Genomic DNA, 114,131 nt, shown 5'->3' with positions numbered 1-114,131 from the left:
CGACCTTGGTCTGGTCCGGGGCGAAGATCGAGCTTTGTTCGGTGTGGTTGAAGTCAATCGAAACCTTGGGTTCGGGGTCATATCCCAGAACGCGCGACATCGTGCCTTCGGCGGCGACGCGCACGATCTCGTTTACTTCCTCCACCGACGTGTCGCGCCCGGCTTCAAAAGTCAGATCAATGGCCGATACGTTGGGAGTGGGCACCCGCATGGCGGTCCCGTCCAGTCTGCCAGCCAGTTCCGGCAGCACTTCGCCCAAGGCTTTCGCGGCGCCTGTCGACGTCGGAATGATCGCCATGGCGGCGGCGCGGGCACGGTAAAGGTCGTTGTGACGGCGGTCGAGCGTCGGCTGGTCGCCGGTGTAGGAATGGATTGTGGTCATGATGCCACGCTCAATTCCCAGCGCTTCGTGCAGGACCTTGGCCAGCGGGGCTAACCCGTTGGTGGTGCACGATCCGTTCGATACCATGTTGTGATGGGCCTGAAGCTCTTTGTCATTCACGCCCAGAACGATGGTTTTCTGCACATTCTTGGCGGGGGCCGAGATCAGAACCTTGCGCGCGCCCCGTTCGATGTGGCGCTTTGCCTTTTCACCATCGTTGAAATTGCCGGTGCATTCCAGCACAACGTCGCAGCCGGTCCAGTCCAATTCATCCAGATCATAGGTCGACATCATCTGCATCGGGCCGCGGCCCACATCCATGGTCATGTCGCCCAGCGAAATCTCGTTCGGGAAGCGGCCATGGATGCTGTCATATTTCAACAGGTGTGCAGCGGTTTCCAACGGGCCGGTTGCGTTGACCTTGACCACGTTTATGTCGTTGCGACCCGATGCGGCGATCTGCGCCAAGGTGCAGCGGCCGATGCGGCCAAATCCATTGATACCCACTGTGACGGTCATGCATCTTCCCCTCAGGTTTTGGCCTGATGGCCACGAAACTTTCAGCTGATATAACGACCGATCCGTCATGGCCCAACCCGCAAAACGCGTTTGACACCAGCTTGTTAGCGAAAACATGGTGGGTGAGCAGGTCGTTAGCGCAAACGATATGCGCCCACAGCCAACAGGACTCTTTGGTCTGCAAGTGCTTCACCCTGTGCGCGAATGCCTTTAATGTCCCGATCAACACAAACACAGGGGCATGGTTTATGAGTGGTTTGATTGCGCTGTTAGATGACGTGGCGGGCATTGCGAAGATCGCGGCGGCTTCGGTTGATGATGTGGCGGGTCAGGCGGCGAAAGCCGGGGCGAAAGCTGCCGGCGCGGTGATCGATGACGCTGCCGTCACGCCGAAATATGTGCAGGGGTTCGAGGCCAAGCGTGAGTTGCCGATCATCGGGCGCATCGCTTGGGGGTCGATCAAGAACAAGCTGATCATCCTGCTGCCGATCGGGCTGCTTCTGTCCTCGTTTGCGCCTTGGTTGATCCCGCCGCTGTTGATGTTGGGCGGGTCCTATCTGTGTTTTGAGGGCGCGGAAAAGGTCTGGCAGGTGTTGTTTCCCCATGAGAAAACATGGGATAAAGCCGAATATGACATCGGCGATCCGGCCCATCTTGAAAAAGAGAAAGTGGCGGGCGCGATCAAGACCGATTTCATCCTGTCGGCTGAGATCATGACCATAGCTCTTGCCGCCATACCGGAAAGCAATATCTGGATGGAGGCTGCGACTTTGGCAGTCGTCGCCATTGGTATAACGGTGGTCGTTTATGGGTCGGTCGCTTTGATTGTGAAAATGGATGATCTTGGGCTTTATATGGCCCAACGGGGAAATCTGTCTGCGACCCGCGCCTTCGGGCGCGGAATCGTCAACGCCATGCCGGGTTTCCTGAAATTGCTGATGGTCATAGGGACGGCGGCGATGATCTGGGTCGGCGGTTCGATCATCATTCATGGGCTATACGAACTGGGCGTATATCAACCCTATAGGTTCATTAACGAAATCGCGATTTCAGTGGCACGTGCCGTGCCGAATATGGCCGGGTTTGTTGAATGGGCCGTGACGGCGACGCTTGATGGAATTGTTGGGTTGGCGCTGGGCGTGTTGATTATCCCGCTGGCCACCCGCGTGATCGGGCCGATTTGGCAGTCGGTGTTCAAGGGCAAGGCCTGAATTGGCCGAAGGGTTGCCGGGTTCTTCTGGCACTTCGTGCGTTGTGCTAGGATTGGCGTGGTGACAGAGGAGCGACGGCGATGCCCATTTATCCGATCACAACCTGCCTGATGTATGACCGCGGAGCACAGGACGCCGCGCAATTCTATGCCCAAACCTTTCCCGACAGTGCGGTGACAGCAATACACCGTGCACCCAGCGATTATCCATCCGGCAAGGCAGGCGATGTGCTGACGGTCGAATTTACCGTGATCGGCATGCCCTGCATTGGGGTGAATGGCGGGGACCATTTCAAGCACAGCGAGGCGTTTTCGTTTCAGATAGCGACAAACACGCAAGAGGAGACCGACGCCTATTGGAATGCCATTGTCGGCAATGGCGGTCAAGAAAGTGTCTGTGGCTGGTGCAAGGACATGTGGGGGATTTCGTGGCAGATCACCCCGCGCACCTTGACCGAGGCGATTGCGGCGGGGGGAGATGAAGCCCGACGTGCGTTTGAAGCGATGATGCATATGAAAAAGATTGATGTGGCGGCCATTGACGCGGCCCGGCGGGTTCGTGGCTCGTAAAGGGATGACCAGTCAACACTCGCCGAATGTCCAAGATTTTGGACAAAAAAAGCCCCGCCAGCAAGCCGGCGGGGCACTTCAGTTTCAAGGTTGTGAAGCGTTAGCCCAACAGATCCTTGGCTTTCGCGACGACGTTCTCGGCGGTAATGCCGAACTTCTCGAACAAAACGCCTGCCGGGGCTGACGCGCCAAAGCTCTCCATGCCCACAAAGGCGGCTTTCGCTTCGCGGCCGCGCTCGCCCAAAAGCCAGCGATCCCAGCCCCCGTCACGCACGGCCGCTTCGACGCCTACGCGCACGGGGCCAGGGGGCAGAACCTTGCGGCGATAGGCTTCGTCTTGTTGTGCGAACAGTTCCATACACGGCATCGAGACAACGCGGGTGCCGATGCCCTGGGCTTCCAGTTTGGCGCGCGCCTCCATCGCCAGCGACACCTCGGACCCGGTGGCGATCAGGATCACCTGACGCTTGCCAGCTTCTGCATCCGCCAGAACATAAGCGCCCTGCGCGGACAGGTTCTTCTGTTTGTACTCGGTGCGCACGGTCGGCAGGTTTTGCCGGGTCAGCACCAGCGTCGATGGCGTTTCCTTCGAGGTCAGCGCCAGTTCCCATGCCTCGGCCGTTTCCACCGTATCGGCCGGGCGGAAGGTATAGCTGTTGGGGGTCGCGCGGCAGATCGCCAGATGTTCGACCGGCTGGTGGGTCGGGCCGTCTTCGCCAACGCCGATCGAATCGTGTGTCATCACGAAGACCGTTGGGATTTTCATCAGCGACGCCAGACGCATGGCAGGGCGCGCATAGTCGGTAAAGCAGAAGAATGTGCCGCCATAGGGGCGCATGCCGCCATGCAGCACCATGCCGTTCATCGCAGCCGCCATACCGTGTTCGCGGATGCCCCAGTAAATATAGCGGCCTTTGCGGTTGTCCACGTCAAAGACGCCCAGATCACCGGTCTTGGTGTTGTTTGACCCGGTCAGGTCAGCCGATCCGCCGACGGTTTCCGGCATCACCGGGTTGATGACCTCAAGCGCCATTTCCGACGATTTGCGGGTGGCTACCGTGGGTTTGCCTTCGGCCACCTGACGTTTCAGGGCACGGACAACGCCGCCAAGTTTCTTGGGCACATCCAGCGCATAGGCGCGGTTGAACTCGGCCTGTTTGCGTTCGCTGATCGACGCAAAGCGGGCTTCCCACTCAGCGCGGGCTGCTGCCCCTTTGGCGCCGATGGCTTCCCAAGCGGCTTTCACGTCGTCTTCAACCTGGAAGTCGCCGATGGGTGCGCCGTAGGCTTCTTTCGCAGCCTTGAGTTGGTCCGCGTCGGTCAACGCGCCGTGGCCTTTGGATGTGTCCTGAGCCGCATGGCCCAAAGCGATATGTGTCTTGCAGGCGATCATCGACGGCTTCTTGGTCGTCTTGGCCTTGGTAATCGCGGCGTCGATCTGTTCGGGGTCGTGGCCGTCGATTTCCTGCACATGCCAGCCGGATGCCTTGAAGCGCTGCACCTGGTTGGTGCAATCAGACAGCGAGACCTTGCCGTCGATGGTGATGTCGTTGTTGTCCCAGAAAAGGATCAGCTTGCCCAATTGGTGACGCCCGGCCAAACCTATGGCTTCGTGGCTGATGCCTTCCATAAGGCAACCGTCACCAGCGATCACATAGGTAAAGTGATCGACGATTTTCTTGCCGAAGCGTGCGCGCTGAATTTCTTCGGCCATGGCGAAGCCCACGGCGTTGGCGATGCCTTGACCCAGCGGGCCGGTGGTGGTTTCAACGCCCGAGACGTGCCCATATTCCGGGTGGCCCGCAGTGATCGCACCCCATTGGCGGAAGTTTTTGATCTGATCCAGCGTCACATCTTTGTAACCGGTCAGGTGAAGCAGCGAATAGATCAGCATCGAACCGTGACCCGCCGACAGGATAAACCGGTCGCGGTCTTCCCAACGCGGCGCAGACGCATCGAATTTCAGGTGGTTCTCAAAAAGCACCGTTGCCACATCTGCCATGCCCATCGGCATTCCAGAGTGACCCGAATTCGCGGCGGCAACCGCATCCAGCGTCAGCGAGCGGATCGCGGTGGCTTTTTTCCAGTGATCGGGGTGGCTTTTGCGAAGCGTGGCGATGTCCAACGGTCAACATCCTTTGACAAAGTTGAGGTTGGACCCCTGATAGCAGTCATTTGCCAAGGGTCAAGCCAAGCTGCATGTCGCGGGCCAAGTGTTTGGAAAAGAACGGGGGGGCGCATTTTGGGGTGGGGTCGGGTAAGATCGGCATACCAGCACGCACCGCCGATTCGCACGCATGTCTTGCGTTGTCAGGTCGGCAGGCATGTGACAAGATCGGGCAAACAATACTGGTTCAGGGCAGAACATGAGCGATATTTCCGAATTGGAAACCCGAATTACCACCGCACTTGAACGGATCAGCAGCGGCTTGTCTGCGCTGTCCACTCAGTCAGGCGGTTCGGACGAAGAAGTTGCACAACTTAAAGCACAGTTGGATGAAGAGCGGACAGTGAACAGCCAATTGTCGGAACGGGTGAAAACCCTGCAGCAAAGCCGCGCTGACGAGGTGGACAAGCTGCGTGGCGAACTTGGTCGCCTGACTGCTCAGCTTGAGACGGACGAAGTGGTTCTGTCCAAGATGCGACAGGTGAACGCTGACCTGAGGGCCAATAATGATGCATTGCGCAAGGCGATTGCAGATGGCGATGTGAATGCTGAACTGGTCAACGACGCGATGGCGGCAGAGCTTGAAGGCTTGCGGGTTGCGCAATCTGCGGATCGTGCCGAACTCGATGCGGTCCTGGGCGAACTTGGACAGTTGATCAACGACAGCAACACCGGCACGATGCCACATTCACCAACCGGGAAGGAGGGTGCTGATGCCTGATATCAATATCACCATTGGAAGCCGCAACTTCGATGTGGCTTGTCAGGAAGGTGAAGAGCATTTCCTGATCACCGCCGCCAAGATGCTGGACAACGAAGCCTCGGTTCTGGTCAGCCAGATGAGCAACTTGACCGAAAGCCGTATGTTGTTGATGGCTGGGCTAATGCTCGCCGACAAGACAGCTGGTATGGAAGACAAAGTGAAGCTGGCCGACAAGAAAGTGGCCGATTTGGAGGCGCAGCTTTATGCGGCGCAGAATGCTGCCCCGCAAAAGGTCGAAGTGCCGGTGATTCCAGATGCGGTCACGGATACTCTGGCCGAGATTGCCGCCCGCGCTGAGGCCGTCGCTGCGGAAATAGAAGAACGCGCCGGTTAAGATGACAGCCACTCATTTCGGAGTTTGGCGCACGGTGGCGACCGCGTCGTTCCTGCTGACACCCCTTTCTGTTTCGGCTGAAGCGCTGATTGACACCCTTCGCTATGGATGCGAGCGCGGCGCGATGGTTTGGGCCACCTATATCAATGGGGACGAAGGATCATTCGCCGTGATTCATGTGGAAGGGCAGCAGGTGGCACTTGGCCAGGTCATATCGGGGTCGGGCGCCAAATATGCGCAAGCCCCGGATGGGGCTGGCTATGTCTGGTGGACCAAGGGCGACGAAGCGTTTCTGATGTGGGAGGATGCCCCCAACAACACGGACGAAACGCTTCTGTCGCAATGCAGGACGATGTGAACCGGCTTAGCCGTTCGCTTCGCGGATCTTGTCTGCGGCTTCTTTGTTATAGGCAACGCCGTTTTCGTCAAACAACGTGTCCAGCTCGCCCGACAGGGTCATCTCGGTGATGATGTCGCAACCGCCCACAAACTCGCCTTTGACATAAAGCTGCGGGATGGTGGGCCAATCGGAATAATCCTTGATGCCTTGGCGGATTTCTTCATCGGCCAGAACATTCACATCGGCGAAATCGACGCCCATGAAGTTCAGAACACCAGCCACGCGGGACGAAAACCCGCATTGCGGCATGTCTTTCGTGCCTTTCATGTAAAGCACAACGTCGTTGGCCTTGACGGTTTCGGTGATACGGGTTTTTGCGTCGGTCATGTCATTTCCTTGATGTCAGGGGTCGGGCCGGAGGTGTCCGGGCGTGTTTAGTCAGGCGCTTTCGTCGTCAGTGCCAGTGCATGAAGGTCGCCATGACTACCGGCCATCTTTTCCTTCAGGGCGGCATAGACGGCCCGTTGCTGTTGCACACGGTTCTGGCCGCGAAAGCTCTCATCCACCACCTCGGCGGCATAGTGGTTTCCGTCACCGGCCAGATCGGTGATGGTGATTTTCGCCTCCGGGAAAGCCTCGCGGATGAGGGTTTCGATTTCGGATGCTTCCATGGCCATGGGCAGAACCTCGTTTATGTTTCAACTCAATCTATGTTCGGGGCAGGGGGGCCGCAAGACCTGGTGGCGTGTTGCGGCATCACGAAACCCGGACAAAACAGCGCGGGCGTCCGACAGGATGCCGCCTTGTTCGGCCTGCGCCAACGTATCCGCCGTCCAGGCAGGTCGGGGCAATAGCCGGTCAAGCATGTCGCGCCTGGCGGTTTCCTGTGCGGGCGACAGCGGCAGGCGTTCAGCCGCGCGAAGCAACTCGATCATGTCACAGATGGCGCGCATCCGGCGATAGGCTTCGGCGATTGCCTCCAGCGTTTCGCGATCCTTGCGCCAGCGTTTGCGCGGAAAGATGTGCGTCATCACGTAAGGTCCGGCCCCCTTGCAGTCAAACCGTGCACAGCCCGGAAACCCCTGGTCTTCAAGGGTTTCGTGGATGCGACACAGGTTGTCGTCGCCAAGATGACGGCACGGGGCCAACGCACGTTTGTCAAAAGCGAAATCATCGCCCGCGTCAAAGCCCGGTGCCACACAACACAGCCCTGCGCAGGCGGCGCAATCCGCCACCAGTGCCGACATGTCTTGTGGGTCAGGGGGGGAAGTCATGGATCAGCGATGCGCCTGATCGAACCCGGTGCGGAAGATCTCGGCCAGTTCGTCCAGCGGGGCTTCGGACCCGCCCATCTTTACGGTGTCGCCGGTGAAGCGACCGACCGAGGCGATGGGGATGCCCAGCTTGCCCGCTTCGATCATCAGGGCCTCGGCCTGATCGAAGTTACAAGCCACCAGATAGCGCGCCTGATCTTCTCCGAACAGGGTCGGCGTGTCGGCAGTGTCGAGAGAGACCCCCACACCACCCGCTTCGGCCATTTCGAACGCCGCCATGGCAAGACCACCGTCAGACAGGTCCGAACAAGCCTTGATCAGTTCGCGGTTGGCGCGGATGAAGTCGCCGTGCGCCTTTTCAGCCGCAAGGTCCACATGCGGGGCGTCGCCGTCCTCGCGGTTGAACACCTCAGCCAACAGGGCGGATTGGCCCAGATGCCCGGTGGTCTCGCCAATGACCATCGCGACATGCCCGTCACGGGCCACGCCGTCGATCATGTCGTCAAGGCTGTCCAGCAGCCCAACAGCGCCGATGGTTGGCGTGGGCAGAATGCCCTGACCGTCGGTTTCGTTATACAGCGACACGTTGCCCGACACGATCGGCACATCCAGCGCGGCGACCGCCTCACCGATCCCTTTGATGGCTCCGACGAATTGGCCCATGATCTCGGGCTTCTCGGGGTTGCCGAAGTTCAGGTTGTCGGTGGTGGCAAGGGGTTTCGCGCCCACGGCGGTCAGGTTGCGATAGGCTTCGGCGACGGCCTGTTTGCCGCCTTCAAAAGGATTGGCCTTCACATAGCGCGGCGTCACATCCGATGTGAACGCGATGGCTTTATCAGTTCCGTGAACCCGCACGATGCCAGCGCCTAAACCGGGCGCGCGGACGGTGTCGGCCATCACCATGTGGTCATATTGTTCATAAACCCACTGTTTCGCGGCGTAGTTGGGCGACCCGATCAGGGCCTTCAAAGCGTCGATGGCATCGATCTCGGGAACGTCCGACAGTTCTTCGGCGGCTGGCGTCTCGACCCATGGACGATCATATTCTGGCGCGCGACCCGACAGGGGGGACAGCGGCAAATCGGCTTTCACTTCGCCATTGTGCATGATCAAAAAGCGATCTTCTGCAAGCGTTTCGCCAACAATTGCGAAGTCCAGATCCCACTTTTCGAACACAGCACGGGCTTCGGCCTCTTTTTCGGGCTTAAGGACCATGAGCATCCGTTCTTGGCTTTCGGACAGCATCATCTCATAGGCGGTCATGTTGTCCTCGCGCTGCGGCACGTCTTCAAGGTTCAGTTTGACGCCCAAACCGCCCTTGTCGCCCATTTCGACCGCTGAACACGTCAGGCCAGCGGCCCCCATATCCTGGATTGAAATCACCGCACCGGTTTGCATCAGTTCCAGCGTTGCCTCCATCAGGCGCTTTTCTGTGAAGGGGTCGCCGACCTGCACGGTGGGGCGCTTGTCTTCGATCGTGTCGTCAAATTCGGCCGATGCCATGGTCGCCCCACCAACGCCATCGCGGCCTGTCTTCGCGCCCAAATACACAACGGGCATTCCCACGCCGGAGGCTGCGGAGTAGAAAATTTTGTCGGTATCGGCCAAGCCTGCAGCAAAAGCGTTCACAAGGCAGTTGCCATTATAGGCAGGGTGAAAGCGAACCTCGCCGCCTACATTGGGCACACCGAAACAATTGCCATAGCCGCCGATACCTTCGACCACGCCGTTCACGAGTTGTTTGGTTTTTGGGTGATCAATTTCGCCAAAGGACAGCGAGTTCATCGCCGCAATGGGGCGGGCACCCATGGTGAACACGTCGCGCAGGATGCCGCCAACACCGGTGGCCGCGCCTTGGTAGGGTTCGATGTAGGACGGGTGGTTGTGGCTTTCCATTTTGAAGACCACAGCTTGTCCGTCACCGATATCGACGATACCCGCGTTTTCGCCGGGGCCGCAGATCACCTGAGGGCCATCGGTGGGCAGGGTGCGGAGCCATTTCTTCGAGGATTTGTACGAACAATGCTCGTTCCACATGGCCGAGAAGATGCCAAGCTCGGTGAATGTCGGCTCGCGACCAATGATTTCGAGGAGCAGCTCGTATTCGTCAGGCTTTAGCCCGTGCGCTGCAATCAGGTCCTCGGTGATCTTCGGCTCGGTCATGCCCGTTTCCCCCTTAGGCTTTGGTTGGCGCTTTTTATGCGATGCGTGCGTAATGGGAAAGAGCAAAGGCGTTGGCTGCAAAGGCCGAAACCGGCGCTTGCGAAAAAAAAGGCCGGGCAAAGCCCGGCCAAGTCCAACAGGGAGGTAAAAACCGACTAGAGCAAAGCTCACCATCGGCTTTGGATAAGAATTAGGTTTCTCAGCGGGGCGGATCAAGGGAAATTGCTGCATTGCAGCTATGCAAAATTCGCATGCCTTCGCAGATAAAACGGGACGCAATCGCGAATAAGTAGAGTTGTAGCGCGATATTCCCTGACTTTAGAGCAGGTTATGGGGGGATTTGGGTCGACGTTTGTATACAATGCTGTGCTGCGTCCCTATTTAGGGTGTTGCGAAAAAACACCATAATTCTCGGGTCAGTGTTACGTCATCAGCGAAAAAAGCTAGTCCTGCCGGCCTTTGCGATGCTCGATCAGTTCTTCCACCACGAAATCCCGAAAGGCTTCGATCCGCTTGGAGGCGCGTAATTCTTCGGGGTAGGCAAGGAATACGGGAATCTCTTTGCTTTCGACATCAGGAAGCACCCGTTGGACGCCGGGTATGTCTTGCGTGACATAGTCTGGCAGCATTCCGATGCCAAGATTGTGCAGGACCGCCTGAAGCACACCGAAGTAATTGTTTACGGTCAACAAGGACTTAACATCATAGGTCAGCAGTTCCCGCGCAAGATCCGCGCCCGCCCGGACTTGCGCAGATGAGGTATTCTGACAAATCAACCGGTGTTCGGAAAGGTCTTCCAGCGTTTCGGGAATGCCATTTTTCTCGAGGTATGCTGGCGTTGCATAAAGCCGCATATGCACATCCATCAGACGCTTGCGGATCAAGTCAGCCTGGCTTGGCTCTTTCATGCGAATCGCGACATCGGCCTCGCGCATGGGCAAGTCGAGCACATGCTCTTCCAACATCAGGTCGATTTTCAGGTCAGGATATTTCTCGTACAGTTTCGGCAGGCGCGGGGCCAGCCAAAGCGATCCAAAGGCAGTGGTCGTTGTGACTCGCAATTCGCCGAACACTTCTTCCTTGCTGTCGCGAATGCGTGCGACAGCGGCTTCGATCCGCTGATTGATTGACCGAGTGGCGTCAAACAGCAGCTCGCCTTGTTCAGTGAGAATCAGCCCACGCGCATGCCGATGAAAAAGCGTGGCATTCAGGCTTTCCTCAAGCGCCCGGATTTGTCGGGACACAGCAGACTGCGACAAATGCAGTGTATCACCCGCATGGGTCAGTGACCCGGCATCCGCCACCGCGTGAAATATTCTGAGCTTGTCCCAATCCATACCGAAAGAACCACAATTTGTTAGCGCCAAAAACTTGCACAGTGTTATCATCAGAAACGTGATGAGTTCCAGCACGGATTATGATGCGATTTGAATTGATAGGTCATAGCCTTTGACCTATAATTGACCTTATCCAGTTTCACTGTAACGTATTGGGAGGTGCGTCATGGGCAAGCCAGACATCACTCTGAACGACCGATTTGATCTGACCAAGAAGCATGTTCTGTTGAACGGCACGCAGGCCCTGGTGCGCCTGATGCTAATGCAAAAGGAGCGCGACCGGACCGCCGGGCTGAACACAGCAGGCTATGTGACCGGTTATCGGGGATCGCCACTGGGGGCCGTGGATCTTTGGATGGGCCGTTCAAAGAAGGTGTTGGAGCCCAATGATATCAAATTTCACCCAGGCCTGAACGAGGACCTTGCTGCCACCGCGCTGTGGGGCAGCCAGCAGGCCGAACTGCGCGGCGAGGGCACACATGATGGTGTCTTCGGGCTGTGGTATGGCAAGGGGCCGGGTGTAGACCGAACCGGCGATGTGATGCGACACGCGAACATGGCCGGCACCAGCCCGCATGGCGGCGTGCTGATGGCGATGGGCGATGACCACACCGGAGAAAGCTCGACGGTGCTGCACCAATCGGACTGGGCGATGGTGGATGCGTATATTCCGGTGCTCAGCCCCGCAGGCGTGCAGGAAATTCTGGATTATGGCATTTATGGCTATGGCCTGAGCCGGTTTGCTGGGGTCTGGGCAGGTTTGAAAGTGATGAAGGATACGGTCGAGGCGACCTCGGTCGTAGATGGCGACCCGAACCGGATGAAGCTTGTGACGCCCGAGTTTGATATGCCCGAAGGCGGGTTGAACATTCGTTTGGCTGACCAGCCGGTGCCGCAAGAGGCGCGGATGATCGACTATAAACGGTTTGCGGCTGAGGCCTATGCCCGTGCCAACCGGATCGACCAGCGCAAATGGGGCAAACCGGGCGCTAAAATCGGGTTTGTTGCGGCGGGTAAGAATTGGCTTGATCTGGTGCATGCAATGGGCCTGCTGGGCATTGATGAGGTCGAGGCCGAACGTCTGGGGATCACGACCTATAAGGTGGGTCAGACTTTTCCGCTGGATATGGAAAGTTTCCACGAATGGGCCGAGGGGCTGGACCTGATCGTGGTGGTCGAAGAAAAGCGCAAGCTGATGGAAGTGCAGATCAAGGAAGCGATCTTTGACGACCGTGACGGCCGGCGCGTCTATGGCTGGCACAAGGGCGACACGTGGGAAAACGGACGTCGGTTGGAACTTTTCCCGACCCGCTATGCGCTGGACCCGATCATGATTGCCGAGAAAATCGGCGACATTCTGATAGAAGAAGGACGCGGGACCGAGTCTGTGAAAGCGGGCCTGACCATGTTGGCCGAGGCGAAAGGCGCTGATAACGCGCCTAACATCGCCGCGCGCCTGCCGTTCTTCTGCTCAGGTTGTCCACACAACACATCGACCAAATTGCCGGAAGGGTCGCGCGCTTATGCGGGAATTGGCTGTCACTATATGGTGCAGTGGATGGATCGCGATACAGTTGGATTCACCCAAATGGGGGGAGAAGGTGCGAACTGGATCGGCGAGGCGCCGTTCTCGAAAACCGGGCATGTGTTCCAGAACCTTGGCGACGGGACGTATAACCACTCGGGTAATCTGGCGATCCGGGCCGCGTTGGCCTCCGACGCCAATATCACCTACAAAATTCTCTATAATGATGCCGTCGCGATGACCGGCGGACAGACCAACGAAGGTGGGCTGGATGCCGAGCGTATCGCGCGCGAAGTGCAAGCGATGGGCGTGAAGCACATCTTCCTTGTCTATGATGACAAAGAGGATGTGGACTTGTCTGCCTTCCCGAAAGGCCTGTCATACCACACCCGTGACGAGTTGCTGGACGTCGAAAAAAAATGCCGCGACATCAAGGGTGTGTCTGTCATTCTTTACGTCCAGACCTGTGCGGCTGAGAAACGCCGCCGCCGCAAGCGTGGACAGTTTCCTGACCCTGACAAGCGCGTGTTCATCAACACCGACATCTGCGAGGGCTGCGGCGATTGCGGGGTGCAGTCGAACTGTGTGTCGATCGTGCCAGTGGAAACCGAACTGGGTCGCAAGCGCGCCATCGACCAGTCAAGCTGTAACAAGGACTTCAGCTGTGTGAACGGCTTCTGCCCCAGCTTCGTGACCGTCGAAGGGGCCAAGCTGAAGAAAGCGGCCACGGTCGAGGTCGATCTGCCAGATCTGCCAGCGCCCACGCTGCCCGCAATTGACGGCACGTTCAACACGGTGATCACCGGGGTTGGCGGCACTGGCGTCGTGACCATTGGCGCGATCATGGCGCAAGCCGCCCATATCGACGGCAAGGGCGTGGGCATGATGGAAATGGCTGGTCTTGCGCAGAAAGGTGGCGCCGTCACCGTGCATTTGCGCCTGGCCGAGAAGCCCGAGGACATTTCCGCCATTCGTGTGGCAACAGGCGAATGCGACGCGCTGATCGGTTGCGATCTTGTTGTGTCGGCAGCTCATACAACCCTGGGTTTGACAAAAACCGGGCGCACCGGCGCTGTCGTGGACAGCCACGAGACCATTACGGGGGAGTTCACCCGCAACACCGATTTCGCCATCCCCGGCGACCGCCTGCAACTGTCGCTTGAGGCGCGTCTGCGCGAACGTGTGTCAATGTTCGACGCGACCGAGTTGGCGCGGGTGTTGATGGGGGACAACATCTTCTCCAACATGATGGTTCTGGGCGCAAGCTGGCAGGCGGGCATCGTGCCGCTGACCCATGACGCGCTGATGTATGCAATTGAATTGAATGGTCAGGCCCCTGACCGAAACAAACGAGCCTTCGAACTGGGGCGTTGGGCAGTGCTACACCCGGAAGATGCCGAAAAGACGGTTCTGGGCGAGATCGTTGATAAGCCCAAGACACTGGCCGAGATCATCGCGTTCCGCGCCGATCATCTGACCACCTATCAGGATGCGCGGCTGGCCAAACGCTATCGCGCTTTTGTCGACCAGATGCCGGAGGCGCTGAAAGAACCGGTGGCAAAAAGCTATCATAAGCTCCTGGCCTATAAGGACGAATACGAGGTGGCGCGCATGTTGTGCGATACCCGCGCCAAGGCCGAAGCCGAATTCGATGGCGATCTGAAGCTGACTTATCACCTTGCCCCGCCGATCCTGAGCGGGACTGATGCCAGCGGACGGCCGAAGAAACGCGGCTTCGGTGGTTGGTTTGAAACCATAGCCCCATGGCTTGCCAAGTTGAAAGTCCTGCGCGGCACACCGTTTGACCCGTTTGGCCGGTCCGAAGAGCGTCGCACCGAACGCGCCCTGATCGCCGAGTATGAAGCGGACATGAGATCCGTCGTGGCGGGTCTGACCGATGAAAATCTGGCGATTGCGCAAGAGCTTGCCGCGCTGCCCCTGACCATCCGTGGCTTTGGGCCGGTGAAGCACGCCAATGTAGAGAAAGCCGCTGAGCGTCGTGCCGCGTTGATGGCACAATTCGACGGCAAGGCGCCGTTGGCGCACGCCGCTGAATGACTCCGCCTGCCGCTGCGACGCCGCACCTGGGCGGAGAATCGTCGCAGCGCGCAATCGGTGATGGATTTACGCGAAAAACGGTCCTATGGCTTGCACCAGAACAACACGGACGGGACCATAGGGAATGGCTGTAGGGGTATTCGATTCAGGGCTTGGTGGACTGACGGTGCTGGATGCCGTGGCGAAACGCTTGCCTGATGTGGATTTCGTCTATTACGCCGACAGCGCCCATGCACCGTATGGCGTTCGAGATGCAGATGACATCTATGACCTGACCACCACCGCCGTTCAGGCCCTTTGGGACGAAGGGTGTGATTTGGTCATTCTGGCCTGCAACACCGCCTCCGCCGCCGCGCTTCGGCGGATGCAGGAAAGCTGGATTCCAAAACACAAACGGGTTTTGGGGGTCTTTGTGCCGCTGATCGAAGCCCTGACCGAAAGGGATTGGGGCGACAACTCGCCTCCGCGCGAAGTGGCTGTAAAACATGTGGCATTGTTTGCCACACCAGCGACCGTGTCCAGCCGGGCTTTCCAGCGTGAACTGGCCTTTCGAGCCATCGGGGTCGATGTCGAAGCGCAGGCCTGTGGTGGCGTCGTCGATGCGATCGAAGAGGGCGACATGATCCTGGCCGAAGCGCTGGTGCGCAGCCATGTGGATGCCCTGAAGCGCAAGATGCCCAAGCCCGAGGCGGCCATTCTTGGCTGCACTCACTACCCGCTGATGGAAGAGGCGTTCCAGGCCGCGCTGGGTGACGACGTTCAGGTTTACAGTCAGGCCAATCTGGTTGCAGAAAGCCTTGCTTATTATCTGGACCGGCACCCGGAGATGAAGGGCGCAGGCACTACGTCGAAGTTCCTGACCACAGGCGATCCAAACCGCGTGTCGAACAGCGCGACCCAGTTTCTGCGACGTAAGATCACGTTCGAACCGGCCTGATTGAAGCCGCCCTTCAAAACCACTACATCTTTCGACGAACCCGCAGGAGGTCTTGATGACCCACAAAATCGCCATTCTGGGCGCGTCCGGATATACCGGCGCTGAGCTTGTCCGGCTGATTGCCACCCATCCGACGATGGAAATCGTCGCCTTGTCCGCTGACCGTAAGGCAGGAATGGACATGGCAGATGTCTATCCGCATTTGCTCCACCTCGATCTGCCCAAACTCACCACGATGGATGAAATTGATTTCGCCAACGTCGATCTTGCCTTCGCAGCTCTGCCGCATGGGTTGAGCCAGGCACTGGTGCGTGATTTGCCCAAGACCGTTAAAGTCGTTGATCTGGGCGCAGATTTTCGGCTGCGCGATCCGGCGGAATACGAGAAATGGTATGGCGCACCGCATGTGGCGACCGAGTTGCAGAAAACCGCCGTCTATGGCCTGACCGAGTTCTATCGCGACGAGATTCGCACTGCGCGACTGGTGGCGGGCACAGGTTGCAATGCCGCGACCGTGCAATATGCGCTGAGACCGCTGATTTCGGCGGGGTTGATCGACCTTGACCGGATTATCTGCGACCTGAAGAACGGCATTTCGGGGGCAGGGCGGTCCCTGAAGGAAAACATGTTGTTCGCCGAACGTTCGACCGATGTGCAGGGATATGCGCAAGGTGGCAAGCACCGGCATCTTGGTGAATTCGATCAGGAGTTTTCACTGTTGGCCGGTCGCTCGGTCCGGATCATGTTCACACCTCACCTTGTGCCTGTGAACCGCGGCATCCTGGCCGATTGCTATGTGGACGGGGATGCTGTAAAAATTCACGCGGCTTTGGTTGAGCAATATCAAGACGAGCCGTTCGTGACTGTGCTACCCAAGGGCCAACTGCCGGGTATGGGGCATGTAATGGGGTCGAACCAATGCCATCTGGGCGTTGTCGGCGACCGCGTGCCGGGGCGTGCTTTGGTTGTGTCGGCGCTGGATAATCTGTGTAAGGGTTCATCCGGTCAGGCGATGCAGAACGCGAACCTCATGCTGGGCGAAGACGAAAAGACAGGGCTGATGTTGCCGCCGGTCTTTCCATAAGAGTTTGAAAAGGAGCCGAATATGGCTGGTTTGAAAAATCTGAAGAAAACACGACGCATCCAGATCATCCTGCTGGCATTTGTCGCACTCGTGATTTCGACCGGGTTGATCGGATATGCGCTGAAGGACGGGATCAATTACTATCGTTCGCCGACCGAGGTTGTGGCCGAACCGCCCAGCGAAGACGAAGTGTTTCGCATGGGCGGATTGGTTGCGGACGGAACATTGGTGCGCGGGCAAAGCGAGACAGTGACCTTTTCGGTAACGGACGGCGCGGCGGTTGTGCCGGTTTCCTATACCGGTGTGCTGCCGGATCTGTTTGGCGAGAATCAAGGCATGATCGGCACCGGTAGCTATGTAAACGGAACGTTCCAAGCCACGGAAATCCTTGCCAAACACGACGAAGACTATATGCCGAAAGAGGTTATCGACAGCCTCAAGGCAACGGGCGTTTACGTCGAGCCGACCTCTTGATTTGAGATTTCTTAACGCTTCTTAACCAGCCTGTGCCTCGTATTTCTTATGCGGGGTTAGGCGCGGATGAAAAGCGTAGAAGACATAGCGACCGAAATAGTCGCCCGCGAGGGCGGCTATGTGAACGATCCGGATGATCCGGGCGGGGCGACAAAATACGGTGTGACCATCCACACCATGCGCCGGTTGGGACTTGATCTGGATCGCGACGGGCGGATCACCGCAGACGATGTGAAGCGGCTGACCCGCGATCAAGCCCGCGACATCTTTCTGAGGCATTATTTCCGAAAACCCCGGCTGGCGGAGCTTCCGCAACCGTTGCAGGCCACGGTCTTCGATATGTATGTGAATGCCGGCAGAAATGCGGTGCGCATTCTGCAAGAACTGTTGCGCAAGATGGGCTATGAACTGGCGGTGGATGGGGCGCTTGGCCCGCAAACGCTGGGGATCGCACGTGATGCGATCTTGCAGGCACCCGATCATCTGGTTGACGCCTATGGAATCGAGCGGCGCAACTATTACTACCGTCTTGCTGACCGGCGCCCAACCTCACGAAAATATGCCCGTCGCCGGGATGGTGGAAAGGGTGGGTGGATTACCCGCGCAGAGGCATTCCTGTCGGCCAAGTATCATTTCTCTGACCAAGATCACCGCGAAAGGACCTCCGCATGGGGCTGATTGGAAACGTCTTGACCATTCTATTCGGGCGCAGCGGGAACCTTGTGCGCGAAACCGCAGAAGTGTTTCGTGAAAACACCGAGGCAGCCGCCATTCGTGACAGTGACGCACAACAGGCTGCCATCGACGCTTTCCGTGCCGAGTTCATTGCCGGCCAGGGCGGATGGTTCAATCGCTTCATGGATGGCGTGAACAGGGTGCCTCGACCGGCTCTTGCGCTGTCCACGTTGGCCCTGTTCGCAGCCGCCATGATCAGCCCAGACTGGTTTGCCGCGCGAATGGAAGGTGTCGCGGTCGTGCCTGAACCGCTGTGGTGGCTGATGGGAGTGGTGGTCAGCTTCTATTTCGGCGCGCGATATCAGGTGAAAGGGCAAGAGTTCCAGAGGGCGATTGCTGCGAGCTTGATGCGGGACCTGGAGACAGCGCGCGTTCAATCAGATCGCGGCAAGCCACCGTCGGTGTTCAGGCCAGAACCCCTAGCCCCACAAGAAACCGTGCAAGCGGCGCGCGCCGGTGCGCAGGTGGACATCACCGACAACGCGGCGCTGGCGGACTGGCAGGAGTCATCGCGTGGCCTTTGACGTGCTTATGAATCTGGTCGCCGAACATGGGCCCTGGGTGCTGTTGGTGTTCTATCTGCTGTACCGAGACTTGCAGAAAGATCAGGCGACGCGAGCGGTGTTGGACAAGAACTCATCCATCCTGATCGAGATCACGACGATCATCCGCGAACGTCTGCCCTCCGCCGGGGGGCGGGTCGGATGATGGCGGTGCTTTGGCGGCTCAGATGCTGGCTGTGGGCAATTCTGGTGGGATCAAGATTCCAGCGATCAATTGAACAAAACAAACATGCAGCTGCCGAATTGGACGCTGCTGTGCGAGAGGTCTTGCAGAAATGAAACAAGCATTCGGTTTAATGATGTGTCTCGCCATCGTTTTGCAACTTGGCTATCTGGTGGCGGGATATGATGCGATGTACCAGATCGGATATGGCGCGATCACCCTGATGGGGCTGATGATTTCGCTGACATTTCTGTGGCTTTACGTTCAGCGTGCGACACCATTGGCGCTGGGCATGGCCTATAGCTGGTCAGGGGCAAGCCTTGTTCTGGGTTGGTGGTGGATCTTTGCACTGGCGGGTGAGCCAGCGATCATGTCACACAGCGCCGCGCATTTCGTCCCCCTGGCCCTGTACCTGTCGGGTGCTGTTTTGCATTTCAGTGTCATTCACCGATCCTTCGGGTGTCACGGCACGACATTTCTGTGGCCGGTGTTGGCGGCGGTGGCGGTGTCGACGATCATCTATCTGGCCCTATGACGACCAGGAACCCGTGACCTGACGCCGCAGAGGGCTAGGCCCCATTCGCGACTCCCTGTATGGTCACGATCATGAATATGGGATGGCCGCGAACATGATTGCAGAGCTCGGACATTTTGCGCTGATCCTGGCGCTGGGCGTGGCGGTTGTGCAGATGATCGTTCCACTGATTGGGGCACATTATGACTGGCGTGGCTGGATGGAACTGGCAGTGCCGGCGGCAACGATCCAATTCCTTCTGATCCTTGCCTCGTTTCTGGCATTGACCTATGCGTTTGTGACGTCGGACTTTTCGGTTCGACTGGTCACGCTGAATTCGCATTCAGCCAAGCCAATGCTTTACAAGGTGTCGGGCGTTTGGGGCAATCACGAAGGCTCGGTTCTGCTTTGGGTGTTAATCCTGTCGCTGTTTGGTGCCACGGCCGCGTGGTTCGGTGGAAATCTGCCGCAGCGGCTGAAGGCGCGAGTGCTGGCGGTGCAAAGCTCGATCGCAGTGGCCTTTTTGGGCTTTGTTCTGTTCACATCGAACCCGTTTCTGCGCATCGAGCAGCCGCCCTTTGACGGTCGCGACCTGAACCCGCTTTTGCAAGACCCCGGTTTGGCTCTGCACCCACCTTTTCTTTACTTGGGTTATGTCGGACTTTCGATGGCGTTTTCTTTCGCCGTCGCTGCCTTGATCGAAGGGCGGGTTGACGCGGCATGGGCGCGCTGGGTCCGTCCGTGGACACTGGCCGCCTGGGTATTTCTGACAATCGGAATTGCCGTGGGCAGTTGGTGGGCTTATTACGAACTTGGTTGGGGTGGCTTCTGGTTCTGGGACCCGGTCGAAAATGCGTCATTCATGCCGTGGCTATTTGCCGCCGCCTTGCTACATTCGGCCATCGTTGTCGAAAAACGCGAGAGTCTGAAAAGCTGGACAATCCTGCTGGCGATCCTGGCCTTTGGGTTCTCGCTGATCGGGACATTTATTGTGCGCTCTGGTGTGCTTACTTCGGTGCACGCGTTCGCTTCTGATCCGAAACGCGGTGTCTTCATCCTGATGATTCTGGCCGTCTTCACGGGCGGTGCGCTTACGCTGTTCGCAGCACGTGCCAGCACGATGGAGGCGCGGGGCGTCTTTGGCTTTGTTAGTCGTGAAAGCGCCTTGATTGTGAATAACATCTTGTTGGCCGTGTCCTCTTTCGTTGTGTTTGTTGGAACCATCTGGCCACTGATTGGCGAGATTCTTGATCGCAAGATATCGGTCGGAGCACCGTTCTTTGAGGCGGCGTTTACCCCTTTCATGGTGGTGTTGGCGCTGATCCTGCCAGTTGGAGCGATGCTGCCGTGGAAACGGGCGAAACTTGGACGCGTGACCAAACAACTTGTGCCTGCCTTTGTCCTGGCTTTGGCGGTTGGGGCGTTGGTCTGGGCGATGCAAACTGGCAAAACAGCATTGGGGCCCATTGGTATGTTCCTGGGCACCTGGCTGATTGCCGGATCATTGGTTGATATCGCCAGTCGCACGGGGCGCGGCGCGGTGTCGACCCGGCTGTCGCGACTGACACGTCTGCCGCGTTCGGACTGGGGCAAACTTGCCGCACATGCCGGTTTCGGGATCACCGTGATGGGCATTTCAGGTCTAATGGCCTGGAGCGTCGAGGACATCCGCGTTGCCGAGATTGGCAAGAGCTTCCCTGTCTCAGATTATGAAATCACCTTGGTCGATGTCACGCAGGAGCAGGGGCCGAATTATCTCTCGACCAAGGCCGAGATGCTCGTCACTGAAAACGGGCGCGAGATCACGACGCTTTACCCGGAAAAACGCGTCTATCCCGTTCAGGCCATACCGACGACGGAAGCCGCTATTTCAAACGGCTTCTGGCGGGATATCTATCTGGTGATTGGAGATGCGCAAGAGGGTGGTGCCTGGGCTGTTCGGACGTTCATCAAGCCTTTTACAAACTGGATCTGGATGGGCACGATGATGATGGCACTTGGTGGGGTGCTAAGCCTGACAGACCGTCGTTTTCGCGTTGCCGCAGGCGCGACCAAGTCACGTATACCGGGAGTGCCCGCCGAATGATACGGGCAGCACTTTCTGTGTTTCTTGCGTTTGCGGTGCTGGGTTCACCGGCGCTGGCTGTCAATCCTGACGAAGTGCTGAGCGATCCAGTGCTTGAACAACGTGCCCGCGACATTTCTGCGGAGCTTCGATGCGTGGTGTGCCGAGGCGAGAATATTGACGAAAGCAATGCCGCGATCGCGCGGGATTTGCGCCTTCTTGTGCGTGAACGTCTTGTCGAAGGTGACAGCAACGAAGAAGTGGTGGATTTCATCGTCGAACGCTATGGCGAATACGTTCTGTTGAAGCCGAATACCACAGGCGCAAATATCATCCTGTGGGCCGCTAGTCCCGTCCTGTTCATCGTTGCCCTGATCTCCGGTACCGTCTATTTGCGCCGCCGCTCGCAAGCCCGTGAAGGCGCTGTGGCCCTGTCAGCGGATGAAGAGGCGCGCTTGAAGGAACTTCTGAAGGACGGCTGATCGTTTCTTACCCAATTGTTTGACCCGGTGATTAGTTTGGTGTTTTTACTCGAATAACGGTGCGTTCACCTTTACCTGACCGATTGGTCAAGTAATCTACCCGAAATTTGCGGGAGGACCGAATGAACTACGAAACGATCACGCTGGACATGACTGATGGTTTGGCAGTGCTGACCCTGAACCGCGCCGATGTGATGAATGCGCTGAACACGCAGATGCGGGCCGAAATCACCCATGCGGTGAAAGACGCCGGTCAGACGGCGCGGGCGCTTGTCATCACCGGGGCAGGTCGGGCATTTTGCTCGGGTCAGGATCTGGGCGACCGGGCAAACGCGGCCCATGTCGATCTGGAACGCACCTTACGTGATGAATACGAGCCGCTGTTGGATGCGATTTACAACTGCCCGATCCCGACCATCTCGGCGGTGAATGGGGCGGCCGCCGGGGCGGGGGCGAATATCGCCTTGGCCGCGGATGTGGTCATCGCCACTGAAAGCGCGTTTTTCATGCAGGCTTTTTCCCGCATCGGCCTGATCCCCGATGCCGGTGGCACCTATTGGATGCCGCGCCAGATGGGGTTCGCCAAAGCGATGGGGGCGGCGCTGTTTGCCGAAAAAATGCCTGCCCGTGAAGCCGCTGATCTGGGTTTGATCTGGGAATGCGTGACCGATGATGACTTCGCCGCCACTTGGCGCAAGCGTGGCGGGCATCTGGCGAAAGGACCGACGCTGTCCTATCGCAACATCAAGAAAGCCTTGCGTGCCTCGATGAGCAATACGCTGGACGAGCAACTGGCGCTTGAGGCGAAATTGCAGGGCGAATGCGGCAACTCGCGCGACTTCAAAGAGGGCGTGCTGGCGTTTCTGGAAAAGCGCAGCCCAAACTACGAAGGGCGCTAGGATCGCGACAACGACCTGAGCCCCTTTCGAGGGGGGTAGGGGTCAATCATGCGCCCGGTCAGCGATCTGGTTGGCAAACTCGTGGTTCGTATCGCGATGGATGGCCTCATCCGCGCGGATGACCAGAACCACCTCGCGCAGGCGGGCATCTGCGGGTAGATTCCAATATTCCAGCGCAACCGTTGGCGCAGGCACGTTGTCCACCTGACCCGCGTCAATCTGTTCCAGATATTGCGTGTAGCTGATGACGGCTTCTTCTTCCAGATACCCGACAACGCGATGTGCGATGCGCGGTGCGAAAAGGTAGAGAAAGAAGTAGAAATTATAAAACACGGCCTGTGTCATCATGATGACAAATCGTTCGAATCGCGTCGGTTTTGCGATCTCGATGAAGGTCATCAGGTGCATCCGTTCGTTTTCCGCTTCGTCCAGAAGCTCGCGGATCCAGCCCTGGTCGTCGCGGATATGCCGAATGGCTTTCAGGTGCTGAAGCAGGCCACCCACCATGCCGGGCACGGCGGCGACTGTTTCAAGGACGACCGCGCGGTGCCCATAGCGGCCCGCGAAAAAACCGTCGGCAAAGACACGAAGGAACTTGACGAAACCCAAGGCGAACCGGTCACGGAAATCCTGCGGTTCGTGATGTGTCTGCTGGAAATCGACCGTCGCTGTATCCAGATCCGAGGCCTGTTTCATGATACCCCTTTCTGCGGAGGCCCGAACCAGACATTAAGGCCTGGAAGACCGGTCCTGCGCCTTGCTGACAGCCGGTGACGACACCGGCATTCACCTTCAAGTTCACAGATAGGGTGTGCAGGCCGCGGTTTTAAGGGCCGCGGCCTGCGTCATTTCATACCGCCTTAGCGTTTTGATACGTCGACATAGTCGCGCGTGGTCGCACCAAGATACAACTGGCGCGGACGGCCGATTTTCTGGTTTGGATCGCCCAGCATCTCTTTCCACTGCGAAATCCAGCCAACGGTGCGCGACAGCGCGAAGATCGGCGTGAACATCGAAGTCGGGAAGCCCATCGCCTCAAGAATGATGCCGGAATAGAAATCGACGTTGGGATAAAGCTTCTTCTCAACGAAATATGGATCTTCAAGCGCGATGCGCTCCAGTTCCTTGGCGACCTTGAGCGTCTCGTTATCCTCGATGCCCAGAAGACCCAGCACCTCGTCAGCGCTTTCTTTCATGACTTTCGCGCGCGGGTCGAAGTTCTTGTAAACGCGGTGGCCAAAGCCCATCAGGCGGAATGGGTCGTTTTTGTCCTTGGCGCGGGCAACGTATTCGGGGATGCGGTCCACCGTGCCGATTTCGCGAAGCATTTCAAGGCAGGCCTGGTTGGCGCCACCATGTGCAGGCCCCCAAAGGCAAGCGATGCCAGCGGCGATACAGGCGAACGGGTTGGCACCCGACGACCCCGCCAGACGCACGGTCGAAGTCGACGCGTTCTGTTCGTGATCGGCATGCAGTGTGAAGATGCGGTCCATCGCTTTCGACAGGATCGGGTTCACCTCGTATTCCTCGCACGGGACTGCAAAACACATGCGCAGGAAGTTCGAGGCATAATCCAGATCGTTCTTCGGATAGACGAATGGCTGACCGACCGAGTATTTGAACGCCATGGCGCAGATTGTGGGCAGCTTGGCGATCATGCGGATCGCGGCAACTTCACGCTGCCACGGGTCATTCACATCGGTCGAGTCGTGATAGAAGGCAGACATCGCGCCCACCACGCCGGTGATGATCGCCATCGGGTGCGCGTCACGGCGGAAACCCGAGAAGAACTTGATCATCTGCTCGTGCACCATCGTGTGGTTGGTCACGCGGCTTTCGAAGTCGATTTGTTCGGCTTCGGTCGGCAACTCACCGTATAGCAATAGATAACACACTTCGAGGTAATGCGATTTCTCGGCCAGTTGGTCGATGGGATAACCGCGATACAACAGCTCGCCCTTGTCGCCGTCGATGAAGGTGATGGTCGAATCGCAGCTTGCCGTCGAGGTGAAGCCCGGATCGTAGGTGAACACATCGCCTTTGGCATAGAGTTTTCGAATGTCGATCACGTCGGGCCCTGCCGTGGGCGAATATATCGGCAGATCCAGCTCTTTGTCACCAAAGATGAGCTTTGCAGTTCCGGTTGGTTTGGCCATCTTGTCTATCCCTTCGTGTTCGAATCTTACCGCGCCGACCCCGGACGGATCGGTCGCGTTTGCTTATTCTATGCGCTTGCGTCCTCAAGGCGCGCAACAGATTCTTCGCGTCCTAGAACAAGCATCATATCGAAAACGCTGGGGGTCACGGCGCGACCGGCAAGGGCTACGCGCAACGGTGCAGCCAGTTTGCCAAATTTGGTCCCGTGAGCTTCTGCAAGCCCGTTCAGGATCCCTTCCAGCGTGTTGCGGTCCCAGCTAGCATTTTGCAGCTGCGGCGTCAATTCTTTCAGTATACCACGGGATACTTCATCTAGGGACTCTGCCGCTTTCCCGTCCTGCTCAATGGGGCGAGTGGCAGTTGCAAATCTCGCTTTTTCAAGGAGTTGAGGGAATGTCTTCGCGCTCGTTTTCAGCACGTACATTGCATCTGTCAAAAGTTGACGTTGCTGCGGCTGCAAAGGGATTTGCCCCGTTGCGGCTAAAAAAGCCTCAAGCTCGGCCATCACCTCGGCATCGTTCATCGCAGCAAGATGTTGCCCCGATAGATTGTCCAACTTCTTGAAGTCGAACCGCGCCGGGCTTTTGCCGATTCCCGTCAGGTCGAACCACTCCAATGCCTGCGCATCTGTGAAGTATTCGTCATCCCCGTGGCTCCATCCCAGACGCGCCAGATAGTTGCGCATTGCGCGGGGGGGGTAGCCCATCGCCTGATATTCCTCGACCCCCAGCGCGCCGTGACGTTTGGACAGCTTTTTGCCGTCGGGACCATGGATCAGCGGAATATGCGCCCAGACCGGCACGTCCCACCCCATGGCCTGATAGACAAGTTGCTGGCGTGCGGCATTGTTCAGGTGATCATCCCCCCGAATGGCATGGGTCACACCCATGTCGTGATCGTCGACAACAACGGCCAGCATGTAGGTGGGCGTGCCATCGGATCGAAGGCAAATCATGTCGTCCAGTTGATCATTGCGGATCGTGACATCACCCTGCACCTGATCGCGGATCACGGTCGCACCGTCGCGCGGTGCTTTCAGGCGGATCACATAGGGCGCGTCCGGATGGGACGCGGGATCGGCATCGCGCCACGGCGATTGATACAATGTCGATTTTCCGTCGGCGCGGGCAGCATCGCGGAAGGCCTGAATTTCGTCCTGCGTGGCAAAGCACTTATACGCATGGCCGTTCGCCAGCATCTCGTGCGCCACTTCGGCGTGGCGGTCGGCGCGGTCGAATTGGCTGATCACCTCGCCGTCGTGATCCAGACCCAGCCATGCCAAACCCTTCAGGATCGCCGCGGTCGCTTCGGGGGTGGAGCGCGCGCGGTCTGTATCCTCGATCCTCAGCAGGAATTTCCCACCACGGCCACGGGCATAAAGCCAGTTGAACAGGGCAGTGCGGGCACCCCCGATATGTAGATATCCGGTGGGCGAGGGGGCGAAACGGGTGACGATCTGGTCGGTGGTCATGTGACGTTAACCTTTTGGAAACCATGCTGGCGTTACTCAGGTGTCAACGCGTTTGGTGCGCGATGAACCGTGGGCCTGGGGGCGAGGGGTCGATGACACCGCTCGGCTCAAGCCTGTCCCGACAGGCTTTACGCAAAAGGGAGGCCGTGAACAAGGGTGCTGGTCCATAAGTTCCTGATCCGGATCGAAGAAGAGCGGGGGCGCTTGCTGCACTGGGCACCGCTGTTCATGGGATCGGGCATTGGCCTATATTTCGGGCTGATGACCGAACCGACGGTGCCGGTCTATGTCGGACTGACCGCGTTGATTGTGATCTGCGCCGTGATCGCCCGGATCTGGCCGCGGGGGATCGGACCTCTGGCCACCGCCATCGGGTTGATGGCATTCGGCGTCAGTCTTGCGGGTGCGCGGGCGCATTACGTGGCCGAACCGGTGCTGGGTTTCCGCTACTACGGCCCTGTTGAGGGTCGCATCGTGAACATCGACCGATCGCAGTCTGATGCGGTGCGTCTGACGCTGGATCAGGTGCGGTTGGATGATGTCAGCCCGGCCAGCCGCGCGACCATGGTGCGCGTCTCTCTGCACGGGGATCAGCGTTTTCTCGACCCCGCCATTGGGCAGCGCATCGCATTGACCGCACATCTGTCGGGCCCCAACGGCCCTGTCGAACCCGGTGGCTTCGATTTTCAACGCATGGCGTGGTTTCGCGGCATCGGGGCGGTCGGCTATACTCGCGTTCCTGCACTTTTGCTCAGCCCACCCGAGCCGGGGGTCAACCTTGCGGTCTCGCGTATGCGGCAGGCAATCTCGGCCTGGGTGCGGGGCGTTTTGCCGGGGGAAACCGGTGCTTTTGCCGCCGCGATCACCACCGGCGACCGATCCGCCATGGGGCGACCGACGATCGAGGCGCTGCGGGCGTCGAACCTTGCCCACCTGCTGGCGATCTCGGGACTGCATATGGGACTGCTCACCGGGTTCATCTTTCAGGCGACGCGTATGCTTCTGAGCTTGTGGCAGGGCGTGGCCCTGCGGTTTCCGATCAAGAAACTGGCCGCCTGTGTGGCAATCCTGTCTGGCGGATTCTATCTGGCCCTGTCGGGCGGAAATATCGCGACAGAACGCGCATTCATCATGGTCGCGACCATGTTCGTCGCCATCCTGTTCGACCGCCGCGCCCTTTCGCTGCGCGCCGTGGCAATGGCGGCAATCATCGTCATGACCCTGCATCCCGAGGCCCTGGCAGAACCCGGTTTTCAGATGTCTTTTGCCGCCACAACCGCACTGGTGGCGGTGTTTGGCTGGCTCAGGGACAGAACGCGGGATGACCGTGCGTGGCGGGCCCCCAAATGGGCCCGTCCGGCGCTTGCGGTGGTGATTTCGTCCTTTGTGGCGGGGCTGGCAACTGCGCCTTTTGGGGCGGCACATTTCAACCAGGTCAGCCATTTCGGCCTGTTGGCCAATCTTCTGTCGGTGCCGGTCATGGGCGCGTTGATTATGCCGTTGGCGGTGCTGGCGGCACTGTTGTCGCCCGTCGGGCTGGGATGGTTGCCGCTGAAACTGATGGGGCCAGCGATTGACTGGATCATCGGCGTTGCGCGGTTCGTGTCCTCGCTGGATGGGGCAACCGGGCAAATCCCTGCTCCGCCGGACGCGGTGCTGCCGCTGGTCGCTGTGGGAGGTATCTTTGCCACGCTGTTGAAGTCACGCGCGCGGTGGGTGTCACTTGTGCCGTTCGCCATCGCCACGCTGCTGTGGTCACAGGTTACGCGCCCCCCGGTTCTGATCAGCGCCACGGGCGGGCTGGTTGGGGTGATGACCAAGGACGGGCGCGCCTTGTCAAAGCCACGTGGTGAAAGCTTCGCCGCGCTGTCCTGGTTGGAGAATGACGGCGATCCGGCAGATCAGGAAACAGCCTTCGCCCGCACCGGGTTCACCGGCGCCAAGGGAAAGATGCGCGCCGCGTTGGCAGGCGCAACGCTGATCCACCTGACCGGGCGCGGCGCCGGGGATCGCGTGACCGATGCCTGTGCCTCGGCCGATCTGGTGGTGCTGTCCGGAAAAGTGACCATACCCGCCCCGCCGGGTTGTGTATTGCTGGACCGTGCCGGCCTGGCCAAGACGGGCGCGGTCGCGTTGTGGCCAGATACCGGGCGGTTCATTGTCGAAACTGCCCGCGCAAAATCCGGCGACCGGCTATGGACCCGCTGACACGCAAGCGTGTTGCCCGCCACGCCCAAAGGCCCTAGCTTTCCTGCAAAGGAGCAGGAAATGGTCGAAACAGCCGGACGTATCACCCTTTGGGGTGTCGAAGTTTTTGTCGCAGCCGCCGACGAACGGTCGATCTCGATTGCGGCCCGCAGACTGGGGGCCAGCCCATCTTCGGTCAGCCAGCAACTGACCAATCTCGAGACCGCGCTGGGCACGACACTTCTGGATCGATCCGCCCGCCCGATGAACCTGACCCCTGCCGGGGCGCTGTTTCTGAAACGCGCGCAAGCCATCCTGAACGAGGCCGAACAGGCCCGCGCCGAATTGGCGCTGGGGGCAATGTCACAATTGTCGCGCTTGCGGCTGGGCATGATCGAGGATTTCGACGCCGATGTGACCCCCCGCCTGTTGTCTGAGCTTGCGGGCGACATGCAATCCACTCGTTTTCTTCTGGAAACCGGCGCGTCTCATCGGTTGCATGACCAGCTGGATGCCCGCGCGCTGGACGTGATTATTGCGGCAGACACGGGCGCGTCGGCGGACTGGATGGAGGTTCACGCGCTGATGGAGGAGCCCTTCGTTGCCGCGGTTCCAAGAGGCGTGGCCGACACGGCGGACCCCACCCAAACCCTGCGCGATCTGCCACTGGTGCAATACACAGCACGCCATCACATGGGGCGTGTGATCTCGGACCATCTGGCGCGACAGAATATTCACCTTCACAACCGGTTTGAACTGGACAGCTATCACGCGATCATGGCGATGGTGGCGGCAGGCGCAGGCTGGACGATCATCACACCGTTGGGCTTTTTCCACGCCCAGAGGTTCCGCGCGCAGACCGAATTGATCGAACTGCCTTTCGCCCCGATCACCCGCCGGATCAACCTGACCGCGCGCGAGGGCGTGTTGGGCAACTTGCCGCACGACATGGCGGCCCGTGCCCGGACGATCCTGACGGACATGATCGTGGACCCCGCCGCGCAATCCTATCCGTGGTTGCGCGACAAGCTGGTGGTGCTTTAGGCGGCGTTCGTCTTGGCTGACGGCGCTTTGACATCAGCTGCCGCTGCCACCAACGCATCGGCGATGAAATCCAGATCGGGCCTTTTCAGACGCACCGGCAGCCGGGTGTCACAGGCACGCATCAACATGTCGCGGGTTTGCGGCAGTTCGCCTTGATCGCCGATGAAATGCCAGTTCCAGAACGCACGCGCGTTATCCGTGCTCATCCCGAACACCTGCACCGAGACACCGCGTCGTTTCGCGGCATTCTGAAAGGCGCGGGTGTCATCGTCGCTCATTCCGACGAGGTTGAACTGGATGGAATCAGGCGCGCGGGTTTCCGGGGGCAGGGGGGCGGGCACGTCGATCCACGGGCTTTGGTTCAGCCGGTCAGCCACGTAATCGTGGTTCTTCAACCCATCCCTAACCCTGCGCTGCAATTCGTCCAGTTGGGGCCGAATGACCGCTGCCGACAGGTTCGACAGGCGCGTGTTGTAAAGCGGCAATTGGTTCTGCCAGCGCGCAAAAGCATCTTGCAGGGCCGAAGTGTTGTCACCGCGCGGGCCTTTGTGTTTTTTCCAGTTGTGTTCGTAAGCGCCCGACATGATGACCGCACGGGCGATCAGGTCGGCATCGTCAGTGATCAGGATCCCGCCTTCGCCCGCATTCAGCATCTTGTAGGACTGGAACGAGAAACAACCAATCTTGCCGATGGTCCCGATCTTGCGCCCGTGCCACAGCGTGCCCAGTGAATGGGCCGCATCCTCGATCACCGGCACACCGGCGGTGTCGCACAGCGCCATGATGGCATCCATGTCGGATGTGTGCCCGCGCATGTGGCTGATGATCACGGCCTTTATGTCGCCGGTCAGCTTGGCGGCGAAATCCTCCATGTCGATGCGGTAATTGTCTTTGACGTCGACCAGAACCGGCTGGCAATCGGCATGGACGACCGCGCTTGGCACGGCGGCAAAGGTGAAAGCCGGGATCAGAACCTTGGTGTCGCGCGGTAAGTCCAGTGCCTTGAGTGACAAAAACAGCGCGGCCGAACAACTGGCGACGGCCAGCGCGTATTTCGCGCCCATCATCTCGGCAAATTCGGCTTCCAGCAGGCTGACCGGGGCATCTTCGGGTGCCGTATAGCGAAACAGATCGCCCGATTGCAAAAGCCGGTCGATCTCGGCGCGGGCGGCTTCGGGGATGGGTTCAGCGTCATAGACGTTGGGGGCAAGGGTCAAAGTCGGCTCCTGCTCATGTGGACGAGAATCGGGTCAATTTCGATTTGCCGAAACTCTTCTTCGGATAATCCGTAGATGAATCCCCGCCGAAAAACCAGAAAAATGTGCTTATAAATGGAATCCGAACACAGACCCGCCGATGGCCGTTCAGCCACGCAAAGGGTTGAGGCACCCAGTTTCCCGAAGCCCCCGCCTTATCTTACACGTTCAAAAGCAGATGTTCGCGTTCCCATGGGCTGATGACTTGCAAGAACTCGTTGTATTCAGCCTTCTTCACGATGGAATAGACGCGTGCGAATTCCGGACCGAGAACCTCGTGCAAGCTCGTGGCCTCGTCAAACAGCTCCAGCGCATAGCCCAAATCGCGGGGGATATCCTCTTCCCCCTGATAGGCGTCGCCCCGGAACTGTGGCGTCGGGCGTTTTTCTTCCATCAGGCCAAGATAGCCAGCGGCAAGGCTGGCAGCGATCCCAAGATAGGGGTTGCAGTCCATCCCCGCGATGCGGTTTTCAACGCGCCGCGCCTTGGGTGAGGACAGCGGCACGCGGATACCTGTTGTGCGGTTGTCGCGGCCCCATTCCAGGTTGATCGGTGCCGCGTTGTCTTTCACATAGCGGCGATAGCTGTTCACATAAGGTGCCAGCACCGCCACTGCGCTGGGCAGGTGGTTCTGCATCCCGGCGATGAAGTGGAAAAACGCGTCTGTATCGCCCCCTTGAGGTCCGGCAAAGATATTCTCGCCGGTTTTGCGATCCAGCACCGAATGGTGAATGTGCATGGCGGATCCCGGCTCTTCGGCAATCGGCTTGGCCATGAACGTGGCAAAGCAATCGTGGCGCAGCGCGGCCTCGCGGATCAGACGTTTGAAATAGAACACTTCGTCGGCCAGCTTGATCGGGTCGCCGTGGATCAGGTTGATCTCCAGCTGGCCCGCGCCACCTTCTTGTGTGATGCCGTCAATCTCGAACCCCTGCGCTTCTGCGAAATCATAGATGTCGTCGATTACCGGGCCGAACTCGTCAACAGCGGTCATTGAATAGGCCTGACGCGCCGCCGCCGGGCGACCGGATCGGCCCATCATCGGTTTGATCTTCTCGGCCGGGTCGAGGTTGCGGGCGACCAGATAGAACTCCATCTCGGGCGCGACGACCGGCTCCCACCCTTGCGCGTGATACAGATCAACCACCCGCCTCAGCACGTTGCGGGGGCTGTAGGGGATGGGAGCTTTCTTGCGGTCATAGGCGTCATGGATCACCTGCAACGTCCAGTCGCCCGTCCATGGCGCGGCGGTGGCGGTGGACATGTCGGGCACCAGCGTCATGTCGCGTTCGATGAACCCTTCATCGCCAGCGGCTTCGCCCCAGTCGCCGGTGATTGTCTGATAAAACACGCTGTCGGGCAGGTGGAAATAGTCCTGCCGGGCGAACTTGCCCGCTGGCACGGCCTTGCCGCGCGCAATGCCAGGCAGGTCCGAGACGATACATTCAACCTCGTCGAGGCGTTTGCCATCCAGATAGGCCCGCGCGGCTTCGGGCAGATCGTCCATCCAGGCATTGGTGTCTGTTATTGACGTGTCCATTACCTGTCTCCTTTGTTCAGGATATCTGCCATTTGATCTGCGAATTTGTCGGCGTCAATGACTTGCGCCAGCCCGTCTTCTGCGTGGGACAGGACATCATCCGATATGTTGCCGCGGCCCCGGTATTTGATCAAAGCGTCGATCATCTGGGCCGTGAATTCCGGATGAGGCTGGATCGTCATGATCTTGTCGCCGATCATCAGCCCTGCATATTCGCAAAAGTCGTTCGACGCAAAGACCCGCGCGTCTTCGGGCAGTTTGACCACCTGATCCTGATGCCAGGCGTTCAGCGCGATCTTTTCGCCGTTGATGTCATAGACCTGACGTCCCACGGCCCAGCCGCCATCGAACTTCTCGACCTTGCCGCCAAGGGCCTGCGCGATGATCTGATGGCCAAAGCACACACCCACAAGGGGCAGGTTCGCATCGCGAATGTCGCGGATCAGCTCTTCCAGCGGGGGGATCCAGTCGTGATCCTCATAAGCGCCGTGTTTCGACCCTGTGATCAGCCAGCCATCTGCCGCGCCGGGGCCGTCGGGAAACTGGTTGTCCACCACGCTGTAGATTGTGAAGTCATAGCCATGCCCGTCCAGAAGCCGGGTGAACATCTGGCCATAATCGCCCAGATCGTCACGCACTTCATCAGGGGAGTGGCCGGTTTGTAGGATACCGATCCGCATGAATCACCGAATTTGATCAAATTATGGATTGGACACTAACCGAGCCAATGTGCCGGGGCAAGAGGGGAAATCGGCGGATGGGCGTGCCACCGTCGCGGGTTGGTGGCTATCGCATCATGGTGCGCATGAAACCGGGACGTCGGATGACCGCTTGCGGCAAATGCCGGTTCAACCGCTTTCCAACCTGACCGAAAATCGTGATCACCGTCAGCGTCAGCAGGATGAAGAACCCGGCCAGAATGGGATAGGGCACGAATGGGTTGAACGTTTTGTCGGCAAAATAGCTGGCGTAATACAACGCATCGCCGCGTTGCCCCCACACCGGAAAGCCCGAGAAGAACACCAGCGCAGTCGCGTGGAACAGAAAGATCGCTTCGTTCGTATAGGCGGGCCAGGCCAGCCGCAACATGGATGGCCAGACGATCCGGGTGAACCGGGTGCGCCCGCTGATGCCATACGCATCCGCCGCCTCAAGATCACCCTTGGGAATGGATTGCAGCGCGCCATAAAAGATCTCGGCGGTATAGGCGGTGGTGTTCAGGAACAGAACCAGCGTCGCCCCCAGCCAGGCCGAGGTGAAGGGCGCAAAGAGCGGCACGCTTTGTTTCAGAACCACAAAAACCGCATAGGCAAAGAACATCTGAATGAACAGGGGCGAGCCGCGAAACACATAGATGAAGAAATCAGCCGGTTTGCGTATCCACACATTCTGGCTGTTCTTGGCCAGCGCCATGCCGGTGGCGGCAAAGAACCCCAGCAAGATGGCAATCAGGCCGAAATAAATGTTCCAGATCATTCCCGACCCGATCAACGTCACCTGTTCGCACAGGGTGAAATCTTCGCGCGGCAGCAGACGTTCGCCAATCCCGACCGAACGCAGGGCATAATCCTGAATGGTTTGAAGGCAGCTCATTGTGCGGCCTTTCGCTGGGCTTCACCGGCAGCGGTGGCCTGTCCATGTGACAGGCGTCGCGTGATGCGTTTGAAAATCCGTTCGCTGACGGATGTCAGCATCAGATAGAACACGAGCAGCCCAAAGAAATAGATCGCGTGCCAATTGCCATGGGGATAATCGGAAAAGCGCGCTGTCTTGGTGCCGCCAAGCTCGCGTGCCCAATAGACGATATCTTCAACCCCAAGAAGGAACAGAAGCGGCGTGGCTTTCACAAGGATCATCCACAGGTTCGACAGGCCGGGCAGGGCGAAGATCCACATCTGCGGCACAAGGATACGCCAGAAGGTTTGGCGCGAGGTCATGCCATAGGCTTCGGCAGTCTCTAGCTGGGCGTGGGGCACCGCGCGCATCGCGCCATACAGCACATTGGCCGCAAACGCGCCGAAGACGATAGAGAAGGTCAGAACCGCGAGTGAAAAACCATAGACCTCGTGCACCCATTGCGGGCTGGTGGACAGGGGCAGTTTGGCCTGAGTGCAGACAACGAAGTCGCTGCCCTGGCGGATCGGTTCAGACCAATCGGGACATTTGACCTTGTGGCGCAGATATTCAAAGGCTTGGTCCAGAGCGATGACGAAAAACATGAAAAAGGCGATGTCGGGAACACCACGCACAATCGCCGTGTAGGTTTTGCCCAGCAGACTCAGCGGCAAGAACCGCGAGCGAGCGGCGGACGCGCCGGCAAAACCAAACAAGAGCGCAACCGGTGCCGTGATCAAGAGCAACGCGATGACCGTCAGGAAGGACAAGTAAAAGGCCATGTGCTTGCCTGTGGACAGGTAGCAGCTAAGCCAGGTCAGGCCCTCAAGTGTTGACGGGTCGGTGCAGTAGGAAAACATTGCGATTACCGATTGGGGTTGCCCCGGTGTGCCGGTCTGGTCGAACCGCACGGGCAAAAAATGGCCCGCACGACACACGCGCGGGCCAAAGGTTCAGATTATTACCACTGCGAAGAAACTTCCCACTTGGCAATCATCTCGTTCAGAGAACCGTCATCCTTCATGGACTGGATCGCTGCGTCGAACGTGTCACGCAGTTCGGCATCGCTTTCACGGAAACCCATTCCGACACCGCCGCCAATGGCTTCCATCCGCTCCAGCATCACCAAGCCGTCCGAGCCGACCATCGTGTCAAGATAGCTCTTGTCGGCAAGAACTGCATCCGCTTCACCGCTCTTCACCGCCGCGACGGTTTCTTCGGGGGTCGGGAACTCGACCACGGTCCAGCCCTGTTCAGCAACGAATGCGGCCTGAATGGTGGTCGCCTGCGCCGCGATCACGCCGCCTTCAAGGTCCACATCCGGCGACATGGCAAGATAGGCGGAAGGATCTGGTGGGGTGTAGGGCTGGGTGAAGTCGATGACTTCGTCGCGTTCATCGGTGATCGACATGCCCGCGATGATCGCGTCATAGTTGCCCGACACGAGGTTCGGGATGATCGTGTCCCATTCGTTCTTGACCCATTCACAGGTCAGGTCGGCGCGTTTGCACAGCTCGTCGCCCAGTTCGCGTTCGAAGCCGTCAATCTCGCCGGCATCGTTGACAAAGTTCCACGGTGCATAGGCGCCTTCGGTGCCAAGACGCACGGTCTTGTCGCTTTGGGCCATCGCGAAACCTGCCGAGATCGCGAGAGCCGCGGTCGAAAGGATCAGCTTTTTCATAAGTTAACTCCCTTAAAGTGTTGGTTTTCTTGGTTTTTCAAATCAGCCGGGTTGGGTGGCCGATAGAAACTGTTGTAGCCGTTCGCTTTTCGGCGATCCGAACAGCGTTTCGGGTGGGCCTTCTTCTTCAATCAGACCTTGATGCAAGAAGATGACGTGGTCCGACACATCTGCCGCCAACCGCATATCGTGGGTCACGATCACCATGGTGCGTCCTTCGGTGGCCAAATCCTTGATGACCCTGACCACCTCTTGCTCCAACTCTGGATCAAGGGCCGATGTCGGCTCGTCAAACAAAAGCGCCTTCGGTTCCATGCACAGAGCGCGCGCGATGGCGGCACGTTGTTGCTGCCCGCCGGACAGTTGCGCGGGCCAGACATCGCATTTGTCGCCAATGCCAACTTTCGCCAGATAGGCGCGGGCTTTTTCCTCGACCTCGGCCTTGTTCCGGCCCAGCACCGTCACTGGGGCTTCCATCACATTTTGCAGGATGGTCATGTGGGACCAGAGGTTGAACTGTTGAAACACCATCGACAGGTTGGTGCGGATTCGTGTGACTTGCGCGCGGTCAGCGGGGTGCCGGTGCAAAGCATGGCCGCGCCATTTGATCGGTTCACCTTCAAACAGGATTTCCCCTTGCTGGCTGTCCTCAAGCAGGTTTGCACAGCGCAGAAGTGTGGATTTGCCCGAACCCGACGACCCGATCAGCGACACAACATGCCCACGCTCGGCGACCAGATCGACCCCTTTCAGGACTTCAAGAGCCCCGTAACTTTTGTGAAGGTCACTGATCTGGATCACAGGCGTGGCTGTGGAGGAGTTTTGGGCAGCGTTGTCTAGTGGCACTTGGAAGCCTAGTTGTGAAACAAGTGGTGTGACACCGGAGTAGGGCGCATATTCGCCTGAATTGCAACGGCGAAAAGGCGGGGAAGTAACGTAAATCCGGGCGGATCGGCGGTCAGGCAAGGCATATTGTGCATGGCGATCCACGACGTGCGCGTTACGGTTGAACCCTCAGTCCGACGCAAATGTGCGCACTGGGTCGCGAAGTGGGCACCGCGCCAAGGGGTGGTTCCATAGATTGCACTGCTCAGGTGCCGCCGCCGGTGATTTCCTGCGTGGCCCGAAGACGAGCCTCGTTGCTTTGCAGATCCGTGATGCCAAGAAAGCGTGGGATCATCCGCATCAACGCATCCTCTTCCATCGTGCGCACACCATCGGCCAGCACGACGGACCACGCCGCTTCGATTACGGCAATCCGGTCGTCCAGCGGCACACCATCCTTTACCGCATTGGTAAAACGCACAGTGTCGGGGGCAGCAGCTTCGGTCTGTTCGGCTTCATGTCGCAATGCGGCGGCTGCGTCGGGTGTTAAACCGTAGCGGCGGGACAGGATGCGCGTGATCTCGTCAATTTCGGTCGCGCCATAGGCATTGTCAGATCGCGCCAGTCGCACCAGAAGGGCGGCAATGGCCAGCCGCGCGTCATCCTTGTCCAGCGGACTGGGGTCGGGTTGGCTGAGTTTCGACAATAAGGATCGGATCATGACGCTAACCTAAGACACCCATCTTAAAATGCCAGCCCGGATTGCCCATCGCGGATCACAAGCGTGTCAAGCGACATCATGCGTTCCTCATCGGGATCAGACCAGCCGCTCAATGTCTTTCGCCGCACGAACGAAATCAGCAAACAGCGGCGCCGGATCAAAGGGTTTTGACTTCAGTTCCGGGTGGAACTGCACACCGACGAACCAGGGATGATCTTTCCATTCAACGATTTCCGGCAGCCGACCATCCGGCGACATGCCCGAGAAATGCAATCCGCATTCCTCCAGTTGTTTGCGGTATTTGGTGTCGACTTCATAGCGATGGCGGTGGCGTTCTTCGATGGTCGTCGCGCCATAGATTTCGGCAACCTTCGATCCGTCGGCCAAAGTCGCGGTATAGGCGCCCAGCCGCATCGTGCCGCCCTTGTCGTCCGAGACTTTGCGTTTGACCTTGTAATTACCCTGCACCCATTCCTTCAGGTGATAGACGACGGGGGTAAAGCGGGTTTCTCCGGCTTCGTGGTCGAATTCCTCCGATCCAGCATCCTCGATGCCCGCCACGTTGCGCGCGGCTTCGACCACTGCCATCTGCATCCCCAGACAAATGCCCAGATAAGGGATCTTGCGTTCACGGGCGAACTGTGCGGCCTTGATCTTGCCTTCGGTGCCACGCTCGCCGAACCCGCCGGGGACAAGGATCGCATGGAAACCTTCCAGATAGGGTGCCGGGTCTTCCTGCTCGAACAGTTCCGCATCCACCCATTCCAGTTTCACCCGCACACGGTTGGCCATGCCACCATGCATCAGGGCTTCCTTGATTGATTTATAGGCATCCTCAAGCTGGATATACTTGCCGACCACCGCCACGCGCACTTCGCCTTCGGCGTTGTGGATGCGGTCTTCAACATCCTCCCAGCGGCGCAGATCAGGTTTGGGGGCGGGGGCGATCTGGAACGCGTCCAGCACGGCCTGATCCAACCCGACATTGTGGAACGCCATGGGCGCCTCATAGATCGACTTCAGGTCATATGCAGGTATCACAGCGTCAAGGCGGACGTTACAGAACAGCGCGATCTTGGCACGCTCTTTTTCCGGGATAGGATGCTCGGCGCGACAGACCAGCACATCTGGCGCGATGCCGATCGAGCGCAGTTCCTTCACCGAGTGTTGGGTGGGCTTCGTCTTCAATTCGCCCGAGGCCGCCAGATAGGGCAGCAGGGTGAGGTGCATGAAAATACACTGACCACGCGGGCGTTCCTGGCTGAACTGACGGATCGCTTCAAAGAAGGGCAGGGCTTCGATATCGCCGACCGTGCCGCCGATTTCACACAGCATGAAGTCAACTTCATCATCACCGATTTCAATGAACTCTTTGATTTCATTGGTGACATGCGGAATTACCTGAATCGTTTTGCCCAGATAGTCGCCGCGTCGCTCTTTTTCCAACACATTGGTATAGATGCGGCCCGACGAAACGGAATCGGTGGCGCGCGCCGCCACCCCGGTAAACCGTTCGTAATGCCCAAGGTCCAGGTCGGTTTCCGCCCCGTCATCGGTGACGAACACCTCGCCATGTTCAAACGGGCTCATCGTGCCGGGATCGACGTTCAGGTAGGGGTCGAGTTTGCGCATCCGCACCGAATAGCCGCGCGCCTGCAACAAGGCACCCAAGGCAGCGGCGGTCAGTCCCTTGCCCAATGAAGAAACCACACCGCCGGTGATGAAAATGTAACGTGCCATGCGTCAGGCTGCCCCCGTGAAACCGGCGCCTCTGCGCCTTTGGATTTTGGTTTTCGAACTCTGCGTGCGGCCACGAAAAAAGCCCCGGCGAATCCGTTGTCCACGGGATTAAAGACATAATCGATTCCGGTCCCCCGCGCAACCAGATCGCAAGATGATGGGGCGGAAAATCCGCCCTGCCTCAAGGTCTTGTGGGTATCAGTCCGCGCGGGGCGGGGTCAGGCTGTCATCCGCGCTACTCGGAGGCAGCAGGTCGGACACGTCAGGCGTGACAGGTGCGTCGGGGCTTGCGGCACCGTCAACGGCAGGGGCTTCGATCCCCAGCGTATCCACAACCGATGTGTCAGCCGAGTTCTTCGCCGCAATCACCGTCAGGGTGATCGAGGTGCCGAGAAACGCAATGGCAAAGACCCAGGTCAGTTTGCCCAACGCGGTGGCTGCTCCGCGTGATGACATTACGCCACCACCACCGCCACCGCCACCGCCGATGCCCAAACCGCCACCTTCCGAGCGCTGCAAAAGCACGATCCCGATCAGGCCAAGGGCCAGGATCAGGTGAATGACGAGGATGACGTTTTCCATAAGGGACGCTTCCGTGGCTGGGGGTTCGTTCAATCTGCGGGGCTATGTAGGGGAAAAGCCGAAGGGGTGCAAGAAGCGTGGCGCCTCATTATGTGAATACTTCCCGCGTTTATCCGTTCACATGCGGATTACGGGTTTCACACAAAGGCATGTGCGGCTATGACCCTAGCGGGTTTTCTTTGAGACAGGAAATAGATCATGGCCAATGTAGTCGTCGTAGGTGCCCAGTGGGGCGATGAGGGAAAGGGCAAGATCGTTGACTGGCTCAGCGAACGTGCCGATGTGATCGCGCGCTTTCAAGGCGGCCACAATGCGGGCCATACGCTGGTTGTGGAAGGCAAGGTCTATAAGCTGCACGCCCTGCCGTCCGGTGTCGTGCGCGGCGGGAAATTGTCGGTGATCGGCAATGGTGTCGTGCTGGATCCCTGGCATCTTTTGACCGAGATCGAAACGATTACCGGGCAAGGGGTCGTGATCTCGCCGGATACGTTGATGATTGCCGAAAACACGCCGCTGATATTGCCGTTCCACGGTGAATTGGATCGCGCGCGGGAAGAGGCGGCATCGAAAGGCACCAAGATCGGCACCACCGGGCGCGGCATCGGCCCGTGCTACGAAGACAAGGTGGGGCGTCGTGCCATCCGCGTCGCCGATCTGGCTGATGAGGTCACGCTTGAAACCCGCGTGGACCGTGCCCTTCAGCACCACGACCCGCTGCGCAAGGGATTGGGGATCGACCCGATTGACCGGGACGCCCTGATCGCCCTTCTGAAAGAAGTGGCCCCGAAAATTCTGCGTTTCGCAGCCCCGGTCTGGAAAGTGTTGAATGAAAAGCGCAAAGCGGGCAAACGTATTTTGTTTGAAGGGGCGCAGGGTGCACTTCTGGACATCGACTTCGGCACCTATCCTTTCGTCACCTCGTCGAACGTGATCGCCGGGCAGGCAGCCACGGGCGTGGGCATCGGCCCCGGTTCGATCGACTATGTGCTGGGTATCGTGAAAGCATACACCACCCGTGTGGGCGAAGGTCCGTTCCCAACCGAGTTGGACGATGATGACGGCCAGCGCCTTGGCGAACGTGGCCATGAATTCGGCACCACGACCGGGCGCAAACGCCGCTGCGGCTGGTTCGACGCGGCGCTGGTGCGCCAGACCTGTGCGACCTCGGGTGTGTCGGGCATTTCGCTGACCAAGCTCGACGTTTTGGACGGGTTCGAAACGCTGAAAATCTGCGTCGGATACGAGTTGGACGGCAAGCGGATGGACTATTTGCCGACCGCGGAAAACGAACAGGCCCGCTGCGCGCCAATCTACGAAGAAATGCCGGGCTGGTCCGAAACGACCGAGGGCGCGCGCAGTTGGAACGATCTGCCCGCCAACGCGATCAAATATGTGAAACGCGTGGAAGAGCTGATCGACTGCCCCGTCGCCCTTCTGTCCACCAGCCCGGAACGGGACGACACCATTCTTGTCACCGACCCGTTCGCGGATTGATCGACAATGGCATTGGGATACAAAGCACGTAAGCGCCTGTCTTTGCTGGTTTTACTGGTGGGGTTGCCACTATACATTCTTGTGGCGGTGAAGGTGGTCAGCCTGTTTGACCGCCCGCCGATCCTAATGGAGCTGCTGGTCTATATCGTGCTTGGTTTTTTGTGGATGATCCCGCTGCGAAAGGTGTTTCTGGGCGTGGGCAAGCCCGACCCGGATGCCGATCCGGACAGCTATCCGCATGATCCGGTGGACGCCGAGGAGGAGAAGCGCGGCACAAAGAAATAACGAACTATCCGCCAAGCCCCTAAAACAAAAGCACGACCCCTAAGGGGTCGAGCTTTTATTTAAATTTTAACAGGTTAGGCTGATTGGCGTCCGCTTTCATCGGTTGCGTCGCCTTCCGCAAGGGCAAAGCGGCCCGGTGCAATCTTGCTGATACGACCTTCACGCAACAGACGACCAAACGCGCGCAAGGCTTCTTCGCGCGAGATGCCACCATTGACGTTCAGCGCGACGACCAACCGCATCACATGCGGGCGGCTGAACTGCGGCATTCCCTGAACTTTCGTGGCATAGGTGGCAGCAGCCTCCATCAAGCCCGTCATGTCCGAGGCATCGGCCCCATTCACATAGGCCGCGAACCCATCCTGAGAGGGGTCTGCCGAGACGGCACCGAAGGTTTTGCCGGCACCATCAACAGGTGCCTGCCCGGCGACGGTTTCCGCCTTGCTGCCGGGTTTGCGGCTGACACGGCGCGGGCGCACGATTCGCACGGCCTTGTTGCCCTTTGCATCGGTGTCCGCGTCTTCATCGGTATCGCGAATGGCATCGACGCGCTGCTCTGACACCAGAACCAGCGGGGCCATACGCAACGAATTGCCCTTCGACTCGGTGTTTTCGGGACGCTTCGGGCGGACGGCGCGGGCCAGGTCTTCGCGATACGGGTCTTCTTCGTGTTCTTCGTCCTCGACCTCACCGGCATCTTCATCAGCGCGTTTTGCTTGCACGGCGGCTTTCAGATGTTCGATCGAGTTGCGGCGGCGCGAAACTTCCTGGCTGTCCATCTTGTCGTTGGTTTCAGCCAGAATCCGGTTCAAAGTCTCGTCGCTTTGATCGGCGGCACCGTTGTCAAACACCTGCTCGCGACGTTCGCGGCGCGCTTCGGTTTTGACCTCGTGGTCAATCATGTTCAGCAGTTTCAGGGTCGAGTGATCGTTCTGATCGCCGTCGTCGGGGCTCCCGTCATCCTGTTCTGCGTCATCAGAGTCCAGAACGGTCGCGTCTTCCACGTCTTTCGGTGTAACGGTCAGTTCTTCAACGCCATCCTCGCGCCGCATCCGCTTCACACGCACAACACGATTGACGGGGCGCAAAGCCTCTGGTTCGTCGTCGAAGGTGTTTTCCAGAACATTGGTGACGCCGTCTTCGATGTCCAGATCAGCATCGTCTTCATCGTCATAGCTGGCGTCCACTTCGGCCACGTCTTGGTCGGCCTGATCGCCTTGTGCATTCAGTTGGGACAGAATGGCGTCAACATCTTCATCTGTGTCAGTACGGACGCTGGCATCCGCGCTCAGAACCAACGGACCATCTGTGGATGAGGCTTCGTCAGAGACCTCTTCGGTTGCGTCCGGCTGTGCGTCTGCTTCCTGTGCTTCGTCCTGATCAACCGTGGCGTCGATGACGGCGCTTTCCGCCGCAACGTCTTTCTTGTCGGCGTCATAAAACGGCTCGACATCCGGGTCGTCCGAGAAATCGTCCAAGCTGGCGTCGTTTGCAACGGCGCGAATACGATCCAGCTTTGCTTCCGCACTGTCATCGTCCAAATCGGCCGGGGCGTGCGTGGCGGCTTCTTCCGCCATATGTTCAAAATTGTCGTGTTCAGCATTGCCAGCGTTTTCGGTGGCGTCCTCGGCGACCGGTTGGTCCGCGTCTTGCTTGACCTCTGCATGACGATCTTCAGCGGGAGCTTCTTCTGCCGGGGCAGCTTTTTCTGTCTCTGCGGCTTCGGCAGTGTCTTCTTCGGCCGCTTCGTCTGCCGGAGTGTCCGCCTGATCTTCTGCATCATCATTCAGCAGCGCCTGACCGGCCACCACCGTGGCTCCGGTTTTGGTCACAGCAGGCAGGGCCGAGCCTTCCTGACGCAGAACAACTCCATCGTCCTCCACCCGAGCCTGAACGCGTTTCTGAATTTCGCGTTCGGCAATACGGTGAAGCACCTCGGCATCCGGCGTCGGGGGCTCCGCACCGAAATAGCGGTCATCCGCTGCCAGATCGCGAAAATACTCCGCGATGGACTTCATGGTGCCAAATGGCTCGTCGAATCCTTCAAGCGTGCACGAAAAAGTGCCATAGGATACAGTGAGGATTTTGCTGTTGCTCACCATTGATAACTCACTTTCTCCTCCGAAACTGCGCAGGTATACACCACCCTACATCGTTCCGGGAACTTAAACAAAGCCGTGAAAACCACGGTATTTTTTCCGGACAAGTCCGTTCTTAAAATCAGATTGGGAGACAATTGTGTCCATAATGAGATATTTTCGTCAATTTTCCCACAATGTGACTTTGCTGGGCGGCGGTGTTGTGAATCCGGCGACACTTGCGCATTGTCTGAGCCTTGCGCCAGAGCTTGTCGCGGCGGATGGCGGTGCGGATCAGGCGTTGGAAATGGGGCATGTGCCCGTGGTCGTGGCCGGCGATATGGATTCGGTGTCGGACCGGGCGCGCAAGGTGATCGGTGCGGATCGGTTCGTTGACACCCCGGACCAGAATCGCACGGATTTCCACAAAACGCTTGATCTGATCGACGCGCCGGTGGTCCTGGGGGTCGGGTTCATGGGCAAGCGGCTGGATCACGAACTGGCCTGCTATAACACCTTGGTGCGGCTGCCGGAAAAGCGGGTCATACTGGTAGGCGAGGTGGACATTTGCTTCCATCTGTCCGCGCCGCTTACAATGTCGTTGCCAATCGGCACCCGGTTTTCGCTGTTTCCCATGGCCAAGGTGAAAGTGAGCGGCACAGGCCTGGTCTGGCCGGTGGAAGATCTTGAAATGTCGCCTTGGGGTATGATCGGCACATCGAATGAAACCAACGCGATGAAAGTTACCGTCGAGGCTGATGGCCCTGGTCTTCTGGTGATCCTGCCGCGCGCCCAATTGACCGATGCCATTGCGGTTTTGACCCCGCCTAAAGTCTAGCAGTTCGGGACGTTCACGGCCAAACCGCCAAGGGACGTCTCTTTATACTTTTCCGACATGTCCTGCCCGGTTTCGAACATCGTCTTGATGCAGGCATCCAGTGGCACAAGATGGGTGCCATCGCCGCGCAGGGCCAGTGACGCGGCAGACACCGCCTTGATCGCGCCCAGCCCGTTGCGCTCGATACAAGGCACCTGCACAAGCCCGCGCACGGGGTCGCAGGTCAGACCCAGATGGTGCTCCAAAGCAATCTCGGCGGCATTTTCAACCTGCATCGGCGTGCCGCCCATCACGGCGCACAGCCCGGCGGCGGCCATGGCGCTGGCCGATCCAACCTCGGCCTGACACCCCGCTTCCGCGCCAGAAATAGATGCGTTGTGTTTCACGATCCCGCCAATCGCCGAAGCTGTCAGAAGAAATTCATGCACCCGTGACGGCACCGCGCCCGGCACATGGTTCAGCCAATAACGAACAACCGCGGGCAAGACCCCCGCCGCACCGTTGGTCGGGCTGGTTACAACCTGCCCACCTGCGGCGTTTTCTTCATTCACCGCCATGGCATAGACGCTCATCCAATCGTTGATGATATGCGGGGCGGACAGGTTCATCCCCTGTTCCGCCATCAGGCTGTCATGGATCGCCTTCGCGCGGCGGCGCACCAGAAGGCCACCCGGCAGGATTCCATCCTGCGCCAATCCGCGGTCAATGCACCGGTTCATCGCATCCCAAATCCGGTCCAGCCCTTCGGCAAGCGCGGTTGGACCCATGTGTTCCAACTCGTTTTCGCGCTTCATATCGGCGATGGATTTGCCGGACTCTTGGGCCATCTCAAGCATCTGGGCGGCAGTGTCGAATGGATAGGGATGCCGCTTGGCATCGCGCACGTCCAACACCGCCTCGCGTGCCTGTTCGGCTTCGGTCACGACAAAGCCGCCGCCGATGGAATAGTAAGTCTCGCGCACCACCACATCGCCCTGAGCGTCAGTGGCCATCAGTTGCATCCCGTTGGCGTGACCCGGCAGGGGCGTTTCATAATCGAAGATCAGGTCGGTCTTTGGGACAAAGGCCAAGGTGCCCAATCCCACAGGACTGACAGTGCCGGTGCGGTTGATCTCGGCCAACGTGGCTTCGGCGCTGATGTGGTCATAGCTGTCAGGCAGAAAACCGGCCAGGCCAAGAATGGTTGCCCGATCAGTCGCGTGACCCACTCCGGTAAAGGCAAGCGACCCGTGCAAAGAGGCGCGCAATCCCTGCACCTTGAAGGGTTGGGCGCGCAGATGGTCCAGAAATCGCCCCGCTGCGACCATTGGGCCCATGGTATGGGATGAACTGGGGCCGACCCCGATTTTGAACATGTCAAAGACAGACAGGAACATTGTGACCTCGTTCGATTGCAGGTTGGATCAGATTGATCATTTCACACCGGGATGTCAGCGCAAAAGCGACGCTTTTTGCTTCAGTCCGGCCGGGTCAGCACAAAAGCTGCCCCTGCGCCCATCAAAACAGCCTGCGCCAGCAATACCAGCGGTGGCGCGCCAAGGATCAGCGATACGACGAACACCAGTGCCATCATGAAAACCGCCAGTGTTTTCGCCCGTGGCGAGATCGCGCCACGCTCTTCCCAATCCTTGATCGCGGGGCCGAAATGGGCGTGGTCGATCAACCATGCGCGCGCTTTCGGGCTGCCTTTGCCAAACGCGAAGGCGGCCACAAGTAGAAAAGGCGTGGTGGGCAGGACGGGCAGGATGACCCCGATCAGTCCCAGCGCCACTGCGCTCCAGCCCAACACAATATAGACATATCTGCTCATCCTGAGGGAAGTCGCCCTTGCCAGAAAATCGTTGCGTCAGCTTTGGGCGATGCCGGGGCGAATGTCCACCCGGCGGCAGGAAGGCGAAATTCGGCAACGTGCTGCGTTCCCTCTCGCCTCCCCCGGTCATGCGTTTTATAACGCTGACAACTCGAAACATGTGCCACAAGGGGAATCGCTGCCATGTCCGGAGAACTTTCACCCATCGACACCGCCAAATTCGTCGCTGCCAAGCGGGCAGTTCAATATGTCGAAGACGGAATGCGCGTGGGGCTGGGCACCGGGTCCACCGCCGCCTGGATGGTGCGTTGCCTGGGCGAACGTGTTCGCAGCGAGGGGCTGAAGATCACTGGCGTGCCCACCAGCACCCGCACCGCCGAACTGGCGCGGCAGGTGGGGATCGAGGTGACAACGCTGGACGAGGCGAAATGGCTGGACCTGACCATTGATGGCACCGATGAATACGACCCGGATCTATGCCTGATAAAAGGGGGCGGCGGCGCGCATCTGCAGGAAAAGATCGTCGCCACGGCCTCGGACCGGATGGTGGTGATTGCCGATCCCACCAAAGGGGTCGACATGCTGGGTGCCTTCCCGCTGCCAATCGAGGTGATTCCCTTTGGCCTTCAAGCCACCAAGGGGCTGGTCGAAGAGCTGTTGGCCGCGATGGACGTTCTGGACAGCAAGGCCGTGCTGCGCGAAAAGGGCGGTGTTCCCTTCGTAACCGACGAAGGCAATCACATCGTAGACCTGCACCTGAAACGTATTCAGGATCCGCGCAAGCTGTCCATGGTGCTGAATCAGGTGCCGGGCGTGGTCGAGAACGGGTTGTTCATCGACATTTGCGACGCGGTGGTCATCGGCCATGGCGATGGCCGGGTCGAGGTGATCGACATCAATGAAGGCACCCACGAAGAAGAGCGGATCGAGTTCGCAGACAGCGCGAATATTTTCGCAGATATTTAATCCCTCTGGCTTTCTGTGGCGCAGGCTCGCTGCGCGCAAACGTGAACCATGTGACATAACTGGCTCTGGAAGTCCGACGGCGTTGCCCATAGCTTCTGCCGCAATGTGATTTGCGCCCTGACGATATGGTCGGGGCTGGAAAGGCGAATGGATATGAGCGGATTTGACTATGACCTCTTTGTGATTGGTGGCGGATCGGGCGGCGTGCGCGCGGGTCGCGTGGCGGCCGAAAGCGGCGCCAAGGTCGCGCTGGCGGAAGAGTTTCGCATGGGCGGCACCTGCGTGATCCGGGGTTGCGTGCCGAAAAAGCTGATGGTCTTTGCCTCGCAATTCGGTCCCGCTGCCGATGCGGCCCGTGCCTTTGGCTGGCAGAACAATGCGCGCGGCGATTTCGATTGGACCGGCACGTTCCGGCCCACGCTTCACGCCGAACTCGACAGGCTGGAAGGTATCTATACCAAGAATCTTGGCAACTCGGGTGCTGACATTTTCCATGCTCGGGCCACGATCAAGGATGCTCATACGGTCGAACTGTCGACGGGCGAGGCCTTCACAGCCAAGCATATTCTTGTGGCGACCGGCGGTCGGCCCTTCCTGCCTGACACACCCGGTGCGCAGGAATTGGGCATCACCTCGAACGAGGTGTTCAATCTGGACGATTTCCCCAAGCGGATTCTGATCGTTGGCGGCGGCTATATCGCCTGTGAATTCGCCTGCATCTTCAACGGGCTGGGCAGCCATGTCGCGCAGTGGTATCGCGGTGCGCAAATCCTGCGCGGCTTTGATGACGAAGTGCGCGGTTTTTTGGCCGAACATATTCACGAGCGTGGCGTCGATCTGCATGTCGGTCTTGAAGTTGAACAGATGGAGCGTCGTGATGGTGCCATACTGGTCACGGGCACGGATGGACGGTCAGAGATGTTCGATCAGGTGCTGTTTGCCACCGGGCGAACGCCCAATACAGACGGGCTTGGTCTGGAAGACGTGGGCGTCAAGCTGGGTCGCGGCGGTGAAGTGGTCGTGGATGACTACAGCCAGACCTCGGTTCCGTCGATCTATGCGGTCGGGGATGTCACGAACCGGATCAATCTGACCCCGGTCGCGATCCGCGAAGGAATGGCGTTTGTTGAAACTGTGTTCAACGGCAACCCGACCAAACCAGACCACGAAAACGTCGCTTCGGCGGTGTTTACGCAGCCAGAATACGGCACGGTTGGATTGTCGGAAGAGGACGCTCGTGCCCGCGAAAAGATCGATGTCTACTGCGCCGCGTTCCGCCCCATGCAAAAAAGTTTCATTGGTATGAATGAACGCGTGTTGTTCAAGTTGGTCGTCAGCCAGGAAACCCAGAAGGTTCTTGGCTGTCATATTGTGGGTGACGGGGCAGGCGAAATGATCCAACTGGTCGCTATTGCCGTGAAGATGGGGGCCACCAAGGCAGATTTTGATCGCACGGTTGCAGTTCACCCGACCATGTCGGAAGAAATCGTGCTGATGAAGTCGCCCACGCGCAGCGATTAAGCCCCAATCCGATATCGAAATGCGAATGCACAGGAAATTCAACTCGAAACGGGGCGTATCGCCCCCTCTGTGCCTTGAAATCCGGCCCGCAAAGGGTCAGGTATGACGACGAAACCATTTACGTGGAAGGAATAGGACCAGATGGCCAGCGATAATGGCGGTCCCTGGGGCGGCGGTGGAAACCGTGACGGCTCTGGTGGGCGTCCCCCCTCGAACGGTGGCGGCAACCGTGGCGGTAAAGATCAACCGCAAATGCCCGAGATTGAAGAACTGATGAAAAAGGGACAGGAGCAGTTGCGCGTCCTGATGGGCGGTCGTGGCGACAAAGGTCGCGGTGGCGGCTCAGGTGGTGGCACCGGCGGGCCCAGTTTCGGACGCGGATCGATCCTGTTGGTGGCGCTGGTCGCTGTGGCGGTCTGGGTATTTGCGAGTTTCTATCGCGTGGACACATCGGAGCAATCGGTCGAGCTTCTGTTCGGTGAACGCTATGGCGTTGGTCAAGAGGGTCTGAACTTTGCGCCCTGGCCCATTGTCACAAGGGAAATCTATCCGGTAACGCGTGAAAACGTGATCAATATTGGTGACGGCACCAATGAAGGCCTGATGCTGACGGGCGACGAAAACATCGTCGATATCGACTATCAGGTCGTCTGGAACATCTCGGACCTCGAGAAATTTGTCTTTAACCTAGCCGCGCCGGAAAACACCATTCGCGCGGTATCGGAATCGGCCATGCGCGAGATTATCGCGCGTTCGCGTCTTTCTCCGATCCTGACCTCGGATCGCGGAATCATTGCTCAGGATTTGCAAGAGCTGATCCAGTCGACGCTGGATGGGTATCAGTCGGGGGTAAACATCGTTCGGGTGAACTTTGACAAGGCCGACCCGCCTGAAGACGTGATTGACAGTTTCCGCGAAGTGCAGGCAGCCGAACAGACCCGCGACACGCTTCAGAAACAAGCCGACGCTTATGCAAACCGCGTGGTTGCAGCGGCACGTGGTGAAGCCGCACAGCTTTTGGAAGAAGCCGAAGGCTATCGCGCCCGCGTGGTCAACGAGGCCGAAGGTGAAGCCGCCCGGTTCATCGCTGTTTACGATGAGTTCGCGAAGGCTCCGGATATCACGCGAAAGCGTCTGTATCTGGAAACGATCGAGAAAGTGATGCGCAGCGTGGACAAGGTGATCCTTGACGACAATGTCGGTGGGGAAGGGGGCGTAGTGCCCTATCTGCCGCTGAACGAATTGACGCGCAAACCAGCGCAAACAACGGACGGAGGGGCGAACTGATGAAACGCACACAAATCATCCTTGTCGCCGTTGTGGCGGTGCTGTTTGGCGCGTTGCAGGCGATCTATATCGTCGATGAACGCGAGGTCGCGCTACGGCTCTGGTTTGGTGAGGTGCAGGCCGAGATCACGGATCCGGGTCTGTATTTCAAGATCCCCGTGCTGCACGAGATCGTCAAATATGACGGTCGGATCCTGCCCCTGGAAACCAGCAAACTTGAGGTGACGCCCGCCGATAGCCGGCGGCTTGAAGTTGACGCCTTCGCACGCTGGCGTATCTCGGACGCCAAGCAATTCCGCCGTGCCGTGGGAGCAAGCTCGATCGCCGGTGCACAACCGCGTCTTGAACGGATCCTGAACGCCGAACTGCGTGAGGTTCTTGGTAAAGTGAACTCTGGCGCGGTTCTGTCTGCCGACCGGGTTCTTCTGATGAACCAGATCCGCGATCAAGCCCGTACGCAGGCGGCGTCGCTGGGGGTCGAGATCATCGACGTGCGCATCAAGCGCGCCGATCTGCCCAAGCAAAACCTTGAAGCAACCTTCGAACGGATGCGTGCAGAACGTCAGCGTCTGGCCGCCGATGAAATCGCACGCGGTAACGAAGCGGCCCAGCGTTTGCGGGCCACCGCAGACCGGACCGTGGTCGAAACCGTGTCCGAGGCGCGCAAGCAGGCCCAGATCATCCGGGGTGAGGCTGACGCCCGCCGCAACGGCATTCTGGCCGATGCACTGGGTCGCGACGAGGAATTCTATGCCTTCCTGCGATCGCTGGAAGCCTATGAAAATTCGCTGCTTGGTGCCAACTCGTCGATGGTTCTGTCGCCGGACAGCGAGTTCTTCGACTATCTGAAATCGGATACGGGCCGGTGATCTCGACGGTTGTGTTTGGGATCGGGCTTGTGCTCGTGATCGAGGGGCTGGTGTTCGCACTGGCCCCTTCGCGTTTGGACGATCTTGTGGCCATGATGGCCGCAATGTCACGTGACCAGCGTCGGCTTATCGGGCTTGTGGCGCTGGGTTTGGGTGCTGTGCTGGTCTGGATGTCGCGTGGGTGATCCAGCGGAAAATATCGTTCGCGTCCAGCGTGTCACTTTGTCCATGCCGCATAATTTACTTGCTATGTGGAGCAAGTTGTTTATCGGTGCCCGAGTTCTTTGCAAAGCAGGCCTATGAAACATACCCCAGATTTTCCGCAATCATCCGATGACACGAAATCCGCGAGGGACTGGGTCAAGACCTTGGCCGCCTATCGCGAACCGAACCAGTGGCGCAGCGCGTTTGAACTGGCGGTCAGCATCGGTCCGTTCATCCTTTTGTGGGGTCTGGCGTGGTTGTCGATGTCGGTCAGTCTTTGGCTGACACTTGCGATTTCAATTGTCAACGCGCTGTTTCTATTGCGCTTGTTTACCATTCAGCACGATTGCGGCCACGGCGCGTTCTTCAAGCAACGCGCGCTCAGTGATTGGGTTGGGCGGGTGATCGGGGTTTTGACACTGACACCTTATGCTGTCTGGCGGCGCACACATTCGATCCATCACAGCTCGGCCGGACATCTGGGCAAGCGTGGCATTGGCGACATCATGACCCTGACAGTTGACGAATATAACAGCCTGTCACGGTTCGAGCGTTTGCGGTATCGCATCTATCGCAATCCGGTTTTCCTGTTCGGATTTGGACCGGGCTATCTGTTCCTTCTGCAAAACCGCCTGCCGCTTGGCCTGATGAACAGTGCGCGGTACTGGATCAGCGCGATGGGCACCAATCTGGCCATCCTCGCCGCGCTGGTGGTGATCTGGTATTTCGGCGGCTTCTCGGCGCTTTTGCTGATCTTCTTGCCGACCACCATACTGGCCGCGACGGCTGGCATGTGGTTGTTCTATGTGCAGCACCAGTTTGAAGACACGCATTGGAGCACCGAAGAGGATTGGCAATTGCACGACGCGGCCCTTGAAGGCAGCTCGCATTATATCATGCCACCAGTGCTGCAATGGTTCAGTGCCAATATCGGTATCCACCACGTGCACCATCTTTACAGCCGCATCCCGTTCTATCGCCTGACCGAAGTGCTGCGTGACCACGCGGAACTGGCGCAGGCCAACCGCATGACCATAGCCGAAAGCCTGTCATGCGCGCGACTGCATCTGTGGGATGCGAACCGCAAGCAATTGTTGTCGTTCTCGCAGGCCCGTGCGATCTATGGCTCGGTCGCGGGTTAGAACCTGTTGGCATCCTTCCGCGTGTCACGCAGCATTACAGACGTTCACATGCCGGTGAACACTGTTCTGGAGCTTTGCTTTGCGCATTAGTCTCCCTATCTAGAGACTATTCGTGAACGGGCCGAGGCTCGAAACTGTTTCTTGAAAGGAGAGAGGTGTGAAAGTGCAGGCGATTTCCCCCGAACATGCTCAAACGCGGGGCTTACACGCTTTTGTCGGGCTTATCATGGCGTTGGCCATGATCCTTGCAACGGGCTTGCAGGCCGAGGCGCGCAGCGCCCCTGACAGCTTTGCCGATCTGGCCGAACAGGTCAGTCCGGCGGTGGTGAATATCACTACGTCGACCATCATCGCGCAAAGAACCGGCAACCAGCCTATGATCCCGGAAGGCAGCCCGTTCGAAGATTTCTTCCGTGATTTTCTGGATCGCAATCAGCCAGGCGGGCCAAATGGCAATGACAACCAGCCACGCCAGCGCCGCAGTCAGGCCCTTGGCTCGGGTTTCGTGATTTCCGAGGATGGATTCATCGTGACCAACAACCACGTCATCGATGGCGCGGATGAGATCATGATTGAGTTTTTCAACGGTGGCGGTGAATTGCCCGCCAAAGTGATTGGCACCGACCCCAACACCGACATCGCTGTTTTGAAAGTGGAAAGCGACAAGCCACTGCCTTTCGTGACCTTTGGTGACAGTGACATCATGCGCGTCGGCGACTGGGTGATGGCCGTCGGCAATCCGCTTGGGCAGGGTTTTTCGGTTTCAGCCGGGATCGTATCGCAGCGCAATCGCGAGCTGTCAGGTGCCTATGACGACTTCATCCAGACGGATGCGGCGATCAACCGCGGCAACTCGGGCGGGCCGCTGTTCAACATGGATGGCGAAGTGGTTGGAGTGAACACCGCGATCCTTAGCCCCAATGGCGGCTCGATCGGTATCGGGTTTGCGATGTCTTCAGCCGTCGTCAAACGCGTTGTGGATCAGTTGAAAGAATTCGGCGAAACTCGTCGTGGCTGGCTGGGTGTGCGCATTCAGGACATCACCGACGATATCGCCGAGGCGATGGGGCTTGAAAGCACCAACGGCGCTTTGATCACGGACGTGCCGGATGGACCAGCCAAGGATGCGGGCATTCTGCCCAATGACGTCATCCTGTCCTTCGATGGCACCGAAGTGACGAGCACGCGCGAACTTGTGCGTATCGTCGGCAATGCGCCTGTTGGCAAAGCGGTGCGCGTGGTGATCTTGCGCGAGGGGCAGACCGAAACGCTGAAAATCACGCTTGGACGTCGCGAAGACGCCAATGCAGCACCCGGCGATGCCCCGAGCGAGAAAGCACCAGACGCGCCAGCAGAAGGCAAAGTTCTGGGCATGACCTTAGGTGAACTGGACGACATGCGTCGCGACGACCTCGGGTTGCCGCCTACGGCTGAAGGGCTGATCGTGCTGGACATCGATGAAGACAGCGAGGCCTTTGAAAAAGGCATTCGGGCCGGTGACGTCGTGGCTGAAGCCGGGCAAGAATCCGTCAATTCGATCGACGCGCTGGAAGCACGTCTTGAGGATGCCAAGGACGGCGGGCGTAAATCGGTGCTATTGCTGGTGCGTCGCGACGACAACCCACGGTTCGTCGCGCTGACGCTGGAATAGGCTTCCGACAAAAGAAAACCCCGTGCGGCAGATGCCGAACGGGGTGGCAAGCCCGCGCCAGACAAGCGCGGGCTTTTTCGTGGTGGTGATCTTATAGCGAGCTGATGTCAGCGCGGCACAGCCCGATATCGTCAAGCTCGCGGTCGCTCAGCTTGGCCAGGGCGTTCCGGGTCATACGGGCGTCATTCCAGACGCGGACCGTGACAACAAGTTTGCGGAACGCGGCGGACAAACGGCCGCCGAATGACGCACCGCTCACAGGGATATATGTCGTTTCGAAAGCAGCCATTTTTCGGATCCTTCTCGGTTAGATAACGGCAACAAGCACGATTGCTTTGGCGGGCATCTAGGCCCGATTTTCGAGGGCGGCAAGATCACAAAATGCATGACTCATATGCGTTTTCTGCAACGGGTCGCAATTGGGATATGCGAAGTCGAAAATAGGCTGAATCCGTCGATTTTCGACCCGCGACATTCTGTCCGGTGCGGCGGCATGTGGCTTAAAAGCCTCACGTTCCCGATCGCGCCAACGGACCTTGGGAATCGCCGTCTCTGCAATTGCTTCTGGCGCGTGTTCTCGTTTCGTGCTAGTCCGGTTTGCAACAAGAGCGCCGCGCATCTGTGTGAGCGACCGGACAGAGCAGACAGGGCAGGATAGGACATGCGCGTAATTGGCATTGATCCGGGGCTTCGGAACCTTGGCTGGGGCGTGATCGACACCGATGGCACGCGGATGTCGCATGTGGCCAACGGGATTTGCCATTCGCGCACGGGCGAACTGGCCTCGCGGTTGTTGTCGCTTTATGATCAATTGTCCGAGGTGCTTGCGCTTTATGCCCCCGACACTGCCGCAGTGGAACAGACTTTCGTGAACAAGGACGCGGTTGCCACACTGAAGCTGGGGCAGGCGCGCGGGATTGCACTGCTTGTGCCGGCCAGGGCGGGGCTACCCATCGGGGAATATGCGCCCAACGCGGTCAAGAAAGCCGTGGTGGGGGTCGGACACGCTGACAAGGTGCAGGTCGAACACATGGTGAAGATGCAGTTACCCGGCGTGCAAATCAAAGGCGCGGATGCCGCCGACGCGTTGGCGATTGCGATCTGCCATGCCTTTCACGCCGGAAACGCCGGGCGATTGGAAGCCGCGCTCAGAAAGGCGTCAGCATGATCGGAAAGATTGCGGGACGCGTCGATTATCGCGCCGAAGATCACGTGCTGATCGACGTGCGCGGCGTGGGCTATCTGGTCTATGTCTCGGACCGCACCATGGCCAGCCTGCCCGGTCCGGGCGAAGCTGTTGCACTTTATACCGAGCTGCTTGTGCGCGAAGACAATCTGCAACTATTCGGCTTCACAACGCTGGTCGAGAAGGAATGGCACCGGCTGCTCATGAGCGTGCAGGGCATCGGGGCGAAGGCGTCGATGGCGATCCTTGGCACATTGGGGCCGGACGGGGTCAGCCGCGCCATTGCGCTGGGTGACTGGAACGCGGTCAAGGCGGCCAAAGGCATCGGTCCCAAAACCGCGCAGCGCGTGGTGTTGGAGCTGAAAGACAAGGCGGCGTCTGTCATGGCGCTGTCGGGGCAGGCATCGGTTGCCGCTGGCTCCTTTGTGCAGGATGACGCGGTGATCGAACCGTCCACGCCCTCTGCGCCCGTCACCGCGCCCGTGGCCACAGGCAACGCCGCCGCACAATCCGAAGCTCTGTCGGCCCTGACCAACCTTGGCTATGCGCCCGGCGAGGCGGCGTCCGCCGTGGCACAGGCCTTGGGCGAGGATGCGACGCTCGACACGTCCGACCTGATCCGCGCCGCGCTGAAACTTCTTGCGCCCAAAGGGTAGGGGGCTAGAAAGAACGCATGACCGCCTCTGACCCTGTGAACACGCCGGACCCGACGCTGCGCCCCGCGCCGCGCCCGGAAGATGCGGAAGATACCAACCGCGCCCTGCGCCCGCAAACGCTGGGCGACTTCATCGGACAAGCCGAGGCGCGGGCCAACCTGCGCATTTTCATCGAAAGCGCGCGCAAGCGTGGCGAGGCGATGGACCACGTGCTTTTTCACGGCCCGCCCGGTCTGGGTAAGACGACGCTCGCGCAGATCATGGCGCGCGAGTTGGGCGTGAACTTTCGCATGACATCCGGCCCGGTGTTGGCCAAGGCCGGTGATCTGGCCGCGATCCTGACCAATCTGGAAGCCAATGACGTGTTGTTCATTGACGAAATTCACAGGCTCAATCCGGTGGTCGAGGAAGTGCTGTATCCCGCGCTGGAAGATTTCGAACTGGATCTGGTGATCGGCGAAGGCCCCGCCGCGCGCACCGTGCGGATTGAATTGCAGCCCTTCACGCTGGTGGGGGCCACCACCCGCTTGGGCCTTTTGACCACGCCGCTGCGCGACCGCTTCGGTATTCCTGTGCGGCTGCAATTTTACTCCGTCGATGAACTGCACGAGATTGTCACAAAAAACGCGATCAAGCTGGGCGCCCCTGCGGACACAGATGGCGCGCGTGAAATCGCGAAACGCGCCCGCGGCACCCCTCGGATCGCGGGGCGGCTCTTGCGCCGCGTGGTTGATTTTGCGGTGGTTGAGGGCGACGGGTGCATCACGCGCGACCTCGCCGACAATGCGCTGACGCGATTGGGCGTTGATCATCTGGGTCTGGACGGCGCGGACCGGCGCTATCTTGGCTTGATGGCAGAACATTATGGCGGCGGCCCGGTGGGTATCGAAACCCTGTCCGCCGCGCTTTCCGAAAGCCGCGATGCGCTGGAAGAGGTGATCGAGCCGTTCCTGCTGCAACAAGGGCTGATCCAGCGCACCCCGCGCGGGCGGATGCTGGGCCAGATCGCGTGGCGCCACCTTGGCCTGACTGCGCCCACGTCCGAACCGCGCGGATCGGGGCAGGGCCAACTTTTCGACGGTTGACCCTTGAAACACGCGCGCATTTGCGGAACATCCCCCGCAGATCAGGAGACGCGATATGACTGCCCCCCTTATGACCCCGGAAGATGTGAGCGCGCATTTCACGCGCGCCAATGGCGACTTCACCTTCGCCCGCTGGGGTCGCCCCATCGTGCCCGTGGTGTTTGGTGTGGACGACGCGACGCTTGAGGTCGTCAAAGGTGCGGTCGAAGCGGTGGTCATGCTGGCCGGTCACAAGATGGCCGAGACCGACCCGGAACTGGGCGCTAACCTGATGGTGTTCTTCTTTCGCGATTGGGACGAGCTTTTGGACGTGCCGAAACTCGACGAGATGATCCCCGGACTGGTGTCGCTCGTGGCCCGGCTGAAGGCGGAAAGCGCCACCCAATACCGCGCGTTCCGGTTTGACGATGACAATGCCATCCAGGCTTGTTTTACGTTTGTCTGCATGCAAGGCGCGATGGCCGAACAACCTGCCGATACCATTGCCCTGACCCAAGCGGTTCAGGCTGTTCTGGTGTGGGGTGATGGTGCGTTTTCGACGAAAAGCCCTCTTGCCCTGTTGCCTGATGGTCAGACCATCCTGCGCCCGGAGATCGCTGGGTTGATTGCGGCGTCCTATGATCCGGTGCTGCCCGCAGCCGCCAATGATCCCGCCCATGCGCTGCGCCTGTTTGCGCGGATGCAGGTGCAAGCGGCACAAGATCAGACACAGCATTAAATGCGCAGCTTTCTGGCCCTTCCCCTGCCGGATGACCTGGCCGCGCAGCTTGCCGGATTTGCCGGGCGGCTGAGGGTCGGACGTGCGATGCCCGAAGAAAACATCCACCTGACCCTGGCGTTTCTGGGTGAGCAGCCCGTCCAGGCGCTTGAAGACCTGAACACGGAGTTGGAGGTTTGGCGCGCTCCGCCTGCGACCGTTGATCTGGCCGGTCTGATCACCATGGGCGGAGTGGTGCCATCCGTTCTTGCGCTCAAGGCCGATGGGGTGGATGCGCTGCACAATCAGGTCAAACAAGTCATTCGTCGCGCCGGGATCACGCTGCCCCATAGACGGTTTCGCGGCCACGTGACGCTGGCCCGCCTTCCACACACGCCCACGGCGAACGATGCGCCGGCCCTTGGCCGCGCGCTGGAAGCCCATGGCGCGATTCGATACCCGACCGTGACGCTCGACACCCTGTCGCTTTACCGCTCCGATCTGCGCCCGGACGGCGCGCGATATCAGCGGTTGGCAGACTATCCCCTTCGCGGCTAGGGTCGGAGCGAGCAGAACCAAGAGGCCCTGATGCACCGTTTTCCCATCCGCGTTTATTATGAAGATACCGACATGGCGGGGATCGTCTACTACGCCAATTATCTGCGCTATATCGAACGCGCGCGGTCCGATTGGGTGCGTGATATCGGGATCGACCAGAACGCGATGCGCGAAGACGGTCTGGTGTTTGCGGTGCGCCGGGTCGAAGCGGACTATCTGTCCTCGGCGCGTTTTGACGAAGAGTTGCAGGTTGAAACATCTGTTCAGCAGGTCACAGGCGCGCGACTTGTGATGGAGCAGGTGGTCAAACGCGGCGAACAGCGTTTGTTTGAAGCCCTTGTCACCATCGTCTGCGTGTCGGACACCGGCCAACCTGCCCGGCTTCCGGCAAATATCCGCCGTCTGGTTCACTGACCCCACGGCTTTCATGCCGATGACGCGGTTTTGATGGCATTCCCCGTGGCAATCCGCTATGAAACGTGCAGATAAGCTGCCCAAAGAGGTGGCGGTACAGAGGCAGACATATGGAAACGGAAACGCTTCAGGCGGCGGCGGAGATCGATTTCTCCTTCCTCGCCCTTTTTCTTCGCGCGACATTCACGGTCAAGCTGGTGATGCTGATTTTGATTGCGGCTTCTATCTGGTCGTGGGCGATCATCATCACGAAACACATGGCGTTTCGCCGCGCGCGCGCTGATGCCGCGTCGTTCGACCGCAAGTTCTGGTCGGGCGAACCGCTGGACGAGTTGTTTGACCAGATCGGACCAACGCCCAGTGGATCGGCGGAAAAGGTCTTTTCCTCAGGAATGCTGGAATGGCGGCGCAGCCACAGGGCCGATGGCGGGTTGATCGCCAACGCGCAATCCCGCATCGACCGATCGATGGACGTGGCCATCGCCAAGGAAGGCGAAGAGCTGAACAAGGGGCTGAGCTTCCTGGCGACTGTTGCTTCGACCGCGCCGTTTGTGGGACTGTTCGGCACCGTCTGGGGCATCATGAACGCCTTTGTCGAAATTGCGCAGCAGCAGAATACCAACCTGGCCGTCGTCGCCCCCGGCATCGCCGAGGCGCTTCTGGCGACCGGTCTGGGCCTTCTGGCCGCCATCCCGGCGGCGGTATTTTACAACAAGCTGAGCGTGGACAGCGACAATATCCTGGCAAGCTATGAAGCCTTCGCAGACGAGTTTGCCACCATCCTCAGCCGCCAGCTGGACAGCTGATATGGGCGCGGGTGTGCAACAAGGTGGGGGCGCGGATCGACGCGCCCGGCGCGGTCGCCGTCGCGGCAAACATCGCCGCGTGATGGCCGAGATCAACATCACGCCCTTCGTGGACGTGATGCTGGTGTTGCTGATCATCTTCATGGTTGCCGCGCCTTTGATGGTTGTGGGCGTACCGGTGGAACTGTCCAAGACGGCCGCCAAATCGCTGGACGCGCCCGAGGAAGAACCGCTGGCGATCACCATCACCGAAGACGGCCAGATCTTCCTGCAAACCACAGAGATCGCGCAGGGTGAACTGATCACCAAGCTGCGCGCGGTGGCTGCGGAACGCACGGATAACAAGGTGTTCTTGCGTGCTGATGGGCAGGTGGAATGGGATGCGATTGCCAAGGTGATGGGTGCGCTGAATGCGGCCGGGTTTACCTCGATCGGGTTTGTGACCGAAGGTGGCGGGCCAAGTCTGACCGGCACGGACAACTAGGGCAGGCATATGCGCAGAGGTCTTTACATCTCGGCATCTGTTCACGGGATCCTGATCCTGTGGGTGCTTTTTGGCGGAGTTTTTAACTTCTCGCGCGATGATCAGCTTGTGCAGGTGTCCGATGTCTCGATCATCTCGGAGGACGAATTCGCGGCGTTAAGTGCGCCGCGTGGCGAGACCGCGACCGAGGGGGACACCCCGCCCGCACCGCGTCCGACGCCTGAGCCTGAGCCTGCGCCAGAACCGGCCCCCGAGCCAGAACCGGCCCCCGAGCCTGCACCAGCACCAGAGCCTGCACCAGCACCAGAGCCGGAACCTGCGCCAGAGCCGGAACCAACTCCCGAACCCGAACCGGAAACGGCCCCTGAGCCTGAAACGGCGCCGCCCGCACCCGCGCCGCGCGTGGCCCCGACGCCTGCGCCTGAACCGGAAACGCCGGTCGAGGAAGCACCCGAGGTTGTTGAAGCCCCCGAACCCTCACCCGAGCCGACACCGGAACCCCTGCCCGAAGAGGTAACACCGACCGCGCCGCCGGAAGCCTCGACCGAGATTGTGACAGAGGCCGAGGAGCCGGTGGAAGATCCATCGCTCGCCCCGGCAACCTCGTCGCGTCCGAAAACACGCCCAAGCCGCCCCGCGCCCGTGGAAACTGCCGAACCGGCAACACCTGTCGAGACGCCCACCGAAGCGCCGACGCCCGCCAACAATGCCGCCGCTGTGGCGGCTGCGGTGGCCGATCAGGTGGCCGGTGGGGAAACCGATACACCCGCGCAGGACGTGCCCGAGGGTCCGCCGCTGACTCGCGGTGAAAAGGACGGGTTGCGCGTGGCGGTCAGTCGCTGCTGGAACCTTGGGTCAAGCTCGACGGACGCGATGTCCACGACAGTGGTCGTCATGGTCGCAATGAGCCGCGATGGCAGGCCGGAAGGCATCCGTATGGCGTCCTGGGACGGTCCTTCCGAGGCCGCCGCGAACACCGCCTTCCAGGCCGCACGGCGCGCGATCATCCGCTGTGGTGCGAACGGGTTCGACCTGCCTGCCGAGAAATATGGCCAGTGGCAGGATATCGAAATGACCTTCAACCCCGAGAATATGAGGATCAAATGATGTCTCGGACGCTCGAAATATGTGTCGATACGATCGACGGGGCAATCGCCGCTCAAATTGGTGGTGCGGATCGGATCGAGCTGTGCGCGGCGCTGTCCGAAGGCGGACTGACCCCCACGGCTGGATTGATGATCGCAGCATCGCAACTGGACGTGCCGTGCTATGCGATGATCCGTCCCCGCTGTGGTCTGTTCACCTATTCGGAGGCGGATGTGCAGGTGATGCTGGATGACATCGCCGCGGTGAAAGAGGCCGATTTGGCAGGCGTTGTCCTTGGGGCGCAAAAGCCAGATGGCACATTGGATACTGCCGTGCTTGGCCGCCTGCTGGCCGCTGCCGAAGGGTTGGGCGCGACGCTGCATCGGGTGATTGACGTGGTGCCGGATCCGATGGTCGCAGTGGATCAGGCCGTCGCTCTGGGGTTCGAGCGCGTTCTGACCTCGGGTGGGGCCGCAACGGCGGTGGAGGGTGCAGCTGGGATTTGTGCTATGGTCCGGCGCGCCGCCGGGCGCGTCTCCGTCATGGCCGGCAGTGGGCTGACAGAAGACAATATTTCTGATTTCGTGGCGCAGACAGGTGTTCATGAGGTTCATGCCTCCTGCGCTGTGGCGGTGACGGGAGAGGAGAGTTTTTCAAATTTCTCCCCTGCCGGTGGCCGCAAGAAAACGTGTATGAACCGGGTGAAACAAATGAAGAGGGAATTGGTCGGATGAGCGTGAAACTCAAGAAACTGATCCTCGAACGGTCGGTCGGGGCGGTTGTGGCTGTTCTGATCGCGGCAGTCATAGGTGTTCTGGGGCTGACACGGCCAGCAGAGGCGCAAGGGCCGTTGCGGATCGAAATAACCGATGGTGTGATCGAACCCTTGCCCTTCGCCGTGCCTGATTTTCAGGCCGAGAATGGGGCGGCAGGCGAATACGCACGATCCATTGCGCGGGTGGTTGCGGCGGATCTGTCCGGCACCGGGCTGTTTCGTGAAATTCCCGCAGACGCGTTCGTGTCAGGCATCACGAGTTTTGCCAGCCCGGTCGCTTATGCGGACTGGAAGGCGATCAACGCACAGGCGTTGATCACCGGGGCCGTTTCGGCCTCGGGTGACAGCCTGAATGTGAAATTCCGGGTCTATGACGTGTTTTCCGGCCAACCGCTGGGCGAAGGGCTTCAGTTCTCGGGCGCGATCAGTTCCTGGCGCCGGGTGGCCCATAAGGTCGCTGACATCGTTTACAGCCGTATCACCGGTGAAAGCGGCTATTTCGACAGCCGCGTTGTATTCGTTGCGGAAACCGGCCCGAAGAACGCCAAGCGCAAGCGGTTGGCGGTCATGGATTACGACGGGGCAAATGTTCAGTATCTGACCGACAGCTCGGCCCTGGTTCTGGCACCGCGTTTCTCGCCCACCGGCGACAGGGTGCTTTACACCAGCTACGAAACGGGCTTCCCGCAAGTGTATATTCTTGATGTGGCCACCGTTGGACGTCAGGCACTGTCGCAGCAGCAAGGCACGATGACCTTTGCGCCGCGCTTCTCGCCCGATGGCGGCACGATTGTCTATTCACTGTCAACGGGGGGCAACACGGACATCTATGCGATGGACATCAATGGCGGTAATCCACGTCGGCTGACCTCGACCCCGTCGATCGAAACCGCGCCAAGCTATTCGCCCGATGGCAGCCAGATCGTCTTTGAAAGCGACCGGTCCGGCACGCCGCAACTTTATGTCATGCCCGCCGGTGGCGGCGAGGCGACACGGATCAGCTTCGGGCAGGGGCGCTATGGCACACCGGTCTGGTCGCCGCGTGGCGATCTGATCGCCTTCACCAAGCAAAACGCGGGCCGGTTCCATATCGGCGTCATGCGCACCGACGGATCCGAAGAACGTCTGTTGACCGCCTCCTTCCTGGATGAAGGCCCCACTTGGGCACCGAACGGGCGCGTGATCATGTTCACCCGCGAGAGCCAGGGCGCGTCGGGAGCACCGTCGCTGTATTCTGTTGATATCTCTGGCCGCAACCTGCGGCGCGTGGTGACGGAAGGGGCGGCGTCCGACCCGGCATGGTCGCCGCTTTTGAAATAAGCGCATTATTGCGCAGCGATCGGCGCGGACCAGCAGGCATGCGCCGATCCGTTTCCAAACGGGATTTTTGCTGCTAGGATTGCGCCAACGAGCAACAATTTGCCTGCCCACGACAGGGGCACGCGAGAAAATGGACACAGGAACGATCATGAAACGTATTGCAATTGCTACGCTGGTTGTGGGCGCGCTGACGCTTTCGGCCTGCTCTAAGAACCGCCTTGGTGATCAGTATGGCGCAAACGGCGCGTCTGGCGATTTTGTCGCGGGTAGCCCGTCTGACCCCCGGTCGCCGGCATATTTCCAGCAGACCATCGGGGACCGTGTGCTGTTCGCGGTGGACCAGTCCTCGATCAATCCGGAAGGCATTGACCTTTTGACCAAACAGGCGGCGTGGCTGATGGAAAACACCGCCTATACCGCCGTGATCGAAGGTCATGCGGATGAGCAGGGCACACGGGAATACAACCTTGCACTGGGTGCGCGTCGCGCGTCTGCCGTGCAGAACTTCCTGATCGAACGCGGCGTAGCCCCGAACCGACTTCAGACCGTCAGCTATGGCAAGGAACGCCCGCTTGAAATCTGCTCGGACGAGCTTTGCTATGCCAAGAACCGTCGCGCGGTGACCGTTCTGGCCGCCGGCGCCGCCACAAGCTGAACCTAGATCGTTTGAAGGAGGGTCAGATGTCGCCTTTCCCCCGGCTGTCCGCCATTGCCCTGTCCGTATCCATCGCGCTGGTGTACCCAGCCTTGGCACAGGACCGGGCGCAGTCACTTGCCGATATCCGGCAAGAGCTGTCGATGCTTTATGTCGAAGTTCAAAAGCTTAAGACCGAGCTGTCCACCACGGGCGCGGGCAGCATTGCGACGGGCTCTGGCAGTCTGACCGAACGCGTCGCGACCATCGAAAGCGAATTGTCGCGGCTGACCGGGCAGACCGAACAGCTTCAGTTCCGCATCGACTCGATTGTCAAGGACGGCACCAATCGCATTGGCGATCTGGAGTTCCGTCTGGTCGAGTTGGAAGGTGGCGATGTCTCGAAGCTTGGCGAAACCTCGACCTTGGGCGGCGGCGAAGTTCCGGCCGCCCCGGCCACGGCCCCTGCACCAGCCCAGCCGTTGACGACGGAGATGGCGGTGGGTGAAAAGCAGGATTTCGAAGCGGCAGGAGCGGCGCTGGAGGCTGGCGACTTCGATCAAGCCGCCGCACTTTATGAAACCTTCATCGAAACTTACCCCGGTGGTCCCTTGACCGCCGAGGCGCATTTCCAGCGTGGCGAGGCGCTGACTGGCAAAGGCGACATCAAATCGGCCGCGCGGTCTTATCTGAACGCTTTTTCCGGTGCGCCCAACAGCGATCGCGCGCCTGACGCGCTGTTCCGTCTGGGCAATGCGCTGGGTGCGCTTGGCCAAACCTCGGAAGCCTGTGCAACGCTGGCCGAGGTCGGCAAACGCTTCCCCGGCACACCGGCGGTAGAGGATGCAGCGGCCGCAGGTGCAAGCCTTGGGTGCCAATGACGCCTGAAGGTTGCATCGCTGATGCCCTCGACCGGGTCCGCGCAGGCGGGCCCGTTTTGCGTTTGGGTGTTGCCGTATCAGGCGGTGGGGACAGCATGGCGCTGCTTTTGCTGGCGCGGGACTGGTGCGCGAAACATGGTGCCGGGCTTTACGCGGCGACGGTCGATCACGGTCTGCGCGCGGACGCGGCGCAGGAGGCGCGGTTCGTGCAGGGCAGTTGTGCGGAGATGAACCTGCCGCACCGGATATTGGCATGGAACGCGACGCCCGAGGGCAATGTGCAGGATGCCGCCCGCCGGGCGCGCTATGACCTGTTGGCCGACTGGGCGCGGACCGAACGGCTTGATGCGGTGCTGTTGGGGCATACTGCCGATGATCAGGCAGAAACCTTTCTGATGCGATTGGCGCGCGGGTCGGGTGTCGACGGGCTTTCCGCCATGCGTGACGATTGGCGCGACCGGGGCGTGCGCTGGATGAGACCCCTGTTGCCGGTCGCGCGGGCGGCGTTGCAAGAGGTTCTGACCATGCGCGGGCAGGGCTGGGTGGACGACCCGTCCAATGACGACCCAAGCTATGACCGTGTTAAAATGCGCCGAGCGTTGCAGGACCTGCCGCAGATCGGGTTGACACGCGGGCGGCTGACAGACACCGCGCATCGCATGTCGCTGGCGCGGGATGCCCTGTCCTGGCTGGCCCATGATGCCGCCCGCAGGCTGGCAGAAGTGAAGGGCGGGGATGTGAAATTTGCTCTGCCGGGGTTCTCTGAATTGCCCGATGAAACCCGCCACCGTCTGCTGGCTCATGCGATTAACTATGTCTCATCGACCCCGTATCGCCCGCGTTATGACGCTTTGCGGAGTCTGGAGGCCGAAGTGATGGCGGGGCAGACCCGCACCTTGCAGGGCTGTCTTGTGTCGCGCGGGCCCGACAGGTTTGTGATCGGGCGCGAGTTGCGCGCGGTCGAGAGCGTCGCATCCCGGCCCGGTGCGCTGTGGGATCACCGCTGGATCATGGACGCGCCACGTCACTCCGATTTGGCGGGATTGCAGGTCAGGGCCTTGGGCGACGGCATTCACTTCTGCAAGGATTGGCGGTCGTCGGGTCTGGCCCGAAACACTCTGATGACAACGCCCGCGTTATGGCAGGATGACAGGCTGATCGCCGCCCCGTTGGCCGGTTTTGGCGATATTTATCTGTTAATCCGCGCGCCAGTCGTAGAAGATTTCCTATCAACCATTTTATCGCATTGAACATACTGCATTCATCCCTATTTTAGAGTGGCAGCGTGCGGACCGGTGGTTCTGCGCTCTGTCGCCATGGCATTCAAAGGAGATACCCTTGGGCAACGCGAGAAATTTCGCCTTCTGGATCGTTTTGTTCCTGCTGATCCTGGCTTTGTTCAACCTGTTTTCGAACGGGCAGGCAGGGCTGGCAGCATCGCAGGTCAGCTATTCGGAATTTGTGACCTCTGTCGAAGGGGACGAGGTCAAGACCGCGACCATCGACGGTGAAAAAGTTATCTATCAATCCGCAGATGGGAAGATGTATCAGACCATCGTGCCGCGCGACGCCGAAGTGTCGAACTTGCTGCTGGACAATGGGGTCGAACTGAAGGCTGAACCGCAACAGCAATCGGGCTTCATGAGCCTTATGACATTGCTTCTGCCGGTGATCCTGCTGATCGGGTTCTGGTTCTTCATGATGAACCGGATGCAAGGTCGCGGGGGCGGTGGAGCCATGGGGTTTGGCAAATCCAAGGCCAAGATGCTGACCGAACGTGAAGGTCGTGTGACCTTTGACGACGTGGCCGGCATTGATGAAGCCAAAGAAGAGCTGGAAGAGATCGTGGAGTTCCTGCGCAACCCGCAGAAATTCAGCCGCCTTGGCGGCCAGATTCCTAAAGGGGCGCTGCTTGTTGGCCCTCCGGGAACCGGTAAAACGCTGCTGGCCCGCGCAATTGCCGGCGAGGCAGGGGTGCCATTCTTCACCATCTCAGGTTCCGATTTTGTAGAGATGTTCGTGGGCGTCGGCGCAAGCCGTGTGCGTGACATGTTCGAGCAGGCCAAGAAAAACGCGCCCTGCATTGTCTTTATTGACGAGATTGACGCCGTGGGTCGGTCGCGTGGCGCAGGCTATGGCGGCGGAAATGACGAGCGCGAACAGACGTTGAACCAGCTTCTGGTCGAGATGGACGGATTCGAGGCCAACGAGGGTGTGATCATCCTTGCCGCGACCAACCGTCGCGATGTGCTGGACCCAGCGCTTCTGCGTCCGGGCCGTTTTGACCGTCAGGTCACTGTGCCCAATCCCGACATCAAAGGTCGCGAGAAAATTCTGGGCGTTCACGCCCGCAAGGTGCCTTTGGGTCCCGACGCCGACATGCGCATCATCGCGCGTGGCACACCGGGCATGTCGGGCGCTGATCTGGCGAACCTGGTGAACGAAGCTGCCTTGATGGCCGCCCGTGTGGGCCGCCGATTTGTCACTATGGAAGATTTCGAGAACGCGAAAGACAAGGTGATGATGGGGGCGGAGCGTCGCTCCATGGTTCTGACCGACGACCAGAAGGAAAAAACCGCTTATCACGAGGCCGGTCACGCCGTGGTTGGGATGTCGCTTCCGCAATGTGATCCGGTCTATAAAGCCACGATTATCCCGCGCGGTGGTGCGTTGGGTATGGTTGTGTCGCTGCCCGAAATTGACCGGTTGAACTGGCATAAGTCGGAATGCGAAGAAAAGCTGGCCATGACTATGGCAGGCAAGGCCGCCGAGATCATCAAATATGGTGAAGAGAATGTCTCGAACGGGCCAGCAGGTGATATCCAGCAGGCATCGGGTCTGGCGCGCGCGATGGTGATGCGCTGGGGCATGTCCGAGAAGGTCGGCAATATCGACTATGCCGAAGCGGCCGAAGGCTACTCTGGCAACACGGCGGGCTTCTCGGTTTCGGCACATACCAAAGAGCTGATCGAGGAAGAGGTAAAGCGCTTCATCCAACAAGGCTATGAGACCGCCCATAAAATCCTGACAGAGAAAAAGGATGAATGGGAAAATCTGGCGCAAGGTCTTCTGGAGTATGAAACCCTGACCGGCGAGGAAATCAAACGCGTGATGCGGGGCGAGCCGCCCACGAAAAGCGAGGATGACGACACGCCCGACGAAGGCAGCGCGCCGTCGGTCACGGCGATACCTAAAACCAAACCGCGGGCGAAACCAGCAGGCGAGGGCGACTTGGAGCCTGAACCCACCACCTGACGCGGATCATTACAGGCCAAGCCCCCGAACGGATCACTCCTTCGGGGGCTTTTTCGTGGTTTTGAGTTTGCGCAGGAAACGGGTCGATATGATCACGACACATGCTCACCTTCAGGGAAAGGAGGGCGCGATCATGCTTCCGACAACTCTGGCATTGCTTCTGTTTCTGGCACCGCTGGCCTACAGCCCTGGGCCCGGCAACATGGTTTTCGCGGCCATGGGCGCGCGGTTCGGTCTGCGTGCCACCTTGCCCGCCAACCTCGGCTATCACGTTGCGACATGGATCGTGACTTTCGGCCTTGGGCTGGGGTTCTCCGCTTTGGTCGCCACGGCGCCGGCCTTGTTTGAGGTGCTCAGGTGGGCGGGGGCTGCCTATGTGGCGTGGCTGGCGTGGACCTTCCTTCGCGCCGGTCTTTCCGGGGCGGGCCGAGACTTGGGGGTTATCGGCGTTCTGGACGGTGCCCTGCTGCTGGTTCTGAACCCGAAAGCCTATGTGATCATCGCCCTGATGTTCAGCCAGTTCCTGACCGCGTTTCCGATCCCACATCTTGCCGCCGTGTTGTGGATCACGACCATATTCACGCTGAACAACCTTTTGGCGTTCCTGTTCTGGACAATTGTCGGTGATGGTCTCTTGGCCCGGTTCAGACACCGCGATCATGCGCGCCTGCTGAACGGGGCATTCGCCGTGATACTGGGTCTTGTCGCGGTCTGGCTGTTTGTGGCAGGCCGCGCGGCGGTCTAGCAATTGCCGCCCCGACTTGGAGTTCGGGGCGACAGGTGTTCCAGAAAATCAGAAACGTTCCATAGCGATTTTCAGGTCAGATCACGACCACATCCAGCGGCGGGAACCCGTTGAAGCACACGCTGGAATAGGTCGAGGTATAGGCACCGGTGTTGCGGATCAACACTCGATCCCCCGCTTTCAGGGTCATCGGCAGATGAACCGGGCGCTTTTCATAGAGCACGTCTGCGCTGTCGCAGCTTGGCCCGGCCATGACGCATGGCCCCATCGGCTCGCCATCGCGCGGGGTTTCGAACTGATAGCGGATCGCCTCGCCTTCGGTTTCGGCAAGGCCCGAGAACCGCCCGATGTCGAGATACACCCAACGGTGCATGTCACGGTCGGATTTGCGGCTGACCAGCATGACTTCGGCCACGATCACGCCAGCCTCGGCCACCATACCGCGCCCCGGCTCGGCCATCACCTGCACCTTGTCGCCGAAGCGCTCGGTCACAAGGTCGATAACCTGACGGGCATAGATTTCGGGCGCGTCAATCGCTTCGCCATAGAAGGCTGGGAAGCCACCGCCGATGTTCAGAACGGACACGGCATGGCCCGCTGCGTGGGCTGCACGCCAGATCTCGGCCATCACGTTCAGCATCGGCACCCACATCTTGGCGCGGCGGGTCTGTGATCCGACATGGAACGAGAATCCGACGGGGTTTAGCCCAAGTTCTTTGGCATAGCCCAGAAGCGCCATGGCGGTGTCGCGGTCACAGCCAAATTTGCGCGTCAGCGGCCAGTCGGCCTGGGAAGCTTCGACGATCAGACGAATATAGACCGACGCGCCCGGTGCGTTCTCAGCGATCTTCTCAAGCTCCTCCTGTGCGTCTGCGGCGAACAGGGTGATGCCTTGCTGGTGTGCCCACGCGACGTCCGATGCCCGTTTGACTGTGTTTCCGAAGGAAATATCCTGCGGCCGCGCACCTTCTTCAAGGCACAGCGAAATCTCACCTTTCGAGGCAGCGTCGAAATGGCTGCCAAGTTGGACAAGGCGGGCAATGATTTCGCGCGCCGGGTTTGCTTTCACGGCATAATGGATACGGGCGTGGCCCAGACCGGATTGCAGCGCGTTGTATTGTTGTTCGACCCGGTCGAGGTCCATGACCAATGTGGGACGGTCAAATTGCTGGCTGGCGACAAAAGCGTCCAGTCGGGACGGGACAGCAACAGGGGAAGGCGCACCAGCGCCAACGAAATGCATCATGGTCATCTCCAAAAGACCCGGCCATAACGAAAATCGTCGAAGACCGCTCAGTTCCAAGGGAGACGTTACCGTCGCTACGTAAACACGTGGGCGTAGATGCTTCCGGCCAGAGGCGCGTGCGTTGGCGTCTATGTCGCGCAAATGTCCTGAAAAAAGATTCGATGCAAGACCAAAAAATCGCGGCACGTGATTTTTTTTGCCGCCCGGCGCAACAGCGTGTCCGGGCGACACAGGTTCTGCCAGACAATCCGTGGTTCGAGCCGTATCTTTGGACCTGTCGCCTTGAGCTAGCGGCCGCTCTGCGTCACTCTGCTGTTGATTGGAAGGAGGCTTTCATGCCCGCGCTTATCCCAACAGACTACCACGGTCAGATTACATGGCTGGGAAAGACCATCGACCGGGACCAGACATTGGCATCGGTCGCCTGCGATGCGGTCCAGCTCACCTATGCGGGTGTAACGGGCGAGGCGCGGTCTGGCCTGACGCGCAAGTCATGCGCCAGGATGCGCGCGCAATATCCGGTGAACACCGAAATTCGGAATGTCCGCCAATTGTCGATCCTCTGCGCAGAGGAGCTCGCGTTGATTGCACAAGCGATGGAGATCGACGAGATAAACCCCGAATGGCTGGGCGCGTCCATGATCATTTCCGGTCTGCCGGACTTCACCCATACCCCGCCGTCTTCCCGTCTTGTCGCGGAAAACGGCACCTCGCTGACCATCGATATGGAAAACAGGCCCTGCAATTTCCCGGGTCAGGAGATCGAGCGCCATCTGCCGGGAAAAGGGCACGCCTTCAAGGCGGCAGCCGCGGATCGTCGCGGCGTCACGGCCTGGGTCGAGCGCGAAGGCGATCTTCGCACAGGCGATGCATTGCGTCTTCACGTCCCATTCCAACGCACATGGCAACCTGACCGTTAAGCCGTGCCGTTGAAGAAAGAGTGTCGCTGTCGAGATCTGGCTGCCCGATTGAAAACGACGAACTGGATTTCGACGAATTCCACGGCAAACATGTCGGATTCCACCCTATGAGATGATATCGGGGCAGATAAGTATCGGGAAGAAAAATGGTCGCAGGATCAACAGGGCTGCGATCTGACCTGAACAACAGCGCACGAATCTGAAGGATCTGCCATGAGCTATAAATCCGACATCGAAATTGCCCGCGAAGCCAAGAAACGCCCGATTCAGGAAATCGGCGACAAATTGGGCATTCCGACGGAACACTTGCTGCCCTTTGGCCATGACAAGGCGAAGGTCAGTCAGAATTTCATCAATTCAGTTCAATCCAACGATGATGGCAAGCTGATCCTTGTGACCGCGATCAACCCGACACCGGCCGGTGAGGGTAAGACAACCACCACCGTGGGTCTGGGCGATGGTCTGAACCGCATCGGCAAGAAAGCGATGGTCTGCATTCGCGAAGCGTCGCTTGGGCCGAACTTCGGCATGAAGGGCGGGGCTGCGGGTGGCGGTTACGCGCAGATCGTGCCGATGGAGGATATGAACCTGCACTTCACCGGCGACTTCCACGCCATCACCTCGGCCCATTCGCTGCTGTCGGCGATGATCGACAACCACATCTATTGGGGCAATGAGCTTCAGATTGATGAACGCCGCGTGGCCTGGCGCCGTGTGGTCGACATGAACGACCGCGCGCTGCGCGATATCGTGTGTTCGCTGGGCGGCGTCTCGAACGGTTTTCCACGTCAGACCGGATACGACATCACCGTCGCTTCGGAAGTGATGGCAATCCTGTGTCTGTCGAACAATCTTGAAGATCTGCAAAGACGTCTGGGCGATATCATCGTGGCTTATACGCGCGAACGCACGCCGATCTATTGCCGCGATATTGGTGCCGATGGCGCGATGACTGTGCTGCTCAAGGACGCGATGCAACCCAATCTGGTGCAGACGCTGGAGAACAACCCCGCCTTCGTGCATGGTGGCCCTTTCGCCAACATCGCGCATGGCTGTAACTCGGTCATAGCAACGAAAACCGCGATGAAACTGGCGGATTATGTCGTGACCGAAGCCGGTTTCGGCGCCGATCTGGGTGCCGAGAAGTTCATGAACATCAAGTGTCGTAAAGCAGGCATCGCCCCCAGCGTTGTGGTTCTGGTTGCCACCGTGCGCGCGATGAAGATGAACGGCGGCGTGGCCAAGGCCGATCTGGGCGAAGAAAACGTCTCAGCGGTCGAGGCAGGGTGCCCCAACCTTGGCCGTCACATCGAGAACCTGAAATCTTTCGGCGTGCCGGTTGTCGCCGCGATCAACCACTTTGTCACAGATACGGATGCAGAAGTGCAGGCGGTGAAGGATTATGTCGGCGAACACGGTTCGGAAGCCATCGTCTCACGCCATTGGGAACTTGGTTCGGAAGGGTCCGAGGCGCTGGCCCGCCGCGTGGCCGAGGTGGCCGATGCGGATGTGGCCAGCTTTGCGCCGATCTATCCAGACGAAATGCCCTTGTTCGAAAAGATCGAAACGATCGCCAAACGGATCTATCGCGCCGATGAAGTTCTGGCTGACAAGAAAATTCGTCAGCAATTACGCGATTGGGAAGAGGCCGGGTATGGCAACCTGCCGGTCTGCATGGCGAAAACGCAATACAGCTTCTCGACCGATCCCAACCTGCGCGGCGCGCCCACTGGCCATTCGGTGCCGGTGCGCGAGGTGCGTCTGTCTGCGGGTGCCGGCTTCATCGTCGTCGTGTGCGGCGAGATCATGACCATGCCCGGCCTGCCGCGCCAACCCGCCGCGCTGACCATCGGGTTGAACGCTGACGGCGAAATCGAGGGGCTGTTCTGATCAAGGAAGCGGCGCGGCGCGGGGCTTGCCTGTTGCTGCGCCCCGACCTGTTCTGATACCGGTCTGCCAAAGACCAAATTACACCACAAAAGGAGAGGGCGATGTCAGCTCAGATCATTGACGGCAAGGCTTTTGCTGCAACCGTGCGCGAAAAGGTCGCTGCCCATGTGACGCGTATCAAAGACGAAAATGGCATCACGCCCGGTCTGGCTGTCGTTTTGGTGGGTGAAGACCCCGCCAGCCAGGTCTATGTCCGCTCGAAAGGCAAGCAGACCATCGAAGTCGGCATGAACAGCTACGAGCACAAGCTGGATGCAGACACGTCCGAGGCAACATTGCTGGCCCTGATCGACAAGCTGAACAATGATCCGGAAGTGCATGGTATCCTTGTGCAATTGCCACTGCCGGGCCACCTGAACGAAGACCTTGTGATCAATTCGATAGATCCAGCCAAAGATGTGGACGGGTTCCATATTTCAAATGTCGGGCTGTTGGGGACGGGTCAGAAATCCATGGTGCCTTGCACGCCGCTGGGCTGTCTGATGATGCTGCGCGGCCACCTGGGGTCGCTGTCCGGGTTGGACGCGGTGGTGATCGGTCGCTCGAACATCGTCGGCAAGCCCATGGCCCAACTGCTGCTGGGCGACAGCTGCACCGTGACCATCGCGCATAGCCGCACCAAAGATTTGCCGGACGTGGTGCGTCGCGCCGATATCGTGGTGGCCGCCGTCGGGCGTGCCGAGATGGTTCCGGGCGATTGGATCAAACCCGGTGCCACCGTGATCGACGTGGGCATCAACCGCATCGACGCGCCCGAAAAGGGAGAGGGTAAGACCCGGCTGGTGGGCGATGTACATTTTGACAGCGCCGCCAAAGTAGCCGGTGCCATAACGCCGGTGCCGGGCGGGGTTGGCCCGATGACGATTGCCTGCCTTCTGGCCAACACGTTGACAGCCTGTTGTCGGGCCAATGGGTTGGTTGAGCCTGAGGGTTTGACCGCCTGAGGCGGAGGTTATTCACAGCATCTTGGGGGCGGGTTCTGATCTGCCCCTTTCTACATGCGCAGACCCGTGTGTTGCAGACTTGGCACTCTATTTTCGCAGCCCAATAAAATCGATTCGCACTAGCAAATATTCTGTTAACCTTTTCAGCGTCAACGTGACGCCAAAAGTCGCGGGCAATTGAGCAGTTCATCGTGACCAACGCGTCACGAAAACAGGGCGTCAAAAGAGCGCCGCAGGTAGAGCATGTCTATTTCCATATACGGGGCATTTCGCTCCGACACGACGATGTCCAACGATACGGCGACCTATGCCACGATCGGGTCACGGTTCCGGATCAGTTCCTACAGCAAAATCTCCATCTCGGATGGGGCTGATGGCACGATCATTTCAGGCGATAACGTCATCAATGAATCCCCCAACGATCCAAGCCAGACGTATAACGGAGAAGTCTTCATCTGGGATTACACGATCCAGGTGACAGACGGGTCAAACATCTATGAAGTCGGGGTCATGGATTGGGATGCGAACGGCAACGGCTCGTTCCAGTGGCCCGGTGCTGAACAGGGCTACTTCATCGCTTTTCTGAATGGTGATATTCCGCCGTTGAACACAAACCTGCGGGTCGTCGCGGTCACGGATAACGGCCCGTCGATCCCTGCCAGTTCTGTGGTGCCCTGTTTTGTCGTTGGCACGATGATCGACACACCGCATGGTCCCCGCCAGATCGAGACACTTGGTGTCGGCGACGAGGTGTTGACGCTGGACAATGGGCCGCAGAAAATTCGCTGGATCGGCAAGCGTGAACTCAGCCTTCGGGAGCTTTTGAAGAAACCCAAGCTGACACCGATCCGCATCACCGCAGGTGCATTGGGGGCCAACTTGCCCTTGCGCGATCTCTGCGTGTCACCACAGCACCGTGTGCTGGTCCGTTCACCCATTGCGAAACGGATGTTTGGCGGGGAAGAGGCATTGATCCCGGCCCATAAGCTGATCGAAATCCCCGGCATCTTTATCGACACGGTGGATGCGCCGGTCACATATATGCATATGCTTTTCGACAGCCACGAGATCGTGTTGTCGGAAGGGGCACCGACAGAAAGCCTGTTTACCGGCAAGGAGGCCCTGAAAAGCGTGGGCGATGCAGCCTATGACGAGATTATGACCTTGTTTCCCGAACTGGCAGCGGCGGATTATGTGCCCAGAATGGCGCGGTTCTGTCCGCCCAAGGGCAAGCATATGAAAACGCTCGTGCGCCGTCATGTCAGCAATCAAAAGCCGCTTCTGGCGATGCAGTAACCGCTCCGTGGCCTGTGGTTTGACCTAATCAGTGAATTTAGGTGCGCGTTTTTGCATTCCGGCCACCACAGCTTCCATCTGATTGGGTTTGCCCATCAGCCTCTCCTGCGCGCGGCTTTCCGCGATCAACGTGTCCTCGACCCCCATCAGCTCCGTATCCCGGATCAGGGCCTTGGCGGCCCGGATGGCGTCGGGGGATTTCTGCGCAATCTCGGCGGCAAGCGCTTGCGCCCGCTTCAGTGGTGTATCTGACAGTTCCGTCACAAACCCCCAGTCCAGCGCCTGTTGAGCCTCGAATTGCTCGGCGGAATAGGTCAGCTTGCGGATCACATCGCCCCGTGCCAGCCGCCGCATCAGAACCATACCGCCCATGTCGGGAATGATGCCCCAGCGGCCTTCCATGATGGAAAAGCGCGTATCGGGCGCGGCGATGCGCAGGTCGGCGCCCAGCATGATCTGGAACGCGCCGCCAAAGGCATAGCCATGCACAGCGGCGATCACCGGTTGTGGCATCTCGGCCCAGACCATGGAGGCGGCTTGAAACAGGTTTGAATTGCCATGCGTGCGCTCAAGGAACACGTCGCCCTGCATCGCGAACTGCGCGATTTCGGGCATTGCAGCCAGATCAAGCCCGGCCGAAAAGGCAGGCCCGTCGCCTGCCAGCACCACGGCGCGGATATCCTTGCGCGCGGCAAGGATTTCGCCCGCCTCCACGATGGCGCGGATCATCGCAAGGTCCAACGCATTGCGCTTGTCGGCCCGTGTCAACGTGACCGTGGCGACTTGGTTTTCTTCCGTGATGCGAACGCGGTCTGACATTTGGCTCTCCTGTTTCGGGTTGGAAAGAATGTGCAGTTTTGCCACGTGAAGGCCAACCGTCACGTTGCGGCAGGTCGGATCGGAACCGGCACCATGGTGCCCAAAAGCCGGGCGATCAGCGTGCGCTGGCCGTCCTGTTCGGCCCAGACATCGGCTTCGACAGGTATCAGCCGGCGGCCCGTTCGCAGCACGCGCCCCTCGGCGATCAGCCGATCGCCCGAAGCAGGGGCCAGCAGGTTGATCTTGATCTCGGAGGTCAGGACTTCGTGTCCCTCGGGCATGACAGACAACGCGGCATAGCCCGCAGCGGTGTCGCCCAGCCCGAAGGTCAGCGCGGCATGACCATACCCGTGGTGTTGGCGCATATTGTCCGGGATTGGCGCGCTGATCTGGCACGACCCGTGCGCCAAATCGGTCATTTCCGCCCCGATCAACGTCATCAGACTCTGCGCTGCAAAGCTTTGCCGGGCTTTGGCAATGGTGTCTGGGGAAAGCTCTGTCATGTGGCGTCCTCTCGTTGGGAAAGGGTAGCACATTTGCCGACCACGCAATGAAAACGCCACGTCACAAGCGGGGTCAGCGCGGCATCGGGATGGGTTGTGGTGGCTCGCCCAGCAGGACAGCGATCGCTTCGCGTCGCATCAAACGCGACAAAACCGAATTGTCCGTGCGCAGCCCGCCAGTATAAGTGCCATAGGACGGCATGATCACCCGATCCCCATCGAAGAGCATGCAGCGCCGACTGACTGTGCGACCTTTGAAATGAAGCTGCGCTTTGGGGTGGAAATGCCCGGTGATCTCGCCTGACGCGCCGACCCGCGCGATATGGCGGAAGTGCAGCGGGGGTTGCAAAAGCTCTGCCAGATGGGTGCCGGCAAACTCGATCGGGCCGGGGTCGTGGTTGCCCTCGATCCAGACCCAGCGGCGGCCAGCCATCAGGCGGGTCAGCCACAAGGCTTCATCCTCGGGCAGGTTTGCCGACGCCTCAAGATCATCAAAACTGTCGCCCAGACAGACAATGGTGCGCGCACCCGTCGCTTCGATGTCGGTTTCCAATTTGTGCAGAGTGTCACGGGTTTCATAGGGCGGCAGGATTGCACCACCGCTGCGCGCCATCCGTTCGGATTTGCCCAAATGAAGGTCCGAGACACACAGGATTTTTACCTCGGGCCACCAAAGCGCACCCGATGGCAACAAGGTCAGCTTCACCCCCGTGAAAATAAACTCGTACCCCTTCATATAATCTTCCAAGTCGATTTTCGGCGCTATTGCAAGATTTTACTGCGGTTTCGGGGTTAGATCAGTCCGGCCTCTATCATAAGGCGATCTGCCTCAGCGCGCATCAACGTCTCTTGCCCCGCGCCATTGACCGGCACCTTGCCGACTTCAAGGAACAGTGGGGCGGCGAAGGGCGTCACACGGCCCGGATGGACGTGGTCGATCATACCCCCGGTGCGCTCCAGCATCCCGTCAATCCGGTCAAAGCCGATCAGGCCGCGCATCGCTTCGTCGCGGGTGATGGATAACAGCAAGTGGTCGGGATCGTATTTGCGAAGCGTGTCGTAAAGGATGTCCGCCGAAAAGGTCGCCTGCCGCCCCGAAGATCGCTTGCCGGGCAGGTTGCGGGTGATCAGACCGGCAATGGTGGCCGCGCCTTTGAAGCTTCGTTTCATCAGGGCGTTTTCCGCAAGCCATCCGTCCAGCCCGTCACGCAGGCCCGTGGCGTCGAGCGCTTGAGCGGGGTTGTCCAGATGCGACAAGGACCAAATCAGCGTGGCATAGTCGGTGGCGACGAAGCCCAGCGGGCCAAGCCCCAACTCCTCCATCCGGCGTGTAACCATCAGGCCCAGCGTCTGCTGCGCGTTTTTGCCGGCAAAGCCATAGATGCAGGTATGCGGGCGGTCTTCGTGGTCGAAACTTTCAACAAGGATGCGGCCTGCGCGCGGTAATTGGCTGACCTCGCGCTGCAATTCGATCCAGTCAAGCGTGTGGCGGGGCAGGTCGGGCAGGGGCGTGCGGTGCAATAGATCAAGGATACGGGTGGACAGTTGCGTCGAGGTGGAGAACTTGGTGCCGGAAAACACCGCGAGTTTTGGTTTGCGACCTCGATCGCGGCTGACCTGCACCTCCATCTCTCGCAGGCTTTCAAACCGCACGATCTTGCCGCCCATAAGGAAGGTGTCGCCGGGCACCAGCGAGGCGGCGAAGCGTTCCTCGACCTCGCCCAATGGCTTGCCACCCGAGGCACCAGACCGTCCCTTCATCCGCACCTTCAGCTTGTCGGTGTCAACGATCGTGCCCACATTCATCCGCACCTGTTGGGCCAGACGCGGATCGCGCAGCTGCCACAGCCCATCGGCACGCTGCATCAGCCGTTGCCACCGATCATAGGCGCGCAGGGCATAGCCTCCGGTCGCCACAAAATCGAGGCAGGCGTCGAAATCCCTGCGTGTCAGGTCGGCATATGGGCCAGCGGTCGTAACCTCGGCAAATAATTCATCGGCGTCAAAAGGGGCCGCAGAGGCGGTGATCAGGATGTGCTGGCACAGCACGTCACGCGGGCCGGGGCCGCGCGGGTCGCCGTCAAGGTCATGGGCCAGCACCGCCTCGATCGCAGCGTGACATTCGATGACTTCCCACCGGTTTGCGGGCAGGATCAGCGCCTTGGAGGGTGCATTGTGACGGTGATTGGCCCGCCCGATCCGCTGCACCAGCCGTTTTACGTTCTTGGGCGCGCCCACTTGAATGACCAGATCGACATCGCCCCAATCCAGCCCGAGGTCCAGCGACCCGGTGCAGACCACGGCGCGCAATTGGCCCGCAACCATCGCGGCTTCGACCTTATGGCGTTGTTCCAGCGCCAGCGAACCATGGTGGATGCCGACGGGCAGGCCCGCGTCATTGGCCAGCCACAACTCGTGAAAAAAGATCTCGGCCTGCGCGCGGGTGTTGTGGAAGATCAGCGTGGTCTTGTGTTTTGCAACCTCCTCAAGAACCTCGCGGATTGCATATCGCCCGCCACCACCGGACCACGGGGGTGGGTTGTCGGTGGTCAACATGGCGATATCAGGATCAGGACCGGGGTCAGCTTCGATGATCGCGCAGGCGGTTGGATGCGGGGCAAGGAACCGGGCCAGCGCGGGCGGGTCTTCGACCGTGGCCGACAGTCCAACGCGCCGCAGATCAGGGCAGAGCGCTTGCAGCCGCGACAGACACAGCATCAGCTGATCGCCGCGTTTGCTTTCCGCCAGCGCGTGCAGCTCGTCCACGACGACACGTTTCAGACCCGCGAATATGCGTGGTGCGTCTTCATAACTGAGCAGCAAGGCAAGGCTCTCCGGCGTGGTCAGCAGGATGTGCGGCGGGTCGGCGCGCTGCGCTTTCTTACGGGTCTGGGTGGTGTCGCCGGATCGATCCTCGACCCGGATTGCCAGCCCCATCTCGTCAATCGGGGCGGTCAGGTTGCGCCGCATATCTGCCGCCAACGCCTTCAAAGGCGAAATATAGAGCGTATGTAGACCCGGACCGGGGGCCGCGCCCAGTTCGACCAGCGTCGGCAAGAACCCCGCGAGGGTTTTGCCGCCCCCGGTGGGTGCGATCAGCATCAAGGCCGGGGCATCGGACCGCGCCAGCATCCTGACCTGATGCGGATGCGGCGACCAACCGCGCTGGGTGAACCAGTGGTCGAATTGGGGGGGCAGGGTGATCATGCGGTCAGGATAGCAAAGCGCTGTGCCAAGAACATGCCGCAAATGCGTCCGGCCACGAAAAAGGGCGGTCCGAGGTGCACGACAGACCGCCCTTGCTGCTCGTCTTGATCGTGTTAGTGCACGATCTCCTCTTCTTTTACGAACATGTTCTCCCATGCCCGGTCGATCAGTTCGGGGGTCATCTGTGGGGGGATCCCCTCGAAATCGCAGATCGACAGCATCTGGTCGATCAGGAACACCGGCTGATAGTTGGCATAGATGTTGTCGATGGTCGGATATTTGGTTTTCAGAAGATGGACCAACGCCTCCTGGTTCAGCGGCATGCCCTTCTTCTTCGCGACCATGGCAAAGATTTTCAGGAAGCCTTCCTGATCCGGCCCGTCGATCTTGATCTTGTAAAAGATCCGGCGCAGAGCCGCTTTGTCGAAGATTTTGTTTGGGTGGAAGTTGGTCGAGAAGATGACCAAGGTGTCAAATGGCACCTCGAACTTTTCGCCGGATTGCAGGGCCAGAATATCCTTGCTTTCTTCCAGCGGCACAATCCAGCGGTTGATCAGCGCCTGGGGCGGATCGGCCTGACGACCAAGGTCGTCGACGATGAACACGCCGCCGGTCGATTTCAACTGAAGCGAGGCCGTATAGGTCCGCGCGGTCGGGTTATAGACCAGATCCAGCATGTCCAGCGTCAGTTCGCCCCCGGTGATCACCGTGGGACGTTCGCACAGCACATAGCGGCGGTCGTATTTCTTGGACACCCGGCGCAGGGCGTTGGGGTCGCCTTCTTCTTCCTCGGCCAGCGTGTGGACGATTGGGTCATAGACAGTGATCACCTGCCCTGAATACTCGATGGCACGCGGCACAAAGATCTTGTCGCCCAACGCGTCACGAATCCCGTTCGAGATCGAAGATTTCCCGTTGCCCGGTGGGCCATACATCAGGATCGACCGGCCCGAGCCGACCGCAGGCCCCAACTGGTCCAAAAGATCAGGTGGCAAGATCAGATGTCCCATGGCACCGGTCAGTTGTTCGCGTGACATGTGGATGTTGCGAATTGACTGACGCTTGACCTGTTTGGCATAGACCGACATTGGCACCGGCATGGCGCCGAAATATTCCGACTGCGACAGCGCATCCAGCGCGCGTGCCTTGCCGGTGTCGGACAGGCGATAGCCCATCTCGGACGACTTGGAACCCGCGTGCAGCGTGCCCATCGCCTCGACCAATCCGCCATCGCGGCACATATCCACCAATTCTTGCACCACGCGGGCCGGCAGGCACAAAACCCGCTCAAGATCCGAGATCAATTCCAGATTGGTGCGAAACATGGTTTTCAGCAGGATGTCCCGCATCATCACCAAGGACAGCCCGGTTTCGGACAGGGTCATCGCCACCGGTGGCGCCATCATGTCCGTGCTATGTACATTCATTGTCATGCCCGATCTTATGTTGCGGTTTTGTCTGCCAAGTCAATAAATTGACCAAACAATTACAAACCTTTGCGAAGCGCGCTATTGGCGCTATTTTAGCTACAAAAGAATGAGGGCAGGTATGAGCACAAATAAAGGCAAGTTTTTGGCAGCCTTCATGGCGGGCCTGATGGGGCTGTATGCCTTTGTTCTGCTAAACAAAGGTGGTCTATACATCTCAAAGCATGAAGGTGACACACTGCATTTGTTGCAAATGCTTCTGCGCATGGGGCAGGGGGACTGGCCGCATCTGGATTTCGTGACACCCATCGGTGTGCTGGCCTTCGCGCCAATTTCGGCGTTTCTAAAGGCAGGTTGGGGCATTGGGCTTGCGATCCAAGCGGGTCAACTGCTTGTGGCTGCTGTTCTTTTTCTTCCGACATGGTGGGTGGCCAAGACGCGGTTTGACAGCGGTTGGGCCTATCTATTTGCGGCAACCATCCTGATTTTCACAACCGCTCTGGTCTATGGCGAGGTGGATGACAGTGTCTCGATCTCGATGCACTACAACCGATGGGCCTGGGCACTGTCGTTTCTGGCGATCACGACCGCAATCTTGCCAGCGCGCGACGCGCCTTCGCAGCGTATGGACGGGTTTGTGATCGGGCTGGCAATCGCGGCCATGGCGATGATCAAGATCACCTATTTCGCGGCCTTCTTCATCCCGGTGCTCATAGGGTTGTTTGCACGCGGGGCCGGGCGCACGGCGCTATACGCCTTGCTGACGGGCCTTGTGACCGTGGCGCTTGTTACGCTCTGGATCGGTACGCCGGTGATCTGGCTGGCCTATCTGCGGGATCTTCTGAACGTCGCCACCTCGGACGTGCGACCGCAACCGGGGCGCGATTTCAGCTATGTGGTCAGCGCGCCCGCCTATCTGGGTGGATCACTGATCGCGCTGCTTGCGGTGATCTTCCTGCGTCAATCCGGGCGGATGACCGAGGGGCTGGTGCTTCTTCTGCTCCTGCCCGGTTTCTTTTATGTGACGTTCCAGAATTTCGGCAATGATCCGCAATGGTTGTGGCTTCTGGGGCTGCTTTTGATCGCGCTGCGCCCGTCAGGCCCATTGTTCAACGGCTTCGGTTGGGATTTGCAAAAGGCGATAACCTATTCGGCTATCGCCGCTTTCGTCTTCGCCACCCCCAGCTTCATGAATCTTGCCGCCAGCCCGTTTCGACACTTTGCCACGGATGTGGAGAAATATGCCCCGCTGATGCCGGGAAGCGGCGTGAATGAAGACTTGCAGACCTACGCGCCGCGCGCCTCACGGGTGGATGTGCGTCGTGCCCTGGACGGGCCGGAGACGTTGTTCGCCGATCTTTATGACGATGAGGCGCGCGAGGATACGAATGTCACCTTCAAGGGCCGTGATCTGGAGTATTGCAGCTTGGAACTTGGCATGGTCGTATGGTTCCGCGCCGTGTCGCAGGACATTGCAGACTGGTCTGGTGGTGGCAAGGCGCTGTTTTCCGCAGACCTATTGTCCAGCTATTGGCTCTATGCCGATTTGGCCCCGCTGAAGGGCGGCGCGCCTTGGTATTACGGCGATCTTAGCGGGATCGAGAATGCGGATTACCTGCTGGTGCCGACCTGCCCCCTGTCTGCCGACACCCGCAAGAAGATTTTGGACGAGGTATCGGGACAGGACTGGATCGACGACGTGAAAGAGGTGCGGCGGACGCCCTACTACACGCTCTACAGCTTGCCGGGGAAAGCGCCAAAACCGGTAGAACCACCTGTAGAAACCGAGAAGGAGGATGGGCGGTCGGAATAAATCCGTGCCGTATCGCCCCTGAAAAACGAAGGTCTGTTCGGTGATCGGCGGATTGATCAGGCGCCGGTGAGCGCCGCCAGCAGGAAATATGTGATCAGCGTGGTCCCAAGGCTCAACCCCATGGGATAGTCGCGGCGGGTCCAGCTTTCCCAGTTCGGCGTTGTGGCGCGCACCCAATCCATACTGCGTGCCAACCGATGCAGGATGAAGCCGGCTACGGTCATTACGGCAAGGATTGTCAGCACCAGAAAGGCGTCGGGCAGCGCAACCAACAGTGCCATCGCCGCGGCGAACTTGGCGTCGCCCGCGCCCAGCATCCGGCCAAGGTTCATCACAAAGCCGATCACCAGCACCACGACCAGATGGATCCATCGCAAGAGGTAATCGTTCAGTTCAAAGGCAAACAGCCCGACCACCGCAAACACGACGATCAGCGCCATAACCGCCTTGTTGGGGATTTTCATCCGGGACAAATCAGACCAGACCACCCAAAGGGCAATCGGCACCACGAAGGGCAGAAACAGCATCGCTGCCCAGCTTGTCATTGCGGTGCTCATGCGCGGGTCATCCGTTCGAGACGTTGTTTTCCAACGCTTCCAACGCGCGGGTCGCAGCCTCGAAATGCTGCGGATGGGTGTCGATTGCTTCTTGCAGCAGACCTTTTCCAGTCGTGACATCGCCCTGCTTGATCGCCGACAAGGCCAGCGTGTGCAAAAGCTGCGCGCGTTCGACCTGGGTCATCGGGATCACGGGCAGGTCATATTTCCGCTGCGCGCCACGGGCCAGAACCAGGTTGTTCTTCGCTGTGAACATCTTGCTGTCATAGCTCAACGCCTGCGAGAACAGCTTCTCGGCGCCCTGGTAATCGGCCCGCGTCAGTTTGGAATAACCCCAGTTGTTCAGGACTGAACCGGGGTTGGTGGTCAACCCCACAGCCGTTTCATAGAAACTGTCGGCCTTCTTCCATTCCTTGTTACTGTCTGCAATCATCGCTTCCAGCCGGTAACGGCGATAGGTTTCGTGGGTCGGGGGCACTTTGTCCAACACCGCTTCGGCTTCGTCCCAGTCACCGGCGCGGATCAGCGCGTCGGCAAGACTGACACGATCAACCGATGTGCCTTCGGAACTGGCCACGATGGCCTTCCAGACCGGCACGGCCTCGGCCGGGCGCTTGGCGCGGATCAGCGACTGCGCCAAGCCGCGTTTCAGGTCGATGCGGTTTGGCTGACTTTCAGCGGTGCGTTTGAAATAGGCGACGGCTTCGTCCGGATCGCCCACAGTCAACATGATGTCGTTAAGATTGCTTTCGTCGATGACGTTCACATCTGCGATGGCACGTTCGACCTCTTCACTGCCCGATTTCGGCTTGCCACAAGCTGACAGGGCGACCGCGCTGCCAAGGCAGAGCGTCAGAAAGATAGAGTGGCGCATTTTTGCGTCCTTTTACTGCTCGTGTCTTCGCTTAGATTTGCGACAGAAGCAGGTAATCCCCCGTCCCCCGCCGAACCAGCGCGAATGCATCATTATGGGTCTGATCATAATCCGGATTTTCCGATTTTGCGAGCGCCAAGCGCAAATTGTCGCGAATTTGGGCAGATTGGCCACGATCCAGGCCAAATGCGATCTGGAAGACACGGGCGGCCTCGGCTGTTTGGCCGGTTTCCATCAGGACAACGCCCAAATTGTTCCATGCCGGAACGAAGCTGCCATCCATTTCGGTGGCTTTTCTGAGGATGCGCTCGGCCTGACCCAGACGGCCGAGTTGCAGATTGGTCGATCCGATGGCCGACAGCACATCGACGGTGATGCCCTGCTCGCTGGCCGCACGCAGATAGGCTTTCAGGGCCAGTTCATGTTCGCCGGCGGCGGTCAGGCGGTGGCCGACAGTCAACCCATCCACAGCTTCTTCGCCACGTTTCAGTGCGGTTGGCGCATAGGGGCCTGTGTGCTTGGCAAATGGTCCCGTTCCAGACGCACAGGCCGTCAGAAGGACGCTGGCGGCTGTTCCGACAGCAAGAAAACGCGCGCGCGCATGACGGGCGCGACGATCACGGACCAGATAATGGGGGACAAGGTGGGGCGGGCGGCGCGTCGTCAAAGGTGGCTCCTTCGCGCGGCCCGTTCAGTTGCGTCAGAAGCGGACCGATTTAAGGGTCAGATAGATGTCATAGACCGATGGTCCGATCAGAATGATCAATAGCGGCGGAACGGTCAGCATCATAGTGGCAAGTGTCATCTTGGTGGGCAAGGTGTTTGCCTTTTCTTCTGCGCGCATGACGCGTTTATCACGCATCTCGCCAGCATAGACCCGCAGCGCATCGGCAATGGATGTGCCGAATGTGGCCGATTGGATCATCACGGTGACAAAGCTTGCCACGTCCGGCACGCCCGAACGTTCAGACAGATCGCGCAGCACTTGAACCCGGTCTTTACCGGCCTTCATCTCGTTCGACACGATCGAAAACTCGTCGGCCAGCGCCGGGTATGAGGCCCGGATTTCCTTGGACACCCGCAGGATGGATTGGTCCAGCGATTGACCCGCTTCGACGCAGGTCAGCATCATGTCGAGCGCGTCAGGGAAACCGTTGGTGATCTCTTCTTTGCGGGTTTCGACCCGGCGCGTGACCCAGTATTTCGGCAGCATATACCCGGCGACGCCGGGGATCAGGATCCACAGCATGCGCGCTGTTGTGGTCAGCTCTTGCCCGTTTGCGGTTTTCAGGATGGTCAGGAAGATCCCGAAGATCAGCAGACCGATGCCAAGCGCAAACTGCGCAAAGTGAAAGGTCCGAACCGCGTTCTTGCCCGGATAGCCCGCTTGCAGCAGCTTCAGTTGAACGGCCGAATATTCGTCAGCGTCCTGCGGTTCCAGAAAGGCGGAGTATCTTTCGAGCTTATCCGAACCCGAGGCGACCCGCAGATCGACCTTCTGCCCGCTCTTACTTCCACTCTCACGCGCCTTGCGGAGCTTTTCAATTGGATCTTCGGTCTTGCGAAGCAGGAACGGCACCGTAACGACGATCAGCACGATCCCCAGCGCGCCCACTGCCAGAAGGGGACCAGCGGGACCAAGAAGGTCGGTCAGAATTGTGTTGATCTGTTCCATCTCTTGTACCTCTGTCAGACCTTGATGTTCACCAGCATCCGCATGACGAAGACGTTCGCCACAAGGAAGCCGGCAACGATCAGGCAAGCGGGGATGAAATAAGGCGTGTCACGCACCTTGTCGTAATAATTGGGCTGGATCAGGTTGATCATGACCAGCGCCAGAACCGGAAAGCCGGACAGGAAGTTGCCAGACCATTTCGCCTCGGCGGTGATAGCGCGCACGCGGCGGAACAATTTGAAGCGCGATCGGATCACCTTGGCCAGACCGTCAAGGATTTCGGCCAGATTGCCGCCTGACGTTTGCTGAATGATGACGGCCACGGCCAGAAAGCGCATGTCCTGATTGTCCAGACGCTCGGCCATGGCGGCCAAGGCTTCGCCCACGTCGCGACCATAGGCGCTTTCGTCGGCAATCAAGCCCATTTCAGTGCCAAGCGGATCGGGCACTTCCTTGGCGACGATCTGAACGGCGGATGAGAACGGGTGCCCCACCCGAAGGCTGCGCACCATCAGTTCAACCGCATCGGGCAGTTGTTCTTCGATCATCGAAGTGCGTTTTTTTGCTTTGTTGTTCACCCAGATGTAAACGCCACCGACGCCCATGACGACAGCAATACCAGCCCGAATGGGCAAGGACGCTGCGGTGGCGACACCCAGCCCGACAAAGGCAAACATCGACAAAAGCACCATCATCAGCACTAGTTGGCCCGGTGTAAACGCGATGGCGGCTTTCTGTGCCTTGGTCGCCAGAAGTGAATAGAACGGGATACCCTGCGCACGGACGTGTTGGCTCATCTCCTTGCGGAGCTTTTCCAGAACCTCTTCGCGTGCCGCACCCTTTTCCAGCATATCCAGCCGGCGGTTGATACGGTTGTTCAGGCTGATCGACTTGCCAAAGACAGTCAGATAGATACCTTCAACCAGCAGAAGGACCGCCAGGAAAATCAGGCCGTAGAGGATTGGCTCGATGGAAATGGTCATTCTCAGTCGCTCCAGGGTTCATAGATGGATGCGGGCAGGTCATAACCCCACTGGCGGAAGCGGTCGGAATAGTGTGACCGCACGCCGGTGGCGTTGAACCGTCCAATGATCTTGCCATCGGGTGCCAGACCCAGACGTTCATAGCGGAACACCTCTTGCATCGAGATGACGTCGCCTTCCATGCCGGTGATTTCCGTGATCGAGACCATGCGCCGCGAACCGTCTTGCAGGCGGCTGGCCTGCACGATCAGGTTCACCGCCGATGCAATCTGGCTGCGCACGGCCTTGATCGGCATTTCAATCCCTGCCATAGCGATCATGTTTTCCAGACGCGAAACCGCATCGCGGGCCGAGTTCGCGTGGATTGTCGTCATCGACCCGTCGTGGCCGGTGTTCATGGCCTGCAACATGTCGATAACCTCTTCGCCGCGCGTCTCGCCGACGATGATCCGGTCAGGACGCATCCGAAGGGCGTTTTTCAAACAGTCGCGCTGGCTGACCGCGCCCTTGCCTTCGACATTGGCCGGGCGGCTTTCCATTCGGCCCACATGGGTCTGTTGCAGTTGAAGTTCGGCAGTATCCTCAATCGTCAGGATCCGTTCCGAGTTGTCGATGAAAGACGACAACGCGTTCAGCGTGGTCGTCTTACCAGACCCCGTCCCGCCCGATACGATCACGTTCAGGCGCGTCGCGACGGCGGCCTGAAGGTAAACGGCCATTTCTTCCGAGAAGGCGCCGAAACCGACCAACTCATCAATGCCAAGCTTGTCTTTCTTGAACTTACGGATCGACACGAGCGATCCATCCACCGCAATCGGCGGCACCATCGCGTTGAAGCGCGAGCCATCGGCCAAACGGGCGTCAACATGGGGGTTCGATTCATCGACCCGACGGCCCACGGCGGACACGATCTTGTCGATGATCCGCAGAAGGTGGCGTTCATCCTTGAAGCTCACGTCGGTCAGTTGCAGTTTGCCCGCACGTTCGACGAACACCTGTTGGGGTCCGTTGACCAGAATATCGTTGACCGTGTCGTCCTGCAAAAGCGGCTCCAGCGGGCCAAGGCCACGGACTTCGTCATACAATTCCTGATTCAGCAGCAGGCGTTCATCGCGGGTGAGCACGACATCGCGCGTGCTCAGGAATTCGGATGTGATATCAGTTATTTCCGCGCGAAGGTCTTTTTCTGCGGCGCTTTCCAATGCGCCAAGGTTCAGGTTGTCCAGAAGCTCTTTGTGAAGCTCGGTCTTGATCTCGGACAGCCGTTCCTTGCGCTTGCGTTCCTTGTCGGCCTGAGGTGCGCGGGCTTCCTGCAACGGCGCTTGCCGACGCGACACAGGCGCGCGGGACGCCGCCGCCGCGTCAGGCTTTGACGTGCTGGGGGCAGGGGCATCTGCCCGCCCACCGTCCACCGCCTTCAGTTCGGGCGCTGCCGCGGCTGGTTTCGTAGGCTTTTTATAGCGGGAAAACATGGCGCCTCCGGGGTCAGTTGGCTGTGGCTTCGGCCTGGTTCAGATCGTGAACCGACTGCGCCAATTTCTGGATTTCTTTACGCAGCGGGTTCTTGGTTGCCGCGCTGGACAGGGGAATCCCGTGATCGCAGGCCTGCGTGACCGGCTTGCCGCCGTCAGGCAAATGAAGTTCGATCGAGATATCAAGACTTTCCGCCAGGCGCTTGGCGCGTGACTTGCCCGACATGTCGGTGAATTTCGGTGCGCGGTTCAGGACATAGCGCAGCTTTTCAACCGGCAGTTCCTCGGACTTCAGCGCCTTGATCATACGCAGGGCATTCTGAGCCGAGCGCAAGTCAAGCTCCAGCGTTGCAAAATACACATGCGCTGCGTGCAAAACGGTTTCGGTCCATTGTGCAACGGTGTTGGGCATGTCGATGACGACATAGTCAAAATTTCGACGCGCCATTTCGATAATGCGATCAATGTCTTCCGCGTTGACGATATCCAGTGGCAGCATGTCGGGCGGCGCGGTAAGGACGTGCAGTTCCTCGTCAAATGTCACAAGCGCCTGCGAGAAGATTTCGTGATCCATAACTTCGGTATCGGACAACAGTTCATAGACCGCATCACGGCGGGGCAGATCCAGATATGTCGCGACCGAGCCAAATTGCAGGCCAAAATCCAAAAGGCAGACGCGCGGCGGGTTTTTTCCTGCCTTTTTGTCCTTTTTGCTGCGATCCATCTGGCAGAGTTCCCAGGCCAGGTTCACCGCCAGCGTGGTCGCCCCGGTGCCGCCCGCCATGGGTTGCACTGCCAGAATCACCGCTTCGCGATCCCCGCCGGCTTTCAACTGGGTCGCCTGGTTGGCGGGATCGACAAGGGCAGGGGCTTCCGGTTCGGGTGCGCGCAGACGCTCGATCGCGTCATGAAGAGCACCTTCGGGCAGCGGGTAGGGAACGAATTCTTCAGCCCCCATTTTCAGAAGTTGGTGCAGCGCAATCGGGCTGACCTCTTCCGCGATTACGATGACTTTGATGCCTTTTTCGACGGCAGTGCGGATAACACCGGCCACCTTTGACAGGTCTGCCTCGTCCTGGTCGTCCATCGCAATCGCGACAAACTCCAGCGCGTCAGCGTCGGGTTGAGCAAAAAACGCAAGTGCGTCTTCAAGCGACAGGTCGCCCCACGCCTCGCCAAGTTCGGCTTCCATGTCTTCGATCAACAGATCGAAGTTCTGTACGTCCCGTGCGATCGTGCAAGCTACGATCGGTTCGGGGTCGGCGTGTAGCGCAACACTGCTACTCATCGTAAAATCCCTCCAGTTAGAGCCCGCTCCCAGGCATTCTGCCATCGGTCCTTTGCCCGCAAAGGCGTGCGCGAGTCGGAAATTGCACGCGGACTGCTCCCAATGGTTCAAGAAATGCCAGTCAATCTGGGCAACATTGCGGCTGAAACCGCCAAATTATTCGTTCATTTGGGACGATCACGGGTGAAACGGCGCATCTGTTTCCCAGAGAGGAACGGCAAAAGGTTTCACCTTTAACGGGATATCGTGTCCCAATCCCGCACGGAAACCTCATGAAATGAATATGTTCACAGCGAGAGCTTTCCTGCGGTGTCCCAGCTTCTCGGCCCAGAATGCGGCGAAAATGTGGCGATCCGGGGCAGGTTGCATGAAAAAGGCGCGAGCGAGCCGCGCCTTTTCGTCGTCTGTGCAGGTTAGGTGCCTTCGCCGATTGATCCCGCGGTCCCGGCCGAGATGATCGGCAGGGGCACCGCGCTGCCAATATATTCGCGATATACGACCTGAGCATACTTGCCGTCCAGAACCGTGGGTTTGCGACCACCCACGAAACCGGTGACTTCCGTCACCGTGCGACGGTTGCGCACTTCAGGCGCACGCGTCACGATCAGCGGGCGGGTCTCGCCATAGCTGACGACGGCTTCCAGTCGTGACCGGCTGATCCCGCTGGCGACCAGATAATTCACCACCGCATTGGCCCGGCGCAAGCCAAGACGCTTGTTATAGGCGTTCGATCCAACCAGATCGGTATGGCCATAGACGCGGAAGCGCAGTTCGGGGAACTGGGCGATCCAATGGGCCTGCTGGCTTAGAATGGCGCGCGCCGTGTTGTCCAGCGCGGCGCTGTTGAAAGCAAAGTTGACGGTGTCCTGCGATTCTTGGTTGAACCGGTTGGCCAGCGCAACAGTCGGATTGATCTGGCCGTTCTGGACGCCTGTGTTATAGGCCGTGGGTTGCCCCAGCCCGCCTTCGTCCAGTTGTGCACCTGCTTCGACGAACCAGGATTTCGACGCCACATCCGCACCGGAACATGCCGTCAGAATGGCAATCGCCGAGGTGGCAGCGAGCACTGGTTTGATACGTTCAATGGGCATCTCAGTCCTCCATCACATAGCCATAGGACCCGGAGAAGTCCTGTTGCGCCACTTCGCCCGCCGCCCCGGTTTTGGGTCGGTTCGAGGCTGTCGTATTGCCGAACAGGAACAAATCCTGCTCAGACGGTGGGCGGATCCGGTCAGTCGGAACCGCCAGCGCTTCGCCGCGCGTCGGGGTAACAAGATGCGCGGTGATGATGATCACCAGTTCAGACTGCGACCGTTGGTATTCGGTTGATCGGAACAGCGCGCCAAGCACCGGGATGTCGCCCAGCCATGGGACCGCCCCGATATTGTCCTGAAAATCGTCCTCGATCAGACCAGCAATGGCGAAGCTTTCGCCGTCCCGCATCTCGACCGTGGTCGAAGTTTCGCGGCGGCGGAACGCGTTGATGCTGAAGCCGCCATTGTTATAGCTGACGGATTCATCCAGACCCGACACGGCGGCGTTCAGTTGCAGGTTGATCACGTCATCAGCCAGCACTGTCGGGGTGAATGTCAGTTCAACACCGAAGGGCTTGTAGGTCACAGCAATCTCGTTGTCACCGTTAGAGACGGGCAGGGGGTATTCGCCACCTGCAAGGAACGATGCCTCCTGGCCTGACAGTGCAGTCAGGTTCGGTTCAGCCAAGGTGCGCACAACGCCCTTTGTTTCAAGGGCTTCGAGCAGAACATTCATTCTGAGGCCGCCCGCGTTAAAGCCAAGGATCATACCGCCTTGCGTCCCAGAAGCTACGTTGATCGGATCGCCGGGACTACGGCTGGCATTTGCCGGGCTCAACAAAGTGCCCGATGCTCCAAGCGCGTCAACATTACCGATGGTGCCGCCAAGCTGCAACGAGCTGGACAACGATTTGCGAACCGACCGGCCCATCTCGGCAAAGCGCACTTTCAGCATGACTTGCTGGGTGCCACCGACGGTCATCAGGTTCGACACCCGTTCGGGCGCATATCGCTGGGCCAGATCCAAGGCGCGATCCAGTCGCTGGATCGAACTGACCATGCCTGACAGCACGATCCCGTCATTGGCGGTGCGCACCTCGATTTGCTCGCCTGGCAGGATTTGCCGCAGGCGTTCCTTGAACTCTGCGATATCCGGCGCGACATGCACCTCGACATTGGTGATAAGCTTCCCATCAGCCCCAAGCAGGGTCAGTGTCGTGCGCCCTGGTGTCTTGCCCAGCACATAAATCGTGCGGTCCGACAGGGTCGAGATGTCCGCGATGCCGGGGTTGGCGATGGAAAGCTCGGCGAAGGGGACGTCGCTTTCGACGACCACAGCCCGGTTCATGGGGACTTTCAACGCACCGGATGGTGCGCCGCTCATGACGCGCAGCGTTTCAGCGGAAGATGCCGCTGGCACGCCGATCCCGAGCGTCAGACCCAATAGGGCTGCCTTGATAAATCGATCAACTTTCATGTGATCCTGCCTCTCTGACCACGTGTGGATAGCGTGGGTGTTGCCCACTTGACTGCTCCGGGTCTTGTGCCCGATTTGGTGGGTTTTTTACCCGATTGCGTGGCAGACTGCGTCAGAAATCGAAATAATGCAAGAATCAATACCTTGCTGGGTAGGCTTCATGTGGACATGTCGCAACAGTCCTGTTGTCGCGACATGACTGCGCTGATCGTGAAATCACTCTGGGCAGGCGATTTGCGTCTCGATAATCTCGCCGCCACGACGGGTGCGAATGGTGCACACCTCTTCTTGCACACCAACCACTTCGCCCATGATTTCGCCTTGTCCCACCTCGACAGAAGAGGTGACAGTTTCGTCCTGCGTGCCCACAAGCGCCAGCGACAAGCGCCCGCTGGACTGGGCTTGAGCAAGGGCGGCCACTTGCCGGGGGGTCACTTCAACAGTGATGGTCCGTGCGATGGTCGGACCTGTGCGATCCGTGTCCGCAATCTGGTCGACGGCGATGATATGAACATTCGCCAGGATAAGTTTGGTGACTGCCTGGCCTTCACCCAACTCGTCAAAGCCGCGCCCGGACCAATAGACATCGATGCGGTCTTCTGGTCGCAGAAAGCCGGACACGCCTGAGCTGACATCCACATTGATGGCATAGGCGCGCATCCCCGTCGCCAGACGCGAAGACACGCCGGCATCCGCACCAGGTTTTGTTACCTTGACCTCTAGCAGGGCTTCGTCCTTTTCCATCGCGCGCAGCACGGTGCGGAATTTCTTTTCGCCGTCAGGGAAAATGTCTTCGATCTTGCCGAACGTGCCTTCTGGGATTGCGTTCTCGGGCCATTTCACAGCCCTGATATCGTCGGCCGTCATTTGTTCGCCATAGCGTAGTGGGCGGTTCACGACGAACACATCAACCGTCGGAACGATGGCAGCGCGCGCCGCGCGTTCAGCATCAAGCTGGGTCTGGAAATCGCCGATGTAGTCCTTGGCCATATAGACCGCGAACCCCGCCAGGCCGACACCAATGATCAGAACGAGTCCGAAGAGCAAACGCATTTAAGTTCCTTTCCCACTACAAGACGCCAAAGGCATCACACACCAACTCCCCCATCTACATGTCAACACGAATTGAGGCAATTTGAAGTATAAAGCGTGAATTTAGGGTGAACTTCACAGGAAACGTCAACAATTTCCAGTGCCATTCATAAAGTATTTATCATAGCACCTTGGGCGCGAGAAAAAACCGCGCCGGAATGGCGCGGTTTTGCTAACTATCAAACAATCAGGCGACTGTTTAGTAGCTCATGATCGACATGTTGGACAGCGAGGACGAGATCTTGTCTGCCAGCGACGTTGTGCCGCCCGAGACCGATGTCAGAACCGCGATGCCGAGGCCCACGATGGCTGCGGTCAGCACGACCCAGTCCACGGTGACAGCGCCGTCTTCATCAGCTTGGAAAGTCTTGATCAGGTTATACAGTTTCATTTGTCTCACTCCGAAAGGTGTTGTTTCGTTTCGTTCACCTTGGCGCCTGAACTTGTTGCCGTCCGCAGCGCTGCTTGGCATGAAACCTAATTAGCCCTTTGATTGGGGCGAGAGTTGGGCAGGTTTCGTACCTTTTCTGGCTTAACCAATTTTTAAGGTTTTGTTGGGTTAAGATATTGAAAGTAATAAAAAATAAAATTCATAAAAATCTATGGTCTGTGATAATCCTGCGCGGTTGCCCGCAAAACTTGTGAACAATATCAGGTAAATCTGGCCCTGACAGGCGAAATCTGCAACAAACAACAAAACAATTCGAGGCAGAGCAGTGAACCGCAAATGCGGCGCTTCGTGAGCATAAGCATATTCCTGACCTTCGCGATGGGGGTTCAGGCGCAGGCGGACAACACGCCAGCGCCCTTTCCCGACTTTACCTTCAAGCGCGTATCGGTGCCGCAAGCCGGGGCCAGGCGCATCACCATTCAGATTGACCCCGTTGCCCAGGCAGCGGCACTCGCGCCAAAATTTCCAAAGCAGGATATGGTCGAGGAAGTTGCAGCCGCTGTCCCCACGCCTCTGCCCACCGAATGGGATTGGTTCTGGACCACCGTATCGCCGCGTTTGGACAAGGCTGGTCCCGCAAACGTGCGTGTCGCCCTTGATTTGCTTGATACGCAAGAGGGGTTGGTGCAGCCGCGCCTGCAACATCTGCAATCCATCGCACAGGCGCATGGCACCGACATATTGAAGGCGACGATCGGCACTCCCGTGTCCCCCGCGTTGGTGCTGGCCTTGATTTCGGTGGAAAGCGGCGGGCGCGTGAATGTGGAAAGCCAAGCAGGCGCGCAGGGGTTGATGCAACTGATCCCAGATACCGCCGCCCGGTTCGGTGTCGAGGACAGCAACAACCCCGCCCAGAACATCAAGGGCGGTGTCGCCTACCTGAACTGGTTGATCAACCACTTCAATGGTGATCCAATCCTGGCCCTGGCCGGTTATAACGCAGGCGAGAATGCGGTGAAGGACAGTGGCGGCGTTCCGCCCTATGCCGAGACCCGTGCCTATGTGCCGAAGGTTCTGGCCGCTTGGAAGGTTGCGCGCGGGCTGTGTCTGACCCCGCCAGAACTGTTGTCGGACGGATGTGTATTTGCAGTGAATGGATCGTAACGAGATGGCCGAAGAGTTGACCAAGAAACCGTTCGTATTGGACGTGGACGGAACATTCCTGCGGACGGATATCTTGTTCGAATGTTTTTGGGCGGGCCTTGGCCGCGACCCGATCCGCACGCTGAAAACCAGCCTTGCGCATTTCCGCGATCCCGCGCGCCTGAAAGCGGAACTTGCCCGCATCGCAGCGCTGCGCACCGATTTACTTCCCGTCAAAGCGGATGTGCTTGAGGTTGCCCGCGCCGCGCAGGCCGAAGGGCGCGAGGTCGTGCTGGCGTCGGCATCGGATCATAGTGTCGTGGCGCAACTGGCGGTACAGCATGGTCTGTCAGAGCGTGTCTTTGCCTCGGACGGGCGCACCAACCTGAAAGGCGTGCGCAAAGCCGAAGTGCTGGTGCAAGCCTATGGTGAGGGCGGGTTCCACTATGCGGGCAATGCCCCGGTGGATCGCGCGGTGTGGGATCATGCCGATGCCGCCCTTGTTGTGGGCGATCCGCGTTCCGCCAAGGCTTTGGAGGCGCAAGGCAAGCCCGTCACCCAGATCGACGGTGGCTGGCGCATGAAAGACGTGCTGAAAAGCTTCCGCCCCCATCAATGGGTCAAGAACGTGCTTTTGTTCGTGCCGATGATTGCCGGTCACGCTTTTGACCTGAACACGTTCATCCTGGCCATTCTGGGCGTAATCAGTTTCTCGGCGGCGGCGTCCTCGATCTATCTGGTCAATGACCTTCTGGATCTTGAGGCCGACCGGCTACACGTCAAGAAATGCAAGCGTCCCTTTGCCTCGGGTGCGGTTCCGATTCAGGTGGGGATGGTGTCCTTCTTTGTCCTGGCTGCCATCGCGCTGGGTATCGCGGCCTATCTGGGCGGGGCGTTTTTCGGGGTGGTCAGCTTCTATATGGCCCTGTCGCTGGCTTATTCGCTGAAGCTGAAACGAATGCGCTGGGTGGATATCGCGGTGCTGGCATCGCTTTATACACTTCGTGTCGTGGCGGGCGCTGCGGCGACAGGTATTCCGGTGTCGGGCTATCTGCTTGTGTTCATCTTCCCGGTTTTCCTGGCTCTTGGCTGTGTGAAGCGCCTGACCGAGTTGACCCTTGCCACATCGGACGAGCGTTTGCCGGGGCGGGGGTATGGGCGCCCGGACCGGCCCGATCTGCTGAACGTCGCCTCGCTGGGTGTGGTGGCGTCGCTGGTGGCTTTTTTCCTGTATTCATTCACCGAACAGGCGTTGTCGCTTTACAAGACGCAATGGCTGATGTGGGTGGCAGGTCTGCCGCTGGCCTGGTGGATGATCCGTATGGTGCGCCTTGGCTGGTATGGCAAGCAGGACTATGACCCGATTGTCTTTGCGATGAAGGACAAGCGGGGTATTGGGCTGATGCTGATGACCATCTCGATCATGTTCTATGCCGCAGGTCTTTGGCAGGAGTGGTTCGGAGTTGGCTGACGCCGCTGATCAGATCGACATCTTCTTGAAAATGAACTCCGGGATGTGCCGGATGATCAGCATGATATAGCGCCAGAAGAACGGCGTGTAGATCACGTTGCGCTGTTTTTCGACGGCTTTCAGGATGTCGGCGGCGACCTTTTTCGGGGGGGCGACAAGAAACATTCCTTCGATCCCCCATGTCATCGCGGTATCCACGAAACCGGGTTTCACCGTCACAACATGGCCACCCGCGCTTGTCAGGCGGTTGCGCAGACCGGACAGATATGTGGCAAATCCCGCCTTGGCAGAGCCATAGACATAGTTGCCGATCCGCCCCCGGTCGCCCGCAACCGATCCGACACCCACGATGGTGCCCGCGCCCCGGTCTTCGATGATCGGGGCCAGCATGGTCAGGAACGCGGCTGGTCCGGTATGGCTGTCTTTCACCACGCCTTCGATCAGGGACGGGTCCGCGTCGATATCTTCTTGCGCGGGCATCGAGCCGACGAAGACAGCAGCGTTGATTACACCATCCTCAGACGCCGCCCGGTCGATGATGGGTTGAAATGTCGAGATGTCGCGCGCATCGAATTTGACCGCCGCGGCATTGACCCCACGGGCGGTCAGGTCAGAGGCCGAGCGTTTCAGATCGTCCATATCGCGGCCTGCCAGAATGACGCTGGCCCCTTGATCGGCCACGGCCTGCGCAAAAGCGCGCGCCATTGAGGAGGTTGCGCCAAGGATGATCCAGCACTGGTTCTGTTTGGTCTTTGTCATATCTCTTACCCTGCCTCGCGAAGGTTCAGGCGGCGCACCATATCGGTTTCCAGCGCGTGGTCCGGGTCGGCCTTGTTGACCTGTTTCACCCAGTCGCCATGTTCGGGATACATCGCCTTGATCGCGGGCCCGGTGGCCAACGCGTCCTTGGCAAGATAAAGCCGCCCGCCTGCGTCCATGGTCATATCCTCAAGCATCGCGATCAGGTCCACAGCCGCGTCACGGGCGGGAAAGTCGACGGCGAGCGTGTAGCCTTCCATCGGGAAACTCATATGCCCCGCGCGACCTGACCCCATGCGTTTCAGCACGGCCAGCGGCGAGGACAAACCAGCGCCTGCGATCAGCTCCAGCATCGCTTTCAAGGCATCTGCCTGATCCAGCGGCACGACGTTCTGGAACTGGTAAAACCCGCGTTTGCCATACAGGCGGTTCCAGTCGTGGATCTTGTCCAGCGGGAAGAAGAAGTCGTCGATCCGCTTGACGGACGAACGGCCCGAGCCTGGCACCCGCCGATAATAGGCGTTGTTGAAGGCCCGGACGACGGGATTGGACAGGGCGAATTTAGGTGCATCCAGCGGGATTTTCTTCGACGGTTTCGCTTTGGGCAGCAGGCCCGCCGCCAATTCGGCCTCTTCTATGACCCCGCGCCCCAAGGCTGCGCCTTTGGCGGTGGTGTCGATCCAGCCCACACAATAGGTCGCCTGACTGCCGTCCAGCAGGGCGATATGTTCATCCCAATCCTCGGCCCGGCGTTCTGTGACCATCATCACATCGCCGGGGCAGGGTTTGAGTTGCAATTTCGCCTCGGCAATCACACCGGTTTGGCCTATCCCGCCCATCGTGGCGCGAAACAGGCTCGCATTACGGGAGGGGGTGGCGACGGTGCGCTTGTCACCAGTCAGCAGGGTGACGGACAGAACATGCTGGCCGAAGCTGCCTTCGTTATGGTGGTTCTTGCCGTGCACGTCCTGCGCGATGCAGCCGCCAACGGTGGCAAACCCGGTGCCGGGCATGACGGCGGGCAGCCATCCGCGCGGGGCGAAGACATGGGCCAGATCACCGATGGTGATGCCAGCCTCGACCGTCACAACACCACTGCCGGCGTCAAAGTCGATAATGCGGTTCATACGTGTCATGTCGATGGCGCGCCCGCCGTCGTTCAGCGCCGCATCACCATAGGACCGGCAATTGCCTATCGCCGGGCAGGGGTGGGTTTCCACAACTGCTTTCAGGCTGCGGGCGCGCTCTGGACGCGCCAATTCGGCGGTTGCACGCTGAACCCGGCCCCAGCCGGAATACTTAGTCTTTTTCCAAACCATGTGTATGTCTCAAAGAGTTGCGCTCAGCGACGGGAAAGACCAGAAGGCCAATCCCGATGGCGAACCAAAGGGTTGTTACGCGGATGATGGCGGTGGCGGGGACGCTGACCTCAAGCGGCACACCTTCCATCGCAAGCAGGGCAATCATGGCGGCTTCGGCACCGCCAACGCCGCCCGGTGCACCGGTCAGGCCACCGGCAAGTGTCGAGAAAACGAAGATCGCAACGGCCTTGGCAAAACCGATATCGGCCCCCATCCACATCAAAAGAAGGTGAAAGGCATAGCCTTCGGCGATCCAGCCAATGACCCCGATCATCGCGGCGAGAGCCATCAAAGTAGGTGAGGTAAACGCCGACAGCGACAGCGAAGCGCGCCGGACCTTGGCCCAAAGCCGCGCAAACCGGCCAGTGATCTTGTGACCCATTGTGGCAAACCAGCCCAGCAGGCGTGGGCGGGTGGCAGCGAAGGCAGCGATCAGGGCGAGCACGGTTACAGGCAAGCCCCCCGCGATGCCCGTGGTTGAAAAAGCAAGCGCCAGCCCAAGGATCAACGCCATCGCCGACAGGTCAGATGCGCGATCTACAAGCACCAGTGGCGCGGTGCGCTCAAATGCCCAGCCTGTTTCGCGCTTCAGCCAGCGCATCCGCACCAGCTCGCCCACGCGACCGGGGGTCACGGACATGGCAAAGCCACCAAGGAAGTGGCGGAGGTCTTGGATAAGACCCGTGGGCAGGCCCAGTTTGCGCGCAAAGATATGCCAGCGCAGACCTCGAAAAAGGTAATTCACAAGGCTGAGGGCCAGCAGAGCGGCGAATTGCACGGCAGTCAGCTTGGCCAACTGGGCGCGGGTCTCTTCCCATCCGGTTGCAGCCGCCAGACCGATCAATCCGACCAGCACCAAACCAAACAATCCCAGAAGCACAAGCGTATCGCGCAGCCGCCGGGTGGGGCTGGCATCAGGGGCAGATTGTTTCCCTGATGTGGAAGATATGGGGTTTGTGCTGCTCATTGTCATTGCCCGGCTTATGGCGGGGGATTGCGGCGAGAATATGAAAGCATCGTTGCAAAAGCGAGAGCGAATAAGGCGCGTATGCTTTGCCGGTTGCAGCGGCACAAGCGACAGCGCGGTTCAACCGCTACACCGGGACATACCCGGGGACGTGCCGGGTCAACGATATGTCCGGATCAGACCGCGCGATCTTCGGGTGTCGCCGGTGTCGGCTTCAGGGCGCGCGACAAGACCTGCCCTTCAAACCCGCGCATCTCGGCATGCGCCAGATCTCCTTGTCGTTTGGTCAGGTCGGGGAAGATGGCGTCAAGCTCTTCCATCTGCGCTTTGGTCAGGGTCGACAAGGCCACGTCGCCGAAATGAAGTGTCTCGGCAGGGCAGCCATTGGCAAAAACGATCTCGTGCTGATCGAGCACGATGTGCCAGTATTCCAGATCCGCGACTTCGGCGCCGCATTCATAGATGCTGTCGCCATTCACAAGGCTTTTCGCGCTGGCAAGGGCGGCATCTTGTGCCAATAAAAGATTGACTTGCGGACCTTCCATCAGCAATCGGTGCTGAGGTGACACGCGCAGGGTTTTGTTTGGCACGCCGGGCGCAAAGGCGTCGGGTGCAATGGCAACCGGATCCAGCTGTGAATTACCGCGCCGTCGGTCCTGCGAGACTTTTGAGGCGGAAATCCAGCGCAGCGGTTGCAAACCATTGTCACGCGTCAAGACCAGATCACCAACGCGCAATGTCTCGATCCGACGCGGGCCGAGATCGGTCAGGATGTCGGTGCCCCGGGCAAAGCACACCTCGGTCTCGCCAAAGATGGTGATCGTCACCTGATGGGTGTCAACGACGGCAGTTCCGTTCACTGTTGAAGCATAGCCATTTGCGTTGTTGAACGATGTGTCGCGGACCCTGATATTGAAGGTAATATCCAGACTTTGACCTGCGTCCAACCCATCTAAAGCAGGATCGTCGCTGTCCACAACGAATGACCAGGTATAGCCGCCTTCGTCATTGGCGGTGTTCTGGGTGATGGTCAGCGTCCCGAACGAGGGGGCGGACAGGATATCGTATCCCCCCGCAATCCAGCTATAGGTGCCGGGTTCGGTGTTGATCACGGAACCGCTGGCGCTGACATTGCCTGTTCCGGGCAGGCCCTCGTTGATCGAGGCGGTCGTCGCACCTGATAGGCTGACCATGATTGCTTCTCCTTCACGCGGCACAATATGGACCAAGGGCGCTTAAGGCCCGAACTCTTGCGGTCCGTCGTCTGGTGGCATCCGCGCTTTTGTTAATACTTCAACTATATTCTGGCAATTTGTTGAAGCAGAAAAGGGGAATTCTTGGAAATCGGCGGCAAATCACGCGACCACAGTCGATCGGATCTTCCATTTCGAACTGCCGGGCGCGCGGTGCCATTCCAGAATTTTCTTCTGGCCCTTGTGAATGCGCAGGGTCTTTACGCTGTCTTCCTGAATGGTTGACTTGATGTTTTCGATGATCTCGGCCCCATGGCCCCACGGTGCCATGATGTCCATGATCCAAAGCTGATCGCCCGACCGCCATTCGTCGAATTCGTCCAGCCCACTGCCGGACAGGTGTTTTTTCTCGGCGGCTGCATCCAGCTTGGCCCAGGTGACAAGGCCGCGCGGCACGTCACGTGCCCGGTAAATGTTGAACTGTTTCAGATAGATCGGAGGTTCAAACGCTTTCGCTATCGCGCGCGCGGACCAGTTGCCATAGACGTTGGAATAGAAGGCGAGAAAGGCCAGTTCGCCGAACACTCGCAGGACATCGTCATTGGGATAGAGCGGTGATACCTCGATCAGGCCGCCCGTGTCGTCATCTTTTGTCATGCGTTTACCCCTTACCTGAACCGGACCAGCTTATTTTCCCCTCGACTGCACCCGCTCTGGATAACAGTATCGGCCTGCCAAACTGGACACGGAGCAAAAAGTGACGGACGCAGCCGAAGATGACAACACCAAAGTGGACCTGAATTTTCCAAAGCCCCCTGCGCTGACCAAGGGCAGTGTGCGTTTGCAACCCAGCGACGGGTTTCGTGGTTGGTTGACGCAAAACCGAATCTCTTTGGTGTTCAACACCTACCATATCGGCAAATTGTTCATGATCGGCGTGAACGAGGCGGGCCAGTTTGTTTTGTCGGATGCCAATTTCCCCCGATCAATGGGATTGAGCCTACACGGGGGCACATTGTGGATGGCCAGCCAAAAGCAAATCTGGCGGTTCGAAAACTTCTTGGACAAGGGCCAGATGTCGCAGGGCAATGACGCCGTCTTTGCCCCCATTGGGGCAACCACGACGGGCTATATCAACCTGCATGATCTGCGTGTCAGTGACCATGGTGTGTATTTCATCGCCTGTCAGTTCAACTGCATCGGGCGCTTGCACGAGAAATGGAGCTTCGAGCCGATTTGGAAACCGCCCTTCATCAGCGAGTTTGCCTATGGCGATCGGTGTCATTTGAACTGTCTGGCGCTTGAAGACGGTGTGCCAAAATATGTCACCTGCTTTGCAGAAACGAATGTGCCAGAGGGCTGGCGCGCGCTTCCGAAAGATCAAAGCGCCGGGTTGGTGATAGATGTGCAGAGCAACGATATTCTGTGTGACAGTCTGCACATGCCGCATTCGCCGCAGCTTCATAACGGGCGACTTTATGTTGCCAATAGCGGGCAGGGCGAGTTTGGCGAAGTTGACCGTTCAACGGGCGAGTACAGGCCAATCTGTTTCGTTCCGGGGTTCACCCGTGGCATTGCATTTTGGAAAAACTACGCATTGGTGGGTGCATCTCGACCCAGACAGAGCGGTGTGTTCGAAGGCAATGACGGCACTCCGCTGAACCAGCGCCTTCAGGATATGGGGGTTGAGCCGGAATGCTCGATCTCGGTGATCAATCTGGACACGGGTGACATTGAACATCAGATCGTGCTGGATGGCGTTGCAACCGAGATCTATGACCTTTGCGTATTACCCGCGATCCGAAAACCGCGTGTTCTGGATGTCGAAAGCGATGCGATGAACACGATGTTCCGGCCTTCCAAGCTGCACATTTAGGCTGGGCCACAAAAAAGGCCCCGCGAACGGAGCCTTTTCTTCGTTGTCAATCCCGCTTAGTTGACAATGGTCGCTTCGGTCGCGGCGCGCAGTTCGTCTTCGGTCACGCCATCCGCAGTTTCAACGATCTTCAAGCCACCTTCGACCACGTCCAGAACACCAAGGTTGGTGATGATACGGTCCACCACGGCCTTGCCGGTCAGCGGCAGGGTGCATTCTTTCAACACCTTAGAATCGCCGTGCTTGTTGGTGTGATCCATCACGACCACCACGCGGCCAACACCAGCCACAAGGTCCATTGCGCCGCCCATGCCTTTGACCAGCTTGCCGGGAATCATCCAGTTCGCCAGATCACCGTTTTCCGCCACTTCCATCGCGCCAAGGATCGCCATCGCGATCTTGCCGCCCCGGATCATCCCGAAGCTCATCGCACTGTCGAAATACGAGGTCTGGGGCAGTTCGGTGATGGTTTGCTTGCCAGCGTTGATCAGATCGGCGTCAATCTCGGCTTCGGTCGGGAAGGGGCCCATGCCCAGCATGCCGTTTTCCGATTGCAGTGTAACTTCAACCCCTTCGGGGATGAAGTTGGACACCAGCGTCGGAATACCGATGCCAAGGTTCACATACCAGCCGTCTTGCAGTTCCTGTGCCGCGCGGGCGGCCATTTGGTTGCGGTTCCAAGCCATATCTTATGCCTCCCGAATGGTGCGTTGTTCGATACGCTTTTCGTGATCGCCCTGAATGATGCGATGCACATAGATGCCCGGCAGGTGGATCGCATCCGGGTCCAGCGAGCCGGTCGGCACGATTTCCTCGACCTCGGCTACGCAAACCTTGCCGCACATCGCGGCGGGCGGGTTGAAGTTGCGGGCGGTCTTGCGGAACACAAGGTTGCCGGTTTCATCGGCCTTCCATGCTTTCACGATGGACAGGTCGGCAAAAATGCCTTCTTCAAGGATGTATTCTTCGCCGTTGAAGACCTTTACGTCCTTGCCTTCCGCGATCACGGTGCCGACGCCGGTCTTGGTATAGAAACCGGGGATGCCGTGACCGGCGGCGCGCATGCGCTCGGCCAGGGTGCCTTGGGGGTTGAACTCAAGCTCCAACTCGCCCGACAGGTATTGGCGCATGAACTCGGCGTTCTCGCCCACATAGGACGACATCATTTTCTTGATCTGCTTCGTGTCCAGCAATTTGCCAAGCCCGAAGCCGTCAACGCCGCAGTTATTCGATGCGATGGTTATGTCCTTGACGCCGCTTTCGACCAGCGCGTCGATCAGCAATTCTGGAATGCCGCACAGGCCAAAGCCCCCGGCGGCAATCAGCATCCCGTCGCTCAAAAGCCCATCAAGGGCGTCGGCGGCGCTGCCATATACCTTTTTCATGAAAGTTACCTCTCGTCAGTTTCGCGTCTGTTCTGGCGTGGGGGCATTGCAAAGTCAACGAAACCCGTGCGTGGAAGGGCGGTCTGCGTATTTCTACCTGATTGGGCGTCTATAACTTTGGTTGGTTGCGCCGTGGATGATCCAAAGTCCAGTATCGCAGCAACGGAATGTGCCAATAGCTTGTTGCATCAACTGAAAAGCAACGGAGACCACCATGACCAAGATGAATACGTCAAATGCCTTTGTCACCGCAATTGTGTTGGCGATGCTCGCCGCCCCGGCCAGCGCCCAGACCACGCGTGACGAGGTCATCGAAATGTTGAGCGCCGAGGGGTTTACTGAAATCAAAATCAAGCGCAGCCTGTTTGGCAATCTGCGGATTGAAGCCGAAGGTCCGAAGGGCGAGCGTGAAATCGTGCTGGGCAAGAATGGCGAGGTTCTACGCGACAAGTTTGAGCCCGAAGATGATCGCGACGACGACCGGACTGACCGGGATGACGACGACTATGACGACCGGGACGATGACCGGAATGACGACAGGGATGATGACAGGGATGATGACCGCGACGACGACCGGGACGATGACCGGGATGACGACAGGGATAGCGACCGGGATAACGACCGGGACGACGATCGCAACGATGACCGGGACGATGATGACTGATCCGTCGTGATCCGCACAGACCAACATCCGAGGCCGACATGAAACCAAAAACGATTACCCGAATTGGCGTTGCGATATACATTCTGTCGGCCTTGGCTTTTCTGGAGGAGCTGGTGGGTGAAATCACCGGCTTCTACCTGCTGAATTCCGGCTGGATCGTTCACGAGATGGTCGAGCTTGCCACCTTGGTCGGCTTCATCATCGGTGGCTTGCTTCTGTGGTACAGTCACCGCGTCCTTCACGCACGCAACGCCGAGGTTGAAAGACTTCTTCGCGCGGCGAAAGGCGAGTTTACTGCGATGCTGCAAGCCCTGTTTGCGCAATGGTCGTTGACCGAGGCCGAACAGGATATTGCGCTTTTGACTGTCAGGGGTATGACGGTCGCCGAGATCGCTGAAGCGCGAAACACCAGCCAAGGCACCGTCAAGTCGCAAAATAATGCAATCTATCGCAAGGCTGGAGTGAAGAACCGGACCCAATTGGTGGGGGCGGTGGTCGAAGAGCTTCTGGTTGGCCCAGACGACCAGCATGACCATCCACCGGGACACGAGGACGCGGCTTAGTCACGCCGCGTAGATTCCAGATCAGACATCCGAACCTGACCGCCGACCGGCGTATCGGGAACAGCTCGACGATGGGGCTGTTGTTAAAACCGGTGCACCTGTCCAAGCCGCGCTGCCCGGTTTTGCGCGTAACGTGCGCGCCGTCGATCAACTGGGCGGGCCAATCCAGTTATATCGCCTGCGTGTCCAGCGGATTGCCGGAGCCGGACGGGGGGATTTCAGTTTCGGGTTGCGCTCAAGCACGCGGGGGAATGGGTTCCAGTCGGGGACCACACGCTTGCGCACGATCCTGGTGTATCCGGTCCTGGTCAACTCGTCCGTCATCGGCATCGAGGTCGGATAGATGCGATAAGCGCTGCCGTCCGCGCTCCAGAAATGCTAAGCGCGCAAAACGGTGTCGCAGTCAATCGTTACACGATCCAGCTTTTCGAAATGGTCCTGTCATTCCTGGTTGGTAAAGCTGGACGCAGTGCGCTTGGCGGTTTCGATGATGGGGGGTGGCAAAGCCAGATCCAGGCAGCGCGAACGATGTTGTGGCACCCTTGATCACCGCGCGGCGCGATGGAATGGGTGACATGATAAAGCCCACCGTTCGATTGCGTCCGGCCGCATTCGATCCGACACATGCGCGTGTTTCAACTCACGAATTCGCCGGTTGGCATGTGATGCCGGGCTCTGACAAATTTTCTGACCTGAGCCGAGGCACTCCGCCCGCCGTCAGCCCTTGCTGGCAGCGGGCTTTTTCTTCGCGACGGGTTTCTTCTTTGCCGCCGCTTTCTTCTTCGGCGCGGCTTTCTTTTTCGCTGGCTTTTTCTTGCCGGCTTTTTCCGCAATCAGCGCGACCGCCATCTCAATCGTCATGTCCGCCGCGTCAACATCCTTGGGAATTGTCGCATTGATCTTTTCCCACTTCACATATGGCCCATAGCGCCCGTCCATCACATTCACCGGACCGCCACTTTCGGGGTGCTCACCCAGCTCTTTCAGGGGCTTGGCCGCCGCACGACCGCGCCCACCAGGGTTGGCGCGCTTTTCCGCCAGCATCTCGACCGCGCGGTTCATGCCAATCTCGAACACATCATCGGGGTCTTTCAGATTGGCATAAGTCGGTTTGGCGTCGTCGGGCAGCTTGTGCATGACGTAAGGGCCAAAGCGCCCGAAATTCGCGCTGATCATACCGCCTTCGGGATGTTCGCCGATTTCGCGCGGCAGGGACAGCAGCACCAGCGCTTTTTCAAGATCCATCGCGTCCTTGTCCCACCCTTTGGGCAGGCTGGCGCGTGGAGGTTTCTTGTTCTCAGGCGTCGGTTCGCCGCGCTGAACATAGGGGCCGAAACGACCGGATTTCAGCCAAATCTCGTCGCCTTGATCTTCACCCAGCATCCGTTCATCGCCCTCGGCACCTTCGCCTGCGATGGGGCGGGTATAGGTGCATTCGGGGTAGTTGCCACAACCGACAAACCCGCCGGTGCGCGAGGTTTTCAGATGCAGTTTGCCCTGACCACATTTCGGGCAGATGCGCGGGTCGGAGCCATCTTCACGTGGCGGATAAAGCTGAGGAGCCAAAGCGGCATCCAGCTTGTCCAGCACTTCCGAGATTCGCAATTCGGACGTTTCGGCAATCGCTGCCGAGAAATCGCGCCAGAAGCGCGCCAGCACTTCTTTATAATCCGCATCGCCCGCCGAGATTTCATCCAGTTCTTCTTCCAGGTTGGCAGTGAACTCATACCCCACATATTTGCGGAAGAAGTTCATCAGGAAGATGGTGACGATGCGGCCTTTGTCCTCGGGAAACAGGCGGTTCTTGTCCTTGCGAACGTACTCGCGATCCTGGATCGTGGTGATGACGGATGCATAGGTCGAGGGCCGCCCAATGCCCAGTTCTTCCATCCGCTTCACCAACGTGGCCTCGGTATAGCGGGGCGGGGGCTGGGTGAAATGCTGTTCGGGCGTGACGCCCTTCTTCTCGGCCTTTTCGCCTTCCATGATCTGGGGCAGGCGCTTGTCGTCATCATCCACCACCTGATCGTCGCGACCTTCTTCATAAACCTTCAAAAAGCCTTCGAACACGACAACCTGACCGGTGGCGCGCAGCACGACCTGACCGTCGGATGAGCCCACATCGACGGTGGTCCGCTCGAACTTCGCGCTTTCCATCTGGCTGGCCAGCGTGCGTTTCCAGATCAGGTCGTAAAGTTTGCGCTGATCGGGTTCCAACCGCGCCAGATCGCTCGCGGAAACGGTCATGTCCGTCGGGCGGATACATTCGTGCGCTTCCTGTGCGTTCTTGGCCTTGTTCTTATAGATGCGCGGCTTGGCCGGGATGAATTCCCTGCCATAGCGATCCGAAATCGCATCCCGCGCAGCGGCCACGGCCTCGGGTGCCATGTCGATCCCGTCTGTCCGCATATAAGTGATATAGCCCGCTTCATAGAGGCGCTGGGCCGTCGACATGGTCTGACGCGCGCCGAAGCCGAACTTGCGGCTGGCGTCCTGTTGCAGGGTCGAGGTCATGAAGGGTGGTGAGGGGTTACGGGTGGCAGGTTTGGCCTCCACCGACTGCACCGACAAGTCGCGGGATGAAATCGCCTGCACCGCCATTTCAGCTGCGGTCTCGTTCTCAAGGTCATACCGGTCCAGCTTCTGGCCGCCCAGAACCGTCAGACGCGCCTCAAACTCTTGTCCACGTGGTGTTGAAAGCAGCGCTTTCACAGACCAATACTCGCGTGCGTTGAACGCCTCGATCTCTTCCTCACGCTCAACGATCAGGCGCAGGCAGACAGACTGCACGCGACCGGCAGACCGCGCGCCGGGCAGTTTGCGCCAGAGGACAGGCGACAGGTTGAACCCTACAAGATAATCCAGCGCACGGCGGGCCAGATAGGCCTCGACCAGATCGGTGTCGACGTCGCGGGGATGCTCCATCGCCTCGGTCACGGCGGATTTGGTGATCGCGTTGAACACAACGCGGCTGACCGGTGTGTCCTGCTTGATCGCACGCCGCTTGCGCAGGGCTTCTTCAAGGTGCCACGAAATCGCTTCGCCTTCACGGTCGGGGTCGGTGGCGAGGATCAGGTTGTTGTCGTTCTTCAACGCATCCGCAATGGCGCGCACATGTTTGGCGCTGTCGCGACCAATTTCCCATTTCATCGCGAAATCGGCGTTGGTATCGACGGACCCATCCTTGGGCGGCAAATCGCGCACGTGACCGTAAGAGGCAAGAACGGTGTAGTCCGACCCAAGATACTTGTTGATGGTCTTGGCTTTGGCCGGGCTTTCTACGACGACAACGGGCATGAACTTCCTCTCGACTCAAACGCGCCATGGAATAATGGCAGTCTTTCTGGAGGCGTTAGATGGGTCGGGAAGGGGCAGGTTGTCAATGGCGTGTCATTATATATAGGGGCAGGGTGCGCCACGCCCCCTTAAGGGGGCGGAGAATTTCGGCCCGCAGGCGACAATCGGTTTGCGCGCAAAGAACATTCGTGGAACACTCTTCCCACCCGCATCCCCCGTTGATAAAGAGCGACCATGAGTGATTTCAGCGAAGACGACGCCTTTGGGGCCGCCGCCCGCCCCAGCCTGTCGCAACAGGCGATGGCAGCGCGTCCGATGCCTTACCTTGACGGGCTGAACCCGGCGCAGCGCGAAGCGGTCGAGGCGTTGAACGGTCCGGTGCTGATGCTGGCGGGGGCGGGCACCGGCAAGACGAAAGCTCTGACCACGCGGATTGCGCATCTTCTGAACACCGGGCAGGCGCGGACGAACGAGATCCTCGCCGTGACCTTTACCAACAAGGCTGCGCGCGAGATGAAAGAGCGTGTCGCCGGCCTGTTGGGCCAGACGGTCGAAGGGATGCCATGGATGGGCACGTTCCATTCGATTTGCGTGAAGTTGTTGCGTCGTCATGCCGAGCTTGTGGGGCTGAAAACAAACTTCACCATTCTGGACACGGATGACCAGATCAGGCTGATGAAACAGCTGATTGCCGCCAACAATATCGACGAAAAACGCTGGCCCGCGCGGCTGCTCGCGGGCGTGATCGACAACTGGAAAAACCGCGCATGGACGCCCGAGGTGCTGCCCGCGAGTGAGGCCAACGCGTTCAACGGTCGCGGCCCTGAGCTTTATGCGCAATATCAGGCGCGGCTGAAAACCCTCAACGCCTGCGACTTCGGCGACCTGCTGTTGCACATGGTCACGATATTCCAGAAACACGACGATATATTAACCAAGTACCAAAGCTGGTTTCGCTACATCCTCGTCGACGAATACCAAGATACCAACGTCGCCCAATATCTCTGGCTGCGCCTGCTGGCGGCGGGGCATAAAAACATCTGCTGTGTGGGCGATGATGACCAGTCGATTTATGGCTGGCGCGGGGCCGAAGTGGGCAATATCCTGCGGTTTGAAAAGGACTTTCCCGGCGCGAAGGTGGTCCGGCTGGAACAAAACTACCGCTCGACCGCGCACATCCTTGCCGCTGCGTCCGGTGTGATCGCGGGCAACCAAGATCGGTTGGGAAAAGAGCTTTGGACGGACGCCGAGGGTGGCGAGAAGGTCCGCCTGATCGGCCATTGGGACGGCGACGAAGAAGCGCGCTGGGTCGGGGAAGAAATCGAGGCGCTGCAATCGGGCACGCGGGGCAGGGCACCCATGTCGCTGGACGATATGGCCATCCTCGTCCGTGCCTCCCACCAGATGCGCGCGTTCGAGGATCGGTTCCTGACCATCGGTCTGCCCTACCGCGTCATCGGCGGCCCGCGCTTCTACGAACGCTTGGAAATCCGCGACGCGATGGCCTATTTCCGGCTGGCGGTATCCCAAGACGACGATCTTGCGTTTGAACGCATCGTCAACACCCCGCGCCGGGGGCTGGGCGACAAGGCGGTGCAGACCATTCAGGGTTTGGCGCGGCAAAACGGCGTGTCGCTGGTCGAAGGCGCGCGGATTGCGGTCGAAAGCGGCGCGATCAAGGGCAAGGGCGGCAAGGGTTTGGCCGAACTGGTCGCGGGCCTTGATCGTTGGTATGCTCAGTTGCGCGCCGAGGAAGACACCCATGTCGAAATGGCCGAGGTGATCTTGGAAGAATCCGGCTATACCGAGATGTGGCTGAACGACAAAACGCCCGAGGCACCGGGGCGGCTGGAAAACCTCAAGGAACTGGTCAAGGCGTTGGAAAGCTTCGAAAACCTGCAAGGGTTCTTGGAGCATATCAGCCTGATCATGGACAATGACACCGACGACGCCGAAGAAAAAGTGACCATCATGACCCTGCACGGCGCGAAGGGGCTGGAGTTTCCTGCCGTCTTCCTGCCGGGGTGGGAGGATGGGCTGTTCCCGTCCCAACGCTCGATGGATGAAAGCGGGCTGAAGGGCCTCGAAGAAGAACGCCGTCTGGCCTATGTGGGCATCACACGGGCCGAGGAGATTTGCACAATCTCGTTTGCCGCCAATCGCCGCGTTTACGGCCAGTGGCAGTCGCAACTCCCCTCGCGCTTTGTCGACGAATTGCCCGCGGATCATGTCGAGGTGCTGACGGCGCCAGGCCTTTACGGCGGCGGTTATGGTGGCATGGCCGGGGATTTCGGCGGCAATTCACCGTTGGAAGACCGCGCCAGCCGGGCGGACGCTTATAACTCGCCGGGGTGGAAGCGGATGCAGGCGCAGGGCGCGCTGCGTGCCAAGCCAAGCCCCAACGAATCGCGCGGGCTGGTGATTGATGCAACGGCCGTCTCGTCCTTCACGCAGGGTGATCGGGTGTTTCACACCAAGTTCGGCTATGGCACGGTGATGGGCATCGAAGGCGACAAGCTGGATATCGAATTTGACAAGGCGGGCGCGAAAAAGGTCGTGTCGAAGTTCATCGTGCCGGCGGCGCAAGCGGGCGACGTGCCGTTTTAAGGCTGCGCGTCAACGGTCCGGCGGGGTCCAGTCCTTCTCGGGTTCGGCGCCATGGCGGCGCAGGCGCAGCGCCAACCCGACCGAGACACCGACGCCGATGGCGATCGTCAGGTCCGCAAACACCGTCAGCACCAGTGTCAGCAAAAGCAGCACACGGTCCGACACCCGCCCCTGCATGTAGCCGCGCCATTTCTGCGGCTCGCTCATGTTCCAGGCGGTCAGGATCAACAGCCCCGCCAAGGCAGGCATCGCAAGATATCCGGCAAGAGGGGCTGCCAGCAGCATGACCAAAAGAATGGTCAGTGCGTGTATGATCCCCGCAACTGGTGTCTTGCCGCCCGCGCGCACATTGGTTGCCGTGCGCGCAATCGCCCCGGTGGCGGGTAGACCGGCAAACAGGGCAGACCCAATATTGGCAAAGCCTTGTGCCAGGATCTCGGCGTTAGGGCGATGTTTTCCGCCGATCATGCGATCCGCGACCATTGCTGACAGAAGCGATTCAATGCTTGCCAAAAAGGCGATGACGATAGCCGAAGGCAGCAGTTCAGTGATCCGCGCAAGGTTGATTTGGGGCAAGGATGGAAGTGGTAAAGTGCCGGGTAACGGGCCAAACCGCGAAAAGATCGTGTCGACAGGCAACGCGGCAAATGCGACGGCAGCCGACGTTAATCCCACCGCAACAATCAGACCTGGAAATCTGGGGGCCAGTCGCCGCAGAAAGACGATCAAAGCCATCGTCACCAGTCCGATCGTGAGTGCATGGAAGCTTAGCGTGTCGCGAGCGGTCCAAAGCGTGCTGATCTTCGCGAAGAACTCAGCCGGCACCTCGGCGATAGACAGGCCGAACAGGTCTTTGATTTGACTGGTGGCGATGATGATACCGATGCCAATCGTGAAGCCGTTGATGACGGGCTCGGGCACATAGGCTGCCAGACTGCCCGCTCGCAGATAGCCTGCGACTACCATAATCGCTCCGGCCATAAGTGTCGCCAGAACCAGCCCGTCATATCCGTGATCGGCGATGATGCTATAGACAACGACGATGAACGCACCGGTTGGGCCGCCAATCTGAACCCGACTACCTCCGAGAAGCGAAATCAGAAACCCCGCAACAATTGCGGTGACAAGCCCTTTCTCCGGCCCTGCGCCGGACGCGATCGCAATGGCAAGGCTTAGCGGCAAGGCGACCATGGCAACGGTTACACCTGCAATCAGGTCGCTTGCGAATTGGTCGCGATCATAGTCGCGCAGCGTCGTTAGGATTTTGGGTTTCATGGAACGAGCTATCCCGTCTTGCGCCCGAAAATCAATCGACAAAATTGCAGGCCCGGTATGCCGGGCAGGCGTCTGCGGATCGTGCGAAGTACGGTGTGCCAAAAAAAAACGGTGACGCCCGGGAGGAGGTGGGCGCCACCGTTTCTATGTGAAGCGGGGCTCTGGGAGGAGGTAGAGACCCGACGTCATGTGGTTCAGGGTCTGGGAGGAGGTAGACCCGTCACCGTATCGGCTTAACCCCGGGAGGAGGTGGGGCAAACCGGATCTTGGGGGTGCGGTGGTGCCAGGGAGGAGGACGGCGCCACCGCGACCCGCGGACCTTCAAGGGAGGAGGAAGAAGGTCCGAAACTTTTTTGATTGTGCGGCGGAACCGGGGAGGAGGTCGGTCCCGCCGCCAATCGAAGCCACTACCTGGGAGGAGGTAGGCGGTGGCCAGGAAACCTATTGGTCGTTAACCGCCATGCGGGCCAGGAAGCGGATCGACGCACGGCTAATGCCCAGGTCGTTCAGTTCGCGGTCGCTCAGAGCGTTCAGTTCGCGCACAGTTTCACGATATTGGGCGCGCTGATGCATTTGCTCTTTCCAAACGGTGATCCGGGCTGCCAGACGATCAGCGATGCTGACAGGGGCAGAAAGAATTTCAGTTGCGTATGTCATATTCTCACTCACTTACATCTTTTCCGCAGAACCCTGCGGTGCGGGGCGGCAATGCCGCTGTTGTCTCTGTTGGCGCTCACATTGTCGCCTTGACCCCAAGATGGGCACAATGCTGCAGATGCACAATACCCCGCGTTCGCAAACCCGATATGCGGCGAGTGCATACATAAAAATGACATAATATTAATCGGTTGCTGACATTTTGTGCGCTGACGCAGGGTAAATTGCTGCGGCGCAGAAGGCGGGGGTTGATGTTAACTTAAGGTCAATTTGTGTGGTGCATATTTATTGCCCGATATGCTCAGATCCAAGGCTTGATGACTGCGGCAAGTATGACGACGCACCCAGTGCATGAGGCGACTCACCGCAGGTCTGAGGCCACGTGACCGCCCGCTTTCAGTAGGTATGCCCCTTGCACCTGCCCACAAAGCTGCCAAGTAATGTGCGAAGCTGAAGGAGGCACGAATGTCGGATATGCGCGAAAAGATCATGGGCACCTTGTCCACCGTTGCTCTGCCGGATGGTGGGGATCTGGCATCGCGTGACATGGTGCGTGCGCTGAGCGTTGATGGCGGGGCGGTCAGTTTCGTCATTGAAGCGCCGACCCCCGAACAGGCCGCCGGTATGGAAGCCCAGCGACGCGCTGCCGAAACCGCCGTTGCGGCCTTGGATGGGGTCGAGCGGGTCTCGGTTATCCTGACAGCGCATGGCCCGGCCAAAGCCGCCCCGCAGCCGCCCAATCTGAAGATCGGCGGCCATCCGAAGCCGCAGGCCGGGCCGCTGCCTGTGCCGGGCGTGGCCAACATAATCGCCATCGCGTCTGGTAAGGGGGGGGTCGGAAAATCGACGCTCAGTTCGAACCTTGCCGTGGCGTTGGCGCGTCAGGGCCGCAAGGTCGGGCTGCTGGATGCTGACATTCTGGGACCAAGCCAGCCGCGCATGATGGGCACCAACCAACGTCCATCATCGCCTGATGGCGAGTTGTTGATCCCGGTCGAGGCGCACGGCGTCAAGATGATGTCCATCGGCCTGATGCTGAAATCCGACCGCGAAGCCGTGGTCTGGCGCGGTCCCATGCTGATGGGTGCGCTGCAACAGTTGATGTTTCAGGTCGATTGGGCGCCGTTGGATGTGCTGATCATCGACCTGCCACCGGGAACGGGCGATGTGCAACTGACGCTTGCGCAGAAATCGCAGTTGACCGGCGCGATCATCGTGTCGACCCCGCAGGACGTGGCGCTTCTGGATGCGCGCAAGGCGATTGACATGTTTGACAAGGTCAAGGTTCCAATCCTGGGGCTGGTCGAAAACATGTCCACCTATGTCTGCCCCAATTGCGGGCACGAGGCGCATCTGTTTGGCCATGGTGGCGTCCGCGACGAAGCCGCCGAACTGGGCGCGCCGTTCCTTGGTGAAATCCCCTTGTCCCTGGATGTGCGTCTTGCAGGCGACAGCGGCACACCTGCTGCGGCCGGGGCGGGGCCGGTGGCCGAAGCCTATGCCACGCTGGCCCGTGATTTGGTGGCGCGCGGGATCGCGTAAGCGTTTTGACCTCTCGGGAACGGCCTGTGGGAAACCATGGGCCGTTATGATTCCGGCGCGCCGCGCGCTGCATGGGAAACCATGGGTAAGCGGCGAAAAACTGCCGAATCAACGCGGATCACCCCCCGACTTTATCACTCAGGCGTGGACCCGCAGTGGTTGGTTTGTCAGGGCAGCGCCATCATTTGAATGATTTTCCGGGAAATTGTGGGATTTTTTTATGCTGCGCATGCAGCACCAGATTTAGTGGTCTTATATCCATTATATCACTAGGTGTCGCGCTAAATGCTCAAGAATACA

General features: G+C 59.2%; 107 protein-coding genes (1 of these 107 running past the window's edge). 56 read left to right on the top strand and 51 right to left on the bottom strand.

Annotated elements, in window-relative coordinates; all coding sequences use genetic code 11:
* Nucleotides 1–901, bottom strand: partial view of a type I glyceraldehyde-3-phosphate dehydrogenase gene (gap, locus tag AC13C8_RS17570; RefSeq protein WP_091429218.1) — the 5' portion only. It extends 98 nt beyond the left edge of the window; only the first 901 of its 999 coding nucleotides appear in the window; its start codon is at nucleotides 899–901; the stop codon falls past the left edge of the window.
* Between the two features lie 248 nt (nucleotides 902–1,149).
* Here gap and AC13C8_RS17565 point away from each other — a divergent pair, with 248 nt between their 5' ends.
* Entirely contained in the window at nucleotides 1,150–2,112 is a 963-nt protein-coding gene (locus tag AC13C8_RS17565; RefSeq protein WP_091429221.1) for a DUF808 domain-containing protein, read from the top strand.
* An 80-nt stretch (nucleotides 2,113–2,192) separates the two neighbouring features.
* Nucleotides 2,193–2,681: a VOC family protein gene (locus tag AC13C8_RS17560; protein ID WP_482848552.1), complete on the top strand. Its 489-nt coding sequence runs from the start codon at nucleotides 2,193–2,195 to the stop codon at nucleotides 2,679–2,681.
* Nucleotides 2,682–2,781: 100 nt separating this feature from the next.
* On the opposite strand, the gene tkt is transcribed toward AC13C8_RS17560, so the two are convergent.
* Nucleotides 2,782–4,806 carry a transketolase gene (gene tkt / locus AC13C8_RS17555; RefSeq protein ID WP_482848551.1) on the bottom strand — a complete coding sequence of 675 codons (2,025 nt, stop codon included), beginning with the start codon at nucleotides 4,804–4,806 and terminating at the stop codon, nucleotides 2,782–2,784.
* A gap of 241 nt (nucleotides 4,807–5,047) precedes the next feature.
* Here tkt and AC13C8_RS17550 point away from each other — a divergent pair, with 241 nt between their 5' ends.
* Genes AC13C8_RS17550 through AC13C8_RS17540 form a run of 3 tightly spaced genes read left to right on the top strand, consistent with a single transcriptional unit; the run spans nucleotide 5,048 to nucleotide 6,303 of the window.
* Nucleotides 5,048–5,569: a hypothetical protein gene (locus tag AC13C8_RS17550; RefSeq protein ID WP_482848550.1), complete on the top strand. Its 522-nt coding sequence runs from the start codon at nucleotides 5,048–5,050 to the stop codon at nucleotides 5,567–5,569.
* The gene (locus AC13C8_RS17545) at nucleotides 5,562–5,945 is read left to right on the top strand and encodes a cell division protein ZapA (RefSeq protein WP_091429227.1); all 384 of its coding nucleotides are present in this window, start codon (nucleotides 5,562–5,564) and stop codon (nucleotides 5,943–5,945) included. The genes AC13C8_RS17550 and AC13C8_RS17545 overlap by 8 nt, the downstream gene beginning before the upstream one ends.
* A 1-nt stretch (nucleotide 5,946) precedes the next feature.
* Nucleotides 5,947–6,303 (top strand): MliC family protein, encoded by a 357-nt coding sequence (locus AC13C8_RS17540; protein WP_482848549.1) that lies wholly within the window; start codon nucleotides 5,947–5,949, stop codon nucleotides 6,301–6,303.
* Between the two features lie 6 nt (nucleotides 6,304–6,309).
* Here the strand turns inward: AC13C8_RS17540 and grxD are convergent, their stop codons facing one another.
* From grxD to AC13C8_RS17515, 5 genes are all read right to left on the bottom strand, one after another.
* Nucleotides 6,310–6,672 (bottom strand): Grx4 family monothiol glutaredoxin, encoded by a 363-nt coding sequence (gene grxD, locus AC13C8_RS17535; RefSeq protein ID WP_091429231.1) that lies wholly within the window; start codon nucleotides 6,670–6,672, stop codon nucleotides 6,310–6,312.
* A gap of 47 nt (nucleotides 6,673–6,719) precedes the next feature.
* Nucleotides 6,720–6,962 carry a BolA/IbaG family iron-sulfur metabolism protein gene (locus AC13C8_RS17530; RefSeq protein WP_091429232.1) on the bottom strand — a complete coding sequence of 81 codons (243 nt, stop codon included), beginning with the start codon at nucleotides 6,960–6,962 and terminating at the stop codon, nucleotides 6,720–6,722.
* A gap of 21 nt (nucleotides 6,963–6,983) precedes the next feature.
* Complete coding sequence (locus AC13C8_RS17525; protein WP_482848548.1) at nucleotides 6,984–7,559, bottom strand: hypothetical protein; 576 nt, start codon at nucleotides 7,557–7,559, stop codon at nucleotides 6,984–6,986.
* 3 nt (nucleotides 7,560–7,562) lie between these two features.
* Nucleotides 7,563–9,722: a phosphoribosylformylglycinamidine synthase subunit PurL gene (gene purL, locus AC13C8_RS17520; RefSeq protein WP_482848547.1), complete on the bottom strand. Its 2,160-nt coding sequence runs from the start codon at nucleotides 9,720–9,722 to the stop codon at nucleotides 7,563–7,565.
* Between the two features lie 443 nt (nucleotides 9,723–10,165).
* A complete protein-coding gene (locus tag AC13C8_RS17515; protein WP_091429236.1) occupies nucleotides 10,166–11,059 on the bottom strand; it encodes a LysR family transcriptional regulator in 894 nt (297 codons plus the stop codon).
* A gap of 166 nt (nucleotides 11,060–11,225) precedes the next feature.
* Between AC13C8_RS17515 and AC13C8_RS17510 the strand changes: the two genes are divergently transcribed.
* The 11 genes from AC13C8_RS17510 (at nucleotide 11,226) to AC13C8_RS17460 (ending at nucleotide 22,558) form a co-directional block, all read left to right on the top strand.
* Nucleotides 11,226–14,642, top strand: a complete 3,417-nt coding sequence (locus AC13C8_RS17510) for an indolepyruvate ferredoxin oxidoreductase family protein (protein ID WP_482848546.1) — start codon at nucleotides 11,226–11,228, stop codon at nucleotides 14,640–14,642.
* Between the two features lie 124 nt (nucleotides 14,643–14,766).
* A complete protein-coding gene (gene murI, locus AC13C8_RS17505) occupies nucleotides 14,767–15,579 on the top strand; it encodes a glutamate racemase (RefSeq protein ID WP_482848545.1) in 813 nt (270 codons plus the stop codon).
* A 55-nt stretch (nucleotides 15,580–15,634) separates the two neighbouring features.
* Nucleotides 15,635–16,663, top strand: a complete 1,029-nt coding sequence (gene argC / locus AC13C8_RS17500; protein ID WP_482848544.1) for an N-acetyl-gamma-glutamyl-phosphate reductase — start codon at nucleotides 15,635–15,637, stop codon at nucleotides 16,661–16,663.
* Nucleotides 16,664–16,693: 30 nt separating this feature from the next.
* A complete protein-coding gene (gene ccmE, locus AC13C8_RS17495; RefSeq protein ID WP_091432105.1) occupies nucleotides 16,694–17,137 on the top strand; it encodes a cytochrome c maturation protein CcmE in 444 nt (147 codons plus the stop codon).
* A 66-nt stretch (nucleotides 17,138–17,203) separates the two neighbouring features.
* Complete coding sequence (locus AC13C8_RS17490; protein WP_482848543.1) at nucleotides 17,204–17,815, top strand: holin-associated N-acetylmuramidase; 612 nt, start codon at nucleotides 17,204–17,206, stop codon at nucleotides 17,813–17,815.
* Nucleotides 17,806–18,396 (top strand): holin family protein, encoded by a 591-nt coding sequence (locus AC13C8_RS17485; RefSeq protein ID WP_091429244.1) that lies wholly within the window; start codon nucleotides 17,806–17,808, stop codon nucleotides 18,394–18,396. Before AC13C8_RS17490 ends, AC13C8_RS17485 begins: the two co-directional genes overlap by 10 nt.
* A complete protein-coding gene (locus AC13C8_RS17480; RefSeq protein WP_091429246.1) occupies nucleotides 18,386–18,580 on the top strand; it encodes a hypothetical protein in 195 nt (64 codons plus the stop codon). Before AC13C8_RS17485 ends, AC13C8_RS17480 begins: the two co-directional genes overlap by 11 nt.
* Nucleotides 18,581–18,710: 130 nt before the next feature.
* Entirely contained in the window at nucleotides 18,711–19,133 is a 423-nt protein-coding gene (locus tag AC13C8_RS17475) for a hypothetical protein (protein WP_091429247.1), read from the top strand.
* Nucleotides 19,134–19,227: 94 nt separating this feature from the next.
* Nucleotides 19,228–21,198: a heme lyase CcmF/NrfE family subunit gene (locus AC13C8_RS17470; protein ID WP_482848645.1), complete on the top strand. Its 1,971-nt coding sequence runs from the start codon at nucleotides 19,228–19,230 to the stop codon at nucleotides 21,196–21,198.
* The gene (locus tag AC13C8_RS17465; RefSeq protein ID WP_091429249.1) at nucleotides 21,195–21,659 is read left to right on the top strand and encodes a cytochrome c-type biogenesis protein; all 465 of its coding nucleotides are present in this window, start codon (nucleotides 21,195–21,197) and stop codon (nucleotides 21,657–21,659) included. Before AC13C8_RS17470 ends, AC13C8_RS17465 begins: the two co-directional genes overlap by 4 nt.
* A 122-nt stretch (nucleotides 21,660–21,781) precedes the next feature.
* Nucleotides 21,782–22,558, top strand: a complete 777-nt coding sequence (locus tag AC13C8_RS17460) for an enoyl-CoA hydratase-related protein (protein ID WP_482848542.1) — start codon at nucleotides 21,782–21,784, stop codon at nucleotides 22,556–22,558.
* Between the two features lie 42 nt (nucleotides 22,559–22,600).
* Here the strand turns inward: AC13C8_RS17460 and AC13C8_RS17455 are convergent, their stop codons facing one another.
* The 3 genes from AC13C8_RS17455 to gltX all read right to left on the bottom strand — a co-directional run bounded on the left by AC13C8_RS17455 (nucleotide 22,601) and on the right by gltX (nucleotide 26,186).
* On the bottom strand, nucleotides 22,601–23,254 hold the full coding sequence (locus AC13C8_RS17455) for an alternative oxidase (protein WP_482848541.1): 654 nt from the start codon (nucleotides 23,252–23,254) through the stop codon (nucleotides 22,601–22,603).
* A gap of 164 nt (nucleotides 23,255–23,418) precedes the next feature.
* Nucleotides 23,419–24,714 carry a citrate synthase gene (gene gltA / locus AC13C8_RS17450; RefSeq protein WP_091429254.1) on the bottom strand — a complete coding sequence of 432 codons (1,296 nt, stop codon included), beginning with the start codon at nucleotides 24,712–24,714 and terminating at the stop codon, nucleotides 23,419–23,421.
* Nucleotides 24,715–24,782: 68 nt separating this feature from the next.
* Complete coding sequence (gene gltX / locus AC13C8_RS17445; RefSeq protein ID WP_482848540.1) at nucleotides 24,783–26,186, bottom strand: glutamate--tRNA ligase; 1,404 nt, start codon at nucleotides 26,184–26,186, stop codon at nucleotides 24,783–24,785.
* A gap of 156 nt (nucleotides 26,187–26,342) precedes the next feature.
* On the opposite strand from gltX, the gene AC13C8_RS17440 reads away from it, so the two are divergent.
* Complete coding sequence (locus tag AC13C8_RS17440) at nucleotides 26,343–28,394, top strand: ComEC/Rec2 family competence protein (RefSeq protein WP_482848539.1); 2,052 nt, start codon at nucleotides 26,343–26,345, stop codon at nucleotides 28,392–28,394.
* A 60-nt stretch (nucleotides 28,395–28,454) separates the two neighbouring features.
* Nucleotides 28,455–29,417, top strand: a complete 963-nt coding sequence (locus AC13C8_RS17435) for a LysR family transcriptional regulator (protein WP_091429258.1) — start codon at nucleotides 28,455–28,457, stop codon at nucleotides 29,415–29,417.
* On the opposite strand, the gene AC13C8_RS17430 is transcribed toward AC13C8_RS17435, so the two are convergent.
* The 10 genes from AC13C8_RS17430 to secG form a co-directional block, all read right to left on the bottom strand.
* Entirely contained in the window at nucleotides 29,414–30,634 is a 1,221-nt protein-coding gene (locus tag AC13C8_RS17430) for a DegT/DnrJ/EryC1/StrS family aminotransferase (RefSeq protein WP_091429260.1), read from the bottom strand. The two genes, AC13C8_RS17435 and AC13C8_RS17430, sit on opposite strands and share 4 nt — an antisense overlap.
* Nucleotides 30,635–30,833: 199 nt before the next feature.
* Nucleotides 30,834–32,213, bottom strand: a complete 1,380-nt coding sequence (locus AC13C8_RS17425; protein WP_091429262.1) for a glutamine synthetase family protein — start codon at nucleotides 32,211–32,213, stop codon at nucleotides 30,834–30,836.
* Nucleotides 32,213–32,893 carry a type 1 glutamine amidotransferase gene (locus tag AC13C8_RS17420; RefSeq protein WP_482848538.1) on the bottom strand — a complete coding sequence of 227 codons (681 nt, stop codon included), beginning with the start codon at nucleotides 32,891–32,893 and terminating at the stop codon, nucleotides 32,213–32,215. The genes AC13C8_RS17425 and AC13C8_RS17420 overlap by 1 nt, the downstream gene beginning before the upstream one ends.
* A gap of 106 nt (nucleotides 32,894–32,999) precedes the next feature.
* On the bottom strand, nucleotides 33,000–33,806 hold the full coding sequence (locus AC13C8_RS17415) for an ABC transporter permease (protein WP_482848537.1): 807 nt from the start codon (nucleotides 33,804–33,806) through the stop codon (nucleotides 33,000–33,002).
* Complete coding sequence (locus AC13C8_RS17410) at nucleotides 33,803–34,687, bottom strand: ABC transporter permease (protein WP_091432111.1); 885 nt, start codon at nucleotides 34,685–34,687, stop codon at nucleotides 33,803–33,805. Before AC13C8_RS17410 ends, AC13C8_RS17415 begins: the two co-directional genes overlap by 4 nt.
* Nucleotides 34,688–34,788: 101 nt before the next feature.
* Nucleotides 34,789–35,508, bottom strand: a complete 720-nt coding sequence (locus tag AC13C8_RS17405; RefSeq protein WP_091429266.1) for a transporter substrate-binding domain-containing protein — start codon at nucleotides 35,506–35,508, stop codon at nucleotides 34,789–34,791.
* A gap of 42 nt (nucleotides 35,509–35,550) precedes the next feature.
* Complete coding sequence (locus AC13C8_RS17400; protein WP_177179302.1) at nucleotides 35,551–36,309, bottom strand: ABC transporter ATP-binding protein; 759 nt, start codon at nucleotides 36,307–36,309, stop codon at nucleotides 35,551–35,553.
* 289 nt (nucleotides 36,310–36,598) lie between these two features.
* Complete coding sequence (locus AC13C8_RS17395; RefSeq protein WP_091429270.1) at nucleotides 36,599–37,054, bottom strand: tellurite resistance TerB family protein; 456 nt, start codon at nucleotides 37,052–37,054, stop codon at nucleotides 36,599–36,601.
* A 96-nt stretch (nucleotides 37,055–37,150) separates the two neighbouring features.
* The gene (locus tag AC13C8_RS17390) at nucleotides 37,151–38,794 is read right to left on the bottom strand and encodes a CTP synthase (RefSeq protein ID WP_091429271.1); all 1,644 of its coding nucleotides are present in this window, start codon (nucleotides 38,792–38,794) and stop codon (nucleotides 37,151–37,153) included.
* A gap of 198 nt (nucleotides 38,795–38,992) precedes the next feature.
* On the bottom strand, nucleotides 38,993–39,376 hold the full coding sequence (secG, locus tag AC13C8_RS17385) for a preprotein translocase subunit SecG (RefSeq protein ID WP_482848644.1): 384 nt from the start codon (nucleotides 39,374–39,376) through the stop codon (nucleotides 38,993–38,995).
* A 198-nt stretch (nucleotides 39,377–39,574) separates the two neighbouring features.
* Here secG and AC13C8_RS17380 point away from each other — a divergent pair, with 198 nt between their 5' ends.
* Together AC13C8_RS17380 and AC13C8_RS17375 are read left to right on the top strand one after the other, a co-directional pair.
* The gene (locus AC13C8_RS17380) at nucleotides 39,575–40,870 is read left to right on the top strand and encodes an adenylosuccinate synthase (RefSeq protein WP_482848536.1); all 1,296 of its coding nucleotides are present in this window, start codon (nucleotides 39,575–39,577) and stop codon (nucleotides 40,868–40,870) included.
* A gap of 6 nt (nucleotides 40,871–40,876) precedes the next feature.
* Nucleotides 40,877–41,155: a DUF2842 domain-containing protein gene (locus tag AC13C8_RS17375; RefSeq protein ID WP_091429276.1), complete on the top strand. Its 279-nt coding sequence runs from the start codon at nucleotides 40,877–40,879 to the stop codon at nucleotides 41,153–41,155.
* A 74-nt stretch (nucleotides 41,156–41,229) separates the two neighbouring features.
* Here AC13C8_RS17375 and AC13C8_RS17370 read toward each other — a convergent pair whose 3' ends face one another.
* Nucleotides 41,230–43,257 (bottom strand): hypothetical protein, encoded by a 2,028-nt coding sequence (locus tag AC13C8_RS17370; protein WP_482848535.1) that lies wholly within the window; start codon nucleotides 43,255–43,257, stop codon nucleotides 41,230–41,232.
* Between the two features lie 145 nt (nucleotides 43,258–43,402).
* Here AC13C8_RS17370 and AC13C8_RS17365 point away from each other — a divergent pair, with 145 nt between their 5' ends.
* Complete coding sequence (locus tag AC13C8_RS17365) at nucleotides 43,403–44,071, top strand: thiamine diphosphokinase (protein WP_482848534.1); 669 nt, start codon at nucleotides 43,403–43,405, stop codon at nucleotides 44,069–44,071.
* On the opposite strand, the gene AC13C8_RS17360 is transcribed toward AC13C8_RS17365, so the two are convergent.
* Nucleotides 44,068–45,447: an L-serine ammonia-lyase gene (locus AC13C8_RS17360; RefSeq protein ID WP_482848533.1), complete on the bottom strand. Its 1,380-nt coding sequence runs from the start codon at nucleotides 45,445–45,447 to the stop codon at nucleotides 44,068–44,070. The two genes, AC13C8_RS17365 and AC13C8_RS17360, sit on opposite strands and share 4 nt — an antisense overlap.
* Before the next feature lie 80 nt (nucleotides 45,448–45,527).
* Nucleotides 45,528–45,881 (bottom strand): YbaN family protein, encoded by a 354-nt coding sequence (locus tag AC13C8_RS17355; RefSeq protein ID WP_091429284.1) that lies wholly within the window; start codon nucleotides 45,879–45,881, stop codon nucleotides 45,528–45,530.
* 183 nt (nucleotides 45,882–46,064) lie between these two features.
* On the opposite strand from AC13C8_RS17355, the gene rpiA reads away from it, so the two are divergent.
* From rpiA to AC13C8_RS17320, 7 genes are all read left to right on the top strand, one after another.
* Nucleotides 46,065–46,847: a ribose-5-phosphate isomerase RpiA gene (rpiA, locus tag AC13C8_RS17350; protein ID WP_091429286.1), complete on the top strand. Its 783-nt coding sequence runs from the start codon at nucleotides 46,065–46,067 to the stop codon at nucleotides 46,845–46,847.
* 153 nt (nucleotides 46,848–47,000) lie between these two features.
* Nucleotides 47,001–48,368: a glutathione-disulfide reductase gene (gor, locus tag AC13C8_RS17345; RefSeq protein ID WP_091432112.1), complete on the top strand. Its 1,368-nt coding sequence runs from the start codon at nucleotides 47,001–47,003 to the stop codon at nucleotides 48,366–48,368.
* 141 nt (nucleotides 48,369–48,509) lie between these two features.
* A complete protein-coding gene (hflK, locus tag AC13C8_RS17340; RefSeq protein WP_091429287.1) occupies nucleotides 48,510–49,655 on the top strand; it encodes an FtsH protease activity modulator HflK in 1,146 nt (381 codons plus the stop codon).
* Nucleotides 49,655–50,524, top strand: a complete 870-nt coding sequence (hflC, locus tag AC13C8_RS17335) for a protease modulator HflC (RefSeq protein ID WP_091429289.1) — start codon at nucleotides 49,655–49,657, stop codon at nucleotides 50,522–50,524. Before hflK ends, hflC begins: the two co-directional genes overlap by 1 nt.
* Nucleotides 50,521–50,709, top strand: a complete 189-nt coding sequence (locus AC13C8_RS17330) for a DUF2065 domain-containing protein (RefSeq protein ID WP_482848532.1) — start codon at nucleotides 50,521–50,523, stop codon at nucleotides 50,707–50,709. The genes hflC and AC13C8_RS17330 overlap by 4 nt, the downstream gene beginning before the upstream one ends.
* 114 nt (nucleotides 50,710–50,823) lie before the next feature.
* Nucleotides 50,824–51,870, top strand: coding sequence for a fatty acid desaturase (locus AC13C8_RS17325; protein WP_091429291.1), 1,047 nt, complete (start codon nucleotides 50,824–50,826; stop codon nucleotides 51,868–51,870).
* A gap of 226 nt (nucleotides 51,871–52,096) precedes the next feature.
* Complete coding sequence (locus AC13C8_RS17320) at nucleotides 52,097–53,521, top strand: Do family serine endopeptidase (protein ID WP_482848643.1); 1,425 nt, start codon at nucleotides 52,097–52,099, stop codon at nucleotides 53,519–53,521.
* 91 nt (nucleotides 53,522–53,612) lie between these two features.
* Here AC13C8_RS17320 and AC13C8_RS17315 read toward each other — a convergent pair whose 3' ends face one another.
* On the bottom strand, nucleotides 53,613–53,810 hold the full coding sequence (locus AC13C8_RS17315) for a DUF1127 domain-containing protein (RefSeq protein ID WP_091429294.1): 198 nt from the start codon (nucleotides 53,808–53,810) through the stop codon (nucleotides 53,613–53,615).
* 372 nt (nucleotides 53,811–54,182) lie between these two features.
* On the opposite strand from AC13C8_RS17315, the gene ruvC reads away from it, so the two are divergent.
* From ruvC to AC13C8_RS17235, 16 genes are all read left to right on the top strand, one after another.
* On the top strand, nucleotides 54,183–54,689 hold the full coding sequence (ruvC, locus tag AC13C8_RS17310; protein WP_482848531.1) for a crossover junction endodeoxyribonuclease RuvC: 507 nt from the start codon (nucleotides 54,183–54,185) through the stop codon (nucleotides 54,687–54,689).
* The gene (gene ruvA, locus AC13C8_RS17305; protein ID WP_482848530.1) at nucleotides 54,686–55,363 is read left to right on the top strand and encodes a Holliday junction branch migration protein RuvA; all 678 of its coding nucleotides are present in this window, start codon (nucleotides 54,686–54,688) and stop codon (nucleotides 55,361–55,363) included. Before ruvC ends, ruvA begins: the two co-directional genes overlap by 4 nt.
* A gap of 17 nt (nucleotides 55,364–55,380) precedes the next feature.
* Nucleotides 55,381–56,448, top strand: a complete 1,068-nt coding sequence (gene ruvB / locus AC13C8_RS17300; RefSeq protein WP_482848529.1) for a Holliday junction branch migration DNA helicase RuvB — start codon at nucleotides 55,381–55,383, stop codon at nucleotides 56,446–56,448.
* A gap of 55 nt (nucleotides 56,449–56,503) precedes the next feature.
* Complete coding sequence (locus AC13C8_RS17295) at nucleotides 56,504–57,166, top strand: hypothetical protein (RefSeq protein ID WP_482848528.1); 663 nt, start codon at nucleotides 56,504–56,506, stop codon at nucleotides 57,164–57,166.
* Nucleotides 57,167–57,703, top strand: coding sequence for an RNA 2',3'-cyclic phosphodiesterase (gene thpR, locus AC13C8_RS17290; RefSeq protein WP_091429300.1), 537 nt, complete (start codon nucleotides 57,167–57,169; stop codon nucleotides 57,701–57,703).
* Nucleotides 57,704–57,730: 27 nt separating this feature from the next.
* Nucleotides 57,731–58,117: a tol-pal system-associated acyl-CoA thioesterase gene (gene ybgC, locus AC13C8_RS17285; RefSeq protein ID WP_091429301.1), complete on the top strand. Its 387-nt coding sequence runs from the start codon at nucleotides 57,731–57,733 to the stop codon at nucleotides 58,115–58,117.
* A 110-nt stretch (nucleotides 58,118–58,227) separates the two neighbouring features.
* The gene (gene tolQ, locus AC13C8_RS17280) at nucleotides 58,228–58,923 is read left to right on the top strand and encodes a protein TolQ (RefSeq protein WP_091429303.1); all 696 of its coding nucleotides are present in this window, start codon (nucleotides 58,228–58,230) and stop codon (nucleotides 58,921–58,923) included.
* A 1-nt stretch (nucleotide 58,924) separates the two neighbouring features.
* Nucleotides 58,925–59,407: an ExbD/TolR family protein gene (locus tag AC13C8_RS17275; RefSeq protein ID WP_091429304.1), complete on the top strand. Its 483-nt coding sequence runs from the start codon at nucleotides 58,925–58,927 to the stop codon at nucleotides 59,405–59,407.
* Between the two features lie 9 nt (nucleotides 59,408–59,416).
* Nucleotides 59,417–60,514 (top strand): hypothetical protein, encoded by a 1,098-nt coding sequence (locus AC13C8_RS17270; protein ID WP_482848527.1) that lies wholly within the window; start codon nucleotides 59,417–59,419, stop codon nucleotides 60,512–60,514.
* On the top strand, nucleotides 60,511–61,227 hold the full coding sequence (locus AC13C8_RS17265; RefSeq protein ID WP_482848526.1) for a copper homeostasis protein CutC: 717 nt from the start codon (nucleotides 60,511–60,513) through the stop codon (nucleotides 61,225–61,227). Before AC13C8_RS17270 ends, AC13C8_RS17265 begins: the two co-directional genes overlap by 4 nt.
* The gene (gene tolB / locus AC13C8_RS17260) at nucleotides 61,224–62,588 is read left to right on the top strand and encodes a Tol-Pal system beta propeller repeat protein TolB (protein ID WP_091429309.1); all 1,365 of its coding nucleotides are present in this window, start codon (nucleotides 61,224–61,226) and stop codon (nucleotides 62,586–62,588) included. The genes AC13C8_RS17265 and tolB overlap by 4 nt, the downstream gene beginning before the upstream one ends.
* Nucleotides 62,589–62,736: 148 nt before the next feature.
* Nucleotides 62,737–63,243, top strand: coding sequence for a peptidoglycan-associated lipoprotein Pal (gene pal, locus AC13C8_RS17255; RefSeq protein ID WP_091432118.1), 507 nt, complete (start codon nucleotides 62,737–62,739; stop codon nucleotides 63,241–63,243).
* A gap of 26 nt (nucleotides 63,244–63,269) precedes the next feature.
* Entirely contained in the window at nucleotides 63,270–64,103 is an 834-nt protein-coding gene (gene ybgF / locus AC13C8_RS17250) for a tol-pal system protein YbgF (protein WP_482848525.1), read from the top strand.
* Nucleotides 64,100–65,353: a tRNA lysidine(34) synthetase TilS gene (gene tilS / locus AC13C8_RS17245; protein WP_482848524.1), complete on the top strand. Its 1,254-nt coding sequence runs from the start codon at nucleotides 64,100–64,102 to the stop codon at nucleotides 65,351–65,353. Before ybgF ends, tilS begins: the two co-directional genes overlap by 4 nt.
* 88 nt (nucleotides 65,354–65,441) lie before the next feature.
* Nucleotides 65,442–67,358: an ATP-dependent zinc metalloprotease FtsH gene (gene ftsH / locus AC13C8_RS17240; protein WP_091429311.1), complete on the top strand. Its 1,917-nt coding sequence runs from the start codon at nucleotides 65,442–65,444 to the stop codon at nucleotides 67,356–67,358.
* A 133-nt stretch (nucleotides 67,359–67,491) separates the two neighbouring features.
* Entirely contained in the window at nucleotides 67,492–68,103 is a 612-nt protein-coding gene (locus tag AC13C8_RS17235; RefSeq protein WP_482848523.1) for a LysE family translocator, read from the top strand.
* A gap of 76 nt (nucleotides 68,104–68,179) precedes the next feature.
* Here AC13C8_RS17235 and AC13C8_RS17230 read toward each other — a convergent pair whose 3' ends face one another.
* Nucleotides 68,180–69,349 carry a type III PLP-dependent enzyme gene (locus AC13C8_RS17230; RefSeq protein WP_482848522.1) on the bottom strand — a complete coding sequence of 390 codons (1,170 nt, stop codon included), beginning with the start codon at nucleotides 69,347–69,349 and terminating at the stop codon, nucleotides 68,180–68,182.
* Nucleotides 69,350–69,684: 335 nt separating this feature from the next.
* Between AC13C8_RS17230 and AC13C8_RS17225 the strand changes: the two genes are divergently transcribed.
* From AC13C8_RS17225 to AC13C8_RS17210, 4 genes are all read left to right on the top strand, one after another.
* Nucleotides 69,685–70,269, top strand: a complete 585-nt coding sequence (locus AC13C8_RS17225; protein WP_091432125.1) for an MOSC domain-containing protein — start codon at nucleotides 69,685–69,687, stop codon at nucleotides 70,267–70,269.
* Between the two features lie 213 nt (nucleotides 70,270–70,482).
* On the top strand, nucleotides 70,483–72,159 hold the full coding sequence (locus tag AC13C8_RS17220) for a formate--tetrahydrofolate ligase (protein WP_482848521.1): 1,677 nt from the start codon (nucleotides 70,483–70,485) through the stop codon (nucleotides 72,157–72,159).
* 101 nt (nucleotides 72,160–72,260) lie between these two features.
* Nucleotides 72,261–73,163 (top strand): bifunctional methylenetetrahydrofolate dehydrogenase/methenyltetrahydrofolate cyclohydrolase FolD, encoded by a 903-nt coding sequence (gene folD, locus AC13C8_RS17215; RefSeq protein WP_091429316.1) that lies wholly within the window; start codon nucleotides 72,261–72,263, stop codon nucleotides 73,161–73,163.
* A 243-nt stretch (nucleotides 73,164–73,406) separates the two neighbouring features.
* Nucleotides 73,407–74,459, top strand: coding sequence for a Hint domain-containing protein (locus AC13C8_RS17210; protein WP_091429318.1), 1,053 nt, complete (start codon nucleotides 73,407–73,409; stop codon nucleotides 74,457–74,459).
* A gap of 24 nt (nucleotides 74,460–74,483) precedes the next feature.
* Here the strand turns inward: AC13C8_RS17210 and AC13C8_RS17205 are convergent, their stop codons facing one another.
* The 5 genes from AC13C8_RS17205 to AC13C8_RS17185 all read right to left on the bottom strand — a co-directional run bounded on the left by AC13C8_RS17205 (nucleotide 74,484) and on the right by AC13C8_RS17185 (nucleotide 80,415).
* The gene (locus AC13C8_RS17205; protein WP_482848520.1) at nucleotides 74,484–75,278 is read right to left on the bottom strand and encodes a crotonase/enoyl-CoA hydratase family protein; all 795 of its coding nucleotides are present in this window, start codon (nucleotides 75,276–75,278) and stop codon (nucleotides 74,484–74,486) included.
* Between the two features lie 59 nt (nucleotides 75,279–75,337).
* Nucleotides 75,338–75,781: a PaaI family thioesterase gene (locus AC13C8_RS17200; protein WP_091429319.1), complete on the bottom strand. Its 444-nt coding sequence runs from the start codon at nucleotides 75,779–75,781 to the stop codon at nucleotides 75,338–75,340.
* Between the two features lie 73 nt (nucleotides 75,782–75,854).
* Nucleotides 75,855–76,517 (bottom strand): ligase-associated DNA damage response endonuclease PdeM, encoded by a 663-nt coding sequence (gene pdeM, locus AC13C8_RS17195; protein WP_482848642.1) that lies wholly within the window; start codon nucleotides 76,515–76,517, stop codon nucleotides 75,855–75,857.
* Between the two features lie 56 nt (nucleotides 76,518–76,573).
* The gene (locus AC13C8_RS17190; RefSeq protein ID WP_482848519.1) at nucleotides 76,574–78,988 is read right to left on the bottom strand and encodes a ligase-associated DNA damage response DEXH box helicase; all 2,415 of its coding nucleotides are present in this window, start codon (nucleotides 78,986–78,988) and stop codon (nucleotides 76,574–76,576) included.
* A gap of 113 nt (nucleotides 78,989–79,101) precedes the next feature.
* Nucleotides 79,102–80,415 (bottom strand): P-loop NTPase family protein, encoded by a 1,314-nt coding sequence (locus tag AC13C8_RS17185; protein ID WP_091432131.1) that lies wholly within the window; start codon nucleotides 80,413–80,415, stop codon nucleotides 79,102–79,104.
* 121 nt (nucleotides 80,416–80,536) lie between these two features.
* Here AC13C8_RS17185 and AC13C8_RS17180 point away from each other — a divergent pair, with 121 nt between their 5' ends.
* The gene (locus AC13C8_RS17180; protein ID WP_482848518.1) at nucleotides 80,537–82,228 is read left to right on the top strand and encodes a hypothetical protein; all 1,692 of its coding nucleotides are present in this window, start codon (nucleotides 80,537–80,539) and stop codon (nucleotides 82,226–82,228) included.
* Nucleotides 82,229–82,284: 56 nt separating this feature from the next.
* On the opposite strand, the gene AC13C8_RS17175 is transcribed toward AC13C8_RS17180, so the two are convergent.
* The 11 genes from AC13C8_RS17175 to AC13C8_RS17125 form a co-directional block, all read right to left on the bottom strand.
* Nucleotides 82,285–82,785 (bottom strand): prepilin peptidase, encoded by a 501-nt coding sequence (locus tag AC13C8_RS17175; RefSeq protein ID WP_482848517.1) that lies wholly within the window; start codon nucleotides 82,783–82,785, stop codon nucleotides 82,285–82,287.
* A 7-nt stretch (nucleotides 82,786–82,792) separates the two neighbouring features.
* Complete coding sequence (locus AC13C8_RS17170; protein ID WP_482848516.1) at nucleotides 82,793–83,659, bottom strand: tetratricopeptide repeat protein; 867 nt, start codon at nucleotides 83,657–83,659, stop codon at nucleotides 82,793–82,795.
* 31 nt (nucleotides 83,660–83,690) lie between these two features.
* A complete protein-coding gene (locus tag AC13C8_RS17165) occupies nucleotides 83,691–84,215 on the bottom strand; it encodes a tetratricopeptide repeat protein (RefSeq protein WP_143064349.1) in 525 nt (174 codons plus the stop codon).
* Nucleotides 84,216–84,359: 144 nt separating this feature from the next.
* A complete protein-coding gene (locus AC13C8_RS17160; RefSeq protein ID WP_091429328.1) occupies nucleotides 84,360–85,334 on the bottom strand; it encodes a type II secretion system F family protein in 975 nt (324 codons plus the stop codon).
* A 14-nt stretch (nucleotides 85,335–85,348) separates the two neighbouring features.
* Nucleotides 85,349–86,317: a type II secretion system F family protein gene (locus tag AC13C8_RS17155; protein ID WP_177179304.1), complete on the bottom strand. Its 969-nt coding sequence runs from the start codon at nucleotides 86,315–86,317 to the stop codon at nucleotides 85,349–85,351.
* A 2-nt stretch (nucleotides 86,318–86,319) separates the two neighbouring features.
* Complete coding sequence (locus tag AC13C8_RS17150) at nucleotides 86,320–87,789, bottom strand: TadA family conjugal transfer-associated ATPase (RefSeq protein WP_091429329.1); 1,470 nt, start codon at nucleotides 87,787–87,789, stop codon at nucleotides 86,320–86,322.
* A gap of 13 nt (nucleotides 87,790–87,802) precedes the next feature.
* Nucleotides 87,803–89,077 carry a CpaE/TadZ family protein gene (locus tag AC13C8_RS17145; RefSeq protein ID WP_091429331.1) on the bottom strand — a complete coding sequence of 425 codons (1,275 nt, stop codon included), beginning with the start codon at nucleotides 89,075–89,077 and terminating at the stop codon, nucleotides 87,803–87,805.
* A 413-nt stretch (nucleotides 89,078–89,490) separates the two neighbouring features.
* Nucleotides 89,491–90,168, bottom strand: a complete 678-nt coding sequence (locus AC13C8_RS17140) for an OmpA family protein (RefSeq protein ID WP_482848515.1) — start codon at nucleotides 90,166–90,168, stop codon at nucleotides 89,491–89,493.
* Between the two features lies 1 nt (nucleotide 90,169).
* A complete protein-coding gene (locus tag AC13C8_RS17135) occupies nucleotides 90,170–91,588 on the bottom strand; it encodes a type II and III secretion system protein family protein (protein ID WP_482848514.1) in 1,419 nt (472 codons plus the stop codon).
* Between the two features lie 216 nt (nucleotides 91,589–91,804).
* On the bottom strand, nucleotides 91,805–92,641 hold the full coding sequence (gene cpaB / locus AC13C8_RS17130; RefSeq protein WP_091429338.1) for a Flp pilus assembly protein CpaB: 837 nt from the start codon (nucleotides 92,639–92,641) through the stop codon (nucleotides 91,805–91,807).
* Nucleotides 92,642–92,879: 238 nt separating this feature from the next.
* Nucleotides 92,880–93,071, bottom strand: a complete 192-nt coding sequence (locus tag AC13C8_RS17125; protein ID WP_091429340.1) for a Flp family type IVb pilin — start codon at nucleotides 93,069–93,071, stop codon at nucleotides 92,880–92,882.
* A gap of 336 nt (nucleotides 93,072–93,407) precedes the next feature.
* On the opposite strand from AC13C8_RS17125, the gene AC13C8_RS17120 reads away from it, so the two are divergent.
* The gene (locus AC13C8_RS17120; protein WP_482848513.1) at nucleotides 93,408–94,235 is read left to right on the top strand and encodes a lytic transglycosylase domain-containing protein; all 828 of its coding nucleotides are present in this window, start codon (nucleotides 93,408–93,410) and stop codon (nucleotides 94,233–94,235) included.
* Nucleotides 94,225–95,685, top strand: coding sequence for a UbiA family prenyltransferase (locus AC13C8_RS17115; RefSeq protein WP_482848512.1), 1,461 nt, complete (start codon nucleotides 94,225–94,227; stop codon nucleotides 95,683–95,685). Before AC13C8_RS17120 ends, AC13C8_RS17115 begins: the two co-directional genes overlap by 11 nt.
* 9 nt (nucleotides 95,686–95,694) lie before the next feature.
* Here AC13C8_RS17115 and AC13C8_RS17110 read toward each other — a convergent pair whose 3' ends face one another.
* The 5 genes from AC13C8_RS17110 to AC13C8_RS17090 form a co-directional block, all read right to left on the bottom strand.
* Nucleotides 95,695–96,444: an SDR family oxidoreductase gene (locus AC13C8_RS17110; RefSeq protein ID WP_091429344.1), complete on the bottom strand. Its 750-nt coding sequence runs from the start codon at nucleotides 96,442–96,444 to the stop codon at nucleotides 95,695–95,697.
* A gap of 5 nt (nucleotides 96,445–96,449) precedes the next feature.
* Complete coding sequence (locus tag AC13C8_RS17105; protein ID WP_482848511.1) at nucleotides 96,450–97,763, bottom strand: FAD-binding oxidoreductase; 1,314 nt, start codon at nucleotides 97,761–97,763, stop codon at nucleotides 96,450–96,452.
* Nucleotides 97,744–98,772 (bottom strand): lysylphosphatidylglycerol synthase transmembrane domain-containing protein, encoded by a 1,029-nt coding sequence (locus AC13C8_RS17100; protein ID WP_322787718.1) that lies wholly within the window; start codon nucleotides 98,770–98,772, stop codon nucleotides 97,744–97,746. Before AC13C8_RS17100 ends, AC13C8_RS17105 begins: the two co-directional genes overlap by 20 nt.
* 176 nt (nucleotides 98,773–98,948) lie before the next feature.
* On the bottom strand, nucleotides 98,949–99,965 hold the full coding sequence (locus AC13C8_RS17095; protein WP_482848510.1) for a Hint domain-containing protein: 1,017 nt from the start codon (nucleotides 99,963–99,965) through the stop codon (nucleotides 98,949–98,951).
* Between the two features lie 162 nt (nucleotides 99,966–100,127).
* Nucleotides 100,128–100,622, bottom strand: a complete 495-nt coding sequence (locus tag AC13C8_RS17090; RefSeq protein WP_482848509.1) for a toxin-activating lysine-acyltransferase — start codon at nucleotides 100,620–100,622, stop codon at nucleotides 100,128–100,130.
* 100 nt (nucleotides 100,623–100,722) lie between these two features.
* Between AC13C8_RS17090 and AC13C8_RS17085 the strand changes: the two genes are divergently transcribed.
* Complete coding sequence (locus AC13C8_RS17085) at nucleotides 100,723–101,841, top strand: TIGR03032 family protein (RefSeq protein ID WP_482848508.1); 1,119 nt, start codon at nucleotides 100,723–100,725, stop codon at nucleotides 101,839–101,841.
* 56 nt (nucleotides 101,842–101,897) lie between these two features.
* Here the strand turns inward: AC13C8_RS17085 and AC13C8_RS17080 are convergent, their stop codons facing one another.
* Together AC13C8_RS17080 and AC13C8_RS17075 are read right to left on the bottom strand one after the other, a co-directional pair.
* Nucleotides 101,898–102,527, bottom strand: coding sequence for a 3-oxoacid CoA-transferase subunit B (locus AC13C8_RS17080; RefSeq protein ID WP_091429354.1), 630 nt, complete (start codon nucleotides 102,525–102,527; stop codon nucleotides 101,898–101,900).
* Nucleotides 102,528–102,530: 3 nt separating this feature from the next.
* On the bottom strand, nucleotides 102,531–103,226 hold the full coding sequence (locus AC13C8_RS17075) for a CoA transferase subunit A (protein ID WP_091429356.1): 696 nt from the start codon (nucleotides 103,224–103,226) through the stop codon (nucleotides 102,531–102,533).
* Nucleotides 103,227–103,440: 214 nt separating this feature from the next.
* Here AC13C8_RS17075 and AC13C8_RS17070 point away from each other — a divergent pair, with 214 nt between their 5' ends.
* Together AC13C8_RS17070 and AC13C8_RS17065 are read left to right on the top strand one after the other, a co-directional pair.
* Complete coding sequence (locus AC13C8_RS17070) at nucleotides 103,441–103,890, top strand: hypothetical protein (RefSeq protein ID WP_482848507.1); 450 nt, start codon at nucleotides 103,441–103,443, stop codon at nucleotides 103,888–103,890.
* 38 nt (nucleotides 103,891–103,928) lie between these two features.
* Nucleotides 103,929–104,453, top strand: coding sequence for a helix-turn-helix transcriptional regulator (locus AC13C8_RS17065; RefSeq protein ID WP_091429359.1), 525 nt, complete (start codon nucleotides 103,929–103,931; stop codon nucleotides 104,451–104,453).
* 717 nt (nucleotides 104,454–105,170) lie between these two features.
* On the opposite strand, the gene topA is transcribed toward AC13C8_RS17065, so the two are convergent.
* The gene (topA, locus tag AC13C8_RS17060; RefSeq protein ID WP_482848506.1) at nucleotides 105,171–107,750 is read right to left on the bottom strand and encodes a type I DNA topoisomerase; all 2,580 of its coding nucleotides are present in this window, start codon (nucleotides 107,748–107,750) and stop codon (nucleotides 105,171–105,173) included.
* A gap of 234 nt (nucleotides 107,751–107,984) precedes the next feature.
* On the opposite strand from topA, the gene AC13C8_RS17055 reads away from it, so the two are divergent.
* Entirely contained in the window at nucleotides 107,985–110,357 is a 2,373-nt protein-coding gene (locus tag AC13C8_RS17055; RefSeq protein ID WP_091429364.1) for an ATP-dependent helicase, read from the top strand.
* A gap of 9 nt (nucleotides 110,358–110,366) precedes the next feature.
* On the opposite strand, the gene AC13C8_RS17050 is transcribed toward AC13C8_RS17055, so the two are convergent.
* Nucleotides 110,367–111,632, bottom strand: coding sequence for a SulP family inorganic anion transporter (locus AC13C8_RS17050; protein WP_482848505.1), 1,266 nt, complete (start codon nucleotides 111,630–111,632; stop codon nucleotides 110,367–110,369).
* Between the two features lie 441 nt (nucleotides 111,633–112,073).
* The gene (locus tag AC13C8_RS17045; protein WP_482848504.1) at nucleotides 112,074–112,289 is read right to left on the bottom strand and encodes a DUF1127 domain-containing protein; all 216 of its coding nucleotides are present in this window, start codon (nucleotides 112,287–112,289) and stop codon (nucleotides 112,074–112,076) included.
* Between the two features lie 465 nt (nucleotides 112,290–112,754).
* On the opposite strand from AC13C8_RS17045, the gene AC13C8_RS17040 reads away from it, so the two are divergent.
* Nucleotides 112,755–113,831 (top strand): Mrp/NBP35 family ATP-binding protein, encoded by a 1,077-nt coding sequence (locus tag AC13C8_RS17040; protein ID WP_091429369.1) that lies wholly within the window; start codon nucleotides 112,755–112,757, stop codon nucleotides 113,829–113,831.
* The last annotated feature ends 300 nt before the right edge of the window (nucleotides 113,832–114,131 follow it).

This window comes from Aliiroseovarius sp. B-4, assembly GCF_056857795.1.
This window is presented reverse-complemented; position numbering and strand designations above follow the sequence as displayed.

Coding starts and splice junctions, on each gene's coding strand:
- AC13C8_RS17565 (WP_091429221.1), top strand. CDS start 1,150: ATGAGTGGTTTGATTGCGCTGTTAGATGACGTGGCGGGCATTGCGAAG.
- AC13C8_RS17560 (WP_482848552.1), top strand. CDS start 2,193: ATGCCCATTTATCCGATCACAACCTGCCTGATGTATGACCGCGGAGCA.
- AC13C8_RS17550 (WP_482848550.1), top strand. CDS start 5,048: ATGAGCGATATTTCCGAATTGGAAACCCGAATTACCACCGCACTTGAA.
- AC13C8_RS17545 (WP_091429227.1), top strand. CDS start 5,562: ATGCCTGATATCAATATCACCATTGGAAGCCGCAACTTCGATGTGGCT.
- AC13C8_RS17540 (WP_482848549.1), top strand. CDS start 5,947: ATGACAGCCACTCATTTCGGAGTTTGGCGCACGGTGGCGACCGCGTCG.
- grxD (WP_091429231.1), bottom strand. CDS start 6,672: ATGACCGACGCAAAAACCCGTATCACCGAAACCGTCAAGGCCAACGAC.
- AC13C8_RS17530 (WP_091429232.1), bottom strand. CDS start 6,962: ATGGCCATGGAAGCATCCGAAATCGAAACCCTCATCCGCGAGGCTTTC.
- AC13C8_RS17525 (WP_482848548.1), bottom strand. CDS start 7,559: ATGACTTCCCCCCCTGACCCACAAGACATGTCGGCACTGGTGGCGGAT.
- purL (WP_482848547.1), bottom strand. CDS start 9,722: ATGACCGAGCCGAAGATCACCGAGGACCTGATTGCAGCGCACGGGCTA.
- AC13C8_RS17515 (WP_091429236.1), bottom strand. CDS start 11,059: ATGGATTGGGACAAGCTCAGAATATTTCACGCGGTGGCGGATGCCGGG.
- AC13C8_RS17510 (WP_482848546.1), top strand. CDS start 11,226: ATGGGCAAGCCAGACATCACTCTGAACGACCGATTTGATCTGACCAAG.
- murI (WP_482848545.1), top strand. CDS start 14,767: ATGGCTGTAGGGGTATTCGATTCAGGGCTTGGTGGACTGACGGTGCTG.
- argC (WP_482848544.1), top strand. CDS start 15,635: ATGACCCACAAAATCGCCATTCTGGGCGCGTCCGGATATACCGGCGCT.
- AC13C8_RS17490 (WP_482848543.1), top strand. CDS start 17,204: ATGAAAAGCGTAGAAGACATAGCGACCGAAATAGTCGCCCGCGAGGGC.
- AC13C8_RS17485 (WP_091429244.1), top strand. CDS start 17,806: ATGGGGCTGATTGGAAACGTCTTGACCATTCTATTCGGGCGCAGCGGG.
- AC13C8_RS17475 (WP_091429247.1), top strand. CDS start 18,711: ATGAAACAAGCATTCGGTTTAATGATGTGTCTCGCCATCGTTTTGCAA.
- AC13C8_RS17470 (WP_482848645.1), top strand. CDS start 19,228: ATGATTGCAGAGCTCGGACATTTTGCGCTGATCCTGGCGCTGGGCGTG.
- AC13C8_RS17465 (WP_091429249.1), top strand. CDS start 21,195: ATGATACGGGCAGCACTTTCTGTGTTTCTTGCGTTTGCGGTGCTGGGT.
- AC13C8_RS17460 (WP_482848542.1), top strand. CDS start 21,782: ATGAACTACGAAACGATCACGCTGGACATGACTGATGGTTTGGCAGTG.
- AC13C8_RS17455 (WP_482848541.1), bottom strand. CDS start 23,254: ATGAAACAGGCCTCGGATCTGGATACAGCGACGGTCGATTTCCAGCAG.
- gltA (WP_091429254.1), bottom strand. CDS start 24,714: ATGGCCAAACCAACCGGAACTGCAAAGCTCATCTTTGGTGACAAAGAG.
- gltX (WP_482848540.1), bottom strand. CDS start 26,186: ATGACCACCGACCAGATCGTCACCCGTTTCGCCCCCTCGCCCACCGGA.
- AC13C8_RS17435 (WP_091429258.1), top strand. CDS start 28,455: ATGGTCGAAACAGCCGGACGTATCACCCTTTGGGGTGTCGAAGTTTTT.
- AC13C8_RS17425 (WP_091429262.1), bottom strand. CDS start 32,213: ATGGACACGTCAATAACAGACACCAATGCCTGGATGGACGATCTGCCC.
- AC13C8_RS17420 (WP_482848538.1), bottom strand. CDS start 32,893: ATGCGGATCGGTATCCTACAAACCGGCCACTCCCCTGATGAAGTGCGT.
- AC13C8_RS17415 (WP_482848537.1), bottom strand. CDS start 33,806: ATGAGCTGCCTTCAAACCATTCAGGATTATGCCCTGCGTTCGGTCGGG.
- AC13C8_RS17410 (WP_091432111.1), bottom strand. CDS start 34,687: ATGTTTTCCTACTGCACCGACCCGTCAACACTTGAGGGCCTGACCTGG.
- AC13C8_RS17405 (WP_091429266.1), bottom strand. CDS start 35,508: ATGAAAAAGCTGATCCTTTCGACCGCGGCTCTCGCGATCTCGGCAGGT.
- AC13C8_RS17395 (WP_091429270.1), bottom strand. CDS start 37,054: ATGATCCGATCCTTATTGTCGAAACTCAGCCAACCCGACCCCAGTCCG.
- AC13C8_RS17390 (WP_091429271.1), bottom strand. CDS start 38,794: ATGGCACGTTACATTTTCATCACCGGCGGTGTGGTTTCTTCATTGGGC.
- secG (WP_482848644.1), bottom strand. CDS start 39,376: ATGGAAAACGTCATCCTCGTCATTCACCTGATCCTGGCCCTTGGCCTG.
- AC13C8_RS17380 (WP_482848536.1), top strand. CDS start 39,575: ATGGCCAATGTAGTCGTCGTAGGTGCCCAGTGGGGCGATGAGGGAAAG.
- AC13C8_RS17375 (WP_091429276.1), top strand. CDS start 40,877: ATGGCATTGGGATACAAAGCACGTAAGCGCCTGTCTTTGCTGGTTTTA.
- AC13C8_RS17370 (WP_482848535.1), bottom strand. CDS start 43,257: ATGGTGAGCAACAGCAAAATCCTCACTGTATCCTATGGCACTTTTTCG.
- AC13C8_RS17365 (WP_482848534.1), top strand. CDS start 43,403: ATGAGATATTTTCGTCAATTTTCCCACAATGTGACTTTGCTGGGCGGC.
- AC13C8_RS17360 (WP_482848533.1), bottom strand. CDS start 45,447: ATGTTCCTGTCTGTCTTTGACATGTTCAAAATCGGGGTCGGCCCCAGT.
- AC13C8_RS17355 (WP_091429284.1), bottom strand. CDS start 45,881: ATGAGCAGATATGTCTATATTGTGTTGGGCTGGAGCGCAGTGGCGCTG.
- rpiA (WP_091429286.1), top strand. CDS start 46,065: ATGTCCGGAGAACTTTCACCCATCGACACCGCCAAATTCGTCGCTGCC.
- gor (WP_091432112.1), top strand. CDS start 47,001: ATGAGCGGATTTGACTATGACCTCTTTGTGATTGGTGGCGGATCGGGC.
- hflK (WP_091429287.1), top strand. CDS start 48,510: ATGGCCAGCGATAATGGCGGTCCCTGGGGCGGCGGTGGAAACCGTGAC.
- hflC (WP_091429289.1), top strand. CDS start 49,655: ATGAAACGCACACAAATCATCCTTGTCGCCGTTGTGGCGGTGCTGTTT.
- AC13C8_RS17325 (WP_091429291.1), top strand. CDS start 50,824: ATGAAACATACCCCAGATTTTCCGCAATCATCCGATGACACGAAATCC.
- AC13C8_RS17320 (WP_482848643.1), top strand. CDS start 52,097: ATGGCGTTGGCCATGATCCTTGCAACGGGCTTGCAGGCCGAGGCGCGC.
- AC13C8_RS17315 (WP_091429294.1), bottom strand. CDS start 53,810: ATGGCTGCTTTCGAAACGACATATATCCCTGTGAGCGGTGCGTCATTC.
- ruvC (WP_482848531.1), top strand. CDS start 54,183: ATGCGCGTAATTGGCATTGATCCGGGGCTTCGGAACCTTGGCTGGGGC.
- ruvA (WP_482848530.1), top strand. CDS start 54,686: ATGATCGGAAAGATTGCGGGACGCGTCGATTATCGCGCCGAAGATCAC.
- ruvB (WP_482848529.1), top strand. CDS start 55,381: ATGACCGCCTCTGACCCTGTGAACACGCCGGACCCGACGCTGCGCCCC.
- AC13C8_RS17295 (WP_482848528.1), top strand. CDS start 56,504: ATGACTGCCCCCCTTATGACCCCGGAAGATGTGAGCGCGCATTTCACG.
- thpR (WP_091429300.1), top strand. CDS start 57,167: ATGCGCAGCTTTCTGGCCCTTCCCCTGCCGGATGACCTGGCCGCGCAG.
- tolQ (WP_091429303.1), top strand. CDS start 58,228: ATGGAAACGGAAACGCTTCAGGCGGCGGCGGAGATCGATTTCTCCTTC.
- AC13C8_RS17275 (WP_091429304.1), top strand. CDS start 58,925: ATGGGCGCGGGTGTGCAACAAGGTGGGGGCGCGGATCGACGCGCCCGG.
- AC13C8_RS17270 (WP_482848527.1), top strand. CDS start 59,417: ATGCGCAGAGGTCTTTACATCTCGGCATCTGTTCACGGGATCCTGATC.
- AC13C8_RS17265 (WP_482848526.1), top strand. CDS start 60,511: ATGATGTCTCGGACGCTCGAAATATGTGTCGATACGATCGACGGGGCA.
- tolB (WP_091429309.1), top strand. CDS start 61,224: ATGAGCGTGAAACTCAAGAAACTGATCCTCGAACGGTCGGTCGGGGCG.
- pal (WP_091432118.1), top strand. CDS start 62,737: ATGAAACGTATTGCAATTGCTACGCTGGTTGTGGGCGCGCTGACGCTT.
- ybgF (WP_482848525.1), top strand. CDS start 63,270: ATGTCGCCTTTCCCCCGGCTGTCCGCCATTGCCCTGTCCGTATCCATC.
- tilS (WP_482848524.1), top strand. CDS start 64,100: ATGACGCCTGAAGGTTGCATCGCTGATGCCCTCGACCGGGTCCGCGCA.
- AC13C8_RS17235 (WP_482848523.1), top strand. CDS start 67,492: ATGCTTCCGACAACTCTGGCATTGCTTCTGTTTCTGGCACCGCTGGCC.
- AC13C8_RS17230 (WP_482848522.1), bottom strand. CDS start 69,349: ATGATGCATTTCGTTGGCGCTGGTGCGCCTTCCCCTGTTGCTGTCCCG.
- AC13C8_RS17225 (WP_091432125.1), top strand. CDS start 69,685: ATGCCCGCGCTTATCCCAACAGACTACCACGGTCAGATTACATGGCTG.
- AC13C8_RS17220 (WP_482848521.1), top strand. CDS start 70,483: ATGAGCTATAAATCCGACATCGAAATTGCCCGCGAAGCCAAGAAACGC.
- folD (WP_091429316.1), top strand. CDS start 72,261: ATGTCAGCTCAGATCATTGACGGCAAGGCTTTTGCTGCAACCGTGCGC.
- AC13C8_RS17210 (WP_091429318.1), top strand. CDS start 73,407: ATGTCTATTTCCATATACGGGGCATTTCGCTCCGACACGACGATGTCC.
- AC13C8_RS17205 (WP_482848520.1), bottom strand. CDS start 75,278: ATGTCAGACCGCGTTCGCATCACGGAAGAAAACCAAGTCGCCACGGTC.
- AC13C8_RS17200 (WP_091429319.1), bottom strand. CDS start 75,781: ATGACAGAGCTTTCCCCAGACACCATTGCCAAAGCCCGGCAAAGCTTT.
- pdeM (WP_482848642.1), bottom strand. CDS start 76,517: ATGAAGGGGTACGAGTTTATTTTCACGGGGGTGAAGCTGACCTTGTTG.
- AC13C8_RS17190 (WP_482848519.1), bottom strand. CDS start 78,988: ATGATCACCCTGCCCCCCCAATTCGACCACTGGTTCACCCAGCGCGGT.
- AC13C8_RS17185 (WP_091432131.1), bottom strand. CDS start 80,415: ATGAATGTACATAGCACGGACATGATGGCGCCACCGGTGGCGATGACC.
- AC13C8_RS17180 (WP_482848518.1), top strand. CDS start 80,537: ATGAGCACAAATAAAGGCAAGTTTTTGGCAGCCTTCATGGCGGGCCTG.
- AC13C8_RS17175 (WP_482848517.1), bottom strand. CDS start 82,785: ATGAGCACCGCAATGACAAGCTGGGCAGCGATGCTGTTTCTGCCCTTC.
- AC13C8_RS17170 (WP_482848516.1), bottom strand. CDS start 83,659: ATGCGCCACTCTATCTTTCTGACGCTCTGCCTTGGCAGCGCGGTCGCC.
- AC13C8_RS17160 (WP_091429328.1), bottom strand. CDS start 85,334: ATGGAACAGATCAACACAATTCTGACCGACCTTCTTGGTCCCGCTGGT.
- AC13C8_RS17155 (WP_177179304.1), bottom strand. CDS start 86,317: ATGACCATTTCCATCGAGCCAATCCTCTACGGCCTGATTTTCCTGGCG.
- AC13C8_RS17150 (WP_091429329.1), bottom strand. CDS start 87,789: ATGTTTTCCCGCTATAAAAAGCCTACGAAACCAGCCGCGGCAGCGCCC.
- AC13C8_RS17145 (WP_091429331.1), bottom strand. CDS start 89,077: ATGAGTAGCAGTGTTGCGCTACACGCCGACCCCGAACCGATCGTAGCT.
- AC13C8_RS17140 (WP_482848515.1), bottom strand. CDS start 90,168: ATGCCCATTGAACGTATCAAACCAGTGCTCGCTGCCACCTCGGCGATT.
- AC13C8_RS17135 (WP_482848514.1), bottom strand. CDS start 91,588: ATGAAAGTTGATCGATTTATCAAGGCAGCCCTATTGGGTCTGACGCTC.
- cpaB (WP_091429338.1), bottom strand. CDS start 92,641: ATGCGTTTGCTCTTCGGACTCGTTCTGATCATTGGTGTCGGCCTGGCG.
- AC13C8_RS17125 (WP_091429340.1), bottom strand. CDS start 93,071: ATGAAACTGTATAACCTGATCAAGACTTTCCAAGCTGATGAAGACGGC.
- AC13C8_RS17120 (WP_482848513.1), top strand. CDS start 93,408: ATGCGGCGCTTCGTGAGCATAAGCATATTCCTGACCTTCGCGATGGGG.
- AC13C8_RS17115 (WP_482848512.1), top strand. CDS start 94,225: ATGGATCGTAACGAGATGGCCGAAGAGTTGACCAAGAAACCGTTCGTA.
- AC13C8_RS17110 (WP_091429344.1), bottom strand. CDS start 96,444: ATGACAAAGACCAAACAGAACCAGTGCTGGATCATCCTTGGCGCAACC.
- AC13C8_RS17105 (WP_482848511.1), bottom strand. CDS start 97,763: ATGGTTTGGAAAAAGACTAAGTATTCCGGCTGGGGCCGGGTTCAGCGT.
- AC13C8_RS17100 (WP_322787718.1), bottom strand. CDS start 98,772: ATGAGCAGCACAAACCCCATATCTTCCACATCAGGGAAACAATCTGCC.
- AC13C8_RS17095 (WP_482848510.1), bottom strand. CDS start 99,965: ATGGTCAGCCTATCAGGTGCGACGACCGCCTCGATCAACGAGGGCCTG.
- AC13C8_RS17090 (WP_482848509.1), bottom strand. CDS start 100,622: ATGACAAAAGATGACGACACGGGCGGCCTGATCGAGGTATCACCGCTC.
- AC13C8_RS17080 (WP_091429354.1), bottom strand. CDS start 102,527: ATGGCTTGGAACCGCAACCAAATGGCCGCCCGCGCGGCACAGGAACTG.
- AC13C8_RS17075 (WP_091429356.1), bottom strand. CDS start 103,226: ATGAAAAAGGTATATGGCAGCGCCGCCGACGCCCTTGATGGGCTTTTG.
- AC13C8_RS17070 (WP_482848507.1), top strand. CDS start 103,441: ATGACCAAGATGAATACGTCAAATGCCTTTGTCACCGCAATTGTGTTG.
- AC13C8_RS17065 (WP_091429359.1), top strand. CDS start 103,929: ATGAAACCAAAAACGATTACCCGAATTGGCGTTGCGATATACATTCTG.
- topA (WP_482848506.1), bottom strand. CDS start 107,750: ATGCCCGTTGTCGTCGTAGAAAGCCCGGCCAAAGCCAAGACCATCAAC.
- AC13C8_RS17055 (WP_091429364.1), top strand. CDS start 107,985: ATGAGTGATTTCAGCGAAGACGACGCCTTTGGGGCCGCCGCCCGCCCC.
- AC13C8_RS17050 (WP_482848505.1), bottom strand. CDS start 111,632: ATGAAACCCAAAATCCTAACGACGCTGCGCGACTATGATCGCGACCAA.
- AC13C8_RS17045 (WP_482848504.1), bottom strand. CDS start 112,289: ATGACATACGCAACTGAAATTCTTTCTGCCCCTGTCAGCATCGCTGAT.
- AC13C8_RS17040 (WP_091429369.1), top strand. CDS start 112,755: ATGTCGGATATGCGCGAAAAGATCATGGGCACCTTGTCCACCGTTGCT.